This window comes from Alteromonas sp. ABH4_453 (genome assembly GCF_056160665.1).
In genome coordinates this window covers 403700-519042 of record NZ_JBSWXP010000001.1, presented here as the reverse complement: position 1 = coordinate 519042, position 115343 = coordinate 403700, and the positions used below count along the sequence as shown (strand labels likewise).

At 45.2% G+C, this 115343-nt stretch carries 95 protein-coding genes (2 of these 95 running past the window's edge); 64 read left to right on the top strand and 31 right to left on the bottom strand.

Features of this window, described 5'->3' with window-relative positions:
* The 3 genes from ACXAGV_RS02200 to ACXAGV_RS02190 form a co-directional block, all read left to right on the top strand.
* Positions 1–115, top strand: the end of a protein-coding gene (locus ACXAGV_RS02200; protein WP_474871490.1) for a glutathione S-transferase family protein. It extends 527 nt beyond the left edge of the window; 115 of the gene's 642 nt are visible here — the last part of the coding sequence; the start codon falls outside the window, past its left edge; its stop codon occupies positions 113–115.
* Between the two features lie 229 nt (positions 116–344).
* On the top strand, positions 345–2189 hold the full coding sequence (locus ACXAGV_RS02195; RefSeq protein WP_474871488.1) for a DUF885 domain-containing protein: 1845 nt from the start codon (positions 345–347) through the stop codon (positions 2187–2189).
* 200 nt (positions 2190–2389) lie between these two features.
* Positions 2390–2725 (top strand): VOC family protein, encoded by a 336-nt coding sequence (locus tag ACXAGV_RS02190; RefSeq protein ID WP_474871486.1) that lies wholly within the window; start codon positions 2390–2392, stop codon positions 2723–2725.
* Here ACXAGV_RS02190 and ACXAGV_RS02185 read toward each other — a convergent pair.
* The 5 genes from ACXAGV_RS02185 to ACXAGV_RS02165 form a co-directional block, all read right to left on the bottom strand.
* Entirely contained in the window at positions 2722–4812 is a 2091-nt protein-coding gene (locus tag ACXAGV_RS02185; protein WP_474871484.1) for an oxidoreductase, read from the bottom strand. The genes ACXAGV_RS02190 and ACXAGV_RS02185 overlap by 4 nt on opposite strands.
* A 331-nt stretch (positions 4813–5143) precedes the next feature.
* Entirely contained in the window at positions 5144–5617 is a 474-nt protein-coding gene (locus ACXAGV_RS02180) for a DUF4426 domain-containing protein (protein ID WP_474871483.1), read from the bottom strand.
* 96 nt (positions 5618–5713) lie between these two features.
* Positions 5714–6250, bottom strand: coding sequence for a YggT family protein (locus tag ACXAGV_RS02175; RefSeq protein WP_474871481.1), 537 nt, complete (start codon positions 6248–6250; stop codon positions 5714–5716).
* A 21-nt stretch (positions 6251–6271) separates the two neighbouring features.
* Complete coding sequence (gene proC / locus ACXAGV_RS02170; protein WP_474871479.1) at positions 6272–7093, bottom strand: pyrroline-5-carboxylate reductase; 822 nt, start codon at positions 7091–7093, stop codon at positions 6272–6274.
* Between the two features lie 72 nt (positions 7094–7165).
* Positions 7166–7852, bottom strand: coding sequence for a YggS family pyridoxal phosphate-dependent enzyme (locus tag ACXAGV_RS02165; protein WP_474871477.1), 687 nt, complete (start codon positions 7850–7852; stop codon positions 7166–7168).
* 27 nt (positions 7853–7879) lie between these two features.
* Between ACXAGV_RS02165 and ACXAGV_RS02160 the strand changes: the two genes are divergently transcribed.
* The 3 genes from ACXAGV_RS02160 to ACXAGV_RS02150 all read left to right on the top strand — a co-directional run bounded on the left by ACXAGV_RS02160 (position 7880) and on the right by ACXAGV_RS02150 (position 10502).
* Positions 7880–8923 carry a type IV pilus twitching motility protein PilT gene (locus ACXAGV_RS02160; RefSeq protein ID WP_136781966.1) on the top strand — a complete coding sequence of 348 codons (1044 nt, stop codon included), beginning with the start codon at positions 7880–7882 and terminating at the stop codon, positions 8921–8923.
* An 8-nt stretch (positions 8924–8931) separates the two neighbouring features.
* Positions 8932–10044, top strand: a complete 1113-nt coding sequence (locus ACXAGV_RS02155) for a PilT/PilU family type 4a pilus ATPase (protein WP_014977241.1) — start codon at positions 8932–8934, stop codon at positions 10042–10044.
* Positions 10045–10184: 140 nt separating this feature from the next.
* Positions 10185–10502, top strand: a complete 318-nt coding sequence (locus ACXAGV_RS02150; protein WP_474871474.1) for a putative signal transducing protein — start codon at positions 10185–10187, stop codon at positions 10500–10502.
* 46 nt (positions 10503–10548) lie between these two features.
* Here ACXAGV_RS02150 and ruvX read toward each other — a convergent pair whose 3' ends face one another.
* From ruvX to ACXAGV_RS02130, 4 genes are all read right to left on the bottom strand, one after another.
* On the bottom strand, positions 10549–10980 hold the full coding sequence (gene ruvX, locus ACXAGV_RS02145; RefSeq protein ID WP_014980071.1) for a Holliday junction resolvase RuvX: 432 nt from the start codon (positions 10978–10980) through the stop codon (positions 10549–10551).
* Positions 10973–11539, bottom strand: coding sequence for a YqgE/AlgH family protein (locus ACXAGV_RS02140; RefSeq protein WP_474871472.1), 567 nt, complete (start codon positions 11537–11539; stop codon positions 10973–10975). Before ACXAGV_RS02140 ends, ruvX begins: the two co-directional genes overlap by 8 nt.
* 128 nt (positions 11540–11667) lie before the next feature.
* A complete protein-coding gene (gene gshB / locus ACXAGV_RS02135) occupies positions 11668–12621 on the bottom strand; it encodes a glutathione synthase (RefSeq protein ID WP_474871470.1) in 954 nt (317 codons plus the stop codon).
* Positions 12622–12759: 138 nt separating this feature from the next.
* The gene (locus tag ACXAGV_RS02130) at positions 12760–13488 is read right to left on the bottom strand and encodes a 16S rRNA (uracil(1498)-N(3))-methyltransferase (protein ID WP_474871468.1); all 729 of its coding nucleotides are present in this window, start codon (positions 13486–13488) and stop codon (positions 12760–12762) included.
* Positions 13489–14271: 783 nt separating this feature from the next.
* Between ACXAGV_RS02130 and ACXAGV_RS02125 the strand changes: the two genes are divergently transcribed.
* The gene (locus tag ACXAGV_RS02125) at positions 14272–15114 is read left to right on the top strand and encodes a mechanosensitive ion channel family protein (RefSeq protein WP_474871466.1); all 843 of its coding nucleotides are present in this window, start codon (positions 14272–14274) and stop codon (positions 15112–15114) included.
* A 109-nt stretch (positions 15115–15223) separates the two neighbouring features.
* Here ACXAGV_RS02125 and ACXAGV_RS02120 read toward each other — a convergent pair whose 3' ends face one another.
* Entirely contained in the window at positions 15224–16021 is a 798-nt protein-coding gene (locus ACXAGV_RS02120; RefSeq protein ID WP_474871464.1) for a M48 family metallopeptidase, read from the bottom strand.
* A 404-nt stretch (positions 16022–16425) separates the two neighbouring features.
* On the opposite strand from ACXAGV_RS02120, the gene ACXAGV_RS02115 reads away from it, so the two are divergent.
* From ACXAGV_RS02115 to prsR, 4 genes are all read left to right on the top strand, one after another.
* On the top strand, positions 16426–18228 hold the full coding sequence (locus ACXAGV_RS02115) for a choice-of-anchor I family protein (protein ID WP_474871462.1): 1803 nt from the start codon (positions 16426–16428) through the stop codon (positions 18226–18228).
* A gap of 407 nt (positions 18229–18635) precedes the next feature.
* Positions 18636–19760: a beta-ketoacyl-ACP synthase III gene (locus tag ACXAGV_RS02110; RefSeq protein ID WP_474871460.1), complete on the top strand. Its 1125-nt coding sequence runs from the start codon at positions 18636–18638 to the stop codon at positions 19758–19760.
* Positions 19761–19906: 146 nt separating this feature from the next.
* A complete protein-coding gene (gene prsK, locus ACXAGV_RS02105) occupies positions 19907–21979 on the top strand; it encodes an XrtA/PEP-CTERM system histidine kinase PrsK (RefSeq protein WP_474871457.1) in 2073 nt (690 codons plus the stop codon).
* Between the two features lie 80 nt (positions 21980–22059).
* The gene (prsR, locus tag ACXAGV_RS02100) at positions 22060–23421 is read left to right on the top strand and encodes a PEP-CTERM-box response regulator transcription factor (RefSeq protein ID WP_474871455.1); all 1362 of its coding nucleotides are present in this window, start codon (positions 22060–22062) and stop codon (positions 23419–23421) included.
* A 121-nt stretch (positions 23422–23542) separates the two neighbouring features.
* On the opposite strand, the gene ACXAGV_RS02095 is transcribed toward prsR, so the two are convergent.
* The 4 genes from ACXAGV_RS02095 to ACXAGV_RS02080 form a co-directional block, all read right to left on the bottom strand.
* Entirely contained in the window at positions 23543–23860 is a 318-nt protein-coding gene (locus tag ACXAGV_RS02095; protein WP_474871453.1) for a GFA family protein, read from the bottom strand.
* A gap of 18 nt (positions 23861–23878) precedes the next feature.
* Positions 23879–25987 carry a diguanylate cyclase gene (locus ACXAGV_RS02090; RefSeq protein ID WP_474871451.1) on the bottom strand — a complete coding sequence of 703 codons (2109 nt, stop codon included), beginning with the start codon at positions 25985–25987 and terminating at the stop codon, positions 23879–23881.
* A 152-nt stretch (positions 25988–26139) separates the two neighbouring features.
* Positions 26140–26463, bottom strand: a complete 324-nt coding sequence (locus tag ACXAGV_RS02085; RefSeq protein ID WP_474871449.1) for a replication protein RepA — start codon at positions 26461–26463, stop codon at positions 26140–26142.
* Positions 26423–27118 (bottom strand): AAA family ATPase, encoded by a 696-nt coding sequence (locus ACXAGV_RS02080; RefSeq protein ID WP_014999287.1) that lies wholly within the window; start codon positions 27116–27118, stop codon positions 26423–26425. Before ACXAGV_RS02080 ends, ACXAGV_RS02085 begins: the two co-directional genes overlap by 41 nt.
* Positions 27119–27343: 225 nt before the next feature.
* On the opposite strand from ACXAGV_RS02080, the gene ACXAGV_RS02075 reads away from it, so the two are divergent.
* From ACXAGV_RS02075 to ACXAGV_RS02050, 6 genes are all read left to right on the top strand, one after another.
* On the top strand, positions 27344–28084 hold the full coding sequence (locus ACXAGV_RS02075; protein WP_039218689.1) for a glutathione peroxidase: 741 nt from the start codon (positions 27344–27346) through the stop codon (positions 28082–28084).
* A gap of 84 nt (positions 28085–28168) precedes the next feature.
* Positions 28169–29257, top strand: a complete 1089-nt coding sequence (locus ACXAGV_RS02070; protein WP_474871446.1) for an alpha/beta hydrolase — start codon at positions 28169–28171, stop codon at positions 29255–29257.
* Between the two features lie 129 nt (positions 29258–29386).
* Positions 29387–29917, top strand: coding sequence for a hypothetical protein (locus ACXAGV_RS02065; RefSeq protein ID WP_474871444.1), 531 nt, complete (start codon positions 29387–29389; stop codon positions 29915–29917).
* Positions 29918–30230: 313 nt separating this feature from the next.
* A complete protein-coding gene (locus ACXAGV_RS02060) occupies positions 30231–31547 on the top strand; it encodes a TolC family protein (protein ID WP_474871443.1) in 1317 nt (438 codons plus the stop codon).
* 2 nt (positions 31548–31549) lie between these two features.
* Positions 31550–33307, top strand: coding sequence for an efflux RND transporter periplasmic adaptor subunit (locus ACXAGV_RS02055; protein ID WP_474871441.1), 1758 nt, complete (start codon positions 31550–31552; stop codon positions 33305–33307).
* Positions 33300–36593 (top strand): efflux RND transporter permease subunit, encoded by a 3294-nt coding sequence (locus tag ACXAGV_RS02050; RefSeq protein ID WP_474871439.1) that lies wholly within the window; start codon positions 33300–33302, stop codon positions 36591–36593. The genes ACXAGV_RS02055 and ACXAGV_RS02050 overlap by 8 nt, the downstream gene beginning before the upstream one ends.
* Before the next feature lie 85 nt (positions 36594–36678).
* Here the strand turns inward: ACXAGV_RS02050 and ACXAGV_RS02045 are convergent, their stop codons facing one another.
* Positions 36679–37905 (bottom strand): dipeptidase, encoded by a 1227-nt coding sequence (locus ACXAGV_RS02045; RefSeq protein ID WP_474871437.1) that lies wholly within the window; start codon positions 37903–37905, stop codon positions 36679–36681.
* A gap of 392 nt (positions 37906–38297) precedes the next feature.
* Here ACXAGV_RS02045 and ACXAGV_RS02040 point away from each other — a divergent pair, with 392 nt between their 5' ends.
* The 32 genes from ACXAGV_RS02040 to ACXAGV_RS01885 all read left to right on the top strand — a co-directional run bounded on the left by ACXAGV_RS02040 (position 38298) and on the right by ACXAGV_RS01885 (position 75250).
* Positions 38298–39068: a SapC family protein gene (locus ACXAGV_RS02040; protein ID WP_474871435.1), complete on the top strand. Its 771-nt coding sequence runs from the start codon at positions 38298–38300 to the stop codon at positions 39066–39068.
* Between the two features lie 173 nt (positions 39069–39241).
* Positions 39242–40066: a hypothetical protein gene (locus tag ACXAGV_RS02035; RefSeq protein ID WP_474871433.1), complete on the top strand. Its 825-nt coding sequence runs from the start codon at positions 39242–39244 to the stop codon at positions 40064–40066.
* 424 nt (positions 40067–40490) lie between these two features.
* Positions 40491–40949, top strand: coding sequence for a division/cell wall cluster transcriptional repressor MraZ (gene mraZ / locus ACXAGV_RS02030; RefSeq protein WP_025256154.1), 459 nt, complete (start codon positions 40491–40493; stop codon positions 40947–40949).
* The gene (gene rsmH, locus ACXAGV_RS02025) at positions 40946–41887 is read left to right on the top strand and encodes a 16S rRNA (cytosine(1402)-N(4))-methyltransferase RsmH (protein WP_474871431.1); all 942 of its coding nucleotides are present in this window, start codon (positions 40946–40948) and stop codon (positions 41885–41887) included. Before mraZ ends, rsmH begins: the two co-directional genes overlap by 4 nt.
* Positions 41884–42219: a cell division protein FtsL gene (ftsL, locus tag ACXAGV_RS02020; protein WP_474871429.1), complete on the top strand. Its 336-nt coding sequence runs from the start codon at positions 41884–41886 to the stop codon at positions 42217–42219. Before rsmH ends, ftsL begins: the two co-directional genes overlap by 4 nt.
* Entirely contained in the window at positions 42216–43991 is a 1776-nt protein-coding gene (locus ACXAGV_RS02015; protein WP_474871427.1) for a penicillin-binding transpeptidase domain-containing protein, read from the top strand. The genes ftsL and ACXAGV_RS02015 overlap by 4 nt, the downstream gene beginning before the upstream one ends.
* On the top strand, positions 43981–45546 hold the full coding sequence (locus tag ACXAGV_RS02010) for a UDP-N-acetylmuramoyl-L-alanyl-D-glutamate--2,6-diaminopimelate ligase (RefSeq protein WP_474871425.1): 1566 nt from the start codon (positions 43981–43983) through the stop codon (positions 45544–45546). The genes ACXAGV_RS02015 and ACXAGV_RS02010 overlap by 11 nt, the downstream gene beginning before the upstream one ends.
* On the top strand, positions 45543–46952 hold the full coding sequence (locus tag ACXAGV_RS02005; RefSeq protein ID WP_474871423.1) for a UDP-N-acetylmuramoyl-tripeptide--D-alanyl-D-alanine ligase: 1410 nt from the start codon (positions 45543–45545) through the stop codon (positions 46950–46952). The genes ACXAGV_RS02010 and ACXAGV_RS02005 overlap by 4 nt, the downstream gene beginning before the upstream one ends.
* Positions 46946–48028, top strand: coding sequence for a phospho-N-acetylmuramoyl-pentapeptide-transferase (mraY, locus tag ACXAGV_RS02000; protein WP_014950432.1), 1083 nt, complete (start codon positions 46946–46948; stop codon positions 48026–48028). The genes ACXAGV_RS02005 and mraY overlap by 7 nt, the downstream gene beginning before the upstream one ends.
* 21 nt (positions 48029–48049) lie before the next feature.
* Positions 48050–49501, top strand: coding sequence for a UDP-N-acetylmuramoyl-L-alanine--D-glutamate ligase (murD, locus tag ACXAGV_RS01995; RefSeq protein WP_474871421.1), 1452 nt, complete (start codon positions 48050–48052; stop codon positions 49499–49501).
* Entirely contained in the window at positions 49498–50922 is a 1425-nt protein-coding gene (gene ftsW / locus ACXAGV_RS01990) for a cell division protein FtsW (protein ID WP_474871419.1), read from the top strand. Before murD ends, ftsW begins: the two co-directional genes overlap by 4 nt.
* Entirely contained in the window at positions 50915–52033 is a 1119-nt protein-coding gene (gene murG, locus ACXAGV_RS01985) for an undecaprenyldiphospho-muramoylpentapeptide beta-N-acetylglucosaminyltransferase (RefSeq protein WP_474871417.1), read from the top strand. Before ftsW ends, murG begins: the two co-directional genes overlap by 8 nt.
* Positions 52033–53478: a UDP-N-acetylmuramate--L-alanine ligase gene (murC, locus tag ACXAGV_RS01980; RefSeq protein ID WP_474871415.1), complete on the top strand. Its 1446-nt coding sequence runs from the start codon at positions 52033–52035 to the stop codon at positions 53476–53478. Before murG ends, murC begins: the two co-directional genes overlap by 1 nt.
* Position 53479: 1 nt before the next feature.
* Positions 53480–54463: a D-alanine--D-alanine ligase gene (locus tag ACXAGV_RS01975; protein ID WP_474871413.1), complete on the top strand. Its 984-nt coding sequence runs from the start codon at positions 53480–53482 to the stop codon at positions 54461–54463.
* A gap of 2 nt (positions 54464–54465) precedes the next feature.
* Positions 54466–55236: a cell division protein FtsQ/DivIB gene (locus tag ACXAGV_RS01970; protein WP_168476786.1), complete on the top strand. Its 771-nt coding sequence runs from the start codon at positions 54466–54468 to the stop codon at positions 55234–55236.
* Positions 55237–55243: 7 nt separating this feature from the next.
* The gene (ftsA, locus tag ACXAGV_RS01965; protein WP_014980043.1) at positions 55244–56473 is read left to right on the top strand and encodes a cell division protein FtsA; all 1230 of its coding nucleotides are present in this window, start codon (positions 55244–55246) and stop codon (positions 56471–56473) included.
* 108 nt (positions 56474–56581) lie between these two features.
* A complete protein-coding gene (ftsZ, locus tag ACXAGV_RS01960) occupies positions 56582–57748 on the top strand; it encodes a cell division protein FtsZ (protein ID WP_474871411.1) in 1167 nt (388 codons plus the stop codon).
* A 213-nt stretch (positions 57749–57961) separates the two neighbouring features.
* Positions 57962–58873 carry a UDP-3-O-acyl-N-acetylglucosamine deacetylase gene (gene lpxC / locus ACXAGV_RS01955; protein ID WP_334056746.1) on the top strand — a complete coding sequence of 304 codons (912 nt, stop codon included), beginning with the start codon at positions 57962–57964 and terminating at the stop codon, positions 58871–58873.
* A 208-nt stretch (positions 58874–59081) separates the two neighbouring features.
* Positions 59082–59960 carry a peptidoglycan DD-metalloendopeptidase family protein gene (locus ACXAGV_RS01950; RefSeq protein WP_461851567.1) on the top strand — a complete coding sequence of 293 codons (879 nt, stop codon included), beginning with the start codon at positions 59082–59084 and terminating at the stop codon, positions 59958–59960.
* Positions 59961–60138: 178 nt separating this feature from the next.
* Complete coding sequence (gene secA, locus ACXAGV_RS01945) at positions 60139–62847, top strand: preprotein translocase subunit SecA (protein ID WP_474871408.1); 2709 nt, start codon at positions 60139–60141, stop codon at positions 62845–62847.
* Entirely contained in the window at positions 62847–63227 is a 381-nt protein-coding gene (mutT, locus tag ACXAGV_RS01940) for an 8-oxo-dGTP diphosphatase MutT (RefSeq protein ID WP_474871406.1), read from the top strand. Before secA ends, mutT begins: the two co-directional genes overlap by 1 nt.
* Positions 63228–63602: 375 nt before the next feature.
* Positions 63603–65510, top strand: a complete 1908-nt coding sequence (locus tag ACXAGV_RS01935; RefSeq protein WP_474871404.1) for a methyl-accepting chemotaxis protein — start codon at positions 63603–63605, stop codon at positions 65508–65510.
* Positions 65511–65539: 29 nt separating this feature from the next.
* Positions 65540–67087 (top strand): chemotaxis protein CheW, encoded by a 1548-nt coding sequence (locus ACXAGV_RS01930; protein ID WP_474871402.1) that lies wholly within the window; start codon positions 65540–65542, stop codon positions 67085–67087.
* A gap of 41 nt (positions 67088–67128) precedes the next feature.
* Positions 67129–68166: a chemotaxis-specific protein-glutamate methyltransferase CheB gene (cheB, locus tag ACXAGV_RS01925; RefSeq protein WP_474871400.1), complete on the top strand. Its 1038-nt coding sequence runs from the start codon at positions 67129–67131 to the stop codon at positions 68164–68166.
* Positions 68167–68180: 14 nt separating this feature from the next.
* Positions 68181–68816: a HEAT repeat domain-containing protein gene (locus tag ACXAGV_RS01920; protein WP_474827277.1), complete on the top strand. Its 636-nt coding sequence runs from the start codon at positions 68181–68183 to the stop codon at positions 68814–68816.
* Complete coding sequence (locus tag ACXAGV_RS01915) at positions 68816–69670, top strand: CheR family methyltransferase (RefSeq protein ID WP_334049715.1); 855 nt, start codon at positions 68816–68818, stop codon at positions 69668–69670. Before ACXAGV_RS01920 ends, ACXAGV_RS01915 begins: the two co-directional genes overlap by 1 nt.
* A gap of 1 nt (position 69671) precedes the next feature.
* Positions 69672–70040 (top strand): response regulator, encoded by a 369-nt coding sequence (locus tag ACXAGV_RS01910; RefSeq protein WP_039218627.1) that lies wholly within the window; start codon positions 69672–69674, stop codon positions 70038–70040.
* Positions 70040–72586: a chemotaxis protein CheA gene (locus ACXAGV_RS01905; RefSeq protein ID WP_474871398.1), complete on the top strand. Its 2547-nt coding sequence runs from the start codon at positions 70040–70042 to the stop codon at positions 72584–72586. The genes ACXAGV_RS01910 and ACXAGV_RS01905 overlap by 1 nt, the downstream gene beginning before the upstream one ends.
* A complete protein-coding gene (locus ACXAGV_RS01900; RefSeq protein WP_039218621.1) occupies positions 72577–72834 on the top strand; it encodes a hypothetical protein in 258 nt (85 codons plus the stop codon). Before ACXAGV_RS01905 ends, ACXAGV_RS01900 begins: the two co-directional genes overlap by 10 nt.
* A complete protein-coding gene (locus tag ACXAGV_RS01895) occupies positions 72831–73586 on the top strand; it encodes a ParA family protein (RefSeq protein ID WP_474871396.1) in 756 nt (251 codons plus the stop codon). The genes ACXAGV_RS01900 and ACXAGV_RS01895 overlap by 4 nt, the downstream gene beginning before the upstream one ends.
* Entirely contained in the window at positions 73583–73951 is a 369-nt protein-coding gene (locus ACXAGV_RS01890) for a response regulator (protein ID WP_474871394.1), read from the top strand. Before ACXAGV_RS01895 ends, ACXAGV_RS01890 begins: the two co-directional genes overlap by 4 nt.
* Before the next feature lie 9 nt (positions 73952–73960).
* Positions 73961–75250: a methyl-accepting chemotaxis protein gene (locus tag ACXAGV_RS01885; RefSeq protein ID WP_474871391.1), complete on the top strand. Its 1290-nt coding sequence runs from the start codon at positions 73961–73963 to the stop codon at positions 75248–75250.
* 214 nt (positions 75251–75464) lie between these two features.
* Here ACXAGV_RS01885 and ACXAGV_RS01880 read toward each other — a convergent pair whose 3' ends face one another.
* Together ACXAGV_RS01880 and ACXAGV_RS01875 are read right to left on the bottom strand one after the other, a co-directional pair.
* Positions 75465–76337, bottom strand: a complete 873-nt coding sequence (locus ACXAGV_RS01880; RefSeq protein WP_474871389.1) for an aspartoacylase — start codon at positions 76335–76337, stop codon at positions 75465–75467.
* A 180-nt stretch (positions 76338–76517) separates the two neighbouring features.
* On the bottom strand, positions 76518–77759 hold the full coding sequence (locus ACXAGV_RS01875) for an NADH:flavin oxidoreductase/NADH oxidase family protein (RefSeq protein WP_474871387.1): 1242 nt from the start codon (positions 77757–77759) through the stop codon (positions 76518–76520).
* Positions 77760–77850: 91 nt separating this feature from the next.
* Here ACXAGV_RS01875 and ACXAGV_RS01870 point away from each other — a divergent pair, with 91 nt between their 5' ends.
* Positions 77851–78261 carry a MerR family transcriptional regulator gene (locus ACXAGV_RS01870; RefSeq protein WP_474871385.1) on the top strand — a complete coding sequence of 137 codons (411 nt, stop codon included), beginning with the start codon at positions 77851–77853 and terminating at the stop codon, positions 78259–78261.
* 52 nt (positions 78262–78313) lie between these two features.
* On the opposite strand, the gene yacG is transcribed toward ACXAGV_RS01870, so the two are convergent.
* The 8 genes from yacG to ACXAGV_RS01830 all read right to left on the bottom strand — a co-directional run bounded on the left by yacG (position 78314) and on the right by ACXAGV_RS01830 (position 84834).
* On the bottom strand, positions 78314–78541 hold the full coding sequence (gene yacG / locus ACXAGV_RS01865) for a DNA gyrase inhibitor YacG (protein ID WP_474871384.1): 228 nt from the start codon (positions 78539–78541) through the stop codon (positions 78314–78316).
* Positions 78542–78635: 94 nt separating this feature from the next.
* The gene (gene zapD, locus ACXAGV_RS01860) at positions 78636–79388 is read right to left on the bottom strand and encodes a cell division protein ZapD (RefSeq protein ID WP_474871382.1); all 753 of its coding nucleotides are present in this window, start codon (positions 79386–79388) and stop codon (positions 78636–78638) included.
* Between the two features lie 335 nt (positions 79389–79723).
* Positions 79724–80335 carry a dephospho-CoA kinase gene (gene coaE / locus ACXAGV_RS01855; protein ID WP_474871380.1) on the bottom strand — a complete coding sequence of 204 codons (612 nt, stop codon included), beginning with the start codon at positions 80333–80335 and terminating at the stop codon, positions 79724–79726.
* Between the two features lie 18 nt (positions 80336–80353).
* Entirely contained in the window at positions 80354–81271 is a 918-nt protein-coding gene (locus ACXAGV_RS01850) for a prepilin peptidase (protein WP_474871378.1), read from the bottom strand.
* Between the two features lie 52 nt (positions 81272–81323).
* The gene (locus ACXAGV_RS01845; protein WP_474871376.1) at positions 81324–82535 is read right to left on the bottom strand and encodes a type II secretion system F family protein; all 1212 of its coding nucleotides are present in this window, start codon (positions 82533–82535) and stop codon (positions 81324–81326) included.
* A 60-nt stretch (positions 82536–82595) separates the two neighbouring features.
* Positions 82596–83027: a pilin gene (locus ACXAGV_RS01840; RefSeq protein WP_474871374.1), complete on the bottom strand. Its 432-nt coding sequence runs from the start codon at positions 83025–83027 to the stop codon at positions 82596–82598.
* Positions 83028–83428: 401 nt separating this feature from the next.
* Entirely contained in the window at positions 83429–84283 is an 855-nt protein-coding gene (gene nadC, locus ACXAGV_RS01835) for a carboxylating nicotinate-nucleotide diphosphorylase (protein WP_474871372.1), read from the bottom strand.
* A 32-nt stretch (positions 84284–84315) separates the two neighbouring features.
* Complete coding sequence (locus ACXAGV_RS01830; RefSeq protein ID WP_474871370.1) at positions 84316–84834, bottom strand: retropepsin-like aspartic protease family protein; 519 nt, start codon at positions 84832–84834, stop codon at positions 84316–84318.
* 199 nt (positions 84835–85033) lie between these two features.
* Here ACXAGV_RS01830 and ampD point away from each other — a divergent pair, with 199 nt between their 5' ends.
* The 6 genes from ampD (at position 85034) to lpdA (ending at position 94146) form a co-directional block, all read left to right on the top strand.
* On the top strand, positions 85034–85582 hold the full coding sequence (gene ampD, locus ACXAGV_RS01825) for a 1,6-anhydro-N-acetylmuramyl-L-alanine amidase AmpD (protein ID WP_474871368.1): 549 nt from the start codon (positions 85034–85036) through the stop codon (positions 85580–85582).
* Between the two features lie 35 nt (positions 85583–85617).
* Complete coding sequence (gene ampE, locus ACXAGV_RS01820) at positions 85618–86520, top strand: beta-lactamase regulator AmpE (RefSeq protein WP_474871366.1); 903 nt, start codon at positions 85618–85620, stop codon at positions 86518–86520.
* A gap of 365 nt (positions 86521–86885) precedes the next feature.
* On the top strand, positions 86886–87632 hold the full coding sequence (gene pdhR / locus ACXAGV_RS01815; protein ID WP_014950397.1) for a pyruvate dehydrogenase complex transcriptional repressor PdhR: 747 nt from the start codon (positions 86886–86888) through the stop codon (positions 87630–87632).
* Positions 87633–87843: 211 nt separating this feature from the next.
* Entirely contained in the window at positions 87844–90519 is a 2676-nt protein-coding gene (gene aceE, locus ACXAGV_RS01810) for a pyruvate dehydrogenase (acetyl-transferring), homodimeric type (RefSeq protein WP_474871364.1), read from the top strand.
* Positions 90520–90540: 21 nt separating this feature from the next.
* Positions 90541–92592: a pyruvate dehydrogenase complex dihydrolipoyllysine-residue acetyltransferase gene (gene aceF, locus ACXAGV_RS01805; protein WP_474871362.1), complete on the top strand. Its 2052-nt coding sequence runs from the start codon at positions 90541–90543 to the stop codon at positions 92590–92592.
* A 132-nt stretch (positions 92593–92724) separates the two neighbouring features.
* Positions 92725–94146: a dihydrolipoyl dehydrogenase gene (gene lpdA / locus ACXAGV_RS01800; RefSeq protein ID WP_474871360.1), complete on the top strand. Its 1422-nt coding sequence runs from the start codon at positions 92725–92727 to the stop codon at positions 94144–94146.
* 88 nt (positions 94147–94234) lie between these two features.
* Here the strand turns inward: lpdA and ACXAGV_RS01795 are convergent, their stop codons facing one another.
* A complete protein-coding gene (locus ACXAGV_RS01795) occupies positions 94235–95899 on the bottom strand; it encodes a glycoside hydrolase family 28 protein (protein WP_474871358.1) in 1665 nt (554 codons plus the stop codon).
* Positions 95900–96158: 259 nt separating this feature from the next.
* Between ACXAGV_RS01795 and ACXAGV_RS01790 the strand changes: the two genes are divergently transcribed.
* Positions 96159–98477 carry a GH92 family glycosyl hydrolase gene (locus tag ACXAGV_RS01790; protein ID WP_474871356.1) on the top strand — a complete coding sequence of 773 codons (2319 nt, stop codon included), beginning with the start codon at positions 96159–96161 and terminating at the stop codon, positions 98475–98477.
* A gap of 48 nt (positions 98478–98525) precedes the next feature.
* On the opposite strand, the gene ACXAGV_RS01785 is transcribed toward ACXAGV_RS01790, so the two are convergent.
* The 3 genes from ACXAGV_RS01785 to ACXAGV_RS01775 form a co-directional block, all read right to left on the bottom strand.
* Positions 98526–99986 carry a CehA/McbA family metallohydrolase domain-containing protein gene (locus tag ACXAGV_RS01785; RefSeq protein ID WP_474871354.1) on the bottom strand — a complete coding sequence of 487 codons (1461 nt, stop codon included), beginning with the start codon at positions 99984–99986 and terminating at the stop codon, positions 98526–98528.
* Between the two features lie 148 nt (positions 99987–100134).
* Entirely contained in the window at positions 100135–102840 is a 2706-nt protein-coding gene (locus tag ACXAGV_RS01780; protein WP_474871352.1) for a TonB-dependent receptor, read from the bottom strand.
* Between the two features lie 349 nt (positions 102841–103189).
* The gene (locus ACXAGV_RS01775) at positions 103190–104245 is read right to left on the bottom strand and encodes a LysR family transcriptional regulator (protein ID WP_474871350.1); all 1056 of its coding nucleotides are present in this window, start codon (positions 104243–104245) and stop codon (positions 103190–103192) included.
* A gap of 405 nt (positions 104246–104650) precedes the next feature.
* Here ACXAGV_RS01775 and ACXAGV_RS01770 point away from each other — a divergent pair, with 405 nt between their 5' ends.
* The 7 genes from ACXAGV_RS01770 to ACXAGV_RS01740 all read left to right on the top strand — a co-directional run bounded on the left by ACXAGV_RS01770 (position 104651) and on the right by ACXAGV_RS01740 (position 113139).
* Entirely contained in the window at positions 104651–105928 is a 1278-nt protein-coding gene (locus ACXAGV_RS01770) for an efflux RND transporter periplasmic adaptor subunit (RefSeq protein WP_474871348.1), read from the top strand.
* On the top strand, positions 105928–109050 hold the full coding sequence (locus ACXAGV_RS01765) for an efflux RND transporter permease subunit (RefSeq protein ID WP_474871346.1): 3123 nt from the start codon (positions 105928–105930) through the stop codon (positions 109048–109050). Before ACXAGV_RS01770 ends, ACXAGV_RS01765 begins: the two co-directional genes overlap by 1 nt.
* 163 nt (positions 109051–109213) lie before the next feature.
* The gene (locus ACXAGV_RS01760) at positions 109214–109924 is read left to right on the top strand and encodes an SIMPL domain-containing protein (RefSeq protein WP_334056794.1); all 711 of its coding nucleotides are present in this window, start codon (positions 109214–109216) and stop codon (positions 109922–109924) included.
* 179 nt (positions 109925–110103) lie between these two features.
* Positions 110104–110394, top strand: coding sequence for a DUF1289 domain-containing protein (locus ACXAGV_RS01755; RefSeq protein ID WP_474871343.1), 291 nt, complete (start codon positions 110104–110106; stop codon positions 110392–110394).
* Between the two features lie 21 nt (positions 110395–110415).
* Positions 110416–111240, top strand: coding sequence for an HDOD domain-containing protein (locus ACXAGV_RS01750; RefSeq protein WP_474871341.1), 825 nt, complete (start codon positions 110416–110418; stop codon positions 111238–111240).
* 135 nt (positions 111241–111375) lie between these two features.
* A complete protein-coding gene (locus ACXAGV_RS01745) occupies positions 111376–112179 on the top strand; it encodes a DUF481 domain-containing protein (RefSeq protein ID WP_474871339.1) in 804 nt (267 codons plus the stop codon).
* A gap of 213 nt (positions 112180–112392) precedes the next feature.
* The gene (locus ACXAGV_RS01740) at positions 112393–113139 is read left to right on the top strand and encodes a DUF481 domain-containing protein (protein ID WP_474871337.1); all 747 of its coding nucleotides are present in this window, start codon (positions 112393–112395) and stop codon (positions 113137–113139) included.
* 131 nt (positions 113140–113270) lie between these two features.
* Here the strand turns inward: ACXAGV_RS01740 and serA are convergent, their stop codons facing one another.
* The gene (gene serA / locus ACXAGV_RS01735; RefSeq protein WP_474871893.1) at positions 113271–114500 is read right to left on the bottom strand and encodes a phosphoglycerate dehydrogenase; all 1230 of its coding nucleotides are present in this window, start codon (positions 114498–114500) and stop codon (positions 113271–113273) included.
* Positions 114501–114843: 343 nt separating this feature from the next.
* Positions 114844–115343 carry the 3' portion of a ribose-5-phosphate isomerase RpiA gene (rpiA, locus tag ACXAGV_RS01730; protein ID WP_474871335.1) on the bottom strand. 157 nt of this gene lie beyond the right edge of the window, so 500 of the gene's 657 nt are visible here — the last part of the coding sequence; its start codon lies off the right edge, out of view; the stop codon is at positions 114844–114846.

Below are 115343 nucleotides of genomic sequence, written 5' to 3'. Positions count from 1 at the left end.
AGATATCACGCTAGACGGTAAAACAGACAATGTAGCCGCGTACGCACAACGTGTGTTAGGCCGTGAGGCGTACGAGAGGGCGTGGCGAAAAGAGATGGCTCGTTTGCCTGAATAAATGGTGCAGCCCGAAAAACCTTACATGAATAAATACCGTGTGAACCTGTGACTTATTAAGTAAACGCTGAATTGTATAGGCGGTATGCCTGATATCTGGCGTCAGGTACGCATTATTAGGTTTAAATGCGCTTATCACGCGATATATAGAATCAAGAAAACACATAACGACAGCGCTTTTTTTGCGAAATATAAGCATAAACAGCGAAGAAATAACAAGGGAACAAAAAATGAAAGCATTTAAAACACTACTCGTAAGTAGTGCAGTAACAATGGCACTGGGCCTGAGCTCAGCTGCGGCACATGAACACAGCAACGCGAATATGCAGAGTTCATCAAAAAGTACTTCAGTGTCAAAAGAAGCGTCTGAGCACGAGAAGCTTTTTGCTTTATTTGCAGCCGCTGACCAGCGTGATATTGAGCTAAACCCAATTATGGCCATTTTTCGTGGCGACATGCGTTATGCCGACAGAATGGGCGACTTTTTGACAGACTCTCACGCTTTAGCGGGAAAAACAGCGACATTGCTGAATTTGTCAGAGCTTAAACAAATTGACCGCAGTAAGTTAAGCGATACCGACAAGCTCGCTTACGACGTGTTCAAATACAACGAAGAGCGCTCGCTGAAGATGTCGAGTGACGAGATTGAAGCGCTAACGGAAGTGCGTCCTGTTAACCACTTCAGTGGGTTTCACACATTCTATCCGACCTTTGCCAGCGGAAAAGGCGCAGCGCCATTTAAAACAGTAGAAGACTACGAGAATAACTTATCTCGCCATAAGGATTACATTGCTATTTCTGACCGCGCTATCGGAAAGTTCCGCGAGGGCATGGAAAGCGGTGTTCTTGAAACTAAGCTGACTATCGATCGCGTGATCAAGCAGTTCGATACTCAGCTGGCTATCCCAATTAAAGAGTCACAGTTTTGGGGGCCAATTACCATGTTCCCAGAAAGTTTCTCTGACGAAGAAAAAGCCCGTTTAACTGCTGACTACGAGAAAGCAACGCAAGAGATTTACGATGCAACCACGCGTATGCGCGACTTCCTTCGCGACGAGTATTTGCCTGTTGCCCGCGAAAGCATTGGTCTTAGCGATATGAAAGGTGGTGCAAAGCTTTATCAATTGATGGTGGAAGGTTCAACGACACTGCCAATGACGCCGGATGAACTGCATAATCTTGGTTTAAAAGAAGTTAAGCGTATCAAAAATGACATGCTTGAAATTAAGGACGAAGTGAAGTTTGAAGGGACATTAAACGAATTCTTCGACTATGTACGCACCGATCCTAAGTTCAAGCCTGAAAGCCGCGAAGCGCTAACGCAGAGCTATTATGATATTGGCCGTGAAGTTGACGAGAAAATTGATCAGTACTTTTCTTTATTGCCTAAGTCTGAGCTAGAAATAAAACCTTACGACCCTGCTATCGAGCAATTCAGTGCGGGTGGATCATATCAGCCGGGCACGCCAGACGGCTCTCGTCCAGGTACTTTCTATTTTAATGCCTACGATTTGCCTAGCCGCTTAACCACCGGCAACGTTACCTTGTACCTACACGAAGGCGCGCCAGGTCACCATTTCCAAGTAAGTCTTGCACAAGAAAATGAAGCGCTACCTTCATTCATGCGCTTTAGCTTCCTACCCGCTTTCGGTGAAGGTTGGGCGCTGTATTCTGAAACGCTGGGTTATGAAATGGGGTTCTTTGACGATCCATGGAATCGTTATGGCACGCTTCAAGATGAGCAGTTGCGCGCCATGCGTTTAGTGGTAGACACAGGTATTCACGCGAAAGGCTGGACCCGCGAACAAGCCATCGACTTTATGCTTGATAACTCAGGTATGACCCGCACAGAAGTTGTGGCCGAGGTAGAGCGTTATATTGCTATTCCGTCGCAAGCGCTATCTTACAAAGTGGGCGCGCTTAAAATTCAAGAATTGCGCGCGCGCGCAGAGAAGGTATTAGGTGATGATTTCGATATCCGTGAGTTCCACGCGCAAGTGTTAAACACGGGCGGCATTCCACTTGCTATTCTTGAGCAGAAAATTGATCGCTGGATCGCTAGTCAAAAAAGTTAAGGAATAATACCTTTAATTAAACTTTTTACAGCGCAATCAGCGTTAGGTTAAGAACAGTAAAAAGCCGATATTTGACGTAAAGCCAGTAATATTCAGTATTACTGGCTTTTTTGTTTTTGCGACTAATGGCAGTGATATTGTTCAAAAGCTTCACTAGAGTAGTAATTAATCATTATTTGGTACTTATAAGGAAGCACAAGGTGGAGTTAGGGCTATTTTCGTTAAGCTTAACGGTTAAAGACATCAGCAAGTCGAAGGCGTTTTATGAGGCCTTGGGCTTCGAAGCCATGCCTTCATGCGGCTCGGTGGAAGATAAATGGTTAATGATGAAAAATGGCACCACCATGATTGGATTATTCGAAGGGATGTTTGAAGATAACATTATGACTTTCAACCCAAGTGATGTTAGGGCACTTCAGGCAAATCTAGTTCAACAAGGCATCGCTTTAGACGTGCCTGTGAAAGGCGATAGCGGCCCCGGGCATCTAATTGTTAAAGACCTGGACGGCAACGCTATCATGTTCGATCAGTTTTAAATTCGCGCTGCCAGTTCAGCGCCTTGACGGATAGCGCGTTTAGCATCAAGTTCAGCCGCAACGTCAGCACCGCCGATAATGTGCACGGTAAATCCTGCCTCTTCTAGAGGTTGTTGCAGAGGCTTAAACGGCTCCTGGCCAGCACATACAATGACGTTATCGACCGGCAGTACTTTAGGCGCGTCGTTAATCAGCACGTGCAGACCGTCATCGTCCACTTTCTCGTAACTCACGCCGTTTATCATTTGAACATTGTGGTGTTTCAATGATTGCCTATGGATCCAGCCCGTAGTTTTGCCCAGCCCTTTACCTACTTTAGACGTTTTCCGTTGTAGCAGATACACTTCCCGCTCAGAAGGCTCTATGGCTTTTTCTTTTAGTGCACCCGGTGCCGCATAGTCTTTATCTATACCCCAATGCGCCAGCCATTTTTCTTTATCTTTAGCTAAATGTTCGTGTTCAACCAAGAACTCTGCTACATCAAAACCAATGCCGCCGGCGCCAACAATAGCCACTTTCTTGCCTACTGGCTTGTGGTCGCGCAATACGTCTAAATAACTCATCACTTTAGGGTGGTCGTGCCCTTCAATTGTAAGCGTACGAGGATTAATACCGGTGGCTAGCACCACTTCATCAAATCCCCCATCGACAAGACTCTTTGCGTTTACTTCGGTATTAAGGTGAATCGTAACGCCAACTCTCGCAAGTTGATTGTCGAAGTAGCGAAGGGTTTCGTAAAACTCTTCTTTACCCGGCACTTGCTTGGCGTAATTAAATTGACCGCCAATTTCACTGGCTTTATCAAATAGATGTACCTCGTGACCTCGCTCTGCGGCATACATGGAAAACGCCAAACCCGCAGGCCCTGCACCTACTACCGCTAGTTTTTTCTTATTGTGAGTAGGGGTAAAGGTAAGTTCTGTCTCGTAGCACGCTTGTGGGTTTACCAAGCAACTTGCACGCTTTTGTTCGAATGCATGGTCTAGGCAAGCCTGGTTACAGGCAATACAAGTGTTGATTAGCTTAGACTCATTGCGCATAGCCTTCGCTACAAAGTGAGCGTCAGCCAAGAAAGGTCGCGCCATCGATACCATATCAGCATGGCCTTGTGCGAGTACCAATTCTGCAACTTCAGGCGTATTGATACGGTTAGTGGTAATAAGAGGGATAGACACCTCTTTTTTCATGCGTTCGGTTATCCAGGTAAACGCCGCGCGAGGCACCGATGTTGAAATAGTAGGTACCCGCGCTTCGTGCCATCCAATACCGGTATTAATTAGCGTAGCGCCTGCTTTTTCGATTTCTTTGGCTAAATATACAACTTCGTCCCACTTAGCGCCGCCTTCGACTAAGTCCAGCATAGACAGGCGATAAATAATGATGAAGTTAGTGCCCACTTTCTCGCGCACACCTTTTACTATCTCAATCGCTAGGCGAGCGCGGTTTTCTAAGCTGCCACCCCATTCATCATTTCTGTGATTGGTGCGCTCACAGAAAAACTGATTTATTAGGTAGCCTTCAGAACCCATAATTTCCACGCCGTCATAACCCGCCTTCTGAGCTAGGCTGGCGCATTTAACGTAATCTTTAATTGTGCTTCTTACGCCACGTGAGGACAATTCGCGAGGCTTAAAAGGGGTAATAGGCGACTTCATAGGTGAAGCCGAAACAGCAAGTGGGTGATAACCGTAACGGCCTGAATGCAATATTTGCATGCAAATTTTGCCGTCTTCCTTATGCACAGCGTCGGTAATAACACGGTGCTTTTTCGCGTGGCGAGAGCGGGTCATTCTGCCAGCAAAGGGGGCTACCCAACCTGAAATATTAGGGCTAATACCACCTGTTACGATTAGCCCCGCACCACCTCTTGCTCGCTCAGCGTAAAACGCAGCAAGTTTGTCAAATCCGCCTTTCTCTTCTTCCAAACCTAAATGCATTGAACCCATTAGGGTACGGTTGCGAAGTTGAGTAAAGCCCAAATCTAACGGAGCTAATAGGTTAGGGAAGTAAGGTGAGCGTTGTTCTGAATTGTGGGCAGATTGCGGTGTAGCTGTCTGAGATACGATCTGAGACGAGGGCGTATTCATAATTGTTCTCTTTTTATTTGCTATGAAGGCAGTTAGTGCATGTCGCTCTTTGCCGCGGCGCAGTGCTCATCTGTCTTTCGTGATTTAAGTGCTAATGGTTACACATAATCCGACCACACTAACTTGCCCGACCAGTTGCTCTGATTATTTACCACCACATTCAATTGGTAAAGTGCAGTTACCTTATTTTTAACATAATAAAAAAGCGAGATACCGGACTAACGGATATCTCGCTTCATTAATCATTGCTTTTTATCACAAGTATGTATGCGTTATAGGTTAGCGCTTACTTATGATATCGGCATTATTAAAGCAGTACTCGCCTTATAAATTACTCGTCGACGTACATTTTTTGCTGGAACTTAAGCGTTTGTTTGCTGCTATCTTTTTGAACGTCAATCTCAAACCTGAAGGTTTCCTGATCGCGAAATGGCAACACGGCAAGGTAATAGATAGCATCACCTTCTTCCACCTTCTTAAAAGTCAGCTTACGCGAGTTACCTAACAGATTCTTAGCCGTACCCGTTACGTCTGCTCGTTGCGCTTCACCGGAAACTTTGTCTAACACCGAAATGTTAACCAACGCATTAAACTTACTTCTCACAATGCCGTAGCTAGCCGCCACTTCAGGTGTGAGAAATGGCGTACTTACCACCATATAATGAACATCCCATTCACCAAGCGTTTGCTTCTGCTCGGCAAATGCGGAAAAGCTCAAGCATGACATAGCCATCGCAAGAAGTGCTACGTAAGCTTTTTTGATTTGTTTTATTCTACCCATGATAGAAACTACCTCTGCCTTCATCTTATTTTCAATTTTTACCCATTACAGCTTGTTTTACTCTATGAACCAAACTGCAAAACCAACACTTTCCCTAACAGTGTCTTCAACTGACATTAGTTACATAGGGAAAGTGTCTTGGATCAGAAGCTGTAAAAACTGTAATGCGATGATGGCAATAAGCACTGATAAGTCCAAACCGCCTAATGGTGGAATGACTTTGCGTATTGGCGCTAAAAACGGCTCGGTTAGCTGATACAGAACATAGTCAACCGGAGACTGACCTTGTGACACCCAGCTTAAAATAGCGCGCAGTAGCAACACCCAGAACATTAACGACAGGGTTTCTTTTATCACGCCAATCACTGATAAAATCGCAATGCCGACTGGGTTGAGACTACCGCCAAACATTAACCCTAGGGTTATTAGCTTAAGCGCGCATACCGCTATCGCCAACACAAAGGTGGCGGTGTCGAATCTGCCAATTGACGGGATAACACGTCGCAACGGCCCCACAATAGGGTGGGTTGCTTTTACTACAAATTGACTCATTGGGTTATAAAAGTCTGCCTGTACCATTTGTAACCAAAGGCGCAGAATAACCACCATCAAATAAAGGCTAAATAAGGTATCAACCAAAAATACCGTTGCATTCATGTTATGTTTTTCCTAAAAACGTTATAGCTGTTTTGCCATTTCTTCAGCACGCGCTACGGCAGCGCGCATCGATTTGCTGACAATATCTTTTAAGCCTTCATTAATGAAGGTATTTACGGCCTCAGCTGTCGTGCCACCCTTTGACGTAACTTGGGCACGAAGCTCACTCAATTCAAGGTCTGGGTTGTTACAAACCATTTCTGCTGCGCCTAACATCGCTTGTTGAACCATTAAGCGAGATTGCGCCTTATCAAAGCCCATGTTCATGGCTTCTTCCTGCATATTTTGTAAGAACAAGAAGAAGTAGGCTGGGCTGCTGCCTGCTGCGGCGATAACACCGTTAATGCCATCTTCTTTTTCTACCCAAACGGTTTCGCCAACGCTGTTCATTACATCGTCAACATATTGTCTGTCAGATTCAGAAACCGTGTCGTCGGCATACATCCCAGACATGCCTTTGCCCAACAAGCTTGGGGTATTTGGCATAATACGAACAACAGGGTGCTGACCACCTAGCATCTCTTGTAATCTAGCAACGGGTAGACCGGCTGCGATACTTAAAAACAACTTACCTGACAGGTCGTTATTTTTTTGCAGTTCGCCGCACATATCACCCATTATTTGTGGTTTTACCGCAAGCACTATGGCATCAGCGAATTGGCAGGCTTCATCATTAGACTGTGTGGTGTGAATACCAAACTCGGCCTTCAGGCCGTCTAACTTTGGTGTGGAAGGGTTTGCCGCAAGAATGTTTTCTTTCGCGTACCCTGATTTGATAAGACCACTGATGATGCTGCGGCTCATGTTACCCGCGCCAATAAATGCTAATTTTTTCTGTTGCATGTAAATCCTATTTGTTGGTTGCGTTTAAGTCTGTGTAGTGAGGCGAAGCACTACCTGTTAGGTTGGCCCGCACTAGTTTCGTTCACCGAAAATAGCGGTGCCGATGCGCACCATGGTCGACCCGTGTTGAATCGCTTCTGCCATATCACTACTCATTCCTACGGATAGGGTATCAAAATTGCTCAGTGATGTATGGTAGTGGTCAAATAATTCTTTTAGCTTAGTTAGTGTAGCGCGCTGCTGTTCTTCACTAGGGTTGGCTTTGGGAATGGCCATTAGTCCGCGCAAGGTCAGGTGCTCTTGAGAGTTAATAAACTCCACTAGCGCATCTAATTCACTTAGGGCTACCCCTGACTTACTCTCTTCGTCATCAATATTAACCTGAATGCACACGTTTAACGGCGGCATTGAGTCAGGCCGCTGCTCGTTCAAGCGGCGGGCAATTTTTTCTCTGTCTACAGACTGTACCCAGTCAAAGTGTTCGGCTACTACTTTGGTTTTATTCGACTGAATTGGACCAATCATGTGCCACTCTACATCGCTTAAGTGAGAAAGTTCCTGAACCTTTTCAACACCTTCCTGCACGTAATTTTCGCCGAACATACGTTGTCCGCCTTCATACGCTTCCATGATATCTGATACGGGTTTTGTTTTGCTAACCGCTAGCAATTTAACGGAATTTGGTGGACGATGTGCACTGTTAGCGGTTTGGTCTATTCCTTTTCGTGCGGAATCTAGTCTTTCTGCTATTGTTTGCATTATTCACCTTTTTTTGGAGAAGTGGTTGTGGATATTACCGAACTTTTGGCTTTCAGTGTTAAGAATAACGCCTCAGATTTACACTTATCAGCGGGCCTACCACCAATAATTCGTGTAGATGGCGAGATGCGTAAGCTGAACGTGCCTGCCCTCGATCACAAACAAGTTCATGGTCTCGTTTATGAGATTATGAATGACATGCAGCGCAAAGAATACGAAGAAAACCTAGAAACCGATTTTTCTTTTGAAGTGAATGGCCTGTCGCGCTTTCGTGTTAACGCATTTGTGCAAAACCGAGGCGCCGCGGCGGTATTGCGTACCATTCCAAGTAAAGTACTAACGCTGGACGACTTAGGCGCGCCTGAAATATTTAAAGATATCATTAACCAGCCTACGGGTATTGTTCTTGTGACAGGCGCCACCGGTTCAGGTAAAAGTACCACGCTTGCGGCTATGGTCGACCATATCAACACCCATAAGCGAGAACATATTCTTACTATTGAAGATCCAATCGAATTCGTTCACGACAACAAGCTTAGCTTGGTAAACCAGCGGGAAGTGCACCGCGATACGCACTCGTTTAATAACGCTCTGCGCTCGGCACTTCGTGAAGACCCCGACGTTATTCTGGTAGGTGAGCTACGTGACTTAGAGACCATACGCCTTGCCATTTCAGCTGCCGAAACCGGCCATTTAGTATTCGGCACACTACACACCAACTCTGCGCCAAAAACCATTGACCGTATCATTGACGTTTTCCCAGCAGAAGAAAAAGCCATGGTGCGCTCTATGTTGTCGGAATCATTGCGCGCGGTAATTTCACAAACCCTGCTTAAGAAAGTGGGGGGAGGCCGTGTTGCAGCCCATGAAATCATGGTAGGGATCCCCGCTATTCGTAACCTTATTCGAGAAGATAAAGTGCCTCAAATGTACTCAGTTATTCAAACGGGTCAGGCTCACGGTATGCAAACCATGGATCAATGTCTTCAGCGCTTAGTGGCGATGGGGGTGATTACTAAACAAGACGCGGCTGCAAAATCAGTTGATAAACAGTCAATGAATAATTTCTAGAGGCCATTATGCTCGATTCACTACTACAAAAAATGGTCGATACCAACGCATCGGACTTATTCGTAACAGCGGGCTTCCCTGTCAGCGCCAAAATTAATGGCAAATTGACGCCAGTGACAGAAAGCGCGACCTCGGAAGAGGCATCGCTGGCGCTGGTTCACGAAGCGATGACTGAAAAACAGCAGAATGAGTTTCACACCACCAAAGAATGTAATTTCGCCATAGTACGAGAGGGCATTGGTCGTTTTCGTTGCTCTGCATTTTGGCAGCGTGACCAAGCAGGTATGGTTATCCGCCGAATCGTGACACAAATTCCCAAAGCTGATGATTTGGGTCTGCCACGAGTATTAAAAGAAATTATTATGGCTAAACGTGGTCTTGTTCTATTTGTAGGTGGAACAGGCACGGGTAAATCAACGTCATTGGCTGCGCTTATTGGGCATAGAAATGAAAATTCGCACGGGCATATACTGACTATTGAAGACCCTATTGAGTTTGTGCACGAGCATAAGAACTGTGTTATTACCCAGCGCGAGGTGGGCATAGATACTCAGTCTTTCGACGACGCCCTTAAAAGTTCGCTACGTCAGGCGCCTGACGTCATTCTGATTGGTGAGATTCGCTCAATGGAAACCATGGAATATGCCATGTCGTTTGCTGATACGGGGCATTTGTGTGTGGCTACGCTGCACGCTAACAACGCGAACCAAGCTATTGAACGTATTATGCATTTAGCGCCGAAAGATCAGCACGATAAGTTGCGCTTTGACTTAAGCTTAAACATCCGCGCCATTGTTGCGCAGCAACTAGTACCTACGCCAGACGGCAAGGGCAGGGTTGCGGCAATAGAAATACTACTTAATTCGCCGCTAGTGCGCGACCTAATACAGCGCAATGAAATAGGCGCGTTAAAAGAAGCAATGAAAAAAGGCAAAGAGCAGGGCATGCAGAGCTTTGATATGGCGCTGTATGATTTGTACAAAGCGGGTAAGATTGATATGGACCAAGCGCTGCACCACGCCGACTCGCCAAACGATCTGCGCTTAATGATCAAGCTTGATACCAGCGACGGTTCTAGTTTGGGTACACTGTCAAATGTATCTATTGATATGGATGACTAATGCTTTCGCTTTATGCTGAAATCGCTCTAGAGGGGAGCTGCATTTGAAACGCTTACTGAGTTAAAGCAGTAGATAGACACGTTTTTCTCGCACGATGAGCAGCCCATGGGCTGCTTTTGTGTTTAACAAGAGGGTAGCCATTGAAAAAACTCTTCACTTCACAAGACGCTTTTGAACTTCAAGCGGTCCGCAGCGAGCTTGACGCTTTATCTATTCCGTATATGGTAAAAAATGAGTTTGCCAGTGGCGCTATCGGAGAGCTGCCTTGGCAAGATTCTCAGCAGGAAGTGTGGCTCGTTGACGACAGCTGGTATGTAAGAGCGTCGAAAGTTATTGAGCTCTTCATTCAGAAATCAAACGATAAAGCAGTACCTAGTGAAGACTGGATTTGTGGTGAATGCAGTGAACAAAACGGCCCCGCTTTTGATGTCTGTTGGCAGTGTGGGGCAGAAAAGTAATAACAGCAAGAGCCAGCAGCATACAAAGGTCAACAGGCCCTAACAATTATTCGTACTGACTCTCGCTCCAGCTAGCGAATATTACGCAGGCTGACACACTATCAACCTTATCTTTAGTCAGTTTCTTATAACCACCTAACTCAAACAGCATGGCTTTAGCGTCTGTGGTAGTCAGTCGCTCATCACAGGTGTCAACGGCCACTTTAAAACGCCCATGTAGACGGTTTGCAAACTTGCGGGCGCGTTGAGTCATCTCCTGCTCAGTACCATCCATATTCAGCGGTAAACCCACCACCACGATATGCGGTTGCCATTCTTCGTATAGCTTTTCTATTAACGTCCAATCAGGAATACCGTCTCGTGCCTTCAGCGCTGCAAGAGGGGAAGCCGTGCCGGTTATTTCCTGACCTACCGCCACGCCAATGCTTTTAGTACCAAAATCAAACGCAAGTACCGTACGGTTTCCTATATCAGGCATGTCCCGCTCCCGGTGCTAGCTGCCATACATCCACACCGAGTTTATTTACTGTTGCTTGCCATTTCTTGTGCATAGGCGTGTTAAACAGAATTTCTTCGTCAGCTTCGATGGTGAGCCATGCGTTTTCCTGCATTTCCTTCTCAAGCTGACCGGCTGTCCAGCCCGCGTACCCCAAAGCAATCAAAACGTCTTCAGGGCCTTCATCATTGGCAATAGCAGTCAAAATGTCCTTGGAGGTGGTCACCATAACCCCTGGTGCAAGCTTTAAGCTAGATGCCCATTCTCTTTGCGACGAGTGCAGCACAAAACCTCGCTCTTGGCTTACAGGGCCGCCAGCCAGCACGATTTGCTCTGCTTTGTCGTCAGACACAGCGAGTTCTTTATCAGTCTGTTCAAGAAGCTGCTTCACGTTCATGGTGGAGGGCTGATTTACTACAATACCCATAGCACCTTCAGCATTGTGTTCACAAATATAAATGAGTGAGCGAGAAAAGTACGGATCGTCCAAACTAGGCATCGCGACCAGAAAATGATTTTGTAGGCTTTTTAATTCCGTCATAGTTTGTCTTTTATCTACTATCTTTTGCTCTGTAAGTGCCTTTACACTATTGAAACGAAAGGCGCTCTATCCACTCATATTTGCTTTTTGCGGTACGAACTGCTCTGTGTTACCAATACAACCTTACTTTATTTACTGGCTAAGCGCTTTTCAATGGCGTCAAACAGCGCACCCATTATATTCACATCGTAAGCTGCTTCTATTTCTCTTACGCAAGTTGGGCTAGTAATGTTTATTTCAGTAATTTTGCTGCCAATAACATCAAGTCCTACAAATAAAATGTTATTTTCCTTGAGCGTAGGCGCAATGGCTTCGGCTAGAGCGCGGTCAGAATCTGAGATTGGCTGAGGGCGTCCTGTACCGCCAGCGGCTAGATTACCTCTGGTTTCCCCTTTCGTAGGCAGTCGCGCTAGGCAGTACGGCATGACTTCACCATCAACGATGAGAACGCGCTTATCGCCGTCTTTAATCTCTGGTAGGTACTCTTGCACCATCATGTAGCGCGTGCCTAGCTTGGTTAGGGTTTCAATAATAACGCCTAAGTTATTGCCGTCAGGCTTCACTCTAAAAATAGACGCGCCGCCCATACCGTCTAAGGGTTTGCAAATAATGTCTTGGTGTTTGGCGTGAAACTCACGGACAAGCGCTTGGTTGTTCGTGACTAACGTATTGGGAATGTGTTCTGGGAAGTATGACGTGAACAACTTCTCGTTGTAGTCGCGAAGCGCTTGAGGGTTATTTACAACTAGCGCTCCCGCATCCTGCACAAGCGACAGGATCTGAGTTGCATACAAAAACTCGCTGTCAAAAGGAGGATCTTTGCGCATGAGTAACACATCAATGTCGCCTAAATACAACGTAGACTCGTCTTCAATGGTGTAGAAATCTGTAGCTTGATCCTTGACCGATACGGTTTTACCTAAACCCATAGGCTTACCGTTGTCTAAATACAGGTCTTTTAATTCAAAATATATAACCTTTGCACCGCGGCGCTGAGCTTCAAGCATCATCGCAAAGCTTGTATCTTTATGTGGCTTAATGCTCGCGATGGGGTCCATAATTACGCCAACGGTATATTGCATAATGTTTTCACCTTGAATGTTGATAAAATGCCGGCTCAGGTGGCCCAGCTGATTTTAAACATATATGGGGTCACACCTGAATTCTTCAAGTTACTGAGCCAGCACTATGCTGGTTATAAAGCTGCCTAAAATACGGACTTAGAAGTCACCGTGCTGAGCTTGAAGAATACTCAGGCTTGTAATCGCTGCTGTCTCGGTGCGCAAAATACGTGGGCCCAAACTCACCGACTGATAGCCGTTTTCGTTTGCCTGATGAATTTCTGTTTCAGATAACCCACCTTCAGGGCCAATAAGCAAACGAAAGCCTTGAGCATTATAAGGTTGTCTTGCCAAGCTTTGCTCTGCGCCAGGTGCGAGAACTAATCTTGTGGTATTGGTTGAAGACGACAACCATTGATTAAGACTAACCGGAGCATTTAGAACGGGAATAATGTTGCGACCGCTTTGTTCACAGGCGCCAATAATAATCTTTTGCCATTGCTGAACTTTCTTTTCCCAGCGCGACTCGTCGAGTTTAACCGTACAGCGTTCAGTGATCACGGGCGTTATTTCTGATACGCCAAGTTCCACGCTTTTTTGTAGCACGGTATCCATTCTATCGCCTTTAGATACACCTTGACCTAAGTGCAAATGAAGTGGGGACTCTTTCGCTAGCGATAAACAAGCGTCGGCTTCAACCGTCACTTTTTTTCTTTGAACGCTAATAATTTGCGCACTGTATTCATTGCCGTCGCCATTAAAAAGCACAATAGGGCGGTTGGGTTTTATGCGCAGTACCGTCGCGATGTGATGACCGGCGTCTTCAGTTAACTCAAACTCTTGCTCTAACGGAATTGGATTGGGGTAATAAACTCTTGGTATACGCATAATAAATCGTGTGTTTGGTTTTGATGCGTATCATACGTGTGTGCAGGTATAGGTTGCAATGCTGTCGACTGCAGCATGTAAATAATTGAGCAAATACTTACATAAACAACAGCATGCGGCCTATTTTTAAATAGCCTTACTCGTAAATTAACTCTACGCAGCAGAAGGCGAAGAGTTGTTCGAAGTTGGTTTCAACACGGTGGAAGAAGACTTCGATGTTGGTTCTGGGCGGTAGTCCGCTCTTGCATACTTGGTGTGTTTTCCCTTATCAGTGCGTAGTGAATATAAAAATAAACACAAAACGACTGAAAATAGGGTTAATAGAAGCAACATGCGTTAATCCTTTAATTGACATAGTTTGCTAAAGCCCGTTCGTAAGAAACTAAGAGCAAGTGTATCGAAGTAGATAGCATGCTTTAATTCTTATAAGACTTTAGTCTAAAACTTTGTGACTAAAAAATCATCAAGAAAAATATCTTAATACTCGGTAACTTCCAATAAATTGGAAAAAGCGCATCAAGGCTTCGGTATGAAATAGTAAAAATGTTAGGTGACATGCGTGTGACAATTACTAAGAAATATACTCAAACTTTAGTCTATGAAGTGGTAATGAATGACGTCATACATCGCTACTTTAGGATAATGCTAGCACTATCAATAGCCTATGTGGCTTAGACTTTAGAGCGAATTTACGTTGTTTGGACCTATTAAGTATTGGTGATAATACGATTAGCTGCTAACGTATTTGCGTTAATTACAACAAACCATGACAAGGACCATATTATGGAAGAGAAACTTTCGCTTTTTTCAGCAAGCGATGTTGAAAGGTACATAAACGACTACGCCATTCCATGGGGTATTAATATTTTAATGGCGATTGCGATTTATGTTGTTGGTAAGATCGTAGTTGGATTTATTTTATCTGTATTTAGACGCCTAATGGCTAAGTCTAAATATGATGACATGTTAGTAGATTTCCTAGAGGCGATAATTAGCGCAATCTTGATGCTATTCGTCATTGTTGCGTCACTTGATCAACTAGGCGTAGATACTACTTCACTTGTGGCCATTTTAGGTGCGGCTGGTTTAGCGATTGGCCTGTCACTACAAGATTCACTGAAGAACTTTGCTGCAGGTGTAATGCTACTTGTTTTCAAACCGTTTAAAGCGGGTGATTTTGTAGAGGCGGCTGGTACTGCTGGTTCTATTGTTAAGATCGGTATTTTCACGACGACTATGAATACACCAGACAATAAAGAAATTATTGTTCCTAATGGCAACATTTACGGTGGTAATATCACTAACTATTCAGCAAGAGACACACGCCGTGTGGACATGGTTGTGGGTATCGGTTACGACGCTGACCTTCTTAAAGCGAAAAGAATTCTTGAGGAAATGGTGGCGGCTGATGAGCGTATTCTTGCAGAACCAGCGCCGAAAATTGCTGTATCTGAACTGGCTGACAGCAGCGTAAATTTTGTAGTGCGCCCTTGGGTAAATGCTGCAGATTTCTGGGGTGTTAAATTCGATTTTACTGAAAACGTTAAACTGCGTTTTGATGAAGAAGGCATTTCAATTCCATTCCCGCAAATGGACGTGCACCTACACAAAACAGACAGCGAGTAATCGCTATCTTGAAAACAAAAAACGCTGCTAGATGCAGCGTTTTTTTTGCCTCAATAACGAGTCAGCTATTTAGACGCTAAACAATATATACTTTTATAAGGTTGCACCTTTATTTACATTTAGGTCTATAAGCAGTGGCCTGATAGTCGGCATAGGCTGCGGGCATATTTGCTTGTAAGTTATCAATTCTTGTCTGCGGAGCAGGGTGGGTAGACAGAAGCTCCATCGGGCGGTTACCACCGCTTGCAGCATCCATGTTTTGCCACAAGTTCACAGATTGTCTTGGGTCAAACCCAGACTTCGCCATCAGCTGAAGACCGATGACGTCAGCTTCTGACTCGTGCGTTCTGCTAAACGGGAGCTGAACACCTACTTGGACGCCTAAACCAATTGCAGCCATTATAGGGCCTGATTGAGGTACTTCGTTCGCAGCCAGTATTTGACCTACCGCTTGACTACCTACATTAATCAGTGTTGATTGAGACATACGCTCGTTACCATGCTCTGCTATAACGTGTCCAACTTCATGTCCGATTACCGCCGCGAGTTGGTGTTGGTTTTCTGCCACGTTGAGTAGTCCTGTGTAAACACCTATCTTTCCGCCTGGTAATGCGAATGCATTGACCTGCTCATCGTCAAATACTACCACTTCCCACTGACCGCCAAAAACACTCTTGGGCACTTGGGCCGTAATGGCGTTTGCAACACATTCCACATAGGAGTTCTGTACTGCTTTGTTAGAAATTTTAAGTTCTTCTTTCATGCCAGAAAAAGCTTGGTCGCCCATTTGCGCTAACTGAGTTTCTGAGTACAGTAGTACTTGGTTCCTGCCTGTAGGTGAGGTAGCACAGGCGGTTAGTGTAAGTGCAGCAGCAATAACCGCTGACGCAGTGAATTTCAATTTCATGGTTAATCCTTTTATTTACCGAAGACACCATTTTTGTATTTCAGCTACAAAAAAGAAATGCCTCACAGTTTGTACGTCTATTTAGCAGTATTAGTATCAGATAGAACGAATAAAGAAAACTAGACGTTCGCGCTAAAGCGCTTATATGCAGCTTTCGAGCTGACCTATTGAATCAATTAAATTGCAAAGCTGACAGACATATATACTTACAATTGGTGTTTAAATACGTAAATAGTTGCTTTTTTATAGAAAAGTTACACGCTTTTGCCTTCTTAATATTTGTGTCATAAACTGATTCTAATTTATACATAGAAGTTACATAAATTTTCTGGTGTACTAGGACTAGAAACTTCAGATTTCTCGGACCTCCGACGTACAACAAAAACGAATAAAAAGGAAAGCAAATGGCAGTGCGTAATAAGTTTAAGTATGGATTACTCGCATTTTTAGTTTCAGCAGCGCTCACAGGATGCGGCCTTGATGGTGACGATGGTGCTCAGGGTGAGACTGGAGCACAGGGCCCGCAGGGTGAACAAGGTGAACCAGGCACTGATGGCAGCGATGGCACCGATGCTTCTATTGGTATTGCGATGGATATCGTTGGGCGCGCCTTTTTAGGCAATCAAACAGCAGCTGAAATTGTTCAGTACCATGCTGGTACCAGTACTATTTACGCCACAAACGGTGAAACTAACACAGTTGCGGTTATTGATGCTTCTAGCGTTAACACGGCTACAATGTCAGATCCAATCAATACAACCACACTTACGCCAACCACTATCGAATTGCCTGCTGATATTAACGGTGTAACGCTAGGTAGCCTAACAAGTATTGCAATAAGCGGTGATCTCATGGCTGTTGCTGTGCCTGCGGATGTTAAAACAGACAATGGTTATGTGCTGTTTTATAGCGGTTTAGATAGCTCATCTCCTGTATTTTTAGACTCTGTGGAAGTAGGCGCTCTACCTGATATGGTCACTTTTACCCCTGACGGTGGTAAGGTGTTAGTGGCGAATGAAGGCGAGCCTTCTGATGACTACACCATCGATCCAGAAGGCTCAATTACTGTTATTAATATTCTAGCCAGCGGAGAGCCTGAAGAAACTGGTACTACAGTAGGTTTCACAGCGTTCAATGGTACTGAAGCCGATTTGATGGCACAGGGAATGATGTTCCCAAATCCGGCGGGCCAGACTATTAATGGTACTGCAATTACCTCTACGGTTGCGAAAGATCTTGAACCTGAATATATCACGGCTACCAACGACGTCGCTTACGTGAGCCTTCAGGAAAACAATGGACTAGCAATCTTAGATTTAGAAGAATTAACCGTTGATGTTGTTGGTCTTGGCACTAAATCTTGGGCGGGGCTTAACATTGATATTCAAGAAAACGATGCGGTTAGTTTTGGACAATATACCGGCCTTTATGGGGTATATCAGCCTGACACTATCGCTAACTTTACGTGGAAAGATGCAACTTTTATCATAACCGCGAACGAAGGCGATGCCAGAGAGTATTTCTTTGAAGCTGCCGATGCAGCGGCATGTACTGCTGCTGGTGGTGTAGATTTCGACGAAGATGATGGCTGTCTAGCTTATACAGACGAAGTTAAAGTAGAAGATCTTACCGCTGCCGCCAACTCTGAATTAGCTATGCTACAGGCGACAGGTGAAGCGGACGACTTACGTGTAACTTCAGCTATGGGTGATGCTGACGGAAACGGCGAGTACGATGCAGCGTACGCTTACGGTGCACGTTCATTCACTATCTGGGATCAAAATGGTTTAGTGGTTTATGACTCGGGTGATGATTTTGAACGTATTACAGCGTCGGTTCATGGGGCGCAGTTCAACAATGGGGACGATGAAAATGCAAGCGACTCGCGCTCTGAAAATAAGGGGCCTGAGCCAGAGGCGTTAACCGTGGGGCAAGTTGGCGATCGCACTTACGCGTTTATCGGCACAGAGCGCATGGGAGGTATTTTCGTATACGACGTTACTAACCCTTATGACGTTCAATTTGCAGAATATGTAATTAACCGTGACCTAACCGAAGGTTTGACAAGCGACGATGTCATTGGTGACTTAGCGCCAGAAAGCCTGGTTTTTGTTAGCGCTGAAAACAGCCCAAGTGGTGTGCCTCTTCTTGTTGTAGGCAACGAAGTCAGCGGCACAGTAACGGTGTGGCAAATCAACCAGCTGTAAGCTCCCGCATTGATTACATGAAACCCCGCTTTGAAGCGGGGTTTTTTATTGGTAGCGCGCCAGACTTTCCCGAAGGACAAGTTTAAAATGTCTTTACTCTTTGCTGTGTAATCTTGATGTAGAGCCACTATACCTGCCATAACACACCACGATTACGAACATTTTAAGTCTCGCTGAGTGGGTAACAATCTATGCGGGCTGGTATTAAACAGAGGAATTGAACTTTCCTTGCGTTCCCTATGGTTACACCGTTTAAGGATTAAGGTAAGCTATAACCCATAAAACGCAGTCGTATTTTTAAAGGTAAATACGATTAGGCTCAATTGCACTGGTATAGATGCGTTTAGGACACAGAGTAACGCAATGCTTAATACCGCCATAGTGCTATCAAATAATAGAGAATGCCTATGTCTCAGCAAGTTGTGATTAGTGGTGTGGGTGTATGGCACCCTAAAGACAGTATAACTAACGAAGAGCTCGTAGATAGCTACAATGCTTACGTAGATGCGTTTAACGAAGAAAATAAAGCGCAAATCGAATCAGGTGATGTAGCAGCAATGCCTTATTCAAGTGCAGAGTTCATCGAAAAAGCATCGGGAATTAAAAGTCGCTACATCTATCAAAAAGAGGGGGCGCTAGACATCACTCGAATGAAGCCTAAGATTGCCCCTCGAGCAGATGACGAACTTTCTCACCAAGCCGAAATTGCCGTCGAAGCGGCCAAGTTAGCTCTGGCATCCGCCAATGTTTCTGCCGATGAGATTGATGCTGTGATTGTGTCGTGTGCATACACCCAGCGTGCTTATCCTGCGATTGCAATTGAAGTACAAGAAGCCCTTAATATTGAAGGGTTTGGTTTCGATATGTTAGTTGCTTGTTCTGCAGCAACGTTCGGTATGCATCGCGCCTATGAAATGCTGAGCGCGAAAAATGCGACTCGCGTGTTGGTTATTAACCCTGAGTTGGTCTCACCGCAAATTAACTACGCTGATCGCGACAGTCACTTTATTTTTGGCGATGTGGCTACGGCGACTGTGCTTGAGCTTGCTGAAACCGCCAAAAGTGAGCACGTGTACGATGTGCTAAGCACCAAGGCATTGACGAAATTCTCAAACAATATTCGTTCTAATTTTGGCTACATGACACGTGCCGAAGATGTTGATCCGTATGGACCTGATAAGCTGTTCCATCAAGCGGGTCGCAAAGTTTTCAAGGAAGTGTGTCCATTGGCAGCCGCGCATATTGAAGCGCATTTAGCGAGTCACGACATTACGCCAGAGGGCGTCAAGCGTTGGTGGCTTCACCAAGCTAATATCAATATGAACACCTTGATTTGCAAACGCCTGTTAGGTCGCGATGCTGACCGTACCGAAGCGCCAATTGTTTTAGACGAGTTTGCCAACACTGCTTCTGCGGGCTCAGTGATTGCGTTTGGTTTAAACCATGAAGACCTGGTTGCCGGTGACGTGGGAGTACTTTGCTCTTTCGGTGCAGGGTATTCAATTGGCTCACTAGTGATCCGTAAACGATAGTTTTTATCATAGCGCGGGCGATGCCTGCGCACCGTACCTAGCTGAAAACGTTATGTGCTGTATATCGAAGGTTTCAGGGACGTTGCATCAATGCGCCTCCCTGTATTTCATCTCCTAAATAATGATAATAAAGGTGAGATAAAAGGATGATTTCAGATGTAGGCTATGGGTTAAATAGTCTGGCGCACTTAGCCCTTTTATTGCTGTTGTTAACGGTACGCAAACCCGGCGTAGCCAAGCATTTATTGGTATTGGCGACCGCAGCCACCTTTTTATGGTCTACAACCTTAATCACTTCGTTATTTGGACCTATCTCGCTAAGCTGGTTACTCAGCGCTGACGTGCTTAAGCAGCTCGCATGGCTACTCTTTTTAGCTGGCTGTATACAGACCAGCTTTAGCAACATCTTCGACGTTCTGAAACGCCCTGTAACGTTAATTATTATTGCCCCCGCACTAGCCGCATTGCTAGCCCCTTATCTATTGGTAGTAAATCCCGCGTGGAGCTTTCTTGTACTGATCGTGCTGTCATTAGAAGTGCTTGTACTTCTGGAAGTTGTGTATCGACAAGCGGGGCGTGAGCAGTGGGCGTTTAAGCCCATCATTATTTATCTGGGAGCAACCAACCTGTTTGAGTTCGTTACCTATGCAAACGCTACTATGGTTAACCAGGTGGAAATTGGCTACATAGCGGCACGAGGCTATATTTACTTCTTGTTAATGCCCTTACTCGTCATATCCATTCGACGAATTCATCACTGGGGCATTGATATCTTTATCTCGCGGGACGTGGTGTTGCACAGCTCTCTACTCTTAGTGGCGGGCGGTTATCTTTTTGTGATGGCTGTTGTCGGCTATGCCATAAATTACATGGGTGGCAACTGGGGAGCGACGGTTCAAATCATATTGGTTGTGATGTCATTTGCATTGCTCGCCACTGTATTCTTGTCCAACGGCTTTCGCACTAAAATAAAAGTATTTATCACTAAACATTTCTTTGCGAATCAGTTCGACTACCGCGTTGAATGGGTGAAATTAACGCAGTGGTTAACACGTGCAGGGGATACCTCATCAGATGTTTACCACGCTGGCCTAACAGGAATGCTTAACGCCATTCAATATGAGTCAGGTCTGCTATTTAAAGTAACGCAGAATGGCTATGAATGCCTGGCTAAGGCATCACCTATCACAAACACTGCGTCAACAGTTAACAATGAGTCGTCAACTGATTCAAAAGAAAACAACGCTACCTGCACAACGTTGGAAACGCTTGCAAGTTACAGCGACAAAAATGGATGGATCATTGATACGGATGCCTACCTCGTCAAACCATTCGACTACGAAGGGTTAAAGCTAGATAGAGATGCACTAAAAGTATGGGGCTACCAACTCTTCGTGCCTTTCTTAAAAGAGGGGAAGCTATGGGGATTTGCTGTTCTTGCGTCAGGAGACAATGAAAAAATCAGTTTAAATTGGGAAGTGAAAGACTATCTAACCGCCGTTTCTGAGCAAGTAGGCACGTACATGCAGCATCACGAGGCGGCACAAGTGGTCGCAGAAAATGCTCAGTTTGCAGCGTTCAACCGAATGTCTGCGTTCGTTTTACATGACTTAAAAAATGTACTTGCTCAAGTCGACCTTATTCTTGCCAATGCTCAACAGCACAAACACAACCCTGAATTTATCGAAGACACCTTCGAAACCTTGGAGCATACTAAGGCAAGAATGGAAAAAATGCTAAAGCAGCTGACTGATAAGAAGGCCGTTGAAGAAGGTGTAAACTCAGAATTTATGATTTCGGAGCTGGCCAAAGATGTGGTCGACAACCGCTGTTCAGGTTTACGTCCGCTACCAACAGTTCATGTGCTAAAAGAAACGGCCGTGACGGTTGATAAGGATAAGGTGGCAAACGTGCTTTATCACCTAATCAGCAACGCTCAGCAGGCAACCGCAGATGACGGAGAAGTCGACGTGGTGATTACTGGAAATTCTGACAGCAAAACGCAGCTAGTTTTGATAGAAGATACAGGGTCAGGTATGGATAAAGCGTTTATGGAAGAGCGACTATTCAAGCCATTTGATACCACAAAAGGCAATGCTGGTATGGGGATTGGTGCATATGATGCAAAAACATATATCGAGTCTATCGGCGGCAAACTGACGGTTCAAAGTGAACCTGGACGCGGTAGCTGTTTTACGCTGTATTTTCCGATAGGATAGGGTACATAACTAAAAAGTGGATGAAGCATTATCAAATCCACTCCCATTCGATGGGTGAAGAAGAATAATAGGATGATGAAATGACCGATACCATTTTGGTAGTAGATGATGATTTAGGTATCCAAAAGCAACTTAAATGGAGTCTTACCGATTACAACGTTGTTTTTGCAGACGATCACACATCTGCCATTGCTCAGCTCCGTCGTTTTGAACCTAAGGTTGTTACCCTAGATTTAGGGCTTCCGCCAGACCCAGCGAATGCGTCGGAAGGCTTGCGTATTCTTCACGACATCATTGCGCTAGCGCCGAGAACTAAGGTGATCGTGGTGACTGGAAACAGTGATAAGCAAAATGCGCTTAAAGCCATTGATTTTGGTGCTTATGATTTTTATCAAAAGCCTATCGATTCGGACACCATTAAACTATTGGTCAATCGTGCTTTGAATTTGTCGAAGCTGGAGCATGAGAACAGCATTTTATCACGCACCCGTTCAGGCATGTCGAGGATCATCGGCAATAGCGAGGCTATTCAAAAAGTAGTGCGCCGGGCCGAGAAAATTGCTAATACCGATATCAGCACTTTACTGCTTGGTGAAAGTGGTACAGGTAAAGAAGTATTTGCGCGCAGTATTCATGAACACAGCCCAAGAAAAGATAAACCATTTGTGGCGATTAACTGTGCATCAATACCCGAGAACTTGCTAGAAAGTGAGTTGTTTGGTTATGAAAAAGGGGCGTTCACTGGCGCGAATAAAACCACAATAGGTAAAATTGAAACCGCGCAAGGCGGCACCTTGTTTCTCGATGAAATAGGGGACATGCCAATAGGGTTACAAGCTAAGATGCTCCGCTTCTTGCAGGAGCGAGTGATAGAGCGCGTAGGCGGGCGCAATGAAATTCCTGTTGATATAAGGGTTATCTGTGCGACTCACAGAGATTTGCAGTCCATGGTAGCGCAGGAAACTTTTAGGGAAGATTTGTATTACCGAGTAGGTGAAATGCCCATTGTAATCCCGCCGTTGCGTGAACGAGACCAAGATATCATTCTGCTCGCCCGTACCTTCTTAAACATTTACCGCGAAGAGTTTAAAGCTAAGGCCAAAAGCTTCTCTGAAACCGCTGTTAATGCCATGTTAGCTCACAAATGGCCGGGTAACATTCGTGAAATGCAAAACAAACTCAAGTCAGCGGTAATTATGGCTGAAGGTACAGTCATCCAACCTGATGACTTAGGGCTAATGCCAGTAGATGCTGTCGATGAGCCTGAAACATTGAACCTACGCGAAGTGCGGGAGATTGCAGAGAGTAGAGCTATTCGCAGGGCCTATCAAAAAGCAGATAAGAATATGTCTAGAACGGCAGAACTGCTTGGCGTTACGCGACCAACACTATATTCGCTTATTGATAAATATCACATGGAAGATATTAAAAGTAGCGATTAAAGGCAGATAATTGCACCTTCCTCTGCAAGTGCTTAATAACTGGGATGAATGACTTTTCACCCCAGTTATTAAGCCGTAAAAAATATGCATTATGCTAGCGAAACAACATATGTTTACGTTTTCAAAGCATAAACTGGCGATGTGGTTCCGCTAGCGCGTCGTGACCCGTAAATGTCACTTCAAGTCGTACTTTATTTGGATTAAGTTCTACAAAAATGACGCTCGCACACACATTACAAACGTGATGCGTTTCACCGTTAGCCTCATGCAATTTGGCTAACGAGAAAGGAGCACAGTCGATAACAAGCCTTTCTTTTTCAACTGTCATACTGAGTTTACTGGTATCTGTTTGAGTCAGAGTTTCATTGTCGGCTTCTAATTCATCCAAGTGTTCAATTTCATATTGAATGGCTTGACAGTGACAGCTTCCTCTATACATATCTCACTTCCTCTACTGCTATTTATCGAGGGTATCTGGCCACTTGATACTCGCCACATTGTTAAATGATGTGGCAATTCTTGAACCAGGAAAATTGAATTTAGTATCTAACAACGTTGGATGCGCTCTAGGGCTTGTCAGTGTTTCTATTACACCTACCCATCCGTTACGGCCAGAAAGTTTAGTGGCGTAAAGCGCATAATCTACTACAGCAAACGTTCGCTTCCATGCAGCATCAAAATCATCCTCTTTGTCAGGAGGAAGCAATGAGAAGCCTATACTACAGGTAATATTGATGGGAGCTTCTTGGCCAATATCAAAAGACGTGCGAGCCACCATTTCTCGACAGCGCTCAGCCAATTCTGGCAGTTCTTCCCTATTAGATTGGCGACATACGACTAAGAACTCTTCACCGCCCCATCGAATAATAAGATCGGTCTGTCGGAATACTTCTTTTAATACGTTAGAGAATGCTGATAACACCTTGTCACCCGCCATATGGCCGTAATCGTCGTTGATACGTTTAAAGTGGTCGATATCGATAAGCAAGCAGAGTAAGTCTTGTTCCGATTTATGAGCATTTGTATTTTGTTTTGCTGAAAATTGACTGCGCCTAATTTCACCCGGTAGTTGTGACTCAAGATAGTGCCTATTGTACAAACCCGTTAACGGATCGCGCAGGCTTACCTCTTCTAGCGTCTTGTATGCTCTTTCAAGCTCTTGATTTTTTTCTTGGAGGGTCAACGTTTGCTGTCTAACTTCTCGGCGCAGAATAATGGTTTGCTGGCGCTGCTTGTATCGACTCCAGACTAAAAATGTCAGCAACAGAGCAGCTAAGGACACACTCCAAAACAAGGTGGTTTGTAAGCTTTCACGCTCAGCTTGGGCAAGCACAAGTTGCTTCGATTCTTCTAACTTTTCTAGCGTGCGAGACTGTCGCACAAGTTCGATTTCAGCCTGAAGGCCTTCTATGGCGGACTTGTTTTCTGAGTCCAGCAACCTTTCACGCAACTGTTGAATGACTGATTGAATGTCCAGCGCTTTTTTAAACTCCCCAAGCGAAACAAAAGCACTAAGCTGTATTGCTAGAAAACTCAACTGCCCCCGAATGTCCCTATTTTTTCGCGCATCAATGGTACCCGTTCGTGCTTCTACTAAGGCCAGTTCAAAGCTCTGTTCTTTCATGTAAGCTTGCGAAAGGGCTAGCCGTCCCTCTTTCATTAATTTGGCTTGCCCAGATGAACGTGCAAACTGCATGGCTTCTTTTAACAGTTCCCTGCCTTTTGCAACATCGCCACTTTCTACAAGTGCGTTACCCAACAGCATTTTTGCTTGTGCAATTGCACCAACGTCATTGGTAGAAAGTAGTAGGGTCAGAGCGTCGTTGATTGTCTGCGTGGCTTGCTTAATATCACCTGCTTTCAGTGCCAATGCACCCATACGTGCTTTTATAATACCAAGTAGTCGGGGTGTACCCGTGTTTTTAATGCTATCAAATGCATCTTGGTAATAAGTATGGGCCAGAGCCTCTTGGTTGAGTAAACTATAAATTTCGCCAATACGGAGAAGCGAAAGGCTCATTTCATTAGCCATTTTGTTTTCACGGAAGTAACGCAGAGCTTGTTTTAACGGCTCAAGAGCGGTTTCTATTTCCCCTTGGTCTTGGTGAATGATGCCAAGTTCAAGGTTTAATCGTGCTTTTAAGAGGTCATCTTGTTCAATTTGTGCAATAGACATGGCGCGTCTTACATAAGTCATTGCGGTAGAGTAATTAGATAAATTCCTCTCCGAAGTAGCAAGTTGAAGAAGGGTTGACGCTATTTTGTCGAGATTGCCTTCAGCGGTATAACGTTCGAGTGCAGCGTTAAAAATAGCTTTTGATACTTCAAAACGAGATGCGTTTTGAAGTAGTTGACCGAGTGTTGAAAAAGCATCGGCGGATAAGTGCTGTTGCTGCAATGCTTGCTCTAGTAACAAAAGTGCCTTGCTGTCAGCATCAATGTATTTTTTAGCCTTTAGAAGGTTTTCAACGTTTGTGATTTCGCTATTAATCAAATTGAAAGCTACTGCCGGTTTAGTCGGCACAAGATAAATAGCAAATAGTAGGGCACACATTAGCACGCGCACTGTGCTCAATCCTCCACTGCCCATTCTGTTGTATCTCCCATACGCTGTCAGAATATACTATTAATGAGTATCTCAAGGGGCTTTCGCCCTTGCAACACTACTATTGTGAAGAATAAAACGTTTTTAATATGTATTTGGATTCATACTTTAGTCTAATTTGTGCTGTTTTTTTCAATCCATTCCCGAATTAGTGCAGACTTTGCTTTGCCTGTTTGCTGAGCAATTTTTGCAAGTTTATCAATGCATTGCGGTGTTAATGTAAAAGTAGCATGTCGCATACCTTCTGGTTTTGCTGGTTTTCTTATGGGTACAACGCAATCTGTACGCATGCTTTTTAATTCGTTTTTAGCCGCCGTTGATTGCTTTTTTTCCACTTTACCCTGTGCATAAAGCAATGCATCATCGATAAAATCTTCTACAGAGCGAAGGTTGGGCTTAGCTAACGGCTTCGACTTTTTGAGGTTGAGTAAACTCATAAGCGTCCTCCACTTTTCCAGCTAATAACTCTTCAAACAGGGTTCTTATTTCTGTCGCCGCCTTGCCCTCTGGCTCACTCTCAATAACTGACTGCCCTGACTCTTCAGAGTCGTCATACATGTTTCTACTAAAAGTGACAGAGTTCAGGACAGGTATACCAAATGAACGACACACTTCTTTTGCCTCCAGAATACGACTTGCCAGGCTGGGAAGAGAAGGGCATTGTGTGATAACAAAGGCCGCGTTCATTTTTGGATTAACCATCTTACAGGTAGACAATATATCTTCCATGTGAGGCACTGTTTTTAGGTCGCGACGCTTAGGTCTAAGTGGAATAAGTATATGGTCAGCGACCGCCATTGAGGAACGTAAAGCAAGGTTGTCTTGACCACCGCAGTCAATCACAACGTAATCGTAATACTGACGGAGGCTAAGTAATTCGTTACGTATTTTCCCATATAACTGAACGCAATTTATTTCGGCTAGACGAGGGTTTGCTTTGCGTTCTTGTATCCAGTCTGACGTCGTTCGCTGCGGGTCACAGTCAACCATTAACACCTTGGCACCTTTTTCAGTGCGAAGATAAACCGCAATGTTTTGTGCCAGGCAGCTCTTTCCGCTACCGCCTTTTTCTCCACCAACCAAAATAATCATGGTGATAACCCTCGAATATCGCTTATGTTAAAGTACTGAGCGTTACGGAGGAACGTGAATAATGTCACGAGCGCACCTAACCTCGACTAAAAGCATAGGCAGGCAATGAACTAGGTTCAGCATCAAAATCGATATTAACGAATGTAAGACAATACCTATTGATTTGTGCAAAAACTCATTCTAGTCTTCTTACTTCATCAATAAGATTACCGATAAGAGGTTGTTATGTCAGAAAGTCGCTTTACTTCCAAAGAAGGTCAAAAAGTACCTAGCGTGTCATTTCCATGCCGAGAGGGTGATGCATGGGTAACGAAAACGACAGATGAATTATTTTCTGGCAAAAATGTCGTGGTGTTCTCACTTCCAGGAGCTTTTACGCCAACCTGTTCCTCTACCCACTTACCTCGCTATAACGCGTTAGCGAAAAAGTTTGCGAAACACGGCATTGATGACATTGTTTGTGTATCGGTAAACGATACTTTCGTTATGAATGCATGGGCCGCAGATCAGGAAGCCGCTAACATTACCGTTATTCCCGACGGCAACGGTGAATTTACCGATGGCATGGGTATGCTAGTCGATAAAGCGGATTTGGGTTTCGGCAAAAGAAGTTGGCGTTACTCAATGCTAGTGAAAGATGGCGTGGTAGACAAAATGTTTATTGAGCCTGATGTAGCTGGCGACCCGTTTGAAGTGTCAGATGCAGATACCATGCTGGCTTACATTGCACCAGAAGAGCAAACCAACGCTCCAGTTTCTATTATCACAAAACCGGGTTGTCCTTTCTGTGCGAAAGCGAAAAAATTGCTCGATGAAAAAGGCTACGAGTACGAAGAGATCGTGTTGGGCAAAGATGCTTCGCTAACTAGCTTAACGGCGATTAGTGGTCGTGAAACCGTGCCGCAAGTGTTCATTGGCGGTAAGCACATTGGTGGTTCTGACGATTTAGAGGTTTACTTTAGTTAACGTAATATACGTATAAGTCGTCACAAGAAACGGGAGCATGGTAAACTGCTCCCGTTTTTTATTAATTATCCGTAGCGGAGAATAATGGTGTCATCGAAATTTTTTGTAAAAATGCTTACAGGCATTGTCGCGCTTTTAGGTGCAAATATGGCGATAGCTGCAAATGTGTCGATACCCGATACAAGCGAAATGAAAAGCAGAAGTTTTTCAGATCTGCAAAATCAGTTCAAAGCATTTTACGAAAAAGAATGGGGTCAAACCTTGCCGTGTAGAGAGACGGCACTCAATCGCTTTTCTGTATGCAGTAATGTATTACGCAACGAAGGCAACTCGCCTTTCATGCTGACCAACAAATCAAGCAGCAAGGTGGCGGTGCTTATCCACGGCTTAAGCGATTCACCTTTCTTCATGCGTGAAATAGCCAACATCTTGTTTGAACAAGGTTTTACCGTAGTAGTGCCGCTTTTGCCTGGGCATGGTAAACGAGACGCCGATGATGACATGTCTGACTGGGATTTAGCTGAGCGCTGGCAGGGGCATGTTGATGAAGTCATTAAATTGGCTGATAGCATGGGTGATACTCTACTTGTGGGCGGCTTTTCTACAGGTGGTGCATTAGCGGTAGAGCACTATCTTGATGAAGCTAGTAATGATGTAAACAACATCGACGGTTTAATGTTATTTTCTGGTGCGCTTGCGTTATCTGACAACGCTGAAAGTATGTCTCGAATTTGGGGCATTAAACTTTTAGCCAGAATTATTGATGGAACCTATCAAACTCATGGCCCTAATCCTTATAAATACCCCAACGTGGCAGGTTTAGCAGGGTTGGAATTGATGGATTTAATAAACATCATTCGGGACAAAGTCGAGGAAGGACAGCAAATTGAAGTGCCACTATTTGCCGCTCACTCTCAAGCTGATGTAACTACACCTATTCATGGCATAGAGCAGTTAATGGAAGCAAGTAAAGGTCCGAATACCTTTTTCGTTATCGATGAATCGTACGGGTTGTGCCACGCCGATTTAGTTGTGGATACAAACTTGCTCAATAAAATGAATTTCAACGCAAGTATGGTTAATCAGCAAGAAGAATGTGCGGTACCTAAGGTAAACCCGCTGTTCTCGACTATGGGCCTGATGTTGCGTGATTATTTGTCGCAGTTTGAATAAGTTTTTAAGCGTGATGAAACACTCCCTTGCCTTTACTGCTCGGTGACATCACGCTATTATTCTAGCGAATACTAAGTCGATACAGCAATATTCTGAGTACAGTATTTGAAAATGTTTCGGATTATTTTAATGCCTAATCGGTATAAGTCGGCGAATGCAAGTTCGTGGTTTATTATACTGTTTTTTATGATGGCCCTTGTGTCGTCAGGTCGCGCTGTATCTATTGAACATTCATATGAACATGCCCATTCAGAGTCGGCGATGACGCCGCAATCTGATTCACCTCATGCTAAGCATCAAGTTCAATCACCTGAGTCTGCTAATACACATTGTCAGCACCACGAGGTGTCATCACAACATGCAGATTTAAGTGCTAAAACCAGCATGAGCGAGCCTGCCGAAATCGATGGCGTACAAATTAGCGATGCAGGCGTGAATAGCGTGAAAGCATCGCAGAAGAGCGACATGTCTTGCTGCAAAGGCGAATGTAATTGCCCAGCCGATCACTGTTTTAATATTAGCGCTAGTGCGCTTATCCAGCCTACAGTCGAGACCGAAATATCGGTAGCAAGAATGGCTGCAGCTGCACCTATTCTAGGGCAGAGTACACCTCCTCACTTCGGGCAGTTTCGCCCACCTAAATCACTTTTCACAGCATAGATCTATCTCGCGGATTTATTTCGCAGCAGAGACGTTTTTATGTAACGACGTCGTCTAATCGTTTTGAGATGTCTCTAATCTTTTATCTATGTAACGCGTGGTAAGCCTTTTTGCTAATTCTCTTTGTCAAATTTAGCGAAGAGCGGGCAACGCTAACACGCCTTACACCTAAAAAGTGATGTTATACATGAGCAACTATTCGGTACATAAAAAAGTGGGCACTGCCAGGCTTGATAAAATAAGCGCCTTGTTCGCCTTATTTTTTGTGCTTTCTTTTTGTTTGATGACTAATAAGCCTGTTAAGGCGCAGACTTTGAGCCTAGAACAAGCGCTGCAGTTAGCTATTCAACACGACCCCTTACTCAAAGGGAATGTGCATCGAAAGGATCGCTTTAATGCAGAAGCCGAAGCCTCATCATATTGGGTAAACCCTCAGGTTTCAGCGTCTGTACAAAACTTGCCAACCGACGGCTTCGCGTTTGACCAAGAGCCTATGACTCAATTTAAAGTAGGTTTGAAGCAACAGTTACCGCGAGGCAATGAAAACCTTTACAGCCAGCAAAAGTTTCAGGTTATGGCTGACCAAATATCGGTACAGAGCCAAGCTAGAAAGGCGTGGCTTAAGCGTGAAGTCACGCTTTCCTGGTTAAACTGGGTCTATGCAACACGTCGCATTGGATTATTGGACAAAGAGAAATCATTGCTTACACAGCTACTCGATTTTACTGACTCCAGATACAGTCAAGGCGTTGGTGCAGCGGCGCAGCAAGACATACTGCAAGTGCGCTTGGCATTGTTGTCGCTAGACGACAAATACGTGCAGGCCTATCAGCAGAAAAATGAAGCGAGAGCGGCACTTTCAAAATGGTTCGGCGCGCCGCTAGATGCTTCTGTAATCATGCCGCTAGATGACTCTGTAAGCGCACCGCTGGCTCAATCAACACAAGGGTCAACGCCGTCTTATCCAAAGCGCTTCGAGATCGATACTATCTTGAACGACAACAACCTCAGCCTTTCTTCGTTCTTAACGGTTATCGAGAGCAGTGAGCCTTTTTCAATACTACAGCATCATCCTGAGGCTATGCTGTTTCAAATTCAAACCCAGATAGAAGCGCAAAATGTGAACATAGCGCGAGAGCAAACTAAGCCTCAGTGGGCATTTGAAGCGAGCTATGGGTACAGGCAAGACGCGCAAAACGGCGCAAGCCGCGCTGATTTTGTGTCAGTGGGAGTTCAGGTAGACCTCCCGTTTTTCAATAAATCTCGTCAAGATGCTTCAATAGCCGCGGCGGCTTCCAAAATGAGTGCTTCCGAGACGGATTTCCGCTTGAAAGTGAACGAGCTTGCCGCGAATGCAGAGGTGCTTAAATCTCGCTTGTCGGCGTTAAGTGAGCGCAGAGCGCTTTATGAAACGGCATTAATTGGTGAAACACAGCAACTTTCTGAAGCTGAACTGACAGCTTACACCACGGATACCGGTGATATCGGTGATGTTGTCAATGCTAACCTCAAGCAAGTAGAGGTTCAGGATGATTTACTCAAAATCGACATCGAGCGCGCCAAGACACTGGCGTCACTTGCTTATTTGTATCTGCCATCCAACGCCCATCTTTCTCAGAGAGAGCAGTAAATATGACGTCTCCATCAAACTCTAACACTCGAACGAAAAACACAGCTTTCAACAGTACGCTTGTAAAAGGTTTGATTATAGGCCTACTAGTTGGCGGCCTATTTACCTTTGGTCTAGTCACACTATTTACGCCTGACACATCATTTTTATCTAAGCTCGGTAGTGATGAAAGTGACCAAAGCGTAAAGAAAACCCCGTTATATTGGGTAGCGCCTATGGACGACAGCTATCGCCGTGACAAACCGGGAAAGTCACCGATGGGAATGGACTTGGTACCGGTATACGCCATTGATGGAGCAACATCAGCGCAAAGCAATGAGCGCACGCCGGGAACCGTAATGATTCCGCCAAATGTACAGCAAAATATGGGGGTTAAAGTTGCGCCTGTTACCATTGGAACACTTCAACAGACTGTAACGGCGGTGGGTAACGTTGCCTACGATGAAGAGAGTATTGTGCACATCCACCCTAGAGTATCAGGTTGGGTCGACAGGCTTTTCATTAAATCCCAAGGTGAGCAAGTGGAAAAAGAACAGGCACTTTATACCCTATACTCGCCAGAACTAGTTAGCGCACAAGAAGAATACGTTTTAGCCATTAAGCGGGGAGACGCACGTTTAATTGATGGCGCAGCCGAGCGCCTAAGAACTCTGGGGCTATCAAAGAGCGTTATTGAAGCATTGCAAAAAACTAGACGAGTAACACAAACCGTCACATTTAACGCGCCGCAAAGCGGTGTGGTAGAAGCGCTGAATATCAGGGAAGGATTTTACGTTCAGCCCGGGACAACCTTGATGAGCATCGCACAGCTAGATTCGGTGTGGGTGATTGCTGAGGTGCCAGAAAAATACGCGCAAATTATAGCGCCTCATAATAGCGCTGTGGTTACCCTCGACGAAATGGACCATGGGTCCGATGCTAAATGGGAAAGCCACGTAGAGTATATTTATCCGTCTTTGTCAGAAACAACGCGAACCCTGAAAGTGCGCATACCGCTAAACAATAACAACCACACGTTAAAGCCCAATATGTTTGCCCACGTTGGAATAAAGCCTACTCAACGTAAGGCTGCGTTACTGGTTCCTCGCAGTGCCGTTATTCGCACTGCTGAGGGCGCAAAAGTAGTAATCAGTGATGGCGATGGCAACTTTAAGTCGGTACGCGTCACAATGGGGCAAAGCGATAGTACACATTTTGAAGTAGTCGAAGGCTTGCTGCCAGAGGATGATGTTGTGGTATCAGCACAGTTTTTGATTGATTCAGAGTCGTCGAAAAGCAGTGACTTTAAGCGAATGAAAGCGCCCGATCACCAGGCCACGACAACAGGTACTATTGAGGCAATTGAATTGCCGGCTGACACCGAAACGAATGGCGCTTCGAATAACGCAAAGTTAGTGATCGCTCGCGGGCCGATTGAAAAATGGGGACGGGGACCTGCGACAATGTCATTTGCGGTATCAAATCATATTGACTTATCTCAGTTCAAAGAAGGTGACAACATCATGTTCACCTTTGTGACTGGCGAAGAATTCACGGTTATTGATATGCGTAAACATAGTGAACATGCGGTGGACAAGGGCATGGTGCATAACTCAGGTCACAGCAATCATAAACATGATGCAGGCATTCTGAAGGGCGATGAAGCGCAAAGCAATGCTTACGAGTCAACAGTTCATAAGTCAATGGCTCATAAATCGATGGAGCATAAGTCGGCAGAACAAAAATCGATAAATCATAAGGAGCATATGCACCATGATTGAATCGGTAATTCGCTGGTCGGTAAACAATAGAATACTGGTATTGCTGAGCGCTATTATGCTCAGTATTGCGGGTGTCTGGGCGGTGAAAAACACCCCCGTTGATGCTATTCCTGATTTATCTGATGTCCAAGTTATAGTGAAAGTAAACTATCCCGGTCAGTCGCCGCAAGTGGTGGAAGATCAGGTGACGTTTCCTCTCACCTCTGCGCTAATGTCAGTGCCTGGCGCACAGACGGTGCGAGGGTATTCATTCTTCGGCGATGCCTACGTGTATATTATTTTTGATGACGATACAGACATATACTGGGCTCGAAGCCGTGTTCTGGAATACCTAAGCCAGGCGTCTTCGCAACTTCCAGAAGGCGTGACACCCCAGCTAGGTCCAGATGCGACAGGGGTAGGTTGGGTTTACATTTATGCGTTGGAAAACGATGCTAGTCAGCCAAATGCGCTAGATGCTGGTGAGTTAAGGGCGTTGCAAGACTGGTTTTTAAAGTTTGAGCTTCAGTCAGTTGAAGGCGTATCTGAAGTTGCGTCTGTTGGAGGGATGGTTAAACAATACCAAGTTATTGTCGACCCCGAAAAATTACGTGCTTATAGCATTCAGCCATCCATGATAGACATTGCCCTTAAACGGGGTAACCGCGCGTCAGGCGCTTCGGTTATTGAAATGGCCGAGGCAGAGTACATGGTTAGTGCGCAAAGCTATATTCAGGGCATTGAAGACATACAGGCGTTGCCTACAGGCGTTATCAAAGACGGCGTTAGCATAACGATCAACGATGTAGCACAAGTGGTAGAAAGCCCGTTGATGCGCCGCGGTATTGCAGAACTAAACGGGAATGGCGAAACCGTGGGTGGCATTATAGTGATGCGCTATGGCGAAAACGCAAAAGCCACTATCGATGCGGTTAAAGCTAAGCTGGATTCACTAAAAGCGAGCTTGCCGGAAGGGGTGCACATAGTCCCCGTTTACGATCGCTCCACCCTTATTAATAAGTCCGTCGATACCCTCACCAATAAGCTGGTGGAGGAATTGCTGGTTGTTGGTTGGGTATGCGCTATCTTCTTGTTTCACATACGTTCATCTATGGTTGCGCTAATCAGTTTGCCTATTGGTATTCTCGCCGCCTTTATCGTAATGAAGCTGCAGGGACTTAATGCCAACATTATGTCTTTAGGTGGCATTGCTATCGCTATTGGTGCAATGGTGGACGGCGCTATTGTTGTGGTTGAAAATTTACACAAGCACCTTCATCAGCATACTGCTTTTTTAAGTCAAGGGGGCTCAGCAAGTCAGGAAGCCTCAGCGAGTCAAAGGGATTCAGCAAGTGAAAGGGATTCAGCAAGTCAAAAGGGGTCAGGGAGTGCCCAGTCGCGAACATCTATACCAGCCTCTGCGCCAACATCTGCAAAGCTTTCGGCAGCTAAACGTTGGGAACTGGTGATTAAGTCGACCACCGAAGTTGGCCCAGCTTTATTCTTTGCGCTCCTAATAATAACCGTATCCTTTATTCCTGTTTTTGCACTAGAAGCGCAAGAAGGGCGTCTTTTTGCGCCTCTCGCCTTTACCAAAACCTATGCCATGGCAGCAGCTGCGGCGCTGGCAATTACTTTAGTTCCTGTGCTGGCGGGTTATTTCGTACGCGGGAAAATACGTTCTGAAGCCCAGAACCCGGTAAATCGAGCTTTAGAGCGTGTGTATCAACCATTGCTGATGCGGTTGCTTAATTACCCACGGTTCACCTTGGCGGGAGCGTTTTGCTTGTTACTTTCCATGTACTGGCCGTTAAGCCAACTAGGTAGTGAATTTATGCCCGAACTGGACGAAGGCGATTTGATGTATATGCCTACAACCTACCCGGGCATTTCAGTGGGTAAAGCCAGAGAGCTTTTACAGCAGACGGATAAGCTTATTGCAACCTTGCCCGAGGTTGAAACGGTATTCGGGAAAATTGGACGCGCAGATACGGCTACAGATCCTGCACCATTGACGATGATTGAAACCTTCATTCAGCTTAAACCGAAAGCCCAGTGGAGGGCGGGCATGACCACTGAAAAGCTTAAAGAAGAGCTTAACGCTCTGGTGCAATTTCCTGGGCTGACCAATGCGTGGGTAATGCCAATTAAAACCCGTATCGATATGTTGGCAACCGGGATAAAAACACCTGTTGGGATCAAGATTGCGGGGCCTGACCTTGCGGGCATTGAAGCCATCGGAAAGGATATAGAGACACTGCTTAAAGACCTGCCCAACACAGCATCAGTTTACGCTGAGCGGGTGGTAAGTGGTCGTTATGTTTATATCGATATCGACAGGCAGTTGGCAGCGCGTTACGGCATGACGATAGACGATGTTCACAGTATTCTAGCTTCGGCAGTGGGCGGCAAAGTAGTTACACAGTCAGTGGAAGGGCGTGAGCGTTTTCCTATTGCCATGCGTTTTTCACAGCACTACCGCGATACGCCTGAATCTTTAGCATCCATGCCTTTCGTTACGCCAAGCGGTGTTCACATTACCCTTGGCGATGTGGCAACCGTGCGTATTGACGACGGACCAGCCGGAATTAAAAGCGAAAATGCCCGATTAAATGGGTGGGTGTATGTTGATATATCGTCAAACTCAGCCACGGGCGTTGACTTAGGGGGCTATGTAGATAGCGCGAAACGCTATTTGTCAGAGCATCTAGATTTACCCACTGGATACTCCATCACGTGGGCGGGGCAGTTTGCTTACCTTGAGCGCGCGAAAGCAAAACTGTCGGTGGTTATACCGCTAACGTTAGCCATTATCTGCCTTTTGCTTTATCTGGCATTTAAACGCCTTCGCGATGTGGCACTCATACTCGCTACCTTACCGTTGGCGCTGGTGGGCAGTGTATGGTTGCTTTACCTTCTTAATTTTAATCTGTCGGTGGCGGTAGGCGTAGGGTTTATTGCCTTAGCTGGTGTAGCGGTAGAAATAGGCGTTATCATGTTGGTCTATCTAAACCAATATGTATCAGATGCGCTTACTAAGCACGCAACAGAAAATGGCAACATTAAAAAAGATGAGCTTGTGAAAAAGGCTATTGTCCATGCCGCCTCGGCAAGACTTCGCCCAGTCATGATGACATCGCTTTCTATTATTGTGGGCTTATTACCTGTTCTTTATGCCACTGGAACCGGAAGTGAGGTAATGCAGCGAATTGCGGCGCCTATGGTAGGCGGTATGGCGAGTGCACTGGTATTAACGCTTTTGGTATTGCCAAGCGCGTTTTACTTAATTGCGTCACGCAAAAGATAATAGAATTGAAAATACAATAGCGTAGATAAAGCATGGGGAAGCGATAACACGCTTCCCTACGCTTCATTTTTAAAGCATTGCGAGATTAGTGCGCTTCCGCGTGCTCTTCCGCATAAACTTCCACTTTTTGCCAAACACGTAAAAGGTTTCCGCTCAATATCTTTTCGATGTCGCTACGGCTGTATCCTCTATCCAGCAATCCTTGTACTAGGTTTGGAAAACTCGCCACGTCTTTAAGGCCAATGGGGAGTGAGTCACCTACACCGTCATAGTCTGAACCAATACCTACATGATCAACGCCAATCAGTTTTACCACGTGATCGATATGGTCAAGCACTTCGTCTAGGGTTGAATAAGGGTAAGGCACTTCTTTGCGATAATTCTCTTCAAAGTTCTCTAGCTTAGGGCTGTCTTCACCCTCTTTTTCAACCAAGGCTTTGCGAGCAGCGGTAAGGCCACTACGCCACTTTCCGGCTTCTTTAGACACAAAACTTGAACCAAAGTTAATCATAATTACACCGCCATTCTCGCCGAGTTTTTTGATCATCTCATCGTCCATGTTGCGCTCAAAACCCGGGGTAAAGCGGCGCAGTGAAGAGTGCGATGCTATAACGGGTACCTTTGTTAACTCAATAACTTGGTAAAAGGCGTCGTCAGACACATGGGAAATATCTAGCATGATGCCAATGTTGTTCATTTCGCCCACTAAGGTTTTGCCAAACGGGCTAAGGCCTTTCCATTTTCTGCGCAGGTCATACGAAGAGTCAGAAATGTGGTTAGCTTGACTATGAGCGAGGGTGATGTAGCGAATGCCGCGCTCGTAAAAAGCGCTTAAATTTGCCAAGTCCCCTTGAATAGGAGAACCATTTTCCATACCCATTGGCAATGAAATTAACCCTTTTTCAAACTGAGCTTTTACGTCAGAAGGGCTTTTAGCAATGGCAAATTTATCAGGTGCACGGGCAACAATGGCTTCCACCGAGTCAATGAGTTCATGGGCAAGCTGGGTAGATTCAGGCGAATTGTCCAAGCTGGCAGGCACGTAAATACTCATAAAAGGGGCGTTCAAGCCACCAGATACTGCACGAGGGTAGTCGAAGTCGCCGTCCTGCGTAGCTTTAGTGACATCAACCCACTTTTCCTTTACGCGATAAGGTACATCGATGTGACCATCTACAATAATAGTTTCTTGTGCTATCTTGATAGCTTTTTCAGATGCTGAATACGTGGATGTGTCAGCAAATGCAGAGTGTGAAGCAAAAAGCGCAGAGATAAATAATGCGCAAGATGAAAGTGGGAAGCGCCCCTTCATAGAAAATCCTTATTTTGTTTTTTATCGCTTAGGTCAACAACGGCGAACTTAATAGCAGTACGAGACTAAAGGATAATGCCTACCACGACAATAGGCTTTTACTTGCTATGCATTTACCTCAGATTGCTCTCGTTAACACATAAAATATTCGATATTGCTCATTTTTAGAGCGCTTGTGCTGTTTACTTCAAGTTTACATTGCAATAAAAATTTAAAACTTGTTATGGTGAAGACTGCGTGACTTCATTGCGCGAATACGGGATACTCCCAAGCGCTCCGCCAATTATCGATGACTACTGTGCATCAGCGCGGCCGACGTAATTTTTTTAGTGGCACCCGCTCTTCTCACATAATCAAGCCGGGGCCACAGCTAACAAGTATGAGAAATAAATATGGCTATTAATTTTGTACCGCTAGATAAAGAAAAGCATAAAGACCTAAAGGTTGCGGTAAACACATCTTTCAGCTTTGCGAAAAATACACATCTTGCAGCAGCAACCATTCGTGAATTTGCACAACTAGCTGCAACAATGCCGCTAGTGTTCATTGAAGACACTGCATCTAAGCGTCACCACGTTGTGACTATGCTTGGTATGGAACAAGGTCAAAACCTTTTTCTAACTGGCGACAGCTGGAAAGGCCCTCACGTTCCAATGAACATCCTTCGCTATCCATTCGACGTGCGTCCAGACGGCGACAAGCTTGGCGTTTACATTGATGAAAACTCTGACCTTATTTCTGATGAAGGCCAAGCGCTATTCACTGAAGCGGGTGAAGCAAGCGAGTTCCTAGATAACCGTCAGAAATTCCTAGCAGACCTTGCGAATAGCGAAATGCTAACACAGCGTTTTGTAGCGAAAGTTGTTGAATTAGACCTACTTGACCCAATTCAAATTCGCCTTACTTACCAAGACGGTAAGCAGCGCAATGTTACAGGCATGATGAGCATTAACGAGAAGAAACTTCTTGAGCTACCTGAAGAGCAAGTGCTTGAGCTACATAAACAAGGCTTCCTAGGTGCAATTTACGCGGTAATGATGTCAGTTGGTCAGCTAAACCGCCTTGTTGAGCTTTCTAACGACACAGAAAACCCAATTCGCAACATGCAGCTTTCTGCTGTTAAATCAGAAGAAGCGCCAGCCGAAGCAACGCCAGACGCCTAATCGCTCCCTCATTTTTTAAGTTTAAAAGCCCGCAACGTTGCGGGTTTTTTTGTACCTAAAATTCACGTTCAGACTTCGTCATGTTTCGTTCAGAAACCGTTAAGTTTTAATGCCTTATCTTATGCGTAGTGGTTTTACACGTCGTTCCCAACACATTTTTAAGGACAAAAGACATGAACATCAAATCTAATAAACTTTCAACAACGCTAACTGCACTATCACTTATCACGGCTTCAGTATTTGCAGTATCAGCAGCGCATGCAGCGACACAAAACGAAGTACAGGTTACCGCTGTCGATCTTGAAGGGGTAGATGACAACCTCTACGGTGCTAGATATGTGCGCTACCTTGACGAGGTGAGTGGTAACAGCGGCGCTTACCTTATTAACCCTTATCTGCAGCGTGTATCAAGTCTGTCTGGTGGGTACGCTAATTTAGACGGTATCGATGTGTTTAACTTAGGTACCACCTTTTATTTCGACGACACGTGGATGCTGGCCATTGAAGGTGCCCACAGTAAATTTGACGACGACTTTGGTGATGAGGATTACACCAATATCGATTTAAAAGTAGGATTTAACTTGTCACGTCAGTGGCAAATAGGCGCAGGGGTAATTTATCAGCGCGCCAGCTACGAAATTAATGACGGTACAAATAGCTACAGCGAAAGCGAGAATGAAACTTCACCTCTAGTTTTCACTCGCTATACCACAGTAGGCAATGGGGGGACTGGTTGGGACTTCACCGCCCAATATATTGCCGACGATGTTGACGTATTATCTGGAAGTGCGCGTTACTTCTTTAGCCCAGGTTTAAGTGTTCAAGGTAGCTATAGCTACACCAACGCGCCAGATGGCTTTGACAACTTAAAAACAGCAGGAGTGGCCTTAGATTACTGGGTAAATGAGCAGTTCTCACTATCAGCAAGCTATGAAACAGATATCGACAGTGATATTGAAAGTGATGTCGCGTCACTTACTGCTTCTTACCGCTTTTAAAGCAAGTCAGCTATCAATTATTGATAGCTAGCAATTATTAACAGTGAACTATCAGCTGCGGTTGGTAGTTCATTTCTTGCGTTTGTACCTATAAATCGCTTTTAAGTTAACCAGCGTCTTCAATGTTGTTAAAAACAGCCGTTCATCGATAAATTTGAACTTTAATTTTCTCCGCCTGAATATTTTTTAATCTTTTTTGCACGCCTAATCATACACTTCCTAAAACAACTGTATATAAAGACAGCTTAAACCCAGTGTCTATGCGGCTTTCACGCCTTTTTTCTACTTGACAGTGGGGATCATTGGTACCTAAACTGTAACTCAGTGGGTAAATGTGGCGAATTGTGGATCAAATCATCATCACTTTGCAGATTAGTACTCAAAAAACAAGAAAACCAAGAGCAAATAATAAAAGGCTAGGGGAATGTTCCGCGGCGCTAACGCAATCAATCTGGATACAAAAGGCAGACTGGCTATACCGACGAAGTATCGTCAGTCGCTGCTGGATGATTGTCAGGGACAACTGGTCTGCACTGTCGATACACAACAAAGTTGTTTGCTGCTTTACCCACTTCCCGAATGGGAAGAGATTGAGCTAAAACTCTCAAAACTTTCAAGCATGGTTCCGGCCGAACGTCGCTTGCAGCGATTGCTACTTGGATATGCTTCTGAAGGTGAGATGGATAAAAGCGGACGTATTCTTATTCCTACCCCACTGCGAAGTTTCGCAAAACTCTCAAAAGAAGTCATGTTAGTTGGTCAGTTAAACAAATTCGAAATTTGGGATGCCGATATTTGGGCACAACAAGTTGAAGCTGATATAGACACCGAACGCAAAGGCGAATTTGAACTTACCGAACGATTACAGGACTTTTCTCTATGACACAGCCTAGCGAATTTAAACATATTTCTGTATTGCTTGATGAATGCATTGAAGCCTTAGCGATTAAACCGGACGGTATCTACATTGATGCTACGTTTGGACGTGGTGGGCACTCAGCGCATATTTTAGAAGCATTGGGTGAACATGGGCGACTCATCGCCTTTGACCGCGACCCACAAGCGATTAAAGCGGCTGAATGCTTCGCTGATGATAAGCGTTTTAGCATTATCCACTCACCATTTGGTGATATGGCTGAAGAAATCGAAGCGCTAGGGCTAACCGGCAAGATTGACGGCGTACTCATGGACCTAGGCGTATCTTCACCACAACTTGACGATGCAGAGCGTGGCTTTAGCTTTTTACGTGACGGCCCACTCGACATGCGTATGGACACCTCTCGTGGACAAAGTGCTGCCGATTGGTTGGCTAGCGCAGAAGAGCAAGACATTACACAGGTCATTAAAGAGTTTGGCGAAGAAAAGTTCGGCAAGCGCATTGCTCACGCTATTGTGAACACACGTATAGATACACCTATTACCCGTACTGCACAGCTTGCCAAGATCATCGATGAAGCTGTACCTGTAAAAGACAAATTCAAGCACCCTGCAACCCGCGCATTCCAAGGTATTCGCATTTATATCAATGCGGAACTTGAGCAACTTCGTGTTGGCCTTAAAGCGGCTACCCAAGTGTTAGCAAAAGAAGGCCGCTTAGCCGTTATTTCATTTCACTCGCTTGAAGACCGTTTAGTAAAACGCTTCATTAAGGATCAAAGTAAAGGGAAAGTGGTACCACATAATTTGCCAATAACTCAGGCTGAAATAGATGCAGATAAGGTGCTTAAAGCGCTAGGTAAAGCAATAAAACCTTCGGAACAGGAGATTGCGAACAACGTTCGCTCTCGCAGTTCGGTATTACGTGTGGCAGAAAAGTTATGACCAAAGCCGCGCCAGACAAGGCCAGCACTAATTTTAAATTACTGCTTATCATTGTTTCAGATTTGACCCGCAACAAGTTGCGGGTTTTGTTGTATTTAATGGTTATCACAAGCGCTATGGCGGTAACGCTTAGCAGTCACCACAACAGACAGCAAGTCATCGCCCTTGAAGACCTTATGCAAGAGAAGGACGAACTTGATGTCGAGTGGCGTAACCTCGTGCTTGAGCAACGCGCGTTGACCGAGCATAACCGCATAGAAAATTTGGTTGAAAAACAGCTAGAAATGTACCGTGCCACGGCAGATGACGAAGTAGTGGTGAGGCTAAAATGAGTACATCTGCACTTTCTCGTAAACGCAAAAATACAGGCGCAAAACAAAATGTAACACCAAGCTTGGTGCACTGGCGTTTTGTGGTTGTGCTTGTCGTAATCATGCTTGTTTTCGGCGTGTTGGCTGCCCGTGCGGCCTACATTCAAGTTATCGAGCCAGACGAACTTATTCAACAGGGCGACAACCGCACATTAAGAACACGTGACATGCCGACCTATCGAGGGCTTATTACCGATAGAAATGGCGTTGAACTCGCGGTGAGTGTGCCTGTTCGCGCCATTTACGCTGACCCAAAAATTATTCACGAAAACAACGGGTTTGAAGAAGAACGCCGCTGGGAAGCGCTGGCAGATGTACTGCGCCAAGACGTAAATGAACTCAAAGAAAAAGTGGCAAACCCCAAACGTCGCTTTGTTTACTTGCAGCGTCAGGTGTCTCCGGCCATGGCTGAGTACGTCGATAAACTGGACATTCCAGGCATTTATCTTCGCCGTGAAAGCCGCCGTTATTATCCTACGGGTGAAGTTTCAGCGCAGTTAATCGGGGTAACCGATGTTGACGACACGGGCGTTGAAGGCTTAGAGCGCATGTATAATGAGTGGCTAACGGGCACGCCGGGTTCGCGAAAAATACGCCGCGATGCGAAAGGACGCCAGGTTGAAATCTTAGAAACAAAATCTGGTGAAAAAGCCGGCGACCTAGAGTTGACTATCGACCAGCGCATTCAAGCACTTGCTTACAAAGAAATTAAAGAAGCCATGATTTACTATCAATCAAGTTCGGCTTCCGCCATTGTCATTGATGTAAAAAGCGGTGATGTTTTAGCTATGGTGAACGCACCATCGTTCAACCCTAACGATAGAAGTGATATTTCTGCGCACAGAATGCGTAACCGGGTAATTACTGATGCGTTTGAGCCGGGTTCAGCATTGAAGCCACTCGCAGTGCTTACCGCATTAGAATTCGGTGAAATTGAGCCTGAAGATTCAATAAACACACACCCAGGTTGGATGCGTTTAGGCGGAAGCCTAGTAAAAGACTCGCGTAACTATGGCGAACTAACGCTAGAAGAAATTATTCAGCATTCCTCAAATATGGGGACGTCTAAGTTGGCCCTTTCTGTGCCTAAACAGTTCCTGCTTGATACCTATTACAACATGGGCCTAATGAGCGATACCGGGCTGAATATGGCGGGTGAGAGTAGCGGTATTTTCCATGAGCGCAGTCGCTGGTCTGAGTTTGAATTAGCCACGCTTTCGTTTGGGTACGGCATATCTGTGACAACAGCACAGTTGGGGCGTCTTTACGCGACTTTGGCAAACGGCGGTATAAAAACACCGTTAAATATCATCAAGTCACCTGAACAACCTTCTTGGCAAGCTCAATCAGAGCGGGTGATAAGCGAAGAAAACGCGAAAGCCATTGTTCAAATGATGGAAAGCGTTACCCAGCGTGGCGGCACGGCAATAAAAGCAGCGGTTCCGGGCTATCGAGTCGCTGGCAAAACAGGTACCAGCAGAAAAGCGGTGGCTGGCGGGTACGGTGAAGAGTACGTCAACATTTTCGCCGGTATCGCACCTGTGTCTGACCCCAGGCTAGTAACTATTGTATTGATCAACGAACCCGGCGGTGATTTGTATCACGCAGGGGACACAGCAGCACCCGTTTTTTCATCGATTATGGGTGGTGCACTGCACATGCTAAACGTAACGCCCGATGACAAGCAGGTTACTTCTAGCCGCTTATTGAAAGGAGGTCAAAGTGGTAGTTAGTGCCTTTATTCAAAGTATCAAAGCCTTGTTAGCGAAATTTGGTGTAGAAGCCCCCGATATTCGCATTGAAGGTTTAACGCTGGACAGCCGAGAAGTGAATACACGCTTAGCGTTTGTTGCGGTGAAAGGCCACGAACGCGATGGTCGAGATTTTATACCCCAGGCAATAAGTTTAGGGGCCCGTGTAATTCTGGCGCAAACTGAAGACAGTAGTGCCCATGGCCAAATGGAAATGCGCGACCACAGCGTCATCATTTCGCTATATGATTTACCGCAAATGCTCTCTGCATTAGCTGCGGCATTTTACGACTACCCTGCCCAGAAAATGACGACAGTAGCAGTGACAGGAACAAACGGAAAAACCTCTACAGTTCAATTGCTTACTCAGCTTAAGGATGCGTTAGGCACACGTAGTGGAAGCATCGGAACGCTAGGTAGCAGTGTGTTTGAAGGCGATGAAACTCAGTGGTCGAACACGCCGGCAGCAAATACTACGCCCGATGCCATACGTATGCAGTATTTGTTGGCAGACTTTGTGCAAAGCAACGTGCGCCATACGGCCTTCGAAGCAAGTTCTCACGCATTGGTTCAAGGGCGGCTTGGTACAGTAAAAACCGATATCGCTGTTTTCACTAACCTTACTCGAGATCATCTCGATTATCACGGCACCATGGAAGAGTACGGTAAAGCCAAGCGCTTGCTGCTTCAACAGCCAGGTTTAAATGCTGTTGTATTAAACGCCAATGATCATGAAAGTAAGAAGTGGGATGGTGCAGCAGATAAGGCGATTACACGAATCTGGACAGGTATAGCCGAAAATGGTCTGGATGAAAACGGTGAAAGTGAGTGCTTGCGAGAGCATAACAATCCTCAAAGTCGCCATTGTTTCGCCACAAATGCTTCTTATCATGCAGGTGGATGTAGCTTCGAACTAGTGAGTTCGTGGGGAAGCGCTGCTATTTCGCTACCGCTATTTGGAAAGTTCAATATCAGCAATGTACTTAGCGCTGTAGGCACGCTACTCGCTGAAGGTGAGCGTTTTGATGACGTGGTTAACGCGGTAAATGCAATCACGCCCGTTCCCGGGCGAATGGAAGTTTTCCCTGTAACGGGTGCGGCAAACTTAGTGGTGGACTACGCGCATACGCCAGACGCTCTGGAGAAAGTGCTGTTAAGCGCCAAATTTCATACAACGGGCAAAGTGTGGTGTGTGTTTGGCTGTGGTGGAGATAGAGACAAAGGCAAGCGACCGTTAATGGCGCAGGCTGCTGAGGTTGGTGCTGACGCTATTGTAATCACCACAGATAACAGTCGCAGTGAAAAACCGGAATCTATCGCCGAGGATATCATTGCGGGTTTGAAGAACCGTGAGCTGGCCGTGTCTATACCTGATCGCGAGCAAGCTATTCGTCATTGCCTTGAGCACGCGCATGAAAGCGACATCATCATTGTGGCCGGGAAAGGCCATGAAGATTACCAAATTATCGGTGACAAAAAGACTAACTATAACGAACGTGCAGTTGTGGCGCGACTGCAACAGGAGTACAGCAAATGATAACAACAACGCTGTCATGGATAGCCGAAAAGGTTGATGGAAAATTTTTAAAAGGCGCTGCTGACACTGAAGTGTCTGCAGTAAGTACCGATACCCGCACCCTAGAAGATGGTGCAGTTTATCTGGCCTTGAAAGGCCTAAATTTCAACGGCCACGACTTTATCTCAACCGCCGAAAAAGCGGGAGCAAGTGCGGTTATTGCCAGTGAAGACGTAGTAACCTCGTTACCTGTCATCATGGTTGAAGATACCAAAGAAGCGCTTGGTCTGTTAGGTGCGGCAGTGAAAGCTCATGTGTCGCCTAAAACCATTGCCATCACCGGAAGCAGTGGTAAAACCACCGTAAAGGAAATGTGCGCGGCTATTTTGGCGCGAAGAGGTAATGTATTAGCCACAAACGGTAACTTCAATAATGATATTGGTGTGCCGCTAACCCTTCTACGCCTAGAGCCTCAGCATGAATATGCGGTTATGGAGTTAGGTGCAAATCATATCGGTGAAATCGCGTATACCACGAACCTTGTTAAGCCGGACGTAGCCACTATCGTAAACGCTGCCGCTTCTCATCTAGAAGGCTTTGGCAGCTTGCTAGGCGTGGCGCGCGCCAAAAGCGAAATTTTTAAAGGCCTAGGCAGTGACGGTGTGGCGGTAGTCAATGTTGATAGTCAGTTTGCCGAATTTTGGCAGGGCAAACTTAAACAGACCAAAACGCTAACGTTTTCGCCGCAGCAGAAAAACGATGCTGACTTTAGAGCAGAAGATATCACCATTGGATTAGATGGCTGCGCCGCATTTCACTTGGTTTGCCCGCAAGGTGATATGTCTATACAGCTAACAATACCTGGTATCCACAATGTGGGTAATGCCCTTGTTGCTGCTGCTCTAACGCTACAAGTTGACGCCACGTTAGAAAATGTGCGCGACGGCTTACTTGCCATGAAGCAAGTTAGCGGCCGTTTGAACGTAAAACAACTTACTGAACAAGTTCGCCTATTAGATGACACCTACAACGCCAACGTGGCGTCAGTTAATGCGGCCATTGATACACTAAGTAGCTTTTCAGGCATTCGCGTTCTTGTTCTAGGCGACATGAAAGAGTTGGGCGAAAAAGCGCGTTTTTACCACGAGCAGGTAGGGGAATACGCCAAGCAAAAAGGAATAAATTACCTGTATACCATGGGTGTTTTGAGTCAATCAGCGAGTGCTGTGTTTAATGAAAACGGTGGCCATTTCAGCGATGTTGAAAGTTTGTTGGCCGCAATGGAGAGTGATTTGTTAGTGCAGCAGCGCGATATTTCAATTTTAGTCAAAGGTTCACGCAGTTCCAAAATGGAACGTGTGGTAGAGGCGGTAGAGGTCTCTGCGCTGGGAAAGCACGATAGCCGTCGGGAGCGAATAGCATGTTAATTTGGCTAGCCGACTGGCTGACACAATTCGATTCAGGGTTTAACGTATTTTCATACCTTACCCTTCGTGCAATTTTAAGCACGCTGACCGCATTACTTATCGCCATTTTAATTGGCCCTAAGATGATTCGTTATTTACAGCGTATGCAAATTGGTCAAACCGTACGTGACGATGGCCCGCAAAGCCATTTATCAAAATCAGGCACGCCCACTATGGGCGGGTTACTTATACTCGCAGCAATTGTAGTAAGCGGCCTGCTTTGGGCTGACCTGACTAACCGTTATGTATTGGTAACCCTTACCGTGGTTGTGGCCTACGGTATTATCGGGTTTGTTGACGACTACAGAAAAGTGATCCGCAAAGATTCGAAGGGGCTTATCGCCCGTTGGAAATATTTCTGGCAATCTGTGGTTGCGTTAGGCGTCGCATTCTATCTATACAGCAGTGCAACAATAAGCGCTGAAACCTCACTTCTGGTGCCTTTCTTCAAAGAAGTGTTCCCGCAGTTAGGTGCGTTCTTCATCATTATTACCTACTTTGCCATTGTAGGCACAAGTAACGCGGTAAACCTTACCGATGGATTGGATGGACTTGCCATTGTGCCCACTATATTGGTGGCAGGCGCATTTGCCATTTTTGCCTATGTGACAGGTAATGCGAACTTTGCTGAATACCTGAATATTCCTCATATTCCGCTCACCAGCGAACTGGTGATTGTGTGTACCGCCATGGTCGGGGCTGGCTTAGGCTTTTTATGGTTTAACACCTATCCGGCACAAGTTTTTATGGGTGACGTTGGTTCACTAGCGCTAGGCGGCACACTAGGTGTGTTAGCTGTATTAGTGCGCCAAGAACTCGTGTTAATCATCATGGGTGGTGTTTTTGTTATGGAAACCCTGTCGGTCATCCTTCAGGTAGGTTCTTACAAATTGCGTGGCCAGCGTATTTTTCGTATGGCGCCTATTCACCATCACTATGAATTGAAGGGCTGGCCAGAGCCGCGCGTAATAGTGCGTTTTTGGATCATTTCAATCATTTTGGTGTTGGTGGGTCTTGCTACCCTCAAACTTAGATAAGCGGTAAAGAGAAAAATCGTAATGTCGTATAACGTACGTGAGCATAGTTATGTAGTCGGTGGCCTAGGTGTTACAGGTCAGGCTTGCGTGCGCTTTTTGTTGCAAAAGCAGGCAACGGTCAAAGCGTTTGATACACGTGCTAATTTTGCTGCACCTGCTGATCTTGATGGTGATCTCGACTCTGGCATGCAAGCTTTTATGGCAGAGAAGGTCACCTGCAATGCCCTCAGTAAAGATTACTTCGATGGTGTAGACACCTTGGTGTTAAGCCCAGGACTTGCCCCTGATATTGAACAAGTTGCCTGGGCAAAATCTTGCGGAGTAGAGGTCATTGGCGATGTTGAGCTGTTTGCCCGCCTAAATACACCTGAAAATAGCACTGCGCCAACTAAGCGCGTAGTCGGCATAACCGGTTCTAACGGTAAAACCACGGTTACTTTATTAGTGAACCATCTGCTTAAAAGTTGTGGGGTAAAAAGTATTGAAGCGGGTAACGTGGGCCGGCCTGTACTTGAAGCGCTACAAAGTGATGCAGATGTAGTAGTAATGGAGCTATCAAGTTTTCAACTTGAAACCACCTCTAGCCTGGTGCTTGAAGCTGCCACTGTGCTTAATATTTCCGATGATCACCTAGACCGTCACGGTACCCTTGAAGCCTATATCGATGCCAAGCATCGCATTTTTGATAACGCGAAATCTGCGGTTGTGTGGCGAGACGGTGAGTTTGTGGCGCCTGAAGAACCGCTAGCATCACAAGAGTTCATTGAATATGGTTTAGGGGAGTCGTCTACAGGGTTTGCAATTGCCGCTTTTGAAGATAAAAATGACGGTTCAAGCGATAAGCAAAGCCTGTTTATTACGTTTAACGGTGAAAAGCTTATTGCCCTTAGCGATATTCATTTGGCGGGCATGCACAACGTACTAAACACTATGGCTGCATTAGGCATATGCCAACAGCTAGGTGTCTCGCCAGCGCTTGCGGTTAAACATCTACGCAGTTTTAAATCTGCACCACATCGGTGTGTGGAAATAGCCCGCGTAAACGACATCCGCTATATCGACGATTCCAAAGCAACCAACATTGGCGCCACGGTAGCTGCCCTTGAAGGGTTAGCCCCGACTATACAAGGGAAGCTCATTCTTATTGCAGGTGGTGACGCTAAAGGCGCTGATATAGCCAGCCTCTCGCCTTATCTAACTAAATATGTATCGCACGTGTTTGCTTTGGGCAAAGATGCACACCTGTTTGAAAAGAGTTTTGCGCATACAACTCGTGTGGCAACGATGAAAGACGCCGTAAAAGCAGCAACAAGACTTGCTGCCCCTGGTGATGTTTTGCTGCTTTCGCCTGCGTGTGCAAGTTTAGATATGTTTAAGAACTATATGCATCGCGGTGACGTGTTTAAACAAGATGTACACCACCTACTTAATCTACACAGTAAGAACGACGACGCTGTGGAGGCCACATCATGATTGCTGCCTCTACCAAACTTAGCGCGTTATTTGCCGTGAAGCACGACGGACAACCTTCGGCAACGCACCCCTATGACGTGACGCTTATCTTAATTGCGCTCGCGCTAATGAGTATTGGCATTATTATCGTCACCTCGGCGTCGATGCCGGTGGCCGATAGGCTTCACGACAACCCCTTCTATTTTGCTATTCGCCACGGTATTTACATTGTTGGGGCCATCATTGCCGCTATGGTAGTGCTGAATTTGCCCATGCAGTTTTGGCGAATGACAAACCCCTATCTTCTGCTTGCGGCTATAGCGCTATTGTTAGCAGTACTGGTAGTGGGAAGAACCGTGAATGGTAGTACCCGTTGGTTAGCGATTGGGCCTATAACCATTCAAGCTGCCGAGCCAGCTAAGCTCTTTTTCTTTGCCTATTTGGCGGGTTATTTGGTTCGCCGCTACGAAGAAGTGACCGAAAATCTAAAAGGATTTATTAAACCCCTTGTCGTGTTCTTTGCGTTAGCGATGCTATTACTGCTACAGCCAGACTTAGGTACCGTCGTTGTGATGTTTGCCACCACCATTGGCTTGCTGTTTTTAGCGGGTGCACGACTTTGGCAGTTCTTCGCACTGGTGTTTGCAGGCATATTGGCGGTTGTAGCGCTTATCGTGTTTGAAGAATACCGAATGAAACGGGTTACCTCCTTTTTAGACCCTTGGGCTGACCCGTTTGGCGCTGGTTATCAGCTAACCCAGTCTTTAATGGCCTATGGCCGCGGTAACTGGTTTGGGCAAGGCCTAGGCAATAGCTTGCAAAAACTGGAATTCTTACCCGAAGCACACACTGACTTTGTTATGGCCATCTTGGCGGAAGAGCTGGGCTTTGTTGGTGTGCTTGCAGTACTCGGCCTCATTTTGTGGATGGTGTTGCGTGCACTGAGCATTGGAAATAAGGCACTTGAAAAAGGGCGAGCGTTTGATGGTTACATGGCTTACAGCATAGGCATCTGGTTCAGTTTCCAAACGGCGGTAAATATTGGTGCAAGCGCAGGTATTCTGCCAACAAAAGGGTTAACACTGCCGTTAGTTAGCTACGGCGGCTCGTCACTTATCATCATGTCAGTAGCAGTAGCCATATTACTTCGTATCGATTTTGAATTACGGGTTGATGGTGTACAGGCGATTGGCCGGGGCGACAGCAAGTCCGGTATGAGCAAGGCTCGTCGTAAAAAGCCTATTCCTGCAGGCGCGTCGCAATCTAGAGAGGGACATGCCGAAGGTGGAGCGAGTGTAGAGAGCAATACAGATGAAACAGACTTTTCTACAGCGACGGTTGAAGCTAAACCTAGCGCAAAAACATCAAGTGCAGAAGATGAAGGTAAAGCCGGCATTAAAGCCATACTCGCGCGGGTATCGCAGGAGGCTGATAATGGCTAAGCGTTGCTTAATTATGGCTGGCGGTACAGGCGGACATGTTTTTCCAGGACTTGCAGTGGCAAACGCGCTTCGAAAGGAAGGTTGGGACATTCATTGGCTAGGCACCGCCGAGCGAATGGAAGCGCAAGTTGTGCCTAAGCACGATATTCCTATCCATTTCATACCGGTAAAAGGGCTTCGTGGTAAAGGCATATCTGCGCGTCTGCAAGGTGCTGTTGCGTTAGTTAAAAGCTTATTTTCTGCAAGGCGAATTATAAAGCGCCTTCAACCTGATATCGTTGTCGGATTTGGTGGTTACGCTAGCGGCCCTGGCGGCGTTGCTGCAAAAAGCTTAGGTATTCCCGTTATTGTGCATGAACAAAATGCAGCGGCAGGCATGACCAATAAGCTTCTAAGTAAATTCGCAAGTCGCGTGCTTCTGGGCTTTGACGATGCCAAAGAACAATTTTCAGGTGGCGCTACTAAGGTGCATACTGTGGGCAATCCTGTTCGTGATGAAATTTGGCAGGTGAAGCCCAAATCTGTGGACATTGACGCAGACGCTCGTGAAAACACCACAGAGCATAAGCAAGGTCTTAATATGCTTGTTGTAGGCGGCAGTTTAGGCGCGCAAATTCTCAATGAAACCGTACCAGAAACTTGCGGTGTGCTAGAAGGTTTATCAATAAAACACCAGTGCGGTAAAGGTAACAGTGAAGGTGTCATCAAAGCCTACACGTCGGTGGGCGCTGATATGGCGAAAGTTGATGTAAGTGATTTTATCGATGATATGGCCGCAGCTTATGAATGGGCAGACTTTATTGTATGTAGAGCTGGTGCGCTCACGGTGAGCGAGGTTGCAGCTGCTGGGCGTGCAGCGATTTTCGTACCGCTACCTTTTGCGGTTGACGATCACCAAACAAAAAATGCGCAATCGTTAGTGAAGCAAAATGCGGCACTAATGATTGCTCAATCTGTATTGAAAGAAAATTTGGGGCAGGCGGTGCGTCAGTGGATAAAACACCCTGAAGACTGCTTAAAGATGGGCGCTGTAGCAAAAACATGTGCAAGCACTCATGCCACGGAAAATGTAGTAAGCCACGTAAAAAGCGTGGTAGGAGTAGGGGACTAATGGTTTTTAAAACCCCATTTGAAAGCCCGCAAATGCGCAGGGTTAAAAATATATTCTTTATTGGTATCGGCGGTGCCGGTATGGGTGGTATTGCCGAAGTATTGCTAAACGAAGGTTATGCAATTGCTGGCTCTGATATTCAAGAAGGGCCAATGACACAGCGCTTAAGCGAATTAGGCGCTGATGTGAAAATAGGCCACCGTGCGGAAAATGTCGAAGGCATGGACGTTATTGTGGTGTCTAGTGCCATCAATGAGCAAAACCCAGAAATTATCGTGGCTCGTGAAAAGCGCATTCCGATTATTCGACGCGCTGAAATGCTGGCTGAGTTGATGCGATTTCGCCACGGTATAGCGGTGGCAGGTACGCACGGCAAAACGACCACAACCAGTTTGATTTCAACGATTTTCGCAGAAGCGGAGTATGACCCTACGTTTGTTATCGGTGGCTTGCTTAATAGTGCCGGTACAAACGCGCGGTTAGGCAAGAGTCGTTATCTAATTGCCGAGGCTGACGAGAGCGATGCGTCCTTCCTTCATTTGCAGCCAATGGTATCGGTGGTTACGAACATTGAAGCGGATCACATGGATACCTATGGCGGCGATTTCTCAAAGGTGAAAGATACCTTTGTTGATTTTTTGTCGAACCTACCGTTTTATGGTCAAGCCATCGTATGTGGTGACGATGCGAACATTCAAGAAATTCGCCCTCGTATAGGCAGAAGCATTCTGACCTACGGTTTTGAATCACATAATGATTATCGCGCAGAAAATGTTTCACTGTCATTCGGTAAAGCGAATTTTACGGTTATTCGCCCAGAACGCGAACCGTTAGATATTACGCTGAACCTCACCGGTAACCACAATGTGCTTAATGCCCTTGCTGCTATCGCGGTAGCAACGGATGAAGGCGTAAATGACGACGCTATCATTCGCGCACTAGCTAGTTTTGGCGGCATAGGCCGTCGTTTCGAGCAGCTAGGTACGTTTGCTACCAGTAAAGGCGAGGTGTGTTTGGTGGATGATTATGGTCACCACCCAACCGAAGTGAGAGCGACTATCGCTGCTGCTCGGGCAAACTGGCCTGATAAGCGCTTGGTTATGGTTTACCAGCCTCATCGCTTTACGCGTACCCGCGACCTTTACGAAGACTTTGTTGAGGTACTGTCGAGCGTTGATGCACTGTTGCTTCTGGATGTATATGCGGCCAGTGAACAGCCTATTGAAGGTGCTGACAGTAAAGCGCTATGCCGCTCCATTCGTCAGCGCGGTCAAATAGAGCCTGTATACGTAGGTGACAAAGGCGCCTTACCAGCTATTTTGGCGAACATCATGCAAGATGGCGACATCGTCATGACCCAAGGCGCGGGCAATATTGGACAAATTGCTAAGCTCTTAGCTCGTCACGCGCTTGAGCCGCTCACACTTGCAAAGGAAGGGGAATAAGATGTTTACACCTTCAGTAAGTATTCACTCACAGAAAACCCACTCGCCGAGCGAGTATGGCAAAGTAGCTGTGCTGCTCGGCGGTGACTCTGCCGAACGGGAAGTATCGCTTAATTCGGGCAATGCGGTGTTAAATGCCTTGTTACGACAAGGCGTAGATGCGTTCGCGTTTGACCCAGCAGAGCGACCATTGACCGACCTTATCGACCTCAACGTCGACAGAGCACTTATCATGCTTCACGGTCGTGGCGGTGAAGATGGCTCTATGCAAGGGGCCCTCCAGTTCCTAAAAATTCCCTACACGGGAAGCCCCGTTTTAGGCTCGGCGCTGGCAATGGATAAAATTCATACTAAGCAAGTGTGGCAAAGTTTAGGCCTACCCACCGCAAAATATGAAATTGCTGATAAAAGGCACTTTGAAGCTGGTAAGTGCAGCGCTATAATGGATAAATTGGGGAATGAAGTCATGGTAAAACCGGCCAGAGAAGGGTCGAGTATTGGCATGGCGAGAGTGACAAGCGCTAAACAGCTCGAAACTGCCATTCAGGACGCCTTTAAATACGATAATCAAGTCCTGTTAGAGCAGTATATAGATGGCCCCGAATTCACTGTTTCTGTATTGCAGGGACAGGCGTTGCCGTCTATTCGCATGTCTACTCCACATACATTCTATGATTATGCTGCGAAATACCAGGACAATACAACAGAATACTATTGCCCGAGCGGCTTGTCCGAAGAGCAAGAAGCACAGCTAGCAAAATTAGCATCCCGTGCTTTTGATGCTATTTCTGGCAGCGGCTGGGGTAGAATTGACGTTATGCAAGACAACCAAAGGCAGTTTTATTTGCTAGAGGCGAACACAGTGCCTGGCATGACAGAAAAAAGTTTGGTGCCTAAGGCAGCCAAAGTTGCAGGATTAACTTTTGATGAACTGGTACTAAGTATTCTTTCTACCAGTTTTGATGACGTTGCAAACAAGGCGTAAACGTGGCAGATACCAATACTAATCAAGGTAAGCCCGCTTCTGCAAAGAGCGGCAAAAGTAAAACAGCAGTGTGGGGCGGCGTCGCTTTCTTACTGTTTGTTATTGCAGGGTTAGTATTTGGTGGACTGAAAGCAAACCAGTATTTGCAGGATGAACAGCAAATGCCGGTGCAGGTTATCGATTTTTCTGGTGATTATCAGCACATCGATATTACCAAGCTAGAGCGGTTAATACGCAAGGCACAGCCTGGAAGCTTTTTCGCGCTTGATGTCAACGAAGTATTTGAGCTTGTTGAAGCGCAGCCTTGGGTTTATCGCGCGTCAGTAAGAAAGAAATGGCCAAATACGTTAAAAATTTATTTGGTTGAGCAGCAGCCAGTTGCGCAATGGAATGAAGATTTGTTGTTAAACCCTTATGGCGATACGTTTAACGACGAAGGCGTGAAGTTAGACTTACCGCGCCTTTACGGCCCGGGTGGCAGTGAAAAAACCGCCCTTGAAGGCTACAACGCCATGCACGCGTTGATTGCGACGACGGATATGACGTTAGAAGAATTATCCTTAAGCGAACGATTTGCATGGCAGGTGCAGTTAAAAAACGGCATCAAATTGAATTTAGGACGTCAGGAGTTTATCGATAGGCTACAACGCTTTATTGATGTTTATCCACTTCTGGCGCAACAAGAGAAGGCGGTGAAATACGTCGACCTTCGCTATGACACGGGCGTAGCAGTCGGATGGAAAGACGACAGCGCCACAGATGAAGAGAGTTAAGGAAACCATGTCAAAACCTGCTGAACGCAATTTGATTGTAGGACTAGATATCGGCACCAGCCAGGTAAAGGCTGTGGTGGGTGAATTACTAGAAGATGATCAAATCAGTATTGTTGGCGTGGGCACCCATGCATCGAAAGGTATGGATAAAGGCGGCGTTAACGATTTGAACCTGGTGGTTAAATCTGTCCAGCGTGCAGTAAACGAGATGGAGTTAATGGCAGATTGCCGTGTGTCTTCAGTTTTTATGTCTATCTCGGGACGACACGTTAAGTGCCAAAATGAAAATGGCATGGTACCGATTAACAATCAGGAAGTAACACAAGAAGACGTAGATAACGTTATTCATGCAGCGCGCAGTGTGCCAATTGCAGCAGAACGTCGACTACTACACGTGTTACCACAAGAATTTACTATAGATGTGCAGGAAGGAATTAAGAACCCTATCGGCATGTCAGGAGTAAGAATGGAAGCGGATGCTCACATTATTACCTGTGCCGACGATATGGCGAAAAACATGGTGAAGTGTGTTGAGCGTTGTGAACTTAATGCCGATCAGCTGATCTTTTCAGCATTGGCATCAAGTTATGCGGTACTCACTGACGACGAGCGCGAGCTTGGCGTATGTGTGGTTGATATCGGTGGTGGTACTATGGATATGGTTATCTACACCGATGGCGCTATTCGCCACACGGCGGTAATACCGGTTGCGGGTAATCAAATTACTAGCGACATCGCTAAAATATTTAGAACGCCTATTAGCAATGCAGAAGAAATCAAGGTGAATTACGCCTGTGCATTGAAAGATATGGTGAGTATGGAAGACAGCATTGAAGTGCCTAGCGTAGGCGGCCGCCCAGCTAGAGTCATGTCTCGTCATACGTTAGCTGAGGTAATTGAACCTCGCTATCAAGAGCTTTTTGAGCTGGTACATGATGAAATTCGTGCCAGCGGTCTGGAAGAGCAAATCGCTGCAGGCCTTGTGCTTACAGGCGGTACCGCTAAGATGGAAGGTGCCGTGGAATTTGCCGAAGAACTTTTCCAGATGCCCGTGCGCGTGGGCAAACCCATCAACGTAAAAGGCTTGTCTGAATACGTTGATGACGCTGGATTTGCGACAGTCGTCGGACTGCTGCAATATGGCAAAGTACAATCTGACAATAAGAAGTCCAGTACGCAGAAGACCGGTGAAAGCTTATTTCATCGCGTGCAAAGCTGGTTTAAAGGTGAATTTTAATTTTATTTTGGGGGCGCTATAGCTACGGCATTAAGGCTAGCAGGAAGCAATTAGCCTAAGGGAATGACCTGGCGTAGTGTTTAAAAGACGTACAACCGGAGAGTAAGTATGTTCGAATTAATGGATAGTCACGGCGAAGAAGCCGTAATCAAAGTCATCGGTGTCGGTGGCGGCGGCGGCAATGCCGTTGAGCACATGGTGTCTCAAAGCATTGAAGGCGTAGAATTTATCGCAGTTAACACCGATGCACAGGTGCTTCGCAGCTCAAGTGCAGACGTTACACTTCAAATTGGCTCAAGTGTAACAAAAGGGTTAGGTGCGGGTGCTGATCCGAACATTGGTCGTGAAGCAGCACAAGAAGACAGAGAAACCATTCGTCAGGCGCTAGACGGTGCTGATATGGTTTTCATCACTGCCGGTATGGGCGGTGGTACAGGGACGGGCGCAGCGCCAGAAGTGGCAAAGATTGCGCGTGAAATGGGCATTCTTACGGTAGCAGTAGTTACCAAGCCATTCCCATTTGAAGGTAAAAAACGCACCTCGTTTGCGGAACAGGGCATTGTTGAGTTGTCTAACAACGTTGACTCGCTAATTACCATTCCTAATGAAAAGCTACTTAAAGTAATGGGCCCAGGCACGCCGCTTCTACAAGCGTTTAGCGCTGCAAACGATGTGTTACGTGGTGCAGTTCAAGGTATTGCAGAACTGATTACCCGTCCTGGTCTAATTAACGTTGACTTTGCAGACGTACGCACCGTTATGTCTGAGATGGGTAAAGCGATGATGGGTAGTGGCGCTGCAAGCGGTCCAGACCGAGCTGAAGAAGCTGCTGAATCCGCGATTGCCAGCCCGCTTCTTGAAGATATCGATTTGTCAGGCGCGCGCGGTATTCTTGTAAATATCACTGCGGGTCCAGATTTCGCTATCGACGAGTTTGAAACTGTGGGTAACGCCGTTAAAGCGTTTGCCTCAGAGAACGCCACAGTGGTTGTGGGTACAGTTATCGATATGGAAATGACAGACGAGCTTCGCGTAACGGTTGTAGCAACCGGTATTGGCGCAGAGCGCAAGCCTGACATTTCGCTAGTAAGCTCAGAAGGCTCTCGCCTAACACAGCCTGCAAAAGAATACGGTAACACGCAATCAAGTGAACCACGTTCTGCAGTAGGCGGTACAGAGGGCAATCAGGCGCTAAAGGCCGACGACAGTGCACAGCCAGAAAATGATTTGGAATATTTAGATATTCCTGCATTTCTTCGTAAGCAGGCAGACTAATTTAGCTGCCTGAAACGGAAGGGAATTATTTTACGTTTGTGTTGTCTTACTTAGTAAGGTGTATTTACACAACGTGATAAATTTCGCGTGGATAGGGTGAAAAAATGCGTAATCTGACAGGGTGAAACCTGCCAGAACGGGTGTTTTTTGACATGTGAGTAATAACTCACTATAATTCGCGCCCGCTTTTTTAACAGGTAAAAGCTTAAGCAGATGATTAGACAACGTACAATCAAGCAATCGGTACAAGAGACCGGAATTGGGCTTCATAAAGGGGAAAAGGTCACAATGACTCTCCGACCTGCGCCAGCAAACACGGGTATCGTGTTTAGGCGTGTTGACCTTGAACCACATGTTGACATACCTTCGCGTGCGAACGCGGTAGGTAATACCATGCTGTGTACGTGCCTAAACAACGAAGACGGTGTAACTATCCAAACGGTAGAGCACTTAGCGTCTGCGCTTGCGGGTTTAGGTATCGACAACATCATTGTTGAAGTAGACAGTAACGAGCTGCCAATTATGGACGGAAGTGCTAGCCCGTTCGTATTCTTACTTCAATCTGCAGGTGTTGAAGAATTAAACGCGCCTAAGCAGTTTATTCGTATTAAAAAGCCAGTTCGTGTTGAAGATGGCGATAAGTGGGCCGAATTAGTACCTTACGATGGCTTCCGTGTTGATTTTCAAATCGACTTTGACCACCCTGTGATCAGTCAAACTCGTCAGCACATGGTTATGGACTTTGATTCATGCTCGTATGTTAATGAGGTAAGCCGTGCTCGTACCTTCGGCTTCATGAGCGATTTAGAGTATATGAACGCTAATAATCTAGCGCTTGGTGGAAGCATGGAAAATGCTGTGGCGCTAGATGAGTTCCGCGTACTTAACCCTGAAGGGTTACGCTACGATGATGAATTCTTAAAGCACAAAATTTTGGACGCCATTGGTGATTTATACCTTGGCGGTCATAGTTTAATTGGTGAGCTGCGTGCTTATAAAACTGGGCACGGCCTTAACAACAAACTTTTAAATGCCGTTTTGGCACAGAAAGAGTGTTGGGAGTTTGTGACCTACGACTCGCAGGAAACGGCACCAATTCGCTACGCTCAACCGGCGTTAGCGTAGAAATTTAGAAAAGCCGCCTAACGGGCGGCTTTTTTTCATATGGCAATTACTGTAATAAATGATACAGTAGCCGAATAATTAATATAAATTTCACCCATTTGACAAAAAAACATAAGTTGAAGGTTGTCGCCTTTGGCTAAAAACACATTCATAGTGTTATAAAGTAATATGAAAAAGAATGGCGTGAAACAGCAATTTTCTTCGTGGTATGAAATTAACAATCACATTAGCAGGTAAAAACAAACGTTACAGGCACAGCATTAGTGTCCGTACGCTCGTGAGCGCGACCGTGCTCTCGTCTATTTTTATGCTAGTGTCGAGCCGTTCTACTGAATCTGTGTCGGAAGATGTTGCACGGGTTCGTTTAGCGCAAACTGAAGTCAGCGAAAAACAAAAAGACGTTGAAGCGCTAAAACAACAAACCACGATAAAACTAAAAGCCTTGCTTTCTCATGTTGCAGAGTTGTCTGCTCAGGCGTCGCTACTTGACGAGAAGGGCAAGCAAATCGCAACAGAATTAGGTATGTCAGCGGCTGACCTGGACGCTTTCGTACCGGTATCGATACCGGATAACCTTCAAGACGATCCCATCCTTCACGAAATAGCCAAACTAGAGCAATCACTCGATTTGAAGTCTCAACAGTTGTCTATGCTTGAAAGTTTGGTAAGGGGTCACCATATCAACGAACAGAGCCAATTATCTGGTCGTCCGATAGAGTCAGGGTGGTTGTCTTCTTATTATGGTATGCGGGCCGACCCGTTTACCGGCGAACCTACCATGCATAAAGGGCTAGACTTCGCAGGTAAAGCAGGAGAAAACGTAGTAGCGACCGCCGCAGGTATTGTGACCTGGGCGGGTGAGCGCTATGGCTATGGCCAACTAGTAGAAATTGATCACGGTGATGGCTATGTTACCCGCTATGGGCATAACGACACCCTTACTGTTTCAATAGGCGATGTGGTGACCAAAGGGGAGCCAATTGCAAAAATGGGCAATACGGGGCGCTCAACTGGCGTTCATGTCCACTACGAAGTAATAAGAAACGGAAAACCAATCGATCCTCTGCCTTTCGTTTACAAAAAGTAGACAAGGTAGCAGCCAGGTAATTCTCGTTGATGATGCCTTGTTAGTTAGGTCATTTGAAGCGAAGAAGCATAATTTAAGAACATCGCAGAACACAACGCATTTAATATTGTGTTTTATACGTTTAATTTAGCTGTGCACGATGTGCGGCGCCTCGACAAGTAGTGGAATATAAAAGCTAATGTTTTCAAGCATCCTTCGAAAAGTATTCGGTAGTAGAAACGACCGATTATTAAAAAAATTACGCAAAAACGTAGATGCCATTAATGCACTGGAAGCAGAATTTGAAAAGCTTTCCGATGAGGCGCTAAAGGCTAAGACAGACGAATTTAAAGCCCGTATCGAAAAAGGTGAAAGCCTGGATAGCATCCTTATTGAAGCCTTTGCTACGGTACGTGAAGCCAGTAAACGTGTTTACGGTATGCGTCACTTCGACGTGCAAATGCTTGGCGGTCAAGTACTGCACGAAGGCAAAATTTCGGAAATGCGTACCGGTGAAGGTAAAACCCTTACGGCTACTTTGCCAACTTATCTTAATGCCTTATCAGGTAAAGGTGTTCACGTTGTTACCGTGAACGACTACCTGGCGCGTCGTGATGCTGAGTGGAGCAATCAGTTATTCATGTTTTTAGGTATGCGTGTAGGCTGCAACGTACCGGGCATGTCACCTGAACAAAAGCGCGACGCTTACCAAGCAGACGTTACCTATGGAACCAACAACGAGTTTGGTTTTGATTACCTGCGCGACAATATGGCATTTAGCCCTCAAGATCGTGTTCAGCGCCCGCTTAACTATGCCGTAGTGGATGAAGTTGACTCCATCCTTATCGACGAAGCCCGTACGCCACTTATTATTTCTGGCCAGGCGGAAGATAGCTCAGAGTTATATCGCCGTATTAACGTCATCATTCCTAAGCTTGTTCAGCAAGAAAAAGAAGATGAAGAAGGCCAAGAGGGCGATGGTGACTACACGATTGACCTTAAAGCAAAGCAAATTCACCTTACCGAGCGCGGTCAGTTACACGTTGAAGACATACTTCACGAAGAAGGCTTATTGCCTGAAGGTGAGTCGCTGTTCGCTGCTGGTAATATCTCACTGCTTCACCATATTAACGCTGCGCTTCGTGCGCACAAGCTGTTCGCGAAAGACGTAGATTACATCGTTAAAGAAGATCAAATCGTTATTGTTGACGAGCACACCGGTCGTACGATGGAAGGCCGTCGCTGGTCTGAAGGCTTACACCAGGCAGTAGAAGCGAAAGAAGGGGTTCGTATTCAAAACGAAAACCAAACCCTTGCGTCAATTACCTTCCAGAATTACTTCCGCTTGTATAACAAGCTTGCGGGTATGACAGGTACAGCAGATACAGAAGCCTTCGAATTTAACCATATTTACGGTTTAGAAACGGTAGTTATCCCAACCAACCGCCCTATGCAGCGTAAAGATATGGCTGACCTTATCTACCTAACGGCAGAAGAAAAATACGAAGCCATTGTTGAAGACATTAAAGAGTGCGTAAAACGCGGGCAACCTGCGCTTGTGGGTACGGTGTCTATCGAAAACTCAGAACTTATTTCTCGCATTCTTAAGAAGTCGAAAATTCCTCATAAGGTACTTAACGCTAAGTTCCACGAACACGAAGCGGATATCGTTGCTCAGGCTGGTAAGCCAGGTGCGGTTACGATTGCGACTAACATGGCAGGCCGTGGTACCGATATCGTGTTAGGTGGTAACTGGCAGGCAGAAGTAGAGAAAATTGAAAATCCAACTGAAGCGCAAATCGAGAAGATCAAAGGCGAATGGAAAGAAAGCCATGACGCTGTGCTTGCCTCAGGCGGTTTACACATTATTGGTACAGAGCGTCACGAGTCTCGCCGTATCGATAACCAGCTTCGCGGTCGTTCGGGCCGTCAGGGTGACCCAGGTTCAAGCCGTTTCTACCTGTCATTAGACGATGCACTAATGCGTATCTTTGCCTCTGAAAAAATGGGCAATATGATGAAGCGTTTGGGTATGGAGCGTGGTGAAGCTATTGAGCACCCATGGGTAACGCGCGCCATTGAAAATGCACAGCGCAAGGTAGAAGGCCGTAACTTCGATATTCGTAAGCAGTTGCTTGAATACGATGATGTAGCCAACGACCAGCGTAAAGTTATTTACGAGCAGCGTAATGAGCTTCTAGATGAAGGTGATATTAGCGAGACTATCGCAGCTATTCGTGAAGATGTTATCTCAAGCGTTGTCGATGAGTACATTCCGCCACAATCTCTTGAAGAAATGTGGGATGTAAGCGGCCTTGAAGAGCGCATGCGAGCCGACTTCGCCGTAGACTTGCCAATCAAGACTTGGCTTGAAAACGACGACAAGCTTTACGAAGAGAAGCTTCGCGAGCGCATTCTTGGCGAAGTCGTTGACGCTTATAAGCAAAAAGAAGAAGTGGTAGGTGAACAAGTACTACGCCAGTTTGAAAAAGCGGTAATGCTTCAAAACCTAGACAGCCACTGGAAAGAGCATTTGGCAGCAATGGATCACCTACGCCAAGGTATTCACCTACGTGGCTATGCGCAGAAGAACCCTAAGCAAGAATACAAGCGTGAGTCATTTGCCTTGTTCTCGCAAATGCTAGAAGCGCTTAAAGTTGAAGTAATCACTATTCTTGCGCGTGTAAAAGTACAAGCTGAAGAAGACGTGCAAAAAGTAGAAGAGCAACGTCGTCAAGCTGACGATGTGCCTAAGAACTTTGAGCACGAAGAAGCGAGTGCGACGCCTGAAGAAGCAAGTGACAAAGTACGTACCCAAGTTCGCGAAGGCGCGAAAGTAGGCCGTAACGACCCATGTCCGTGTGGCTCTGGTAAAAAGTATAAGCAGTGTCACGGTAAGCTTAAGTAATGAAAGTTGTACATGTTGCTGTGGGCGTTATCGCCCGCGGCGATGAAATTTTTATTACCCTTCGCCCAGACAACGTTCACCAAGGCGGAAAATGGGAGTTTCCTGGCGGCAAAGTGGAAGAGGGTGAAACCGTTCTCCAGGCGCTGAAGCGAGAGCTTGCTGAAGAAGTTGGGATTATTGTGAACCGCAGCGAGCCTGTGATTGTGATCACCCATGATTATGGCGACAAGCAAGTTAAACTAGATGTTCATCGAGTGTGTGATTTTACCGGCGAGCCCCATGGCAAAGAAGGTCAACAATCTCGATGGGTAAATGTGAAAGCACTTAACGCCTCTGACTTTCCAGAAGCTAACGTTCCTATTATTAGCGCACTGCGGTGAATGCGATCTAAATAGCTACAAATCAAAGCGGCCAATTGGCCGCTTTTTTATTATACCGAAGTATAAACTCCTCATTTTCAAACATTCTCTCTTCGAAAAAAATCACGCCTCTAGCCAGGTTATTAGACTTTTGTACTTTGACAAAATTGCCATTCTCGCCTTGCACACTTTCTGATATATAAGCTTTTGTTTTTATATAAACAATAGTTGTTAACGGCATTTGAGACATTCGTGACATTTTTTGGTTGGCAGGTGTAAGTGGTTGTGTTGCGTACTCATCTTCATATAAACGTATTCTGATTTATACTTGAAGGGGGTGAATTTTAACCGATATTTAACAGGTGATTTATTGCCATCTATATATCGAGGTTAACTATGGCGCTCAAGAAAACATCAGACCCAGTCGCTGCACCTACCGTTCAAGTGGATGCGAAAATGAGAAAAGAAGCTGAAGAGCAGCGCCGAAAAGCACGAACGCTGGCAAGGCAGCAACAAGCCGCGGAGCGTGTGGCATCCGCTACGACCGAATTAGTTAGCGGTGTGAATCAAGCTTCTAGCGCAACAGATCAACTATCAACTGCGGTAAACGAGATAGCGGCGGGGGCTGAGGAATCAAGTAGTGCCAGCCAAGAAAGCTTAGCGGCTGTGACGCAAATATCGGGCGGCCTGGTTGCGCAGCTTGAGCTTGCAGGCGCAACCATGGATAAAACCAATGAACTACAAACGTTTTTAGAACGTGTAGTCGGAGATCTGGGCACCATGATGACCAGCGTTAAAACGGCTTCAGAACATCAATCTCGTTCGGTCGTGATGATGAGCGAGTTAGAACAACAGGCTTCTAACATTGGCGAGGCCGTTAAACAAGTAACGCGCATTGCTGATCAAACCAATCTTCTTGCCCTTAATGCTGCTATCGAAGCCGGTCGTGCCGGTAAGCATGGTAAGGGCTTTGCTGTAGTGGCTGACACGGTGCGTGCCCTCGCTGAGGTGTCTGACAAAAGCGCTGCCGACATCGCTAAGCAAATTGAAAAAATTCAGGAACAATCAAATCTAGTATCTGATGCTGTTAAGTCTTCATCAGAAGCCGCACTTGAAGAGGTTACTAAAGGTGAAGCTGTTACCGAGCAATTAGTCACTATCAAAGATGATATGAAATCGATTGCTGATGGAGCTGAAGAGCTTCAAGCACAAGTTAAATCGATGGATGGCGCAGCCAAAGAAATTCAACAAGGCTCTGAAACTATCTCTTGCGCAGCGGATGAACAATCTACGGCAGCGCAAGAAGTATCTTCCAACGTATCTGAACAGAGCGTTGCATTATCACAGGCGGAACAAGCAGCTCAGTCGTTAGAGCTTATAACCGAAGAGTTAAAAAATAGCACCGATATAAATAAAAGCGCTGAAGAAGTGGCATCTTCTGCAGAGGAATTATCGGCAACGCTAGAAGAGATTAATCGCTCCTCTGGCGAGATTATGACAGCGCTAACTCAGGTGAACAATGGGTCGCAACAAGCAGCGAGTTCGGTAGATCAAGCCGTCGGTAATATTGACTTATTGCGTGAGGGTGTTGATAGGGCGTCATCTCAGTGCGATGTAGCACTAGAAAAAGGTAATGCAATAACGGCACTCTTGAAAGAGAACCGTGCCCTTATCGAAGGCATGGTAGGTGGTATCAATTTAGCACTTGAAACCAGTAAAGAGAATGTAAGTGCTATTAACGAGATGGAATCCATGACTCGCCAAATTGACAAGGTCATCGATACTATTACAACGGTTTCGGTTAAAACCAGCATGCTCGCGGTAAATGGCGCTGTCGAGGCAGCGAGAGCGGGTGAGTATGGTAAAGGTTTTGCGGTTGTTTCAGCTGACATTCAAAGCTTAGCCGACGAAGCAGCCGAAAATGTAGAACAAATAAAAGACCTCATAAAAGCCATTCAAGACCAAACGGTTAGTGTTAAAACGGACCTAACCAACGTAGCTGAAAGCGCATCACGAGAAGTGATGAAGGCGGTACAAACAACCAAAGACGTTGAAAGGGTAGCCGCCGATATTTCAGAGGTAGTGGAGTATAACCAAGCGATGAAGGATCGCGGTGAGGAAATTGCTGCAGGCGTAACACAAGCTCAGAAAGGCCTCGAACAGATAGCCGCTGCCAACGAGCAGGCAAGCAGCAACTGTCAGCAAGCACTCAATGCAGCTGAGCAACAGAGTAAAGGCATGGAAATCCTTGCAAAATCTATCGAAGAAATTGCCTCGGTAGCAGATGAAATGCAAAACGGCTAACGGTTCACCTTGTCAGAGGAGTCTTTCTTATGACTGATGTTTCAAATGTAGAAAGTACCGAAAATCTTCAGGACGACACGAGTGACGGTGAACAGCAATTCGTTTCCTTTCTTGTGAATGAAGAGCGTTTTACTTTTCCGATGCACTCTGTAGGCGAAATAATACGGGTTCCTACTGTGGTGTCGGTGCCACTTGGACCTGCTCAAATGATTGGGTTAGCCAACCTAAGAGGCAATGTTTTACCTGTATATGATCTAAGCATGATTTTGCTGGGTGTAAGCTCACAAATTACCGATGTGACTCGCGTGGTAGTTGTAGAATCGGAACTCGGTAGCGTTGGGTTTATGGTTGACCGAGTACTGAAAGTATTTGGGGTGCCAAATGATACGGTAATTGATAAAAAATCGATGACCGAATCTATCGCCTATGAATACATGCAGGGCATTATCAAGCAAGATGACCAGCCAGTAGAACAAATACTCGATGTTTCGTCTTTAGCCAGAGCACAAGCGGTAACAAAGCAGGATGGTAATACGATGCAACTGTCGGGAATGCATCACATAGACAGTGACGACGAGATTGTTGAATCAGATGATCATAGCCTGCAGCAACTGGTTTGCTTTTCTCTTGAAGATCAAGAGTTCGCATTTCATTTACAAGATGTAGAAGAAATTGTTCGTGTACCCAGTGAAATTTCTCAACTACCAGAAAGTGCACCATCAGTGCTAGGGCTAGTGAATTTGCGAGGTCGAATAATTCCCATCGTCGATTTAGCAAACTGCATTGGCATGGTCCATACGCAAATTAATGAGGCCTCACGTATTGTCATTGCTCAGAACAGCGACTTCGGCAGCGTAGGGTTTGTTGTTGCCAAAGTAAGCAATGTGGTTTCCATTTCTGAAAGCGAACTAGAGACCGTGCCTTCTGTCTGCAATGACGGCGCTGAGTCAGGGGTTCTTGAAGCAGTGTACAGAAGCGATGGCGGCAAGCGTCTGGTATCTATAATAAACCTAAACAATGTCTACAGCCGAGCGCTCATGACAGCGTTGAGTTCGCTGGATGAAGGCATAAAGCAGGAGTCACAGATGAGCGAGAATAACGAGGGCGCCATCAATGAAGATGATTGCGAGCAATACGTCATATTCTGGATTAATGGTCAGGAATATGGCGTAAGCATTGATGACACCCAAGAAATAACCCGAGTACCTGAAAAGCTAGAGAGCATTCCAAGTACCCCCGATTATTTAAGAGGGATTGTAAATCTGCGTGGCACGGTGCTACCTGTCATCGACTTAAGAAGTCGTCTAGGCATTCCAAGCAGTGAATCATCTGAACGGCAGCGAATTGTTGTGTTAACGAAGGATAAGCAGCGCACTGGCTTCATTGTTGATGGCGTAGCAGAGGTAAAAACTGTGGTCAAGCAAACCATTGAAACAGCGCCTTCGTTGTCAGAAATGCAGTCTGAATTTTTAAGTCGATTAATAAAATTAAACGACGAAAAGCGCATTATTCAAATTATAGAGCCGAACGTTTTGTTAAATGATAACGCCGTGGCTCAAGCGCAGGCGCAATGCTAGTTAAGTAGGCTATCTTACTTGGTTGATTAATAGGAGAAGCTATGTCGGTAAAGGTACTTGCGGTGGATGACTCTGCGTTAATGCGCAAACTCTTTACTCAATTGTTTGAAAAAGAGGGGTTCATTGTCCAGGTTGCAAGAAACGGTGAAGAAGCCCTTTCTAAAGCGGTCGAGTTTAAACCCGATTGTATAACGCTTGATATTAATATGCCTGTGATGGACGGTATGACATGTTTGGCCTTATTAAGAAACTTGTATCCATGTCCTACTATTATGGTTTCTTCGCTAACGCAAAAAGGTGCGGCTATTACTCTTGAAGCATTAGCATTAGGCGCCAGCGACTTTGTACTGAAAACAGGGGGCACTGTTAGCCGAGACATTTCCGACATCGAAACGCCTTTAATCAACAAAATAAATGCGTTAGCAAAGACGGGAAGGGCACAGCGCCCCACTATCAAGGCGCCCCCCGTCGTAAAGCAGCGTGTGGTGAGGAACAATAAAAGCACGCCCTTTGAAATTGTAATGATAGGCGTCTCAACTGGCGGGCCGCGAAAGCTGGAACACCTAGTAACGAATATATCGCCCACATTTCCAGCACCCATTGTGATTTCACAGCATATGCCAGCTTCGTTTACCCAAGCATTGGCCAAGCGACTCGATGGCTTAAGTCCGCTAACAGTTGTCGAAGTTGACTCAAGAATGATTCTTGAAGCGGGCAAAATCTACTTGGCGAAGGGCGATGCTGATTTAGCTTTTTCCAAAGCGGGTGCGGATATTCACGTTCGCCCTGTACCGGCGAGTCCCAGCTTTTTATGGCACCCCAGTGTCGATCGTATGGTCGATAGCGCACTGAATTGCTATGAACCACTCGCCATGCTGTGTGTACAGCTAACTGGAATGGGCAGCGATGGCGTAGCTGCAATGAGCAAAGCATACAAAGGTGGTGCTACAACAATTGCCGAGAGTGAAGCAACAGCTGTTGTATTCGGTATGCCAAAAGAACTGATAGAGGCCGGCTGCGCTAGTCATGTATTAGACAGTCCTAAAATAGTGTCAAAGTTGAATGCACTTTGTCGATAACAGGAGCAAGTGTTATGGGTTTAAAAAAGAAATCAAACGCCAGTGACGACATAGTAATTCAACAAGAAGAAAAGCGCAGTGCTCAACGAACGCCACAGCAGCTGGTAGCTGATTTAGCCTCCCCAGACAGCAGCGTAAGGCGCTGGGCCGTGCGGGATTTAAGCGGTGAAGAAAATGCGCACAAGGCCTTTTTAGCGCGACTACCGGCAGAAAATGACCCTACCGTTATCGAAGCATTATTTAGTGCGCTTGAGCACAATATGACGGATGCCGATGCATCTCAACTAATAGGCATGTTGAAGAGCGAACAAGTACAATTGCGTAACGGTGCTATTGAAATTATGCAACAAAACCCTGATTTGTTCGCACACAATGTGCATAAACTTATGCAAGATGATGACCCAGATACGCGTATTTTTTGTGTAGACATTATTGGCGCAGTAGCACACCCCGATGCGTTAAATTGGCTGCATCATATTGCACTTAATGACGACAATGAAAATGTTGTGGGTACAGCTTTAGACAAGCTTGCAGAAGTATCTGATAGCTCTACCCATGAAATATTGCAAACTGTTGAAAGCCGTTTTCCTAATCATGCCTACATTTCTTTTGTCATTAGCCTAATTCGAAATCAATTAGGGAGTGCGTAATGACTCCAGAAACGTTGGAAAAAATTGCTGTTGCTGATTTCGAGCGCTTTCGGTCGATGTTTTACCGAAAAACCGGGATCCATTTTGAAAATTCGAAACGTTATTTTGTTGATAAACGTCTACACGAGCGAATGAAAGCTACGGGGCACACTAACTTCAAAAGTTATTTTACCTTTATGCGGTTCCAAGCGTCGGGTGAAGAGTTTCAAAACCTAGTCAACGCAATGACAGTGAATGAAACCTACTTTTTCCGCGAAGAGTACCAATTTGATGCAATGACACGCTATATCATGGATGAGCTCGATAGTTATCGCCCACCTGGAGAAGACTTACGGATTTGGTCGGTGCCTTCAAGTACGGGCGAAGAGCCGTACTCTATAGCAATTCATCTTATAGAAAACTGGAAAGGGCTAGCTCATCGAGATGTAGAGATTGCGTCTTCAGATATTGACAGCAATGTTCTAGCGTCTGCTAAAAAAGGGCTTTATTCAAAGCGCTCGGTGCAGAACATTCCAACCGCGTTGGTAAAAAAGTACTTCATAGAAACCAACGGCCAATTTCAGCTATGTGACGACATAAGAGAATCGGTTTCATTTTCGCTAGCCAATATTCTATCAGGTACAAACATGAAGGGGTTTCGACATTTTGACTTGGTATTTTGCCGAAATCTGCTCATTTATTTCGACGATGAGTCGCGCAAAAAAGCAGCACATGTATTGTTTGATGCGATGAAGCCGGGAGGCTACATCTTTTTAGGTCATAGTGAGTCAATGAGCCGTATATCGTCTATGTTTAAAGTGCGTAAGTTCGGTGATGTTATTGCCTACCAAAAGCCACTTGCAGGAGGGGCGTAACATGAAAACGGTAATGATAGTTGACGATGCGTCTACAGTCAGAATGTTTCATAAAATGCTGGTATCTTCGGACGATCGCGTCGTAGAAGAAGCTGAAAATGGTGTGGAAGCGCTGGAAAAAGCCATTGGCACACCTATCGATTTGTTTTTGGTCGATGTGAATATGCCGAAAATGGACGGTTACCGACTCTGTAAAGAAATACGGCAAAACGAGCTTTTGCGCGCTGTTCCCATCATCATGATAAGTACAGAGTCTGCGACTCAAGACGCGCAACGAGCCTATCAATGCGGTGCAAATTTCTACATGACTAAGCCTGTGGACGCTGACTCACTTAAGTCTGTGGTTAGCGCGGTATTAGGAGGTAGCTAATGAGTGAACTACTCGACGTATTTATCGGTGAGTCTCGAGAGAACCTAGAGTCTGCAAGCCAAGAACTTATTGAGATACAGGCCTCTGGCCCATCATCGGACAAAGTGGACAAAATCTTCAGAGATTTACACACTATCAAAGGTTCGTCAGACTTATTCGATATAAAACCACTAACGCGTTTGGCTCATGCCGCGGAAGATTTGCTAGACAGCGTGCGATCTAAAGAGGTTGATTACAACGACGAAATTGGTGACCTACTTCTCGAGGCGCTAGACCAGATATCTATGTGGTTTGATGAGCTAGAAAATGGAACTCAAAAGCTTGCTGAATGGCAGCCAATCTCTGGCGATTTAAGTGCACAACTGAGAGCCTTCATCGACCCATCTCAAGCTGGTGCAAATACAGCTAAGCAAGACACTGTCACTCACGCTGATAGCAGTACCAACGAAATCGTTGATTCAGTAGCCACTGCGCTTGAAGCGTTCGATGACAATGCGGATATAGCGTTATTATCGAAAAGCGCATCATCGGAACTGTATGTCATGGAATATACGCCTGATGAAGGTTGCTTTTTTCGCGGTGAGGACCCTGTGAATGTCGCACTGGCGCTGCCGGGTTTGCGCGCGTTCGAAATCAACGCGCCCGCGATGGCCGCTGATGCCGATGTTTATCAATGTGTTTTAAAAATAACGGCCCTTGGCGAGGCGAGCGAAGACGCTGTTGTGACGCATATGGCCTATTATGAAGGTCAGTATAAACTACATAAGCTTACTCAGCAGGCGCTTAAATATCGCTGTAAAGACAAGATTCTCGATAGCGTGGCGCAGCTTAATGATGAAGCGTTAAATGAGGCTTTAAAAACGGCTCGTGAGACTGGTGATACCAATATGCTGCAGTCGACCGCTGGGCTTTTACTAGCGTCGCAAACACACGCTATGCCAACAAAAGCGGTGTTGTCATTTCTATCATCTGATCACGATCTTACGTTTCTTGATGACGACAAACAAGTCGGCGGTCCAGAGGGCTCTGTGGACGACCCGGCCAGCGGTGCTATTGAGCCTGGTAAAGAGGGCTTATTACCACATGAAAAAGAGTTATTAACGCAACAATTAGCATTGATCAACTCTGAAGGCTATAACGCAGAATTTATGTTTCCTTCAATTTCGATGCTTGTCGGCAATGTGCTAAAGCAAACATTCAGCGATGAAGCGGAGCTAATAAGCGCAATTAATGTTGCGATAGAAGACGCGTCAAACGACACCGCTGAAGAGCAGGACATTGTTGTTGAAACTACCGACACGACAAACGAAATAGAGACGCAGACAGCAGAAGAAGAGACTTCTCAACCGGCTAAAGCTGAACGACAAGCCGTCAAGATGCTCAAAGTCGACCAAAGCAAAATTGACTATTTAATGGACATAGTCGGCGAACTAACGGTTGCAAAAAATTCACTTCCTTATTTGGCGAAGCAAGCTGAAGAAGAAGGTGGAAGTAAAAAGCTTAGCAAACAGATAAAAGCGCATTTTTCAATTGTTAATCGTTTAACCGAGTCATTGCAAAGTGCAGTATTGCAGATACGAATGGTGCCGGTTTCTCATGTTTTCCAGCGCTATCCAAGGTTGGTCAGAGATTTATCGAGAAAACTCGACAAAAAAATCGAACTTTGTATGCAGGGTGAAGACACCGAGTTCGATAAAAATTTAATTGAGTCTTTATCTGAGCCTCTCATTCATCTACTGCGCAATAGCATTGACCATGGTATTGAATCACCCGAAGACAGAATAGAGGCGGGAAAGCCTGAAACTGGGCGTATTGATTTAATTGCTACTCCCCTTGATGACAGTGTCATTATTGAAATACGTGACGATGGAAAGGGCATTGATCCCCATAAAATTAAGCTTCTCGCTTTTCAAAAAGGCGTAATAACGGAATCTCAGCTTGAGAGCATAGATGATAATGAGGCACTTCAGCTGATTTTCGCCGCAGGGTTTTCTACCAGTGAACAAGTGTCGGACCTGTCCGGTCGAGGGGTGGGCATGGACGCAGTAAAAACCATGGTAAGTCAGGCAGGCGGTACTATAGAGATGCATAGTGAGGTTGGCGTAGGCTCTACGTTCAAGTTGCTTCTTCCTCAGACTATGTCAGTGAATCGCGTCATGATGTTTGAAGTAAACGATCAAATGTTTGGCGTAAGTATGGATGCGGTAGTAGAGACGGTGAAAGTTCCTACACAGGACATTCAGCGAATTCGCAATGAAAACGTGTTGGTGATACGCGATAAATTAATACCGCTTTGTAATTTGCGAAATGCGCTCGGGTTCGAACCTGACGACGGTAAAGAGGAACACTCGGTATTAGTTGTGTCAACGCCGCAGGGCGAGTTTGGACTTATTATTGATAAGTTTCATGAAGGTATTGACGTTATTCAAAAACCCCTTGAAGGCGTCCTTGCTGGCTACTCCCATTTCTCAGGTACAGCATTGCTTGGAGATGGAAGGGTATTGCTCATAATTAATGTGCAGGAGGTTTTATCCACATGCCTGTAACGTACAAGAAAAAAGTAGCAGTGCTTACTGGGCATTGTGAAATTGAAGAGGCCGAAACCCTATTTAGTTGGCTGACAGAGGACGCCTCGCGACAGTTGAACTTGAAGACGTTAACAACAGCACATACTGCAGTTTTCCAAGTGCTACTGTGCTTACGACCAAAGGTTAGTGTACAGCCCGAATCGTCAGAACTATATTGGATAGTAGAAATGCTTCAATCAGACAACAATAAAGTGTGGTGTGAATGAGAGTGATCACGGTTGCGAATCGCAAAGGTGGGACAGCAAAGACTACTACAGTGGTCAACCTTGCTTTTGGTTTGGCGCAACATGGCAACCGTGTTTTAGTTCTGGATTTAGATAATCAAGGGCACGTGATGCAAGGCTTGACGGCGCTTGGCACTGAGTCGCAAAACATCATAACCACCATGCCTCTTAAAGGCTTTTTTACTTCGGTTGTTAAATGTAGTGAAAAAATATACGCCACCAATGTCGACACCACGCGCGCAAACACTAACGATGATATTGCATTAGACGCTATCCGTTTGTGGTGCGATAGCGACCAAGTATCGACGTATTTCGATATCGTTATTATCGACACGCCGCCAACGCTAAGCTCTCAGCTAATGGCAGCACTGTCCGCCGCTACGGATATCATTATACCTGCTACGCCAATGCCACTTGCAAGCGACGGTGTACAAAAGCTGTTAAATGCGTGTCGCAAGGCCATGGCAGAGCGCAAGTTTAGAGCGACAAGCTTAACCATTTTGCCGGTAATGGTAGAGCAAAACTTAAAGCTACATCGCCAAGAATTGAGCAACTGGTACGGCCGCTATGGTCGAAATAAAGTGCTTAGTCCAATACATAAAAACATAACATTAGCCGAAGCATTCGCAAAAAAAAAGCCGGTATTTGCCTATGCGCCTCACAGTCGTGGAGCTCGAGACTATACTGAATTGTGTAAACAGTTAATCGGCTATAAACAAGAGGTAATGCAATGAGCGCAATACACTTAGTAGATGATTCAGCAACAATGCTGATGAGTATGGAAATGCTGCTAAAGCGGGCAGGCTATACGGTAACAAAGTCAGAAAGTGCGGAGGCGGCTATGACAGCGCTTGAATCAATATCGCCCAAGTTGATTATTACTGACCTAAACATGCCAGGTATGAATGGTATCGAGCTAATAAAAACATTGAAGCAGCAATCGAAATTTAGATTTACCCCCATGTTGATGTTAACTACGGAATCGCAGCAAAGTCGTCGAGAAGAAGCGAAAGCTGCTGGTGCTACAGGCTGGCTTGTCAAACCCGTCGAGCCAGAGCAATTGTTAGGTGTAGTAAAGCAGTTGGTACCAGCTGCATAAGGTAGAGACATGAAAGTACTTGAAAAAGCAAAGCAGTATTACGAAACAGTGCTCGCTGAGAAAGTAAAAGTGCTTAAGGAAAAGACAGGTAGCATGCAGGATTCGCTTTTACTTTGGGGCGGCCTATTGAGCGTGGCATTAGTTGGAATTGTTGGGTCTTTGAGCATTCCTCTTGAGTTAATGGGCGTTCACGCTGGTGTCTTAATGACTATCTTAGGAATGGCCAGTTTTATGCCATGGTATGTACGCAGACAAAACCAGGTGTTTACGAATAAGCTCAAAAGCCAAGAGAGTTATCTGCAGGAAACCTCCTCCCAATTAAGCGAAACACATACTCAGGTTAATGACTACGTGGCCATATTGAAAGGCCAGATGGACGGCATAAGTGCAATAACTGAAGACGCTTCAATGGAGTTGATGAAAGCGCTGTATGAAATTGAAAGCAGTATTCAAGACAGTATAGATAATGTTGAATTAGGTCAGAAAAATGCCATAAGCTGTAAAGAAAAAAGTGCGGACGAATTTGAAATTGCAGCTCAGCGCCTCTCCAATATAAAAGAAATGATCAGCACGCAGCGAGCGCAACAGATTGCAGATACTGAAGCTATTCAAGGGGTAATGCGTGAGGTTGAAAATCTTAAAGAGCTTACCGAACTTGTCAAAAATATTGCGTCCCAAACCAACTTGTTAGCGCTCAATGCGGCAATTGAAGCAGCGCGTGCTGGCGAATATGGGCGCGGGTTTGCCGTGGTAGCTGAACAAGTGCGCATTCTATCGTCACAGTCTTCAGAAGCGGCTGACAAAATAGAGTCGGGCATAAAATCAGCGCTGGATGCTGCACATGTTCAAGGTGAAAAAATGCTTAATTCAACACGTGCGAACGATACGTGTGAATTACTAACAGGGTTTTCTGAGTCGCTGGAAAATATAACTGCACACTATCGTGTACTAGAAGATCTTAACCCCAAGATGCTGGCATGCTTCTCGCAAAGTGCAACAGAGGTTGCATTTAAAGTAAGTGGGGCAATCGCAAAAATTCAATTCCAAGATATTATTCGCCAGCGCACCGAACACGTGAAGCTAGAGCAAGACGCCATTGTTAGTCTGTTTGGACAGTTTTCTTCTTACATTAATAACCGCGAGCATTTTGATGAGTCGTTTAATTTAAGCACTAAAGAAATGTTTGAAAAATATGTGATGGAAGACCAGCGTAAAATCCACTTTGATATTAATGAATCTTCGCCAGAAGAAAAGAATGAGTTTGAAGAGGCGCGAGAGCCGAAGATAGAGCTTTTTTAACATACTCTGACTCAGGTGCCGCCTATGTTCATTTCTTTAAGTTGAGCGAGCCGTGAAACTTAGGCTGACGTGCGAGAAAGCCTACCTTACAACAAAAATGCCAGTCGGTCTCTGACCGGCATTTTTCTATTTAATGCTTTAAGCGTTTTTTTGATATCGCCAGTTGGTTTCGGCGTTAACTTTTGAAACTTGCAGAGTAACCAACCTGTATTGCCTAAAGGGTGATACGGTCAGATGTAGCAAACGCAACGTCCAGCTTAAAGTACGCCGCTTCATTTATAAAATGCGGATAGGTTTCTTTTTCCCCATCCCACGGGATATCTTTTCCATCAAAGGTTCTAAACATGGGAGAACCTGGTAGCAAGGGTTTAAAATCATTATCTTGCAATGAGTGGTGGATCATCGCGGTACGTGCGCCATTTCTATCTAAAGGAAAGCCGACGTTTTCACCTAAGCGAAACGCTTCACACGCTGGCAATGCGTCTGTTTTTATCTCTTGATTATTATAAGCAACACAAAAATCTAAAATGGCCTCGGCCATGGTTTGCGTTAGAAGGTAAACATCCTCTCTCAGCACCCCCTGTGGCTGACCACCCACTTCAATCATTACGCCTTTCTTACCAGTGGTACATAAATAACCGTGCTCCAGATAAGGCTTTTCGTCTTCCACCAAAATATTTGCTTCAGGCATTTGTTGCTTAACGAACCGTGCTAGCTGAATGTGAAACTCATCCGCTTCTAAAATGATTAGCGTAGCGCCCATTTCGCTGGTGGTATTATGGATATCAATCACAAAATCGGTGTTTGACTTGCCCTTTGGGCCAAGTTTCTCATTTAGCGATTTAGCAAGCTCGGCTTCTTTAGCGGTGCTGTTATCTGATAAACGCTCAAAGGTAAACTGACGGTTTAAATCTTCTTCTACAAAACGCACGTTCGCATCAAGGGCCGCTTCATTGGCAATGTTCAACGATATATTTAGCTCATTAAATCGCGAAGGTAGCCCAAATTGCTGCCAGTTTCGAATAAGCTGAATACCACTGGTCTCATTGCCATGAGTACCACCAACAAGTGCAATTGATTTAAACATTGAATTTCCTTTGAAGTCAGTGCTTACCAAATTAGAGCAGCACTAAAAATGAAATCGTTGAGCGAACATGACATCAGTATACGTAACACAATTGATGATGTGCCACAGTCATCGATTAGTGATGAAATACTACATGAGACTGTGGCTTTCGAAAATAGCCCTAACCAGCATTTTCAGCGATTATTCAGAAACTTCCCTTGAATATTGCTGACGATAACGTTTGGTCAACCTGGCTGACCTTAACTGATCTAACAACAAAGAAATGATTGGGTTGGCATTTGAAACAGCTGGTTTACCATGTCCAATTCTGCGAAGCTGACGTTTCACTTGTGCCATCGTCGCTAGACCAGCCAATGTTTTATCTTTCCAATTCACCACAGGTATGACACCTTCAATAAGAGGCGAGCTTTGCCATTGGTTAGGCAGGTCAGGTGTTAAAGCAAGTGCGCTAGCAATACCGACCATTTGAACGCCACTACTGATTACATTCTCGGCAATGGAAAGTCTTCGTATCCCACCGGTTGTCATTACTGGAAGTTTTGTTGCTTTTGCGATTTGGGCCGCAAATTCAAGAAAGTAAGCTTCACGAGACAGTGTCCTGTCGTCTGCCGTTCGACCCTGCATAGCAGGTGACTCATAACTCCCTCCAGATAGCTCAACCAAATCAATTTGCAATGACTCGAGAAGGGTAACAACGTCAATAGCATCATCAACATCGAACCCGCCTCTTTGAAAATCCGCAGAGTTAAGTTTCACTGCAATGTCAAAGTTTTTCCCACACTCTTGCTGTATTTTTTCTACAATGACAAGTAGAAGTCGTGCTCTGTTTTCTAGAGAACCTCCCCATCTGTCCGTTCTTTTATTAGTGAGTGGTGACAAAAACTGAGCCAATAAATACCCGTGAGCAGCATGAATTTGTACGCCATCATAGCCAGCACTTTTAGCCAATGTAGCGGTTGTAACGAAGCGTGCTATTACATCTTCAATTTCATCTTCTGTCATGGCTTTCGGTTGTTCGAATAAAGCTGAGTGTTTACCCATATCTAGCGGTACATCCGATGGTGATAAAACTTTTCCGCCCATCTTTTTGAATACTTGACGCCCAGGGTGGTTTATTTGCATCCATAAACGGGTGTTGTTTCTCTTCGCTTCTTTTGCAAGCTCTGCAAAAGGTGACAGTGGTGTATGTGACTCTAGCACTAGTCCACCTGGACCTGTCATGGCCATGTGGTCTACCATCACGTTACCTGTAATGATTAAACCAACACCACCGTCAGCCCACGCACGATAAAGCGTGCGTAATGCTTCTCCTGGTAGCTGGTGTGGCTCTGCCATGTTTTCTTCCATTGCAGCCTTAGCAAGCCGGTTCTTTATAAGATTGCCGTTGGGTAAGGTAAAAGGGGTAAAGGCATTTGATGGCATAAAACTGTTCTCGCGTTGCAAATAAAGTTGACGTTACTTTAAGCTTAAAGCTAACTTTAAGGTCAAGTATAAATTATAGAGATGAGTTGTTATGCGCATTGGAGAGCTATCAAAATCAATTGATTTGCCAACCAGCACCATTCGTTTTTACGAACAAAAAGGCCTATTGCCTAAAGCGCCTCGGACCGCTAAGGGTTATCGATTATACGATAACCAAGCTGTTGAACGTTTGAAAGTGATAAAGTTTGCTACGAGCTTGGGCTTTTCACTAGATGATTTGCCGGGACTTTTAGCCAATGGTGAGGGGTTAGACCATCAACAAGTTATGGAGCACCTAAAGGAGAGAAATAAAGAAATTGAGCATCTACTAGCAAAGCTCACACGACAAAAGTTGCAAATGGACAGGCTTACAGCGCGGCTAGCTGAATTGTGGGAGGCAGGGCACTGCATGAGTGCGTGCGAGATAGATGGTTTATTGGCCGAGCTTGAAACTGTTACTTAAGTACAATATTCGTTAACCTAATGCACCATCACTATGATGGTGCACGTGCTCGTTAATGTTTGAAAAAGTCGTCAGATTGCTGTGCCAACATCGCCTCTATTTCTTCCACATCAATATGTTGCGGTGTGGCATCTTCAGCTGGTTTTCCCGCAATTTTTCTGTCTTCTGCAGCCCATTCGCCTAAATCAATAAGTTGACATTTCTTGCTGCAAAAAGGGCGATATTCGCTAGTTGGTGCCCAAACAACCTGTTTGGCACAAATAGGGCATTTCACTTCCATAATAGACTCCAGTGAAATACGTCTTTGCGGCACAATCTATGAAAAATGAAAAAAGACAGTACCTAAGACGAAAATTATTTAATAGAAGCGAAGTTTAGCAGGCCGCTAACCGAAACTGAATATCGTTTTCAACTGCACTATTTTGGCCTTCTTGCGGGGAAAACAACATAAAGCGCAGGGCGTAACGGTATTTGTTGCCACTTAAGGTTGGGTAGTAGCCGTCATCTACACTGCATTTTACGCGTATCAGTTCGTTTTTATCTTCCGCAGCGCCTTGGTAAAAGCCGTTCTCGGCCACTGCATTTACAAACTGACCTCGCTCGCGGATAAACGACAGGCTAACCGCAATTGCATCGTCAAGAAGCCCTAAAGTCTCTAACCATTGTGCAATTTCGTTTTGACGCTGTTCAAGTGGCTGCTGTAACCAAAAGTGCAAATTAGGAAGGTCGAAGCTACATGCGCCGCCAGGTATAGCAAATCGTTGTCTTATCGCACTTAAAAGTTTATCGTCTTTTAGCGCGCTTCCAAAACGCCGATCTGTTTTCAGCTTTTGCTTCAAGGTAAGTACGGTTTTTAGCGCTTGCTCTAACGCTGTACTGTCTATTTTAGGGTGCTTCGACCAGTAGACTAAGTTCTTTTCATGAGCTTCAAGATCTTTAGTGAGATCTGAACGAAGGTCGAGCCTTTCTATTAGATCAAGAAGCGCGAAAAGTTGCTCAAAAAACACAAGCTGAAGATGTGTGTGTTCTGATTTAGCCGTTATTTTAAGTTGACCAAGCAGCTGCTCAACACGTAAATAGTTACGTACTTTTTCCTTTAGTGGAAACTCGAATACAGCGCTACCCATGGAACCCCTTAAAACACATAGACTTAGAGAAACGACACTACAACCTTGTAGTACGGCGAATTACAGCAAGCCTAAAGCATCAAGGCATTTAAGCCAAGTCTACTTGTTCGACAAATGCTTACTTTGACGCTATTTGGTTAAAAAAGTTTCAAAAAGTAGCGCTGTTGACCGAAAGGGCCTGTTATAAGAAAAGGGAGGGTAAGAAAAGGAATGTTAAGAAAAGAATGGTAAGGCTTGAGAGAAAGACACAAGAGAAAGCCAGATACGCGAAACAGGAAAGGTAGATAATAAAGAGAGATGTATAAGCGGTTTGCTATTTTGCAAACCACTTACGCTTATGCTGAAGCAAGGCTTTGTAGTTTCTGGTGTAGAGTCGATATTTGACTGGCAAGTGCTTCTAAGGTCGTGCTGTTATCCAGTACGTCATTTGCCGCATCAATACGCTCTAAACGTGAGGCCTGCGAAGCCATAATACTTTTTATGGTTTGCTCAGTGCTGCCGTCCCGTTTTAACGCCCGTTCAAGCTGCAATGTTTCTGGACAATCTACCACCACAACATGGTTGCACATTTCAGTTAGTTTGTTCTCAACAAGTAAGGGTACAGACAAAATGCAATAGGATGAGGTCGACTCACTAATAAGCTGCTGCATACGAGAGCGGATAAGCGGGTGCAGCAGGCTGTTCAACCAAATTTTTTCTTCTTCAGCGGCAAACACCCTTTCGCGAAGGGCGGCGCGATTAAGGCTACCATCTTCTAGCAAAATGGTTTCACCAAAATGCGCGGCTATTTGCTGTAAGCCTTCTGAACCAACTTCAACTACCTCTCGTGCGACTTCATCAGCATCAATAATGTCAATACCAAGGTTTTCAAAAATGGCAGTTGCAGCCGATTTACCGCTGCCTATACCGCCGGTAAGGCCCACTACGAAAGTCTGTCGTTTATCCATAATCGTTACGCCTTTTAGTTAAAGCACTGCATTAAGATAGGCAGTAATGATTTCTTCTTTGTAAAGCAGCGTCAGCCAGCCTGCCACGGCCAAATAGGGGCCAAAAGGAATTGCTAACGATTTACCCTTGTTTTGAATAACCATAATAAGTATCCCTGCAATGGCACCAACAAATGAAGACAGCAAAATAATGACAGGTAGCCCTTGCCATCCAGTAAATGCGCCAAGCGCTGCAAGTAGTTTAAAATCGCCATAGCCCATGCCTTCCTTGCCCGTAGCTAATTTAAATAGCCAATAGACAGACCATAAGCTTAAATAACCGGCCGCTGCACCGATAATGGCATCGGTAGTGCCAACAAATATGTTTTGTGTACTTAACAGTAAGCCTAGCCACAGCAGTGGGAGGGTTAACTGGTCGGGTAGCAGCATTTTATCTAAGTCAATAAATAGCAGCGCAACAAGTATATAAGTGAAAATGACCGCCCAAAGCGCCTGTGAAGTTACGCCGAACTGATACGCAGCGAAGGTACAGGCTATGGCCGTAAACAGCTCAACAAGCGGGTAACGAACGGATATTCCAACTTTGCACTTAGCGCATTTACCTTTAAGGAACAGATAGCTAATAACAGGTACATTTTCCCATGCGCGAATTTTGTGGCCGCAGCTTGGGCAGGTACTGTCTGGTTTTACTAGGTTGAAAGCTTCCGCAGTTGCGGGTGTCGTAACATCGGCAGGTATACTGGCGTTGTTATTTTCACCGCCACTTGCGCTATCACTAAAGTAGCTTTCATACTCTTGCTGCCAGCTGCGTTCCATCATAATAGGCAAGCGGTAAATCACCACGTTCAAGAAACTGCCAACCATTAAGCTTACAAAAAAGACTAGGGTATAGAATACGGCAGGGTAAAGCTGACTAAGCGTAATTATCGCGTCCATGGTATGTGGTTCTTATAATTGTTGATTTTCGTTCTTTTGGTGCTGAGCCACGTTATACCACGTTACCCATTTGGAATATAGGCAGGTACATAGCCACAATCAAGCCGCCGATTACCACGCCAAGTACCGCCATGATCATAGGTTCAAGCAAGCTGGTTAACCCGTCTACCATGTCATCTACTTCAGCTTCGTAAATAGTGGCAATTTTACTCAGCATTTCATCAACAGCGCCCGACTCCTCACCAATCGCAATCATTTGGGTTACCATGTCGGGGAATACTTGTGTCGCTCGCATGGCAACGTGCATAGGCATACCGCCCGCCACTTCTTTTCGTATATACAAAATTGCTTCGCGGTAAACCGCGTTGCCGGATGCCCCTGCCGCGGATTCTAACGCGCCGATAAGCGGAACGCCTGCCGCAAAGGTGGTTGCAAGGGTACGAGTAAAGCGGGCAATACTGGCTTTTTTAAGTATTTCACCAATAACAGGAATTTTTAAAATATTGCGGTCTACGCTATCGCGCAGTTTTTGGCTGCGTCTGTGTGCTCGCACAAACATAAAGCCTGCAGCGGCCACGCCCATGGCGATAAAAATACCGTAGTCCTGCACAAACCGGGAAATAGCCAGAACCAACTGTGTAAATGCTGGCAGCTCAGCGCCAAAGCTGCTAAAGATTTCTTCAAATTGGGGCACAACGAAAATAAGAAGAATAGTCGTAACAATAAAAGCAACAACCAAAACGGCGATAGGGTAAAACATCGCTTTTTTGATTTTTGATTTTAGTGCTTCGGCCTTCTCTTTATAGGTCGCAATGCGATCGTAAATGGTTTCAAGTGCGCCCGACTGCTCGCCGGTATAAACCAGGTCGCAATATAAATCGTCAAAATAAAGAGGGTGTTTTCTGAGTGCTGACGATAATGGATTACCTGACTTGACTTCATCGGTTATTTCGCTAAGTAATTTACGCATTGATTGCTTAGCATGGCCTTGGGCAATCATTTCTAAAGATTGAATTAACGTAACGCCCGCGCTCAACATTGTGGCAATTTGACGAGAAATTACTGAAATATCTGCGGGGGTTATTTTTTGTCCACGTGCACCGAATAGGGGCTTGCTGAGCTTCTTTACTTTATTGGCTGAAATTCCCTGTCTTCGCAGTAAGTTTCTAGCTTCAGAAATCGTAATCGCAGATATTTCGCCTTTTCGAGACTGTCCGTGTTTGTCTTTACCTTGCCAAGTAAAAACTGATGCTGCTTTAGGCATACATTGCTCCGATTAGAACGAAAAAGCCCAGCGATAGCTGGGCTTTATAAGTTTTAAGACTTACGGAATTGCTACACAGCTATTTGAGAGTGTTACATCCGAGCATTGGATAGCCCAAGTTAAAGCGTTTCCTGCCACGGTCGGTACGAAGTTAACCGTAACACTTGCCAAGGAGTAGTCTGCATGAGTTGTAACAATGATTGTGCCATCTGTTGTATTTACGCCCACTACATCAGCGGTCGCCGTAATTTCTTCTGGGACGCCATTAGCTTCTGCATCACATTCGCCTAGTGCTGCAGTAGATTGATAACATATTTCAACCGCTGTTTTTGCTGCCGCAGAGGCGTTCAATACTTCTGAAAATCGCGCTTTCTGTACGTAGTTCTGATAAGCAGGCAATGCGATTGCTGCAAGGATACCGATGATTGCAACAACAATCATTAGTTCGATTAGGGTGAAACCTTTTTGGTTTTTAGAATTCATGTTCATCATGGTTTTTCTCCGGGACGTGTATAACACGTAAAGTTTAAAATCTAATTCAAATTGACGTTTATACCCGAGTCGTCCTTGTTAACGCCCCTGGTACTTGATACTCAGTATAGAATTTTATTTGTCACTGACAAGTATAGGCAAATATACGTATGTCTAGCTTTTCCAGTATGACATGGTTCGCTAGACCATGGCAGGCCTGTTAGCTTAAACTTTCGTATAAATCTTAATGACTTAGCTATGTATGCCTATCTATACACAAAGAAACATTAGCTGGAATAACTGAAGATATGAGCGAGTTGTCGTATCTATGGGTATACTACAACTCACGTTTTCTGTGCTCACGATTAACTAAGATATTGACACTCAATTAGCGCATTAGTACTTGTTTTTGACTCATTCTATTATGACAAGTTAATACGCAGCGACAAATCAATCGCCTGAACATGTTTAGTCAGCGCGCCAGATGAAATGTAATCTACACCTAGCTTAGCTAGAGACGCCAGTCGTTCATCAGTAATGTTTCCTGATACTTCCAGTTTACATTGACCTTTGTTGAGCGCTACTGCCTGTTGGATCTGTTCATTAGAAAAATTATCCAGCATGACAATGTCGGCACCTGCTGAAAGCGCTTGTTCAAGTTCTGCAATATTTTCAACTTCAACTTCAACAGGTTTGCCCGGCATCATGGTTTTTGCGCGACTCACGGCTTTTTCGATGTTGCCACAAGAAAAAATGTGGTTTTCTTTAATTAAGAATGCATCGAACAAACCCACACGATGGTTTTGACCACCACCACAACGCACCGCGTATTTCTGTGCGTGCCGCAAACCTGGCAACGTTTTGCGGGTATCGAGAATTTTAGTGTTGGAGCCATCTAAATACTTAGCGTAAAAGGCAGTAACAGTGGCGGTTGCCGACAGGGTTTGCAGAAAGTTAAGTGCCGTACGTTCGGCAGTCAATATAGCGCGAGCAGAGCCTTCTAAACTAACTAATACCGTGTCAGCCTCAACCTTGTCGCCATCTTTTACATGCCAAGTTAGCGACACCGACTCGTCAATAAGCGCAAATGCTTGATTAGCCCAAGCTACTCCACAAACCACGCAAGGTTCGCGAGTAATAATAGTCGCTTTGGCGTTTACACTTTCATCTATCAGGTTCGCGGTAATGTCGTTTACGGCATTTAATTCGCCGCCAAGATCTTCAATAAGCGTGTTTGATACTTGCTCTCGAATCGCTTGCATGTCTGGTGATGTCATCTTCATCGCTATGATCTATGCTATCTTTGTATTTAAAGGGTACGCAATATTAACCATTCTCCGCGCTGAGTAAACTCTAATTGGCGAAGAACGCTCATTCCAAGCAGTATATGGTCATCTTGCATACCGGGGTTTAAGTTTGCTTTTACATCGCGCACCACAATTTCACCAATGCGCAACGTATTAATGGTCGATTCGGCAACTCTCACAACACCATTGGCTGTGCTGGCTAATCCTTCACGTCCTGCTTTGAGCTGTAGTTTATTTGCCAGGTGAGCGGGTACGGCCACGTCGGTCGCGCCGGTATCCACAAGAAATACCACTTCCTCACCATTGATATAGCCAGTTGTTACATAATGGCCTTGACGATTTTGTTTAAGGCGTACCTCGGTTTGTGAACCAATGCGTTCTGACGTGGGCTCGCTATTCGGGTTTATTTGTTTTTCAAGTAAGTCAGAGAAGACAAAAACAAGTAAACCGAAACCGCAAATCCATGCAAGGGCAACCATCCATTTGCCCGTTGACGCTGTCGGGTCTTGTTGTTCATTCATGTTTTTACCTTATTGATAATTGCCTTGTGCATAATAGCGATGCACTGTTTTCCAATTACGCTCTTGTAAAAGCTGCCGATTAAAGCAGTGGCATAAAATATCGAGCTAGCAACGCCACATTGCGCTTGCGGCCCTATACACTTATAAACCTATACAATGTAGGCTATAAAATAGAAAATCAATTACCGAAGCAAATACTATGGTGCTTTATAACAAAGCGAAGTACACCCAAAGTCCACATTATGATGCTCGTCCTGACGATACCGATGTCAGTCTATTGGTGATTCACAATATTTCGTTGCCGCCTTCACAATTTGGTACGCCGGGTATACGACAATTGTTTATCGGCACACTCAATCCAGATGATCACCCTTTCTACAAAGAAATAGCTGGTTTGCGGGTCTCAGCACATTGCGTGATCTATCGAACCGGTGAAGTAGAGCAGTTTGTGCCTTTCGAACAAAGGGCGTGGCACGCAGGTATTTCTACTTTTCAAGGCCGCAGTCGCTGTAACGATTACGCAATCGGCATTGAATTGGAAGGCACTGATACGCTGCCTTTTACCGATGCGCAGTATCAGGCCCTTGGTGAACTCACTGATTTTATTACTCGGTACTATCCTCGGATCACTTTAGGGCGTATCGTAGGACATAATGATATTGCGCCGGGGCGAAAAACCGACCCTGGTGTTGCTTTTGATTGGGCAAGATACAGAATGCGCGTTACTGGTTTAAAGAAGGCCGATTAATCCATGTCGCCAGGAAAAAAGGAAACTCAATACCTATGATGTTAATGAGCTTGCTATTAGTTCTCAGCCTCGAGCGGTTGATAACAAAAACACCTAATTGGCATATTGAAAAGTATGCCGCTCAATATCGTGCTTTTCTTCAAGATAAAGGGTTGATTAAGTTTCAAGAAGGAAATGAAGGTGAGGAGGGGAGTAAAAAGGTCTCATCCACAGCACTTTATTTCTATCTTTTACTTCCCGCAGTAGTGCTGGGAGCAATTGAATACTGGGTACTTGGCGCATTTCTCACGTTTATAGAGCAAAGCATAATTTTGTTCATCTGTATTGGCTGTCCCGCATTGCGAGCCGTCTACAAGAGCTTTTTGAATGCTGCTGACCGAGGTGACCTTCAGGCGTGCAGTATGTATACCGACCAGTTAGGGCATTGCGCAAATCAAAGCGAAAGCGATGGTAGCGCAGGTACAGAAGGGAAAAGCTTTGGGCAGCACCTTACTTGGCTTAATTACCAGCACTATGCTGCTGTGATGCTGTGGTTTATTGCTTTTGGCGCACCTGGCGCGCTGTTTTACAGCTTGAGTCGAAGCACAACCGAGGCATTGTGTGATTCAAATCACCCTTTAAAAGCCGCTGCGGGAAGATTGATGTTTGCGCTTGATTATATTCCTGTTCGCGTTACCGCTTTTGGCATGCTGATGATGGGACATTTTTCACGCGCCTTGCCTGAATGGTTAAAATACGCGCTCCAATTTGACGTGCCTGCATACGACGTGCTTACACAAATTTCTTCAAAAGCTGAGATTCTCACGCCTGATGAACAACAATTGCAGGCTGAAAATGCAGCAATAGAGCCGAAGGTACTTGTAAAGTTAGCAAAACGTAATGTTATTTTTCTGCTTGTAATAACATCAGCACTTACGCTTGTAGGCAGTCTGGCATAGTCATTATTTTTAACATTTACTAGTCTACTTAGCTTAGAAGGGCGTTTGGTCTGTTTATTAATTGTATGTAGATCAGACGCTTTGCCCGTATTACAGCATCATCTCTTCCTCATCAGACCAGTTTGCGGTTACTGATTTTTCTTAACAAATTCAACAATAAAGCTTAACAGCCAGCAAAAGGTAAATGCTTTGCTATGCTTGTGAGTATTTACCTCGAAATCGATCTGCCTTAAACTAGATAGGTAAAATGGTATTACCAATTGTGTTTGTGTTTAAATTTTCCACGATTATTTTTTACATTCACCGCTCTTATAACGTCGCTATTGTTATAGAGCACGGTTTAAATAGAAGGATACGTAGAGCGCATGCGGCAGCAGCGAAAAAAACTCTCTGATGTGATTACCGAGCAACTCGAGTCAATGATACTCGACGGTACGTTATTGGCTGGTCAGAAACTACCGCCAGAGAGAGAGCTTGCGCTTGAATTTGATGTATCGCGACCTTCGCTTAGGGAAGCCATTGGTAATTTACAGGCACGTGGGTTGGTAGAACGTAAGCAAGGCGGCGGTACGTTTGTTAATCGCAACCTTAATTCTGCCATGACAGACCCTCTAATGGACTTAGTCAGCCAGCGCCCTGAAACTCAATTTGATTTGCTTGAATTTCGTCACGCCCTCGAAGGCATGGCGGCCTATTACGCGGCACTTCGTGGTCAACCTGAAGATTACAACGCATTGAAGCAAGCATTGAACGACGTACCTACGCCGAAAGCGCACGAAAGCAAGCGTGCCCAAGCTGAGGCGCTAGGACAGTTTTATATCATTATGGCAAGAGCATCACACAATATGGTGTTGTTGCACGTAATGAGCACCATGCAAAGCATGCTGGTGGACAATATTGAACGAAACTTTGACATGCTGGCAGCGCACCCTGAAGCGGTGGAAGACATTGCTAAGCAGCGTCGTGAAATTGTAGAAGCCATTGCTTCTCGCGACCCTGAAGCTGCGCGTCAGGCATGTAATACGCATTTGGCGTTTATTGAAAAAACGCTATTAACCATTAATCAACGCGATACCCGCGTACAGCGCGCATTGCGACGATTAGAGATTTAGTTACTAGTCTGACCTTTCATAAGATAAGGGCTAGATAGCTATTCATTCGCAGAGGCCGGTCAGGTTTTTCCTGTGCCACTGCAAAAGCAGGTGAGCCAGATTGGGTCACTGTGAGTACAACGTAATTTAGTTTTCCTTCTTTTAGCGCCTTTAAGAGTAGAGGCAATGCTAAGGGAGGATTTTCTATATAAGCAAAAAATAGGATGGCACCATGTCTGATATGATGCACCAAGATGTAGATCCTCAAGAAACTAAAGAGTGGATTGATGCGCTTGAGTCGGTTTTAGAAGAGGAAGGCGTAGAACGCGCCCACTATTTACTCGAAAAACTTATTGATAAAGCACGTCGCAGCGGAGCGCATCTACCGTATGACGCAACTACTGCCTACATCAATACTATCCCAGCAGCGCAAGAGCCAAAAATGCCTGGTGACTTGACCATCGAAGCGCGCATCCGTGCGGCGATTCGTTGGAACGCATTGATGATTGTATTGCGTGCATCTAAAAAAGACCTAGAGCTTGGTGGCCACATTGGTAGCTTCGCATCATCGGCTATGCTTTACGATGTTGGCTTTAACCACTTCTTCAAAGCGCCTAACGAGAACCAAGGCGGCGACTTTATTTTCGCTCAGGGCCATATTTCTCCAGGTATTTATGCGCGCTCATATATGGAAGGCAACTTAACTGAAGAGCAGTTAAACAACTTCCGTCAAGAGTGTGCTGGCGATGGTCTGTCGTCTTACCCACACCCTCACTTGATGAAAGACTACTGGCAGTTCCCAACCGTATCTATGGGCCTTGGTCCACTTCAAGCTATCTACACAGCGCGCTTCCTTAAGTACCTAACTAACCGTGGTATCAAAGACTGTTCAGGTCAGCGCGTATATTGCTACATGGGTGACGGTGAGTGTGATGAGCCAGAGAGCTTGGGGGCAATTGGTCTTGCGTCTCGTGAAGGCCTAGATAACCTAACGTTTGTTATCAACTGTAACCTACAGCGTCTGGATGGCCCGGTACGTGGTAACGGCAAAATTATTCAAGAACTTGAAGGTACGTTCCGCGGCGCTGGCTGGGAAGTAGTGAAAGTTATTTGGGGTAGCTACTGGGATGAGCTATTAGCTCGTGATAAATCTGGCAAGCTAATTCAGCTTATGGGTGAAACGGTAGACGGTGAATACCAGAACTGTAAAGCCAAAGGCGGCAAGTACACCCGTGAAAACTTCTTCAACAAGTACCCAGAAACTGCGGCGCTTGTAGCGAACATGTCTGACGATGACATCTGGCGTTTGAACCGTGGTGGCCACGACCCAGTTAAAGTATTCGCGGCTTACCAAAAAGCAATCGATACGAAAGGTCGTCCAACGGTAATTCTTGCGAAGACAGTTAAAGGCTTCGGTCTTGGTGCTTCTGGTGAAGCACAAAACGTAGCACACAACGTGAAGAAAATGGACGTTGATTCAATCAAAGCGTTCCGCGACCGTTTCAATATTCCTGTAGCAGACGAGAAAATTGCTGACCTGCCATACTTCAAGTTCGACGAAGACAGCGAAGAAATGAAGTACCTTCGCGAGCGTCGTCAAGCTCTAGGCGGTTACTTGCCTTCTCGCCGTGAACAGGCTGAAGAACAGCTTGAAATTCCTGAGCTAAGTGCATTCAACGCCATCTTAAAAGGTTCAGGTGACCGTCAAGTATCGTCAACCATGACGTTTGTACGTGTGCTTAACGCGCTATTGAAAGATAAGAAAATTGGTAAGCGTATTGTGCCAATTATTCCTGATGAAGCCCGTACATTCGGTATGGAAGGCTTATTCCGTCAGGTAGGTATCTACGCCAATGAAGGCCAGAAATACGTACCTCAAGATGCCGACCAAGTCGCTTACTATCGCGAAGATAAGAAAGGTCAGGTATTACAAGAAGGTATTAACGAGCTAGGTGCAATGGCGTCGTGGGTTGCGTCGGGTACGTCTTACTCAACGTGTAACGCTACCACTATTCCGTTCTACATCTACTACTCAATGTTTGGTTTCCAACGTGTTGGTGATCTTGCATGGGCAGCGGGCGATAGCCAAGCGCGTGGTTTCCTATTAGGTGCAACAGCAGGTAGAACCACACTTAACGGTGAAGGCTTACAGCACCAAGACGGTCATTCACATGTTCAGGCTAACCTAATTCCAAACTGTATTACTTACGACCCAACATATGGGTACGAAGTAGCGGTTATCGTTCAAGACGGTTTACGTCGCATGTACGGTAACAACGAAAATATCTTCTATTACCTAACATTGATGAACGAAAACTATCAGCACCCTGCTATGCCAGAAGGTGATGATGTTGCTGAGCAAATCATTAAGGGTATTTATAAGTTAGAGCGTGTTGAAAACGACAAGTCTAAGCTTAATGTTCAGCTAATGGGCTCAGGTACTATCTTGAATGAAGTACGTAAAGCCGCACAGATTCTGTGTGAAGACTACAACGTGTCTTCTGACGTTTACTCAGTGACCTCGTTCAACGAGCTAGCGCGTGAAGGTCAAGACGTAGCACGCTGGAACATGCTAAACCCAGAAGCTGAGCAAAAAGTACCTTACATTGGTCAGGTAATTACGAAAGACGCAGGTCCTGCGATTTCTGCCACTGACTATGTGAAGAACTACTCAGACCAAGTACGCGCGTTCATCGAAACTGAATACCGCTGCCTAGGTACAGACGGTTTCGGTCGAAGCGATAGCCGTGAAAACTTGCGAACTCACTTTGAAGTTAATGCGTCATACATTGTGGTGGCATCACTTTACGAATTGGCTCAGCGCGGTGACGTTGAGAAGAAAGTGGTAGCAGAAGCCATTAAGCGTTTTGAAATTAACGCTGAAAAACTTAACCCACTTTACGCGTAAGCCAGATAAGGTATTTTACATATGTCAGATATTCAAAAGATTATCGTACCCGACGTAGGCGGTGACGAAGTTGAAGTTATCGAGCTATGTGTTGCCGTAGGCGACAACATTGAGGCTGATGAAGGCGTTGTTACTGTTGAAAGTGACAAGGCGTCAATGGACATCCCAGCACCGTTTGAAGGTGAGATTGTAAGCCTGTCTGTGTCAGTAGGCGATAAAATCAAAGAAGGCGATGTGATTGGTGAAATGAAAGTTGCCAATGGTGACAGTGCCGATGAAGGCGCGTCTGAAGAAAACGCTTCAGATGAATCTTCTAAAGAAGATGCACCTAAGCAAGAAGAAGCACCAAAAAGCGAAAGCAAGTCAGAGGCAGCGCCAGCTGCGTCTGGCAGCAGCGAAGTGATTGAAGTTGCGGTACCGGATATCGGTTCTGACGACGAAGTAGACGTAATTGACGTATTGGTTTCAGTGGGCGACACCATTGAAAAAGAAGATGGGCTAATTACCCTTGAAACCGATAAAGCAACCATGGACGTTCCTTCAACACACGCAGGTACGGTGAAAGAAGTATTTATCAGTACTGGCGATAAAGTGAAAGAAGGCACAGTTGTTATTAAACTTGAAGTAGCGGGTTCAGACTCGTCTTCAAGTGAATCGGCGTCTAGCGATGCTTCTTCTGAAGCGTCTGCACCGGCTGCACAGGAAAGTGCAAAGCAAGAATCAGCGCCAGCCGCGTCTGCAGGTAGCGAGACTATCGAAGTTGCTGTACCAGACATTGGTGAAGACGGTGAAGTTGACGTCATCGATGTACTTGTATCAGCTGGCGATACCGTTGAAAAAGAAGACGGTCTTATCACGCTAGAAACTGATAAAGCCACCATGGATGTGCCTTCAACACATGCAGGTACGATCAAAGAAGTCTTTATCAAAGCGGGCGACAAAGTTAAGCAAGGCACCTTGGTTGTTAAGCTTGAGACCAGCGGTGGTTCATCTTCAAGTGCAGCTGAAAAGCCTGCTGAAGCGCCTAAACAAGAAGAGACTAAACAAGACTCACAGCAAGACGAGACTCAACAAGCGTCACAGCAGGAAGCCTCGCAAGGTCGCTCTCCTGTGCCTCCAGCGCCAGAAGCCAAGAATACAGGTAAAGCACATGCTTCTCCTTCGGTTCGCCGTATTGCCCGAGAGTTTGGTGTAGACCTGACTCAAGTTAACGGCTCTGGCCCTAAAAACCGTATCTTGAAAGAAGACGTTCAAGCCTATGTGAAAGCTGAGCTCGCGAAACCTCGCACAGCAGTAGCTTCAGGCAGTGCGCCTGTGGGCGACAACGTACTTCAAATCGTGCCGGTTAAGCCTGTTGATCACAGCAAGTTTGGTGAGATTGAAGAACAAAAGCTTTCTCGAATTCAAAAGATTTCTGGTCCGTTCTTACACCGTAACTGGGCGACTATCCCGCACGTTACGCAGTTCGACGAAGCAGATATCACAGAAGTTGAAGAATTCCGTAAAGAGCAAAACGCTTACCACGCGAAAATTAAGTCTGGTCTTAAGATCACGCCACTAGTATTCGTTATGAAAGCGGTAGCGAAAGCGCTTGAGAAATACGAAGTATTCAACTCATCACTGTCTGACGACGGCGAAAGCTTAATCATCAAGAAGTTCATCAACATTGGTATTGCGGTTGAAACACCGGGAGGCCTTGTTGTACCTGTTATTCGTGACGTGAATAAGAAAGGTATTGAAGAGCTTTCTCGTGAGCTTATTGAAACATCTAAGAAAGCCCGTGAAGGCAAGCTTAAAGCGGCCGACATGCAGGGTGGAACGTTCACTATCTCTAGTCTAGGTGGTATTGGTGGCACGGCGTTTACGCCTATTGTAAATGCACCAGAAGTCGCCATATTAGGTGTGTCTAAGTCTGAGATGAAGCCTAAGTGGAATGGTAAAGAGTTTGAGCCGCGCTTAATGGTGCCGCTAAGCCTGTCATACGACCACCGAGTCATCGATGGTGCGGTAGGTGCAAGATTCTCTACTGAGGTTGCTGCAAACCTAACTGACTTACGCAGAATCATACTTTAAATAAAAGGTCGAAAAAGTTTACAATATCAGTAACATTTTCGACGATTTTATAAGCCCATTTGGTGGCATTTAGGTTATGCTATTACACAAAAGTAATAGCATGACCCTACAAGAACAGGATTGAGGTTCACAATGAGCGAAATTAAAACGCAATTGGTGGTACTGGGCGGCGGCCCTGGCGGTTATTCAGCAGCATTCCGTGCGGCTGACTTAGGTATTGAAACAGTTATCGTAGACTCACGCGACACGCTTGGTGGTGTTTGTCTTAACGTTGGCTGTATCCCTTCAAAAGCCCTTCTTCACGTTGCTAAAGTAATGAAAGAAGCGAAGCACCTTGCTAGCCACGGTGTATCGTTTGGCGAGCCTACCATCGATTTAGATAAAATCCGTAAATACAAAGACGGCGTTGTTAAGCAATTAACAAATGGCCTTAGCGGTATGTCTAAAATGCGTAAAACCAAGCATGTACAAGGCTTCGGCAAATTTACAGGCGCAAACACCCTAGAAGTAAAAAATGGTGACGACGTTACTACTATTACTTTCGAGAAAGCGATTATTGCTGCGGGTTCTGAGCCAGTAAGCCTACCGTTCATCCCAGAAGATGATCGTGTAATCGACTCAACTGGCGCACTGGAAATGAAAGACATTCCAGAGAAAATGCTAGTACTAGGCGGTGGTATCATTGGTCTAGAAATGGGTACTGTGTACGAAGCACTTGGCTCGAACATTGATGTAGTTGAATTCTTAGATCAGCTAATTCCAGCAGCTGACAAAGACATCATGAAAGTGTTCATGAAAGACTACAAAGACAAGTTTAACATCATGCTTGAAACCAAAGTGACTGCGGTTGAAGCAAAAGACGATGGCTTGTACGTAACATTTGAAGGTAAGAACGCACCTGCTGAGCCAGTGCGCTACGACAAAGTACTTGTTGCTGTTGGTCGTAAGCCAAACGGTAAGCTAGTTGGCGCAGATGCAGCTGGCGTAAACGTTGACGAGCGTGGCTTCATCAACGTTGATAAGCAAATGCGTACTAACGTTGACCACATCTTCGCAATCGGTGACCTTGTAGGTCAGCCAATGCTTGCGCACAAAGCGGTTCACGAAGGTCACGTTGCTGCAGAAGTTATTGCTGGACAGAAGCATTACTTCGACCCACGTGCTATTCCTTCAGTAGCGTACACTGAGCCAGAAGTTGCTTGGGTTGGTCTAACTGAAAAAGAAGCGAAAGAGCAGGGCGTAAGCTATGAAACAGCAACCTTCCCATGGGCTGCTTCAGGCCGTGCAATTGCATCTGATGCAACTAACGGTATGACCAAGATGATTTTCGAAAAAGAAACGGGCCGCGTAATCGGTGGTGCTATGGTAGGTACCAACGCGGGCGAAATGCTTGGCGAAATCGGCCTAGCTATTGAGATGGGTGCTGACGCTGAAGACGTTGCATTGACTATCCACGCTCACCCAACGCTTAACGAATCAATTGGTCTTGCGTCTGAAATCTTCGAAGGAAGCATTACCGACCTGCCAAACCCGAAAGCGAAGAAAAAGAAGTAAACGTCTTTTTCGCGAATTAATTAAAACCCGCTCAACGAGCGGGTTTTTTGTTATTTACATTAGTAAATTTTGCGCAATATCTCTATTTTCAGTCGTTCGAATAAAGAATAGAACTTGAAGATAAAGGAGCCAACTGTTGGCTTTTATCTAGGGCCAAAAGATGATTCGTTTTAACCTCTTTGGCATTGTGCTGCACCAGATGAATGTCGTTATCAGCATGCAGTGCCACATTAGATAGGTTTACGCCGTTTACATCATCAAACACCATTGCAGGTCTAAAATCATACGCTCGGGTTTTAAGTGAAATATCCTTGAGCGTTATACCTTTTACGTGTCTTACAAAGAGTCCCCAACTAGGAAGCTCTCCAAACATGGTATATTCAGGGTAAGCATCTCGTACTTGTGGTACTAGGAATAGTTGGTCATGGGGACGGTATGCTAAACCTTTGTTGGCTCTTCCAGGATAGCTAATGGTAATCTTTTCAAGAATAACGTTTTCTACAAACGCGTCCGGTAAACCCGTAATTGAAGCCGGGATAGGATTGAAGAACGCGTTTAACCCAGGCCCTCGCAAATCGTAGTCAATATCGGCTCTATCAAAACTAATTTCCGCATTTACGTTGCTGATCACCACATTTTTTATTTTGCCTAGCGGTGTATCTTTAGGCACGTCTCTATTGCGTTGCCCTAGACGTATAAAAATAGCGCATCCCACATTTTTTGCATCTACGTTTTTCACACTGACATTTTCGAGAATTGCGCCGTCTACAGTTTCAAGCGCTATTGCACTTCTGTAGGTGTCAAATACAACAATGTCTTCAATTTTTACATTGTGAAAACCATTTTGACTTTCCGTTCCAAATTTAATGCCGTTAGAGCTAGAACGCAGTGTACAATTACCAATGAAAATATCGTTGTTGCGCATATTTTTCTTGGTTGTGGATTTAAGGCAAATCGCGTCGTCGGCAGCATTAACAAAGCAGCCAGTAATGCGGACATGCTCACAGTCATTGATGTCAATGCCATCGTTGTTCCAAAATGCGTCGCTTTGAACCACAATATTGTCAATGTGTAAATCGCGGCATGCTGCGTAGTGTTGAACCCATGATGCGCCGTTTTGAACAGTTATATCGTAAACTTTTATGTGGTTACACGAATGCATTGCAATTACATTGGGGCGATGGCGAGAGCGGTTTCGACGGGCATTAAAATCTTCTTCAATGCGTTCTTTGGCGTGATGAAGCCGATTTATATTTAATGCTAACTTACGGCCTTGAGCATTGATAGTTCCTTGGCCAAATATACCGATATTGTCGCAATCGTGTGCTTCGATTAGCGCATGAACCTTACCATCGTCAGTTTCATAGTGTCGTATGTCAGTGCTACCGAGCAAAACAGCGTCTTTATCTAGCTCTAGACTTATGTTGCTCGACAGGTGAAGTGTTCCTGAGTAATAGATACCTGCTGGAAACCAAACCACGCCCGATTCGCCACTGTCAACTACAGCCTGAATGGTTGCTTGAATGGCGCCAGTATCTAATGACTGTCCGTTTCCTGTTGCACCAAAGTCCTTTACGCTGAAACGTTTACCTTTTTGGGGAGGTTCACGCTTACTCGGTTTTCGTGTTGCGTTAAATTGCTCGTAGTATTGAGTGAGCATTTTTGCATTCAAAGCGTGTGAGAAGCACGAGGTTGCAGCTATCGTCGATAGTGCTGTTTTGATGAATTTTCGTCTGGATAGCGGAGCAAACATAGCTAACAATCCTTTTTTCTTTGTTGGGGTTGTCGAGCGCCGCTAAAAATAAACGGAAAAAATCGACTACGCCCTAAAACAAGTCTTTCTAAAACGTAACTATTTGTTGAATTTGGAATTTTTGTAATAATTTCATGGTGTTGATTCTAAAATTAATGATAAATACTTATGGTCGTTTAGACGTTACCTGAAATTTGACACCGGTGTCAACAGCGTGTTAAAAAAACGTAGATAAGAAATTAATTAACAGGTGGTTGTTTTGTCTAATAAGTACTTAAAAGTTGTTTCGATGAAGCTTTTGCTAAGAACGACGTTATTATCATTGTTTTGCTTACCTTTATCGAAAGGGTACGCGAAGGATAGTAGTTATCATCAATACATTGATCCGCTTATTGGCTCTGAGGGCCTGGGAAATGTATTTGTTGGCCCTAGTACACCTTTTGGAATGGTAAAGCCTGGGCCTGATATTGGTACCCATAGTAATAGTGGTTACGATCCGGATTTGACAAAATCGTTGGTCGGCTTTAGCCAAGTGCATGTTAGCGGAACCGGTGGCGGCCCCAAATATGGAAACATTTCCGTGATGCCGTTTTCGGGCAATGTCGAGTCAATCGAGCAGAGCAGTTTACGCACGAATGAGCAGGCTCAAGCGGGCTATTATGCAACAGTGCTGACCAAGTGGGATATAAAAGCAGAACTGACCACTGCTGAGCGCGCCGCGTTTCATCAGTACACCTTTCGAGATACAGTTCACAATGCAATAAAAATTGATGGAGGCTTTTTTCTAGGGGAAAACCCGGTGCCAGATGCACGAGAAGCGCAGCAGTTTGTCGGGTCAGAGGTTGAAGTTTTATCTTCCACTCAAATTCAAGGATATAGTCGCATACGTGGTGGTTGGAACAATGGTAATGCCTATACTGTGTATTATCACGCAGAATTAGACCAACCTTGTGATCGTTTTAGCACATTTAAAGGAGAGACTTTATATCCCTCTGTCAAAGAGCAATTTGATTCCGGCGAGAAAACAGGGGTGCTTTGTTTTTTCAGTGATCATCAGCGAAAAACGGTGAAGATGAAGATAGGCATTTCGTTTATTAGTGAAGCTAAAGCAGCGGAAAATTTAAGAAATGATATTCCGCACTGGGACTTTAACTTAGTGCGTCAGCAAACTGAGCAGAAGTGGGAGAGGTTGCTGTCTAGGATCGAATTGGATTCGACAGCGAGTGTTGAACAACGGAAGATGTTCTACACGGGCCTTTATCACACAATGCTAATGCCTGTAGACCGCTCAGGGGAAAACCCTTTGTGGACAGCCACGCCATACTATGACGATTTTTATGCTATCTGGGATACGTTTCGCACGTCCTCCCCCCTTCTTACAATCATCGATCCCGAGCGCCAAGCCGATATCATCAACGGCATGTTAAATATCTACAAGTATGATGGGTATTTACCAGAGGGGCGAAGTGGAAATACTAATGGCCGCACCCAAGGGGGCTCTAATGCGGATATTGTCATTGCCGACGCCTACGTTAAAAATCTTAGAGGGGTAAATTATCACCTTGCCCTTAAAGCTATGATTAAAAATGCCACTGTTGCACCGGGTGGAAACAGTGAAAAAGAGGGGCGCGGTGGTTTGCCAGACTACAATCGTCTCGGCTACGTTTCTACTGATTATGTGCGCGCGGGAAACAGAACATTAGAGTACGCCTATAACGATTTCGCGCTGGCTACGGTGGCTAAAGGGTTGCATCGAATGGGGGAGTATTATCGCTTTATAGAACAGGCCAATAATTGGCAAAACCTGTGGCGCAATATAGAACATGATGGTGCACGTGGTTTTATTATGCCAAAAGATGTTAACGGAAAATGGATAGACGAAATTCCGTGTGACATTAAAGATGGTGTGGCCACGCGCGTTAGCTATACGCCTATTGCACAAGACTGGCCTAACTGCGTGTGCTGGTGGTGCGGTTTTTTCTACGAAGCGAGTTCGTGGGAATACTCGTTTTATGTTCCGCATGATATTGCTGCAATCATAGAGAAGAGCGGCGGCAGCGACGCTTTTGAATCTCGCTTGAACACATTCTTTGAGCACAATTATTACAACGTCGCTAATGAACCCTCATTTTTGACGCCCACGCTATATCACTGGCTGGGAAAACCTCATTTGAGTTCAGACAGGGTGCGCAAAATAGTCCAAGAGCATTATTCTAGCAAGCGCGATGGCCTACCTGGTAATGATGACTCTGGAGCAATGTCGTCGTGGCTTGCTTTTCATATGATTGGGCTTTTTCCAAATGCAGGGCAGCCTTACTATTTAATTAATTCTCCGCAAGTGAAGTCGGCAACGTTGCATGTTGAAGGAGGCAATACCTTTAAAGTGATCACAGAAAATTACAGCGAAAAAAACCGGTATATCGTTTCTGCCACCTTAAATAGCAAGCCATTTCACAACACGTGGATAAACCACTCTGAAGTAATAAAAGGGGGAGAATTAAGATTGAAGATGGCAGCAAAGCCTTCGAATTGGGGAGAGGGCAAGTTCCCGCCCTCACTATCTACCACTCAGAAATAGTCAAACTGCACGTACCTTTAATACTGGTGCGTGTCGGCCGCTAAATCATTACTTTACGCTAATAAACACAGGGTTGCTGTAAAACCATAAATCAGTCCAGGGATCTTCTCCTGCCGTGTCTATCTGTGGTTCCAATTCATTCTTATTATTAGTACCTCTGATGCGAACATACTGTGCGTGTTTTACCGCTTCAATGTCCATTTTTATCGTACGAAACTGTCCATCCACATACCAGTCTTTTGATGTAAAGCGATGAACTACTGGGGACGGCGCTGCAGCAACGTCGCTATTGATCATGCCAATAATCACGTCTACCCGTTCTACACTTGGGTTTTGACGGCCAAAATTAAGGGTGTCAGGGTCGCGAAATTTGATTTCTATAGAGCTTGTTTCGCCTGATTTTATTTCTATGGTTTCCCCAATATCTGCGGATTGGCCCTTTTTATTACTGACTTTAACCGAAAGTGAATCAATTAAATCTCCGGTAGTTGCAAACATTTTCCCTTCTCGCATCGCCTGCATTATATCGTTGTACTGTTTTCTCGCGAACACATAGGTTTTTGAATATTCACCAGGCCAAAAGTCGGTTCGCCCCTCTGTGTAGTGCATATGGCTATCAGAAGTGGCTGTTATCCACCAGCGTCTGCCTTCACTCAACAGACTGTCCCAGACGCCGCCGACCACGGCCGTCATTTGATCAAAACCACCCATTGTTGGAAAGTCGTTATATCCGCCCCTTAATCCACTCTCTCGAATGGAGCCGTCGGGGTTGAGTGCGTTGGCTTGGTGGCCGGGTGCGCCTTCCATGCCAATAACGACATCAGGTGCAGTGTCTTGCCATTTTCTTAGTTTTTGAGGCGTGACTTTTTTAAAACCAGAGAGCTTTTCAGCCAAGCGAGCTGGGTGGTTTACAATCAAAATAGGTGGTTTTTGTTCTTCCTGCATTGCTCTGAGCGCTTTAAGCATAAACTCATCGGTATCTCTAGAGGCGGTGTCAGGCTCAATTTCCCTTCTATTAAACTGTGACTCTAACCAGAAAAGCTGTTCTGCTTCAGTCTCGCTATAAGGAATAATTAAGCTGCAGTGACGAGCGCCAGGTGTGTCGAACTCCATGCCGTAAAACTGTAACACCTCAGGTGTCGCTTTTCGCGAAGCGACAAGCTCTGGATAGGCGTGTTCTAAGTTAACGGAACTGTGCCCAGGACCACCATGATCTGTGGTCACCATCCAGCTCAAATTATGATGCCTCGCCATTTGTGCGTATAACGCAGTGGCGTACTGCGCATCGCCCCGTAATATAGGTGTGGGTGGAGTCGTGCTCCAGTCCCATCTAGCACTGTATTTACCATGGATATGATGATCGCCCGCAAGCCATGCTGGCGCAGGAGCTGCGTCTGCTAGGGAAAGGCTTGATGCAGACGCATTGTGCGTTTTGCTGTGGGAAGTTTTACACGACACAGTGAATAAAGAAGTGAGTAGCATAATGAAGTAAAACAAAGGGTAGCGCATTGGAAGGGCCTTTAGCGTTCGTTGCGAAAAAAGTAGTGCGGTTTAGAGATGCAAAAAGGGAAGCATAAATCAACAGCTCTACTAAAACTACAAATAGAAAAGGCGCCGGAAAACAAGGCGCCTGTCATCGTTAATTATTTATAGCTAACTAAAATCTATAGGTAGCACCTGCCATAAATGTTCTTCCGCTGGTCGTTGTGTTGTACTGACGGTCACTGGAGTCACTATATTGTACTTCCTGTTCGTCCGTTAAGTTGATGCCCTCAATATTCAACTTCAGCGACTCGTTTACTTGATAGAATGCTGAGAAATCCACGTAGGTTGTTTCGTGGAATCCGCGTTCATCTTCATCACCAAGGCCCGCTTCTACACTACTGATATATCTATCTCGATAGGCTGCTGAAACGCGCGCTCCCCATTCGTCAGTCTCGTAATAAAGGGTTAAGTTATAGCTGCTTTTCGATAGGCCTTGAAAGGCTTTAACTTGATCCTCGCCACTTCCTTGCACATTTCGATACGTACTGTTGCCGTCAGCCCATGTATAGTTGGCAATTAGACCAAAGTTCTGAAACGGCTCAGGTAAGAAATCGAAGTCACGTTGGAAAGCGAGTTCGAAGCCTTTGATGGTCGATGAATCTGAATTTTGAGGGGTCGTCACGTTAAATTGCGTAGTTGGCGTTCCGCCATTTGGCAATAAGCTATTTGGCAACGATAGCTCCTCAAGGGTTCTTGTTTGTGCTGCAGTCTCGGTAACAATAAAGTCTTTGATATCTTTATAAAATACCGCGACAGAAAAGTAACCAACACCGTCAAAATAAGACTCCAAGGAGGTATCAATGTTCACAGAAGAATAAGGCTTTAAGCTGGGGTTACCAATAGTGACAGAGCCGATGTCCCCATCCGATAGCGTAGCTTGAGATACTCTAGCGGACACTGATAAGGCACTTAAAGAAGGACGCGTCAGATTTTTACTTGCGCTAAAGCGAAGTAACACATCTTCACTTACTTCATAAACCACATTAAGTGTTGGTAAAACGCCGGAATAATCGCGAACCATAATAATATCTTCACCGCCAGAGATACCCTTTGAGGTCAATTCAGTATTGTAATAGCGAAGACCCACGCTTCCTCTAAAATTGGCGTCGTTTAGCATACTATCCCAGCTATACATACCATAGAGGGCTTGGGTTTCTTCTTCTACATCGTATGCAAATGTACTGACAACCTTATCTTCACCTAATGAAAGATCAGAAAGACCATAAAACTCGTGTATCTTTGCCATATCAAGCTCGAGCCAATCTTGATCTGGGTGGTCTGAGTAAACGTTGGTGACATCAGATGAAATTGTGGTTACACCGTTGTTAAGTGGGGGTTCTTTACTCTGAACATAACCTGAATCTTGTCTACGTTCGCCCGTGTTCGAGAATTTTTTATAATTGGCGCCGAAGCTAATGGTTCCTGTATCGCCAACGAAGTACTTAAAATCTACTTTGGCATTGTCGAAATCGTTTGTGATGTAGTCTTCTTGGAAATACAAATCTTTAACTAGCCAGCCTTCAGGGGAAGCAGGGTCAAAGTCGTAAGTATTTACACCGTAAAAGCGGTCTTGAGTAAAATCGGTTATTATACCGCTGCCAGGTCGCATAAGGTTGGCTTTGTTGACCTTGGGCTGGTCGTAGTCAGAAGAACTTGTACCAATTTGTACGTTTGCTATGAAATCCTCTGAGATGTTCCAGTCAACACTGAAAGTTAGTTGAGTGAAAACAGACTCATTGTAATCTTCTCGAGACTCTGTTCTTATCGTGGTATCAGAGTAACGTCCAAAAACGACTTCTTTATCGCCGTTATTGTCAATGAACTCTAGCTCCTCCACGCGCCCCAAAGCCGTACTGCTAGAACCCCCGGTCGAAATGTGGTGCTCATCAAGCGTATTGTTTAGTTCACCGCGCAGAAAATCTAAGCTAATATTTAAACCATCAGAGGGGCGATATTGTAAAGACGCCGTTATACCTAAGCGCTCTTGCTGATTATTCCACACAGAGTAACGGTTGCCTCTTGAAAACCATAATTCACCGTCTTCGAGTAATTGAGCCGTATTGGCATCTAGATCTTCACTGTAGTTTGAAGTGCTTCTTTTACGCCATCTATAGGTGTTGTAACCAAATTCGCGAGACTCTCGCGTGCTATAGGCTACTGACGCCAGCGCACCGAAATTATCCCATGTGTTTGACAACATCCCAACTAAACGATTATCGAAGTTATCGGTATTGGTGTTGGTACCACCTTGCACACCCACTACGCCTTTCATACCCGAAAAGTCAAAAGGCTTCGCGGTTTTTAAATTAACAGTACCGCCTATACCGCCCTCTTCTATTTCAGCCGAATACGACTTTTTAACATCGATTTGATTAAAAAGTTCTGAAGCAAAGATGTTAAAGTCGAACGCGCGCGAGCGGGTTACAGCCCCGCGACTGTCCATGGGAGACGACGAAGACCCTAGAGCCTCCATGCCGTTTACTTCAACACGTGTGAATTGGGGCCCCATCCCTCGAAGTGATATTTGACGACCTTCACCGCCTTCTCGAGTAATAGCGATGCCCGGCACGCGCTGTAAAGAGTCGGCTAGGTTTAAATCAGGAAAGTCTGCGATGTCTTCTGCAACAATAGAATCTTGAGCAACCAAAGACTCTCGTTTTAAGTCTTTGGCTTTAATTACGGCACTTCGAAAACCTTGAACTTCTACTATCTCTACTGATTCTTCATCGTTTTCTTGAGCATAAACAGGTAAAACATAAAGTGAGGATAGTGCGTGAGCAACGCTTAACGCGACTGCGGTTTTTACGGTCTTATTCATTATTATCTCCCATTAACATTTCAGCAACATAAACTTACAAGGTTTATGACACCGGTGTCAATTGCTTAGTAGGGAAATTTTATAATTTTTTAAAATTAAGTGATAAAGCGGCGTATTTGGGTTGTCTTTAACTCATATAAGAACTTTGACATACAGAATGTGCATCATATTTTGGAGTAATTATTCGTTACATGGCTTGGACGACAGGTGTAGATTAGAAAAAGCATTCCTTTCAAGAAGTGTTGACACCGGTTGCATTAGGTTTTTATTAACTAGTTCCGTCTGGAACATATTTCAAACTACGTATGTTAGAGTGAGTCGGCTGGGGTTAGAAGTTTAGTAAATATTTCTATCCTAACTCTGATATTTCAACAGGTGTTTTCTGTGTATTCAAATGCGCTGGCGTAAATTCTTCACAGTCCATATTGCGCTGGTCCATAAAGCGTTTAACTGTATCGGCACAATATGCTTTGCGGCAGCACTGAGACAGCAGCATCTCGTGGCGCTGAACACGCTCACGTATAAACTTAACTACTAAGCTCCTAAGCCACTGCAAGCCAGCGTCTTGGTCTTGGCGCTTATGCCACATTACAGATAGAGGGGAGCTAATAATTTCTACAGGCGTTTCAAACACTGCTAGTTCACCTGAGAAAATCTCTCTCTCCATAACCAACGATGGTGCTACACAAATAAGGTTGCTCTCTTTTAATAGCGGGGTAGCGTTGTAGAACTGGTTTACTGACATTGCCACGCGGCGCTTGAGGCCCAAATTAGCGAGCGCTTGATCGGTTGGGCCGGTTACATCGCCTGTCACTGACACTAGCAAGTGATCTGCTGCTACAAAGTCTTCCAACGATAGTTGTGATTTTGCTAGTGGATGATCGGGGCGCATTACCACAACCCAGCTTGGGTCAAGCACATGTTCAGAGCGAATTACAGAGCCGGGCTCTTGGTGTTTAGAGAAGGTCAGTTCAGCTTCGGCATCTTTAAGTATTTTATCCGTTTCCATATCGTAATTAGGAATAGCATGGATATTAATACCAGGCGCCTCATTCTCAATAACTTTGCGTAGCGGCCCCCACACCATAGATACAATGCTGTCTGTGGCTGCAATACGAAAAGTGCGCTTTGCTGTTGCAGGGTTAAAGTCAGTCGGGTTCACGGCAACTTCAAGCTCGCCTAAAGGCCCCTGAATCTGGCTCCATAAGTTTTTAGCAAAAGAGGTAGGCTGAATACCACGGCCGTCTTTCACGAATAGCTCATCATTCCATGCTGTGCGCATGCGGGACAATGCATTAGAAACGGCGGGCTGCGTCATCGACAGTCTGTCAGCTGCGCGGGTAATGGCACCCTCTGTCATAATTGCATCAAAAATCATCAATAAGTTTAAATCATGTGGGCGCATGGTTGTCTCCGGTGTCTATTGCGGACAATCTGCTTTCATCAATCGAACAATGAAAAAAGCTGCCGTTTACCTCGTTTTTGGCTATGTAATTTAACTGACATAGTTTAGTTATAGGTTATAGCTAAAAGTATTTATTTTCCAAATGAATGCGACGAGCGACATTGGTACAGCTTCACCGCTGTAACCGTTGATTTTCCTAAGTTCACGCTTTTTATACGGTTATTTTTAGTTTCTCTACGAAACCATGCTTTTAAATCTTTAAAAGCAGTTGTCTCTTTTAGCCCGATCTCCAATACATAATATCATGTGATGTGTTTCATATAAAAATATAATTATTTTTATTGTTTGAGGGTGTGCATAATGCGCGGCATCAAACTTTAGTCTAACTTTTTAGAGAATCTTGCAATGAATACTTTTTCCCGTTTATTGGCAATAGTCAGCCTAACTGCGCTTGTCGCTGCATGCGGTGGTGACGAGCAGGATCCAAGTCAATCAATGAGCGCAAACAAAAATGCAGGCGTTCCTGTTGATGTGGCTACCGTGGTGACTCAGCGTTTAACTGAGTGGGATAATTTCACTGGCCGTTTAGAATCGCCGCACATAGTTGCACTTCGACCTCGCGTATCGGGCTATATCGATTTTGTCGCTTTTGATGAAGGAGAGTACGTTGAACAAGGGCAAACGTTATTCTTAATTGATAATCGGTCATTTAAAGCTGAAGTGAACCGCTTAACTGCGCAGCTTGAAGAAGCGAAGAGCCGCGTTAAATTGGCGGAGCAAAACTACAGCCGTGCTTTTAAACTTCGTAAAACCCAGGCGGTTTCTGAAGAAGTGTTAGATGCTCGCCTAGCTGAAAAAAACCAAGCGCTAGCCAGCTTAAATCAAACGCAAGCCGCGCTGGAAGTAGCGCGTTTGAATCGTGGCTTTGCGCGTGTTGAAGCACCTATTTCAGGTCGCGTATCTCGTGCAAATATCACCGAAGGCAACTTTGTTACAGCTGGACAAACAGAGTTGACTCGCATCGTATCGACCGACCGTTTATATGCGTATTTCGATATTGATGAGCAGACCTACCTAAACTATCTAACCGATAAATCAACGGCTTCAACAGCAGTGAGCGAGCAGCCAGTAGCGATGCGCCTTGCTAACGAGTCTGATTATAACCACTGGGGACAAATTGATTTCATCGACAACCAGGTTAACGGTAGCACAGGCACACTTCGCGTTCGCGCCGTTTTTAATAACGAAGAAGGTCGTTTAATTCCGGGATTATTTGCACACTTAAAATTGGCAGGTGACACCGATGAAGAGGGCATTCTTATTAAAGAAAAAGCTATCGGCACAGATCTGAATAATAAGTTTGTACTGGTTGTAAATGACGAAAGTAAAGTGGAATACCGTGCGGTTAAGCTAGGCGACAAAGTGGGTAGCATGCGCATCATCACAAGCGGCTTGAATGTAAACGACACCATTGTGGTTGATGGCTTACAGCGCGTTCGCCCTGGTGCCCAAGTTGCCGCTAACGAAGTGCCTATGGGTGATGAAGATGCTTTGGCAAACTTATCTAGCTGGCAGTCACGTGTTGATAATGCAACACAAGTAACCCAAAACATGGCGCAGTATGAGGATGTTTTATCTGGTGGTTCATTTGCCACAGGTACAGCAACAGCAGGTCTTAAGTAATGAACATTTCGCAGTTTTTCATTAGCCGCCCGATTTTTGCGGGCGTGCTTTCCCTACTTATTTTTATAGGTGGTGCAATTGCTGTCTGGCAATTGCCTATCACTGAATACCCAGAAGTAGTGCCGCCTACCGTGGTGGTAACTGCGAATTATCCCGGTGCAAACCCAGAAGTTATCGCCGAAACAGTTGCAACGCCGCTAGAGCAAGAAATTAACGGTGTTGAAGATATGCTTTATATGTCTTCTCAAGCTACCAGTGATGGGCGTATGACGCTAACTGTTACCTTCGCGATTGGTACAGACCCAGACGAAGCAACCACGCTGGTGCAAAACCGTGTGAATCGCGCTACACCGCGTTTACCTCAAGAAGTGCAGCGCTTAGGTGTGGTTACCGAAAAGTCCTCGCCAGATTTAACCATGGTGGTGCATTTAACGTCGCCTGATAAACGTTATGACATGCTGTATCTTTCAAACTATGCCGATCAGTTTGTTAAAGACGAACTAGCCCGAATCAATGGCGTTGGGCAAGTGCGCCTGTTCGGTGCTGGTGAATTCAGCATGCGAGTGTGGTTAGACCCTAACAAACTGGCCGCGCTCCAGTTAAACCCTGGCGATGTGGCAGCAGCTATTGCCGACCAAAACCAGCAAGCGGCGGCAGGTAGCCTAGGTGCACAGCCTACGGGTACCAGCGAATTTCAGCTGCTTATCAATGTGCGCGGCCGTTTAAAAGATGAAGCCGAATTTGAAAATATTATTGTTAAGTCGGGTGAGAATGGTGAAATAACCCGCCTGAAAGACGTTGCGCGTATCGAGCTAGGTTCAGAGTTTTATGCACTTCGTTCACTTATTAACAATAACCCTGCGGCAGCGGTGCCGGTTTTCCAAGCACCAGGCTCTAATGCAATCCAAATTTCAGATGACGTTCGCGCTCGTATGGCGGAACTGTCAAAAGCGTTCCCTGAAGGCCTTGAATACGAAATTGCCTACGACCCTACCGTATTTGTTCGCGGTTCGATTGAAGCGGTTATTAGTACACTTCTTGAAGCTGTATTGTTAGTTGTACTGGTCGTTGTACTGTTCTTACAAACATGGCGAGCGTCTATTATTCCACTCGTTGCAGTACCTATTTCACTTGTGGGAACGTTCGCGTTTATGCAACTAATGGGCTTCTCGCTGAATGCACTGTCTCTGTTTGGCCTTGTATTAGCAATCGGTATTGTTGTGGACGACGCTATCGTTGTTGTCGAAAACGTAGAGCGTAATATCTCTGAAGGCAAAGCGCCGTTTGAAGCAACCGTACAAGCAATGAAAGAAGTAACTGGTCCTATTATAGCCACAACTCTGGTACTTGCTGCGGTATTCGTACCTACTGCTTTCATGAGCGGTCTTACCGGGCAGTTCTATAAGCAGTTTGCGCTAACAATTACTATCTCTACGGTAATTTCTGCAATTAACTCGTTAACGCTTAGCCCTGCATTATCTGCATTGCTGTTGAAACCTCACGGTAAAGCGAATGACTGGTTAACCCGTTTAATGGATAAAGTGTTTGGCCGCTTTGTATTTTCACCGTTTAACCGTTTCTTTGACCGTAACTCAAAGCGCTACACTGGTGCTGTGGGTGGGCTTATCCGTAAAAGCAGTATCATCATGGTGCTTTACGCGGGTCTGCTAGGACTCACTTACTTCCAGTTTGCCAATACACCTACAGGCTACGTTCCGCCGCAAGATAAACAGTATTTGGTCGCCTTTGCTCAACTGCCTAATGCAGCAAGCTTAGACAGAACTGAAGAAGTGATCCGTGAAATGTCTCGTATTGCTATGGAACACCCTGGTGTTGAAGATGCAATTGCATTCCCTGGCTTGAATATTAACGGGTTTACCAATAGTCCAAGCTCAGGCGTGTTGTTTGCAACCCTGACTGACTTTGATAAAAGAACGACGCCTGATCTATCTGGTGGCGCCATTGCTGCCCAGCTTAACCAGAACTTTGGATCTATAAAAGGTGCCTTTGTGGCAATATTCCCGCCACCACCAGTAATGGGGTTAGGCACGATTGGTGGTTTCCGTTTGCAGGTTGAAGACAGAGGAAACCTAGGCTTTGAAGAACTTGAACGCGTAACACAAGAAGTGATAGGCAAAGCGTGGGCACACCCAGCGCTTACCGATGCATTTACCAGCTTCACTGTTGCTGTACCTCAGCTCGATGTAGATGTAGACCGTGAAAAAGCGGTAAGCCAAGGTGTAAACATCGATACCTTGTTTACCACCATGCAGGGCTACTTAGGTTCGTTATACGTGAACGACTTCAACTTGTTCGGTAGAACTTACCAAGTAAATGTACAAGCTGATGCCCAATACCGTCAGGATATTGAGAACATTACGCAGTTTAAAGTGCGTAATGCACAAGGTGAGATGATCCCGCTTGGCTCATTCTTGAACATTGAGCACAGTGCAGGCCCAGACCGTGTTATGCACTATAACGGATACGTCACCGCTGAAATAAACGGCGCAGCAGCGCCAGGCTATTCGTCTGACCAAGCGAAGGCAGCTATTGAAGAAATACTGGCTGAAACGTTACCACTTGGCATGACTTACGAGTGGACAGAGATCACCTATCAGCAAATATTAGCGGGTAATGCATCAGCGTTTGTATTCCCATTAGTTGTGCTTTTAGTGTTCTTAGTACTGGCTGCGCAATACGAAAGCCTGCGTTTGCCACTGGCAATCATATTGATTGTTCCCATGACCTTGCTGAGCGCGCTTATTGGTGTGCAAGTTTATGGCGGCGACAACAATATTTTTACCCAAATAGGTTTGATTGTACTGGTTGGCCTTGCAACGAAGAACGCCATTCTTATTGTCGAGTTTGCAAAAGAGCTACAAGACAAGGGGATGGACGCGCTTTCAGCCATTAAAGAAGCAAGTCGCTTACGTCTTCGCCCTATACTCATGACATCCATTGCTTTCATCATGGGTGTGCTGCCAATGGCGGTATCAACCGGTGCCGGCTCTGAAATGCGTCAAGCTATGGGTGTGGCAGTATTCTCAGGCATGATAGGTGTTACCGTATTTGGACTTATCTTAACTCCGGTATTTTATTACCTGATACAGCGTAAAGGTTAACTCTCCCGTCTACCCAAGCGTTGCCCTCTTAAGGGGCTCTTTAGGCCACTCATTCGAGTGGCCTTTTTTTTGCCACCATTGGTCAGCTTTTATGTCGTTTTGTGAAACCGAAAAGCTTATATTCGCTTGTATCCTGTTGAAAACAGAAAGAATGGAGATTCAAATGAAAATAGGTGCGGCAATAGTAATGGCGATGGGCATGGTGGTTGCTGTGTCCTTGCTTGGTGTTCAGGTGTCTTCTGCCATGAACGATATGCAAACGTGGGATAGAGTAGTAACCGTAAAAGGATTGTCAGAGCGAGAATACATTGCTGATCAGGTTATTTGGCCTATTCAATTTGTCGACGCGGGCAATGACTTACCTCAACTTTATGAACATATTGAAAAGAATAGCCTTCAGGTGGCTAACTTTTTAGAAGAGAAGGGCATATCAGCAGAAAGCATTACTATTGGAAAGCCTGAAATAAATGACAAATTGGCGCAACAATACGGAAGTAGTGAAAAAGCGCCATTTCGCTACAGTGCCATTCAAACCGTTACTGTCTTTTCAAATGATGTTGAAAAGGTGCGAGCGCTTATGCAGCAAATTGGGGAGTTAATTAAAACTGGTATTGTATTATCAGACCAAAGCTACCGCGCTCAGCCCGACTATGTATTTACCCGCTTAAACGAAGTAAAGCCGGAAATGATAGAAGAAGCGACGCTCAATGCGAGAGAGGTTGCGGAAAAATTTGCCAAAGATTCAAAAAGTACGTTGGGCAAAATTAAGCGCGCTAACCAAGGGCAGTTCAGTATTTCTAGTCGCGACAGCCATCATCCACACATAAAGAAAGTGCGCGTGGTTTCTACCATCGAATATACCCTCGTTGACTAATATTCATGCTATGCTAAAACGCTCACTCAATATTGAGTAGAACGCGCATTTGTGCATTTTGTGTATTAGATTACTGCTAATGTCTACTGGCTAGATTCGCCCATATGCGTTTTAATTTAAGTTAGTGCAGGGTATTCTTAAGCACTCAAAGCTCATTGACTAAGGGTGGTAAGCCTGAAATGACGGATCTCGAAGCACAATCTAAGCAGCTTGAATTTTTTGAAATCCCAAGTCCTTGCATAGGTGTCTGCGAGTCTGGTCCAAGAGGGTACTGTAAAGGCTGCTATAGAAGTCGTGAAGAGCGCCTTTATTGGCTTAAAGTTGATGATGCAACAAAAAGAAAGATAATTAGTGCTTGTGTACGACGTAAAAATGCAGTTTTAGCAAAATTACGCAAAGCGCAAGCACTAAAGGGCGAGGAGGCGGCACGACAGTTTTCTCTTTTCGATGAGCCGCCTGAAAGTCGTTAAAAAAGAGTTTGAGATTTATTAATGCCGTTAGAAAAGTATGTTTCGTATGCTGCGAAATCATTTACGTTACCCAATATTTGCGTGCGCTTGCGCTCAACGCTAGACAACCCTCGCTCGAGTATTGAAGACATCGCTGTGCTAATCAGTGCCGATCCCTCTCTCACTGCTAAGGTGTTACGCCTGGCCAATAGTTCGCTTTTTCGTTTCCCATCTCAAATTGAATCTGTAGCAAAAGCCATAAATGTAATTGGTGGCGAGGCCCTTTATAATTTAGTTATCGCTGAAACTGCAACCACTGCCTTTAAGCATTTTGATACATTGCTAATTGATTTAGACAAGCACTGGCATGCTTCTGTTTATTGCGGGATGGTGGCGAAGAGTCTAGCCATGCGGCTGAATGTGCGTGGCGCCGAACGCTTTTTCGTGATGGGTATTTTGCAAAACCTGAGCGAACTCATAGTTGCGAACAAAGAGCCTAAGCTCTATGACGATTACCGCAATGCGAAAAAGAACGACTTGCCACATATTGAGCAACTGGCCCATTTCGGTTTTACGTTTGCACATTGCAGCGGTATCATACTTGAAAAATGGCACTTACCTATTGGTCTTTTTTATCCCGTATCATTTATGAACGATGAAGCAAAATATACTTCTGATGTTGATATATGTGTTCTTGCAATTGCAAGTCGTGTAACGCTTAGTCAACTTGATAAAGAAAATTATGCTGACATTGAACTTTTTACGTCAGAAATAGCCAATACAGTAAGTCTCGACATGGAAGTGATAAGTAACTCAATTGAATATGCTGAACAAGAAACAGCAAAAATTGTGTCGCTTATTCACTGAGCTTTCAGTGCATCAGTTCTGTCACCGCACTTTTATATTCTTAAAACAGAGTAAAGCTCCCCCAGAGGATTGGTATTACGTGCGTCTCAAATAGGCGTAATCTAATAACTATAAAAGCTCGACGTAAAATCAGTTATGTTTAGAAAAATCTTCCGGCCACGTGTTGTTGTCGGTGCCATTTGTATTGGCGTGTGTTTATCTGCAAACGCGAGGGATCTCATTGAAACGCTTTATCATGCAGACTTCACTCCCGACGCCGATGATGAAATACCGCGTTTTACATTAGACGGAGAGCTCGGTGTTTTAGTTAATACCGGCAACACGTCTGCAGCCAGCGTTAAAGCAGCGGTCAACGCTGACCACGAAACCGAAAACTGGAGCAGCATTTATTTTGCTGAACTGCTTTATAAAGAGAGTGGTACGCCTACCACAGAGCGTGATATCAGCGCACAACGCTTTTTCACGAGCGCACAATTCGACTATAAACTGCTTTCGCCGGGACGACGCCTCTTCATGTATGGCGATTACGAAGACGATCAGTTTACCGGTTATGAACATCGCGCTTCACTTGCTGCGGGTTGGTCACAGCGCGTATGGCGAAATGAAGATAGCGAATTTCGTTATAGTGTGGGGCCAGGGTATACCTTTATTGAAGCGGAAGAAGATAACGAGAGCCTTGTGAATGACGGCATTATAGTGCGCGCGTCTGCCGAGTATAAATATCATTGGAGCTCGGGTGCAAAATTAAGGCAATTCGTTAGCACAGAGGCCGGCGAAGAAAATACAAAATCTCGCTCAGAAACCTCGCTTTCTGCCAATGTGTTTGGATCATTGGCAATGAAATTATCATTCATATTAAATCACGAAACAGACACCCCTGAAGATGTTGCGGCGTTAAGCACAGAAACATCGGTAGCGCTGGTCTATCAATTCTTTTAGTCAATTAGTGTAAATTAACAGTCGAATTTAGGCTTTTTGCCGCGTTCGCATTGACTGAGAGGCTTGAAAATGTACACTGCGCACCATTGTTTGTGATGCCAGTTTCTCCGGTGCATTACTTAATCGACTTCTTTTAAAACTCGTGTTGTGCCGCCTTGCAGTTCAAAAGGTATCGCGTACAACGAATGGACCGATAATCAATAGGATTGTTCAATGAAAAAGCAAGTGCTTGCATCTTTAGTTGCAATTTCTCTTTCTCCGGCTGTTTTCGCTCAAGACGATGAAGTGAAGCCTTTTACAATGGAAGGTGAGCTAGGTTTTATCTCTACATCAGGTAACACTGAAACAACATCTATCAGCGCAGGTATTCAAGCGCATCAAGAACTTGAGAAGTGGAGTAACGACTACATTCTTAAAGGTCTTTACAAGAAAGAGACGGTAGAAGGCGATGACGGGGAAGATGTTGAATTTACTTCTGCACAGAAGTTCTTCGGTTCAGCGCAGGGTAACTACAAACTCGCCAACCCAGATAACCGTTTATTCGGATTCGCATCTTATGAAGATGACCGATTCAGCAACTTTAACTATCAGGCTACTGTAGCTGCGGGTTGGAACCAAAAGGTTCTTCAAAACAAGCGCCATACCTTAGAATATTCAATCGGTCCGGGTTATTCTTTCATTGAAACTCAAGACGGTGAAAACCTTGATAGCATGATTGTTCGTGCATCATCAGCATATTCTTGGAAGATTTCTGATACTGCTAAATTTACTCAAACAGTGAGTACAGAAGTGGGTTCTGACAACACTAAGTCACGTGCTGAGTCAGCCCTAACTGCTACCATTAGCGGTAATCTTTCTATGCGTCTTTCATTTAAATTAGACCACAACACCAACGTTGATGATGACGTAGAAAAGCTTGATACTGAAACTGCTGTTAGCCTAGTTTACAACTTCTTCTAAGCCGAACTAATTTGTTTAAAGGTCAATAGGCCCTTCAAAAAATAGAAGTAAAAAGTATTGAAGTAAAATGATAAGCATAAAAAACGCTGCACATAGTGCAGCGTTTTTGTTTAGGCTACAAACAAGGCTTCTTAGTGGAGAATACGAGTCTTAATTGTGCCATCAATTTGTTGAAGCTCTGCCAATGCCTCATAGCCACGGTCTTCTTTAACATCCACAACCACGTAACCAATTTCCGCGTTAGTCTGTAGATACTGGGCTTCAATGTTAATGCCTTTTTCTGCGAACGCTTGGTTAATTTGGGTAAGAATACCCGGTTGGTTTTTATGTACGTGGAGAAGTCGTGAACGACCGGTGTGCTCGGGCAGCGATACTTCAGGGAAGTTAACCGCTGACAACGTAGAGCCGTTGTCGCTGTATTTCGCTAGCTTTCCAGCCACCTCAATTCCGATGTTCTCTTGCGCTTCTTGTGTGCTTCCGCCTACGTGTGGCGTAAGAATAACATTGTCGAACGCGCGAAGCGGTGACTCAAACTCTTCAGTGTTAGACTTAGGCTCTACTGGGAATACATCAATTGCTGCGCCATTTAGGTGGCCGCTTTCCAATGCGTTTGCAAGCGCGTCAATATCAACGACGGTACCGCGAGAAGCGTTAATTAGAATGCTGCCTCTTTTCATTTGCGACAGTTCTTTCTCGCCAATCATATCTTGAGTTTGAGGCGTTTCAGGCACGTGTAGCGATACCACATCAGAGGTATTAAGCAGTTTTTCCAGTGACTTCACCTGAGCCGAGTTACCCAACACAAGTTTGTCTTCGATATCGAAGAATTGAACGCGCATACCTAAATGTTCAGCAAGAATACTTAGCTGAGTACCAATGTGGCCATAGCCAATGATGCCTAAGGTTTTTCCGCGAGCCTCGTAAGAGCCAACCGCAGTTTTTTCCCATTCACCACGATGGGCTTTGGCGTTTTTGCTTGGTACTTGGCGAAGTAGAAGAATAATCTGCCCAAGAACCAGTTCAGCAACCGAGCGAGTATTAGAAAACGGGGCGTTAAATACCGGGATGCCACGACGTTGTGTGGCTTCAAGGTTAACCTGGTTGGTGCCGATGCAGAAACAACCAATAGCCACAAGCTTTTGTGCTGCATTAACCACTTTTTCGGTAATTTGGGTACGCGAGCGAATACCAACAAAGTGGGCGTCTTTTATCTTCTCAATTAACTCATCTTCAGGAAGTGAGGTTTTGAGAAATTCAATGTTGCTATACCCATTGCTTTTTAGTGTTTCCAATGCACTCTGGTGAACACCTTCTAACAATAAAATTCGGATTTTATCCTTCTCTAATGAAACTTTGCTCATGAACTCGCTATCTCTCACTGATGTAATTTGGTTTGCTTGCATCGCCAATCCAAGACTTACTGAACGTACAAGTATTAAAAGCGTAGCTTTGTACAACCTGTGCGGCAATGTGCATCACTACGCTGCTCTGAAGCCTTGCTTTAGCAAAACTGCTACCAAGCTTTTATAATCACGTTGATTGCTTTCGCTATAAATGACGCGGACCTTAATTAGCGTAAACATTAAAACGCGTCGCACCTAACTAAGGACATCTAGACGTCTAAACGGAAATTAACAGAAAACGCATTAAGTTGAAAGCAGTATTTTGTATAGCTTTTCACCGTCTATACGCCGTGCCAAGCTATCACTTAAAGGTTTCGACACCACTTTCTGTGGCACTTAGTACAATATCTGCGCCTCTTAGCGCAAAGATGCCGTTAGTCACTACGCCAGGAATATTATTAATTTCTTGCTCCAGTTCGCGCGGATTAAGAATCTCAAGGTTGTGTACATCTAAAATAACGTTACCGTTATCTGTCACTACTCCCTGCCGATATTCAGGGTCGCCACCAAGTTTTACCAGTTCACGGGCTACAAAAGAGCGAGCCATGGGAATAACCTCGACCGGCAGCGGAAATGAGCCCAATACAGGCACACGCTTGCTTTCATCAACAATGCACACAAAAGTAGTTGCGGCGCCGGCTACAATTTTTTCGCGAGTGAGTGCTGCGCCTCCACCTTTAATCATATGCTTGTGTTCAGTAACCTCATCAGCCCCATCGATATAAACCGAAAGGTTGCTGACTTCGTTTAACTCGAACACTTCAATGCCTAGGGCTTTTAAACGCTCGGTAGATGCTTCTG

Coding starts and splice junctions, on each gene's coding strand:
- ACXAGV_RS02195 (WP_474871488.1), top strand. CDS start 345: ATGAAAGCATTTAAAACACTACTCGTAAGTAGTGCAGTAACAATGGCA.
- ACXAGV_RS02185 (WP_474871484.1), bottom strand. CDS start 4,812: ATGAATACGCCCTCGTCTCAGATCGTATCTCAGACAGCTACACCGCAA.
- ACXAGV_RS02180 (WP_474871483.1), bottom strand. CDS start 5,617: ATGAAGGCAGAGGTAGTTTCTATCATGGGTAGAATAAAACAAATCAAA.
- ACXAGV_RS02175 (WP_474871481.1), bottom strand. CDS start 6,250: ATGAATGCAACGGTATTTTTGGTTGATACCTTATTTAGCCTTTATTTG.
- proC (WP_474871479.1), bottom strand. CDS start 7,093: ATGCAACAGAAAAAATTAGCATTTATTGGCGCGGGTAACATGAGCCGC.
- ACXAGV_RS02165 (WP_474871477.1), bottom strand. CDS start 7,852: ATGCAAACAATAGCAGAAAGACTAGATTCCGCACGAAAAGGAATAGAC.
- ACXAGV_RS02155 (WP_014977241.1), top strand. CDS start 8,932: ATGCTCGATTCACTACTACAAAAAATGGTCGATACCAACGCATCGGAC.
- ruvX (WP_014980071.1), bottom strand. CDS start 10,980: ATGCCTGATATAGGAAACCGTACGGTACTTGCGTTTGATTTTGGTACT.
- ACXAGV_RS02140 (WP_474871472.1), bottom strand. CDS start 11,539: ATGACGGAATTAAAAAGCCTACAAAATCATTTTCTGGTCGCGATGCCT.
- gshB (WP_474871470.1), bottom strand. CDS start 12,621: ATGCAATATACCGTTGGCGTAATTATGGACCCCATCGCGAGCATTAAG.
- ACXAGV_RS02130 (WP_474871468.1), bottom strand. CDS start 13,488: ATGCGTATACCAAGAGTTTATTACCCCAATCCAATTCCGTTAGAGCAA.
- ACXAGV_RS02125 (WP_474871466.1), top strand. CDS start 14,272: ATGGAAGAGAAACTTTCGCTTTTTTCAGCAAGCGATGTTGAAAGGTAC.
- ACXAGV_RS02120 (WP_474871464.1), bottom strand. CDS start 16,021: ATGAAATTGAAATTCACTGCGTCAGCGGTTATTGCTGCTGCACTTACA.
- ACXAGV_RS02115 (WP_474871462.1), top strand. CDS start 16,426: ATGGCAGTGCGTAATAAGTTTAAGTATGGATTACTCGCATTTTTAGTT.
- ACXAGV_RS02110 (WP_474871460.1), top strand. CDS start 18,636: ATGTCTCAGCAAGTTGTGATTAGTGGTGTGGGTGTATGGCACCCTAAA.
- prsK (WP_474871457.1), top strand. CDS start 19,907: ATGATTTCAGATGTAGGCTATGGGTTAAATAGTCTGGCGCACTTAGCC.
- prsR (WP_474871455.1), top strand. CDS start 22,060: ATGACCGATACCATTTTGGTAGTAGATGATGATTTAGGTATCCAAAAG.
- ACXAGV_RS02095 (WP_474871453.1), bottom strand. CDS start 23,860: ATGTATAGAGGAAGCTGTCACTGTCAAGCCATTCAATATGAAATTGAA.
- ACXAGV_RS02085 (WP_474871449.1), bottom strand. CDS start 26,463: ATGAGTTTACTCAACCTCAAAAAGTCGAAGCCGTTAGCTAAGCCCAAC.
- ACXAGV_RS02080 (WP_014999287.1), bottom strand. CDS start 27,118: ATGATTATTTTGGTTGGTGGAGAAAAAGGCGGTAGCGGAAAGAGCTGC.
- ACXAGV_RS02075 (WP_039218689.1), top strand. CDS start 27,344: ATGTCAGAAAGTCGCTTTACTTCCAAAGAAGGTCAAAAAGTACCTAGC.
- ACXAGV_RS02070 (WP_474871446.1), top strand. CDS start 28,169: ATGGTGTCATCGAAATTTTTTGTAAAAATGCTTACAGGCATTGTCGCG.
- ACXAGV_RS02065 (WP_474871444.1), top strand. CDS start 29,387: ATGCCTAATCGGTATAAGTCGGCGAATGCAAGTTCGTGGTTTATTATA.
- ACXAGV_RS02055 (WP_474871441.1), top strand. CDS start 31,550: ATGACGTCTCCATCAAACTCTAACACTCGAACGAAAAACACAGCTTTC.
- ACXAGV_RS02050 (WP_474871439.1), top strand. CDS start 33,300: ATGATTGAATCGGTAATTCGCTGGTCGGTAAACAATAGAATACTGGTA.
- ACXAGV_RS02045 (WP_474871437.1), bottom strand. CDS start 37,905: ATGAAGGGGCGCTTCCCACTTTCATCTTGCGCATTATTTATCTCTGCG.
- ACXAGV_RS02040 (WP_474871435.1), top strand. CDS start 38,298: ATGGCTATTAATTTTGTACCGCTAGATAAAGAAAAGCATAAAGACCTA.
- ACXAGV_RS02035 (WP_474871433.1), top strand. CDS start 39,242: ATGAACATCAAATCTAATAAACTTTCAACAACGCTAACTGCACTATCA.
- mraZ (WP_025256154.1), top strand. CDS start 40,491: ATGTTCCGCGGCGCTAACGCAATCAATCTGGATACAAAAGGCAGACTG.
- rsmH (WP_474871431.1), top strand. CDS start 40,946: ATGACACAGCCTAGCGAATTTAAACATATTTCTGTATTGCTTGATGAA.
- ftsL (WP_474871429.1), top strand. CDS start 41,884: ATGACCAAAGCCGCGCCAGACAAGGCCAGCACTAATTTTAAATTACTG.
- ACXAGV_RS02015 (WP_474871427.1), top strand. CDS start 42,216: ATGAGTACATCTGCACTTTCTCGTAAACGCAAAAATACAGGCGCAAAA.
- ACXAGV_RS02005 (WP_474871423.1), top strand. CDS start 45,543: ATGATAACAACAACGCTGTCATGGATAGCCGAAAAGGTTGATGGAAAA.
- mraY (WP_014950432.1), top strand. CDS start 46,946: ATGTTAATTTGGCTAGCCGACTGGCTGACACAATTCGATTCAGGGTTT.
- murD (WP_474871421.1), top strand. CDS start 48,050: ATGTCGTATAACGTACGTGAGCATAGTTATGTAGTCGGTGGCCTAGGT.
- ftsW (WP_474871419.1), top strand. CDS start 49,498: ATGATTGCTGCCTCTACCAAACTTAGCGCGTTATTTGCCGTGAAGCAC.
- murG (WP_474871417.1), top strand. CDS start 50,915: ATGGCTAAGCGTTGCTTAATTATGGCTGGCGGTACAGGCGGACATGTT.
- murC (WP_474871415.1), top strand. CDS start 52,033: ATGGTTTTTAAAACCCCATTTGAAAGCCCGCAAATGCGCAGGGTTAAA.
- ACXAGV_RS01975 (WP_474871413.1), top strand. CDS start 53,480: ATGTTTACACCTTCAGTAAGTATTCACTCACAGAAAACCCACTCGCCG.
- ftsA (WP_014980043.1), top strand. CDS start 55,244: ATGTCAAAACCTGCTGAACGCAATTTGATTGTAGGACTAGATATCGGC.
- ftsZ (WP_474871411.1), top strand. CDS start 56,582: ATGTTCGAATTAATGGATAGTCACGGCGAAGAAGCCGTAATCAAAGTC.
- lpxC (WP_334056746.1), top strand. CDS start 57,962: ATGATTAGACAACGTACAATCAAGCAATCGGTACAAGAGACCGGAATT.
- ACXAGV_RS01950 (WP_461851567.1), top strand. CDS start 59,082: ATGAAATTAACAATCACATTAGCAGGTAAAAACAAACGTTACAGGCAC.
- secA (WP_474871408.1), top strand. CDS start 60,139: ATGTTTTCAAGCATCCTTCGAAAAGTATTCGGTAGTAGAAACGACCGA.
- mutT (WP_474871406.1), top strand. CDS start 62,847: ATGAAAGTTGTACATGTTGCTGTGGGCGTTATCGCCCGCGGCGATGAA.
- ACXAGV_RS01935 (WP_474871404.1), top strand. CDS start 63,603: ATGGCGCTCAAGAAAACATCAGACCCAGTCGCTGCACCTACCGTTCAA.
- ACXAGV_RS01930 (WP_474871402.1), top strand. CDS start 65,540: ATGACTGATGTTTCAAATGTAGAAAGTACCGAAAATCTTCAGGACGAC.
- cheB (WP_474871400.1), top strand. CDS start 67,129: ATGTCGGTAAAGGTACTTGCGGTGGATGACTCTGCGTTAATGCGCAAA.
- ACXAGV_RS01920 (WP_474827277.1), top strand. CDS start 68,181: ATGGGTTTAAAAAAGAAATCAAACGCCAGTGACGACATAGTAATTCAA.
- ACXAGV_RS01915 (WP_334049715.1), top strand. CDS start 68,816: ATGACTCCAGAAACGTTGGAAAAAATTGCTGTTGCTGATTTCGAGCGC.
- ACXAGV_RS01910 (WP_039218627.1), top strand. CDS start 69,672: ATGAAAACGGTAATGATAGTTGACGATGCGTCTACAGTCAGAATGTTT.
- ACXAGV_RS01905 (WP_474871398.1), top strand. CDS start 70,040: ATGAGTGAACTACTCGACGTATTTATCGGTGAGTCTCGAGAGAACCTA.
- ACXAGV_RS01900 (WP_039218621.1), top strand. CDS start 72,577: ATGCCTGTAACGTACAAGAAAAAAGTAGCAGTGCTTACTGGGCATTGT.
- ACXAGV_RS01895 (WP_474871396.1), top strand. CDS start 72,831: ATGAGAGTGATCACGGTTGCGAATCGCAAAGGTGGGACAGCAAAGACT.
- ACXAGV_RS01890 (WP_474871394.1), top strand. CDS start 73,583: ATGAGCGCAATACACTTAGTAGATGATTCAGCAACAATGCTGATGAGT.
- ACXAGV_RS01885 (WP_474871391.1), top strand. CDS start 73,961: ATGAAAGTACTTGAAAAAGCAAAGCAGTATTACGAAACAGTGCTCGCT.
- ACXAGV_RS01880 (WP_474871389.1), bottom strand. CDS start 76,337: ATGTTTAAATCAATTGCACTTGTTGGTGGTACTCATGGCAATGAGACC.
- ACXAGV_RS01875 (WP_474871387.1), bottom strand. CDS start 77,759: ATGCCATCAAATGCCTTTACCCCTTTTACCTTACCCAACGGCAATCTT.
- ACXAGV_RS01870 (WP_474871385.1), top strand. CDS start 77,851: ATGCGCATTGGAGAGCTATCAAAATCAATTGATTTGCCAACCAGCACC.
- yacG (WP_474871384.1), bottom strand. CDS start 78,541: ATGGAAGTGAAATGCCCTATTTGTGCCAAACAGGTTGTTTGGGCACCA.
- zapD (WP_474871382.1), bottom strand. CDS start 79,388: ATGGGTAGCGCTGTATTCGAGTTTCCACTAAAGGAAAAAGTACGTAAC.
- coaE (WP_474871380.1), bottom strand. CDS start 80,335: ATGGATAAACGACAGACTTTCGTAGTGGGCCTTACCGGCGGTATAGGC.
- ACXAGV_RS01850 (WP_474871378.1), bottom strand. CDS start 81,271: ATGGACGCGATAATTACGCTTAGTCAGCTTTACCCTGCCGTATTCTAT.
- ACXAGV_RS01845 (WP_474871376.1), bottom strand. CDS start 82,535: ATGCCTAAAGCAGCATCAGTTTTTACTTGGCAAGGTAAAGACAAACAC.
- ACXAGV_RS01840 (WP_474871374.1), bottom strand. CDS start 83,027: ATGATGAACATGAATTCTAAAAACCAAAAAGGTTTCACCCTAATCGAA.
- nadC (WP_474871372.1), bottom strand. CDS start 84,283: ATGACATCACCAGACATGCAAGCGATTCGAGAGCAAGTATCAAACACG.
- ACXAGV_RS01830 (WP_474871370.1), bottom strand. CDS start 84,834: ATGAATGAACAACAAGACCCGACAGCGTCAACGGGCAAATGGATGGTT.
- ampD (WP_474871368.1), top strand. CDS start 85,034: ATGGTGCTTTATAACAAAGCGAAGTACACCCAAAGTCCACATTATGAT.
- ampE (WP_474871366.1), top strand. CDS start 85,618: ATGATGTTAATGAGCTTGCTATTAGTTCTCAGCCTCGAGCGGTTGATA.
- pdhR (WP_014950397.1), top strand. CDS start 86,886: ATGCGGCAGCAGCGAAAAAAACTCTCTGATGTGATTACCGAGCAACTC.
- aceE (WP_474871364.1), top strand. CDS start 87,844: ATGTCTGATATGATGCACCAAGATGTAGATCCTCAAGAAACTAAAGAG.
- aceF (WP_474871362.1), top strand. CDS start 90,541: ATGTCAGATATTCAAAAGATTATCGTACCCGACGTAGGCGGTGACGAA.
- lpdA (WP_474871360.1), top strand. CDS start 92,725: ATGAGCGAAATTAAAACGCAATTGGTGGTACTGGGCGGCGGCCCTGGC.
- ACXAGV_RS01795 (WP_474871358.1), bottom strand. CDS start 95,899: ATGTTTGCTCCGCTATCCAGACGAAAATTCATCAAAACAGCACTATCG.
- ACXAGV_RS01785 (WP_474871354.1), bottom strand. CDS start 99,986: ATGCGCTACCCTTTGTTTTACTTCATTATGCTACTCACTTCTTTATTC.
- ACXAGV_RS01780 (WP_474871352.1), bottom strand. CDS start 102,840: ATGAATAAGACCGTAAAAACCGCAGTCGCGTTAAGCGTTGCTCACGCA.
- ACXAGV_RS01775 (WP_474871350.1), bottom strand. CDS start 104,245: ATGCGCCCACATGATTTAAACTTATTGATGATTTTTGATGCAATTATG.
- ACXAGV_RS01770 (WP_474871348.1), top strand. CDS start 104,651: ATGAATACTTTTTCCCGTTTATTGGCAATAGTCAGCCTAACTGCGCTT.
- ACXAGV_RS01765 (WP_474871346.1), top strand. CDS start 105,928: ATGAACATTTCGCAGTTTTTCATTAGCCGCCCGATTTTTGCGGGCGTG.
- ACXAGV_RS01760 (WP_334056794.1), top strand. CDS start 109,214: ATGAAAATAGGTGCGGCAATAGTAATGGCGATGGGCATGGTGGTTGCT.
- ACXAGV_RS01755 (WP_474871343.1), top strand. CDS start 110,104: ATGACGGATCTCGAAGCACAATCTAAGCAGCTTGAATTTTTTGAAATC.
- ACXAGV_RS01750 (WP_474871341.1), top strand. CDS start 110,416: ATGCCGTTAGAAAAGTATGTTTCGTATGCTGCGAAATCATTTACGTTA.
- ACXAGV_RS01745 (WP_474871339.1), top strand. CDS start 111,376: ATGTTTAGAAAAATCTTCCGGCCACGTGTTGTTGTCGGTGCCATTTGT.
- ACXAGV_RS01740 (WP_474871337.1), top strand. CDS start 112,393: ATGAAAAAGCAAGTGCTTGCATCTTTAGTTGCAATTTCTCTTTCTCCG.
- serA (WP_474871893.1), bottom strand. CDS start 114,500: ATGAGCAAAGTTTCATTAGAGAAGGATAAAATCCGAATTTTATTGTTA.